Here is a 115,343-nt window from a genome sequence, read left to right on the forward strand (position 1 = left end):
TCGCATCGAGAGGAGCTCAAGTTTACCATTACGGGTACGAACGACTTGCCAATGATGGCAGGGCAGTCGCAGTCATTTAAAGAAGATGGCGCGGTTTTCTATGGTCAAATGGTCGCTACCGATGTTGACCAAGACTTACTGACGTACACCACCTCAAACTCAATTGATGGCCTGACATTCAACTCAGATGGCAGTTATACCTTCGATCCTAGTCATGCCTCGTACCAACATTTAGCAGTTGGCGACACAAAGACTGTGAAAACCACTGTCATTGTAACTGATACTGCGGGTGGGCAAGATCAAAAAGAGCTGTCCTTTGTTATCGAAGGAACTAACGATAAGCCGACAGTAACTCCAATAACCGCTCAGTTCCATGAAGACCAGTCTCAACACCTTGACATCAACTTATTATCCCAAGCTCAAGATGTGGATGGTGACGCGCTAAGTGTGGGTAGCCTTTTTCAAGTTAAAGTGAATGGTCATATAGAGAGGCTTCCTGACGGTTTTGGCATAGTTAATGGTCATTTGCAGGTTGACCCATCAAGTTCTACATTCCAGCATCTTGCGCAAGGTGAGGTTGCGACGTTTGAGCTGAGTTACAAAGTCACGGATAGTCACGGAGCTTCAACGCCTCAAAGTGTCACTGTAAAAATTGTTGGTACCGACGATAAAGCGCAGCTGGTTTCGAGCTCAATAAATATCGGTGAAGCTGTTGCCGAGCACACCTATCACGGCACTTCTATCAAAGGAGCTCTTCAACTAACGGATATTGATACTACCGACAATCCTCAGTTCGTCGATATGATCTATCAATCTAGCTCTCGATTGGGTTCTCTTGCGCTACGTGCTGATGGGCACTACGAGTACTTTCTTCAAGGTAACTACGTCGGTACTGCCAATGCTCAAAAAACGGTGGCAGCATTGAAGCCTGGTGAGAGTATCACCGAAACCTTCAATGTGAAGACCGCCGATGGGCAAACAAAACCTGTCACCGTGACCATTCATGGTGAAGAAGATAGCGCTCAGATTGTTGTTAATTACGGTACGACAGACAATCACTTACACGAAGACTCGATGACGTCTCCGGCATACCCTTCAGAGCTATTTGCAACGGGTATCGTTAAGGCTATTGACCCTGACCATGACGACGATCAATTGAAGCCTCAAACATTCGTGTCGGCCCACGGAGGTCACTTCACGGTGACAGAAACGGGCATGTGGCAGTACCACATTGACAACAGCTTGCCTGCGATTCAGCAGTTGGGCAAGGGGGAGAGCTTCCAAGAGCAATTTACCGTTGAATCAAAAGATGGTTCTGCGCAAAAAGTCATTACTGTGACGGTACATGGTACCAATGATGATCCTGAAGTTTCCTCGACAGTGACATTGCCGCCTGGTAATGAAGACAAGCCTTATATCATCAGTAGCGCCGCCTTGCTTGCCAATGCATCGGATGTAGACGCAAATGATGCGGGACATCTATCAGTGTCCAACCTTATTGCACTCAAGGCAGACGGTTCTTCCGCTGGCACCATTACAGATAATCACAATGGTTCGTTCACATTTACCCCAGAACTCAACTATAACGGACCAGTGCGTTTTAACTACGAAGTCCATGATGGACATGGTGGAAGCGTTATCACCTCAGCGAACTCGGTACTCAAGCCGGTGTCAGATAATGCACAAATAAGCTACGCATCAACCGACCATCATTTAGCGGGAGTTACAGAAGATAGAGGGTATATCGATACCCATGATGAGCTTCACTTTGAAGGTAAACTCGACATCGTCGACCCCGATCAAGGGGAAGCGGAATTTGATATTAACTACGGCCCGCAAACCTATAACGGCATAGGCTATGATACCAAGCTTGGCGGCCATATTCTGTTGATGCGCGATGGTCACTATACCTATACGATCCGAGACCATCAGCCTCAAGTTCAGTCATTAAGTCAAGGTGAAGTGCTTACCGATCAATGCGTGGTTCGAGCTAAAGATGGGACAACGTTTACGATTGAAGTAAATATACACGGCACTAATGATGCGCCAACACTCAGCGCACAAACACAGTCAGTGACAGAAGATGGAAGCAGTCTTAATGGACAGATGCAAGGCCGAGATATTGACCACGGTGCGACGCTCACATATTCGATAGCTCACTCTGTTGATGGGCTGACATTTAACGCTGATGGCAGCTACTCGTTTGACCCTTCTCATACTAGCTATCAACAGCTCAAAGACGGTGAGCACAAGATCATAGATATTCCGGTGACGGTGACCGATGAATATGGTGCAAGCTCGACGCAAAACTTGACCATAAACCTCCAAGGTAAAGGAGATGCCGCGGTTATTGGAGGCGTGGATACTGGTGATGTACATGAGAATCAAGCAGGGCAGGATAAGTCTCCTGACTACGCACAGCCCGGCATTGGGGTTATTGGTCAAGACTCTCTGACAACAAGCGGTCAACTGACGATTGTGGATCCTGATTCTGGTGAAAGCGAGTTTGACCCCAATGGCAAAGTGTATTCATATAGCGGTCAATATGGGCACTTACTTCTTCGCCCAGATGGGCATTGGGACTATGCCGTTGCTGCGGGTACTCACGATTGGCACTTAGGCTCTACCAAGACCACAGTAGGCTCAACAATCGACCAGTTGGGTCAAGGGGAAACTCTCACCGATACGGTCACCGTTCATTCCAAAGATGGAACTACTCACGACATCATTATCACCATACACGGGGATAATGATGCTCCTTACGTTTCATCAGAAGTTACCTTGCAGTCTGGCAAAGAGGACGTCAGCCAAACCTTCACCAAGGCTGATTTGCTGGCGAATGCTGTTGATGTTGACAGTAACGATGCAGGATTGATGAGGGTCGCCAACTTGCTTGCTGACCATGGCTCTATCCGCGATAACCATGATGGAACCTATACTTACACGCCAGAACTGAACTATCACGGTAAAATCCATTTCAGTTACGACATTCATGATGCCCATGGCGGTTCTACACCGACAGGTGCGTCGTTCGATCTTGCATCCGCCAATGACGCAAGTGTACTGGCTGCTGGACAAGATTCAGGTTCGGTGACAGAGGATCACCTGCGATCTGGTACCGCTGGGCAACTCTGGTCTGGTTGGACGAATTTAGATGTCACCGATGTGGATAGTGCTTCAGAGGCAGAAGTCGCTTTTATCGAAGTTAATGGTATCAAGCATGCAGTGCCAGCAGATTTTGGCATGAGCCTGACTGCAAACCATGGTTATTTCTCAACGACACATAGCACCGACGGTCACAACAAATGGAGCTACACTGCCGATAATACTAGCTCAGAAATACAAGGACTGAAGACCGGGCAGCAGCTTCAGGACACTATGGTGCTCATCACAAAAGATGGTACTCGAATTCCAGTAACAGCGACCATCCAAGGTCAAGACGATCATGTCATTATTGACACTCCAGATGCGCTAACAGCGGCTATAGGAACGGCAGTTGAAGATATCAAAACGACTGTTGTTGGTATGCTTCAGGCGCACGATCTCGATAAGGGCGATCATGTCTCTTTTGAATTAACAGGCTCTGCGTCATCTCAAGCAGGCAGCTATGGTACCTTTTACGTCGATCCAGCTGGGCATTGGCATTATGACTTGGATGCTTCAAAAGTTGACTCATTGAGAAGTGGTGATGGGAAGGCAGAGGCATTTAACATTGTCGCTATCTCCAGTGATGGTTCCCGTGCGGCTCAAAAAGTGGAAATACTCGTTAAGGGCACCGATGATGCGGCAATCATTACTGGCCAAAGCACTGGCTCAGTGACAGAAGATCTTCACGTGCAAGGCGACGCAAGACATACAGTATTTACTGGTGGTGTTCTTAATGTAATAGATCCGGACATCGGTCAACGTGGCTTCCATCATACCTTGAATGCTCACGCGATTAGTGATCCATATGGCGGCAGCCTTTCAATAGACAAAGCGGGAGGTTGGATTTACAGCGTCCCGAATGGCAACCTACAACATTTAGCGCAAGGTGAAACGAAGCACGTTCAATATCAGGTGCAAACACTTGGCGGTGACACCCATGTGATTACTGTCGATATCGTAGGTACCAACGATACACCGATTCTTGTGGCGCAAACCCAAACGGTGAATGAAGATGGTTCGCTGCTCAATGGTCAGATGCAGGGAAGTGATATCGACCACGGTGCGACATTAGTCTACTCCATTGCCAAGTCTGTGGATGGGCTAACTTTCAATGCTGATGGTAGCTACACGTTTGATCCAACCAATGCGAGCTACGACCACTTAGCGAAAGGCCAGACTCAGATTCTCACCATTCCAGTTACCGTCACGGATGAGCATGGAGCAAGCGCGACTAAAGATCTCAATATCACTGTAACAGGCACCAATGATGCAGCGCAGATTACTGGTGCTGATAGTGGAGATGTCTACGAGTCAACCTATGCCGATCGCTCTCCTGATTATCAGAGGGGTATTATTTCTCACTTATGGAATGATTCGATACATACCTCAGGAAAACTAGACATTGTTGATCATGATTCTGGCGAGGCACACTTTGATAACAATGCTCCGACCTATCAGTATTTTGGTCAGTATGGCCGTTTAATACTCCAGCCTGACGGTGATTGGTATTATAGCGTTGATGTAGGCAATAGCGCGGTAGGTCGCAAAATAGATGAACTCAATACAGGCGAAAACCTGACCGATACCATTACCATCCGAAGTGCGGATGGCACGACTCATGATGTTGTTATTACCATCCACGGTGATAATGACTCTCCGTTTGCTTCTGGAGAGGTGCAACTCAATTCCGGAAAAGAGGATCTGGTACAAACGATCACTCAAGCGCAGTTGTTGGCCAATAGTATGGACGTTGATAGTAGTGATGCGGGTAAGTTGCACGTGGACAATCTTCAAGTTGACCATGGCTCTATCAGAGATAATCAAGACGGTACTTTTACGTTCACACCCACCAAAGATTACAGCGGACAGGTACACTTTACTTATGATGTTGTAGATGCTCACGGAGGAACAACACACACGGGAGCAAATACTACTCTTGCCGCAGTGGACGACAAAACCACTATTACAGGTGCTGACCATGGCACTGCTACGGAAGATGTTGCCACTCACATGTCGACAAATGTAAACATCATGGATGCTGTCGACTGGCAAACGTTACAAATCACAGACGTGGACAGCCCGAATACACAAGTAACGGTTGAATTTGCTGGACAGCAATATACGTGGAATCTGGGCAGTGACCTAGATGTGACCACTCCGTTTGGTAAGTTTCAGTTTCATACCTTAGTGAGTGGGCCGCATGCGGGTGAGCATTCATGGAGCTATATTGGCGACAACTCTAATGTTCACGTTCAAGAGTTAAAGCACGGTGAATCACTTACCGAATCGATCAAGTTAATCGCCACTGACGGCACTGAATTTCCTATTACCGTCAAAGTAAGTGGTAGTGAGGATGGGGTCGTCATTGATTCTAAATCGGAGCTTGGTCATGTTGTAGAGAATGCTCAAACAGGCGCCTTTGTTGCAGGTAGCGTGACGGCACATGATACTGACCTTCATGACTCCGTGAGCTGGACAGCAACACCTACAAGTGGCGTTAGTGGTCAGTATGGTTCGTTCCATTTAAGTTCCGATGGCCAATGGCACTATGACGTTGACCAGAGCAAAGCGACAAAACTAGGTGACGGAGACGAATACTGGGAGCACTTTACTATTGAGGCCGTGTCTACTGATGGCAGTAAGGTTTCACAAAGTGTATCGGTTGTTGTACGTGGTAATAACGATGTGCCCGTAGTGAGTGGTGAGGTGATTTTACCGTCTGGTAAAGAAGACTCGTCAATACATGTTACACAGGCACAACTTATCGCCAACGCTACAGATGCCGATTCAAACGACAGGGGTTGGCTGCACGCTCAAAATCTTACGGTAGACCACGGTAGTATTACCGCTAATTCGGATGGCAGTTTCACCTTCAATCCAGATCATGATTACAACGGTACCGTTCATTTTACTTACGATGTTGCTGACAGGCATGGCGGAATTACACATACAGGAGCAAACACGACATTAGCTGCAGTCAACGACCGCCCTGAGGTTCAACCTATTACTGATAGTATCAAAGAGGACTCAACCAATAATCACTCCGTTGATCTTTTAACTGGCGCAACAGACAAAGAAGGGGATGCATTGTCTGTATCCCAAATCAAATATTCAGTCGATGGTGCTACCGCAACGACTAGTCTGCCTGACGGTTTGGTTTTAGGTGCAGATGGACATTCTGTGATTGTTGATGCAACACACTCAACTTTTCAGCATCTTGCCGTAGGTCAAGCCCAGCAAGTCGTAGTAAGCTATCTTGTTAATGATGGGCATGGAGGGCAGACACCGCAGTCGGCAACTTTAACGATTGAAGGTACCGATGACAAAGCAGTGTTGACATCCAATGTTATCCAAATGTCAGAGTCTGAAGCCTTATTAAGTAAAACGTCGATTTACCATGGCAACTTACAACTTACGGATCCCGACACGGGTGATCACACTCAATTTGCCTTTAGCGGTCGATATATGGGACAAGGTTATGCTCCAGGAGATCTAACTGTTTGGCCTGATGGTTCTTATCAGTTCCGACTGGAATCAGCTCGTAATCGACATGCCGATGATTTGATCGATAGCCTTCATAAAGGGGAATCGATGGAGATCCCTTATCAGGTCAGAACCAGTGATGGTCAGAAACTCAACATCATCGTTAAAGTTATTGGGGAAGATGATCAAGCTCGTATTGTCGTTGGACAATATTCGTCATTAGATAATCATGCTTATGAAGATAACCTTTCACCGGGAAGTACGCCAAATCAAGTTTGGAGCGGTGGAAATTTACATGTTATCGACCCCGACCATGGTCAAGCGGGGTTCGTTACTCAGAGTTTTGATACGCCAGAAGGGGGACATTTCTCTATCAATGTTCGCGGCGGATGGCAGTACACAATTGACAATGCCAAGCTACAACATTTAGGCGAAGGACAAAGCTACCAGAAAACCTTTACGGTTGAGTCGATTGATGGAACCGCTCAGCAAACCATTACAGTGACCGTACACGGTACTAATGACACTCCTGTCGTGACTTCCGCGGTGAGCTTATCTCAAGGCACAGAAGACACGCCAGTCACATTGAACGCGGCGGATTTACTCGCGAATGCCAGTGATGTTGATGACCACAGTCAGTTGAGTGTGCACAACTTGAGTGTTGATCATGGGCAGGTAGTCGATAACTTAGATGGAACCTTCAGTTTCACACCAGAGAAAAATTATCACGGACAGGTACAGTTTACTTATGAGGTCAAAGATGAACATGGTGCTTCAGTATCGACGTCCGCCACAATGAACTTAGCTGCCGTTAATGATGCGGCAACATTTACTGGCGATTCAGCAAGCCTTGTTGAAGATACTAACCTGCAACACAACACTCGATTTGTCGGTTCAACCACTATTCAAGATGCACTATTTTGTCGTGGAAGCCTTGTGATCTCTGATGTTGACGGACAAGGCGAAGCGGCACTAGATCTTAAAGGTCAGAACCAAATTTCGCAAGATGGTACCTATGGTCACTTCTTGATTAAACCAGATGGTACATGGGTCTATACTGCCGACAACAGCGATTCAAACATTCAAGATTTAGATAACGGCCAGACCTTAACCGATAGTATCGAGATTACCTCAATAGACGGCACTAAACATTCGATTTCAGTGACCATTAGTGGTTCGACGGATAAACCAACGATACATAGTTTCACGGACTCTGGCGTCCAAAACACGGGACCCATTGAAGGTAATCTCATTTCTGGTGTAGGCACCTCACAAGGCGCAGCGGCTGCGGCGACAGATTCAGACACTAATGCCCACCTTGTTCTTCAAGATATTCAGATACAAGACCCTGTGTCGGGGAATTACGTGGCTGTCACTCCAGGTCACTCTCATGCCATAGCGGGAATTGGCACACTGGCTATTGAAGCTAATGGTCACTACATCTTTACTCCTGAAACGGGCTTCGCTGGGAAAGTACCCAACATGGTATATCGAGTCGGAGACGATGGCGGTACCCCAGTTAATGATTCCTCGCAAAATACGCTATCCATAGAGGTTAAGCCGCCAGCTCAACATGCACCAACGGTGACACCACAAACGGTCACAAGCGATGAAGACCAAAGTCATATTTTCACCGCAGCAGAGTTTGGCTACCAAGATGCTGATCATGATGCACTAAACCACATCACGATTACTCAGTTACCTTCCCACGGTCTGTTAACCTTGAATGGTGTGGCTGTCACTGCCAATCAACAAGTTTCTAAAGCAGACCTAGACGCGGGTCATTTAACCTTCACACCAATACAAAATCAGAGCGGCGCTAATTATGCGCATTTTGAGTTCAGTGCGAATGATGGCCATCAAGACTCGGTGAGTGCATCCATGGTCATCGATGTGAACGCGATCAATGATGCGCCGACGGTTGGTTCAAGCTTTACCAGTTTACTGGAAGATACACCTCACAGCTTTACCAAAGCCGACTTCAAATACGCAGATGTTGATGGGGATTCACTGCATCACATTACCATTACCAGCATCGCTCATGGTTCACTGACACTCAACGGGCAGGCAATTTCTGTTGGTGATGACGTAGCCGCTGCGGATTTGGCTTCATTAATCTATACCCCAACACCGAACTACCATAGTGTTAATACGAGTGGCTTAGGGGGCATTAGATTTACGGCAAACGATGGGCATACTGACTCTAAGCCTGGAATGTACCTAATTAATATTGTCGCAGTTCCTGACCCTGCAGTATTCACAGGTGATTCAACGGGTCGAACTCAAGAGGATCTTCACACCCAAACAGCTGGGGTCTTAAATGTGGCTGACCCTGATGGCACGCAAGGTTTTATTGCGGTGCAAGGCGGTGTGGGTATTGTCGGTAGTAAAGGATATGGGCATGCGCATATTGATAGTAGTGGACACTGGACCTACGACCTTTACAACCAGCACCCCATTGTACAGCAGCTTAAGCAAGGCGAGACGGATACAGAAACCATTACAGTCCAAGCAAAAGATGGCACCACGCATGACATAGTGATAACGGTCACCGGAACCAATGACGTCCCTACGGTTTCAGAAAAAGTGCTACCAGGTCAAAGTACCAGCAGACACGTGGTGACCGAAGATGGCAACTTAACCTCAACCGGACAACTGACGACTCAAGATACCGATGGGGATACGCTCAGTTTGAGCCTAGATCCAAGTCATGGCGCGAGTTATGGTTCGGTACAACTAGATAGTCATAGTAATACTTGGACATATCATCTCGACAATGCTAACTCACGCGTTAACGCGTTAAATGATGGTGATGTGCTGCACGACACTTTTACTGTGCTGGTGGATGATGGGCATGGTGGGAAAACCAGCCAACAAGTTACTATGACCATTAATGGTCATACTGACCCTGTGCCTTACACGCCACCGACAATCAGTGTGTCTGTTGATGCTCGGCATGCTCGTCATGTAACCCCAACCATAACTGCCACCACAGTCCGAGATTACGCTCACCGTATAGGGCAGTCCGCCACAACGGCGAGCGGGCACCATGAGATAAATGGGCATGGCAGCTCAGACATTATTATTGTGCAAGGGCGCTTAACAGAAGAAGCCGAACTGAAGAGTGGTAATGACATTCTTTATATCGGCGGTAGCCTTACAGACAAGGAGATTGAGGGGGGGCATGGTTCAGACACGCTAATCCTTGGTGCCTATAATCGCCAAAACGCACCACGCTTGCGTGACCATGGTGAAAAGCTCAGTGATGGGCATGAAGAGATGGAGATAGAAAGTATTGAAAACATCATTCTGGGTGATGGCACTGTACTAAAAGGGCACCTTCCTGCGAACTTTCCTGTTCAAAGCCAGGGGCATTATGAATGTGATGTAAGCATCCAAGCTCAGCTGTCTTCTCATGATGAAACTGTCACGGATATCCGGATAACGCATTTGCAAACTCATGTCACTTTGCAAAGTGCTGGACATACGATTCACGCAAACCCAGATGGCAGTTACACCGTGCCTACAAACGGACATGTTACGCTGGTTTCATCTCAGCCTATAAGTGGCAGCCATCACTACTTTGCAACGGAAGTGACAACCCACAACTCAGCAACAGGGGTAAGTGCTGTTACGACTGAAGACCTTCAAGGACACACACATAGCCATATCAACCCACCGCCGCCGCCTCCACCTCCGGTTCTGAATGATGAGCCGATGGACGATAACGCGGTAGCGGATGGAGAGTCTCTAACGATAATGTCTGCGCTAGGAATTAGCGATGCGACGTCGGGTAATGATGATCATCAGCAACATGATGCTTCAAACTATCTGGATAAATTAGGCATTACTCAGCAAGAGGGGCTTCAGCCTATCGAGCAAAGCGCGTTGCCTGATGATCTTGATATTGTTCTTGATGACGCGGAGCAGCATGATATTACGACCGAACATCAAAGTGATGTGGCGCATCATGGTGCTCAAAGTGATATTGAGCACTTCCAAGATATCGATAGTGACCATCAAGATATGCAAGATCCAACGTTACCAGATGATCCGACTCGCTAACAACAAAACGCCCTTGTTCATCAAGGGCGTTAGTCAAACTAGCGAATATTAATGATTGAGAAGATTATCGCTCACCAAAGGCACGGCTGATATTTGTGAATATCGGTTTCCACAGATATTGGAACACCGTTTTTTCGCCAGTGGTGATATCCACTTCACCGGTCATTCCCGGTAACAACGCAAATCTATCTGGGTCGTCCCTAAAGTAGGGCTTCTCGACTGCAATGGTGACTTCGTAGAAGATATTGCCTTTCTCATCCTTGCTGGTTGTAGGGGAGATGGACTCTACGATACCTTTAAGAGCTCCGAATCGACTATAGTCGTAGGCATCAATTTTGACTCTCGCACTTTGTCCCTCGTTAACAAAACCTATATCTCTCGGAGATAACTGAGCTTTAAAGTCTGCCGTGCCTCCAATTGGCACGATTTCGACCACGGTTCCCCCTGGCTGAATTACAGCACCAACTTTTGTACTCGGTATACTTTGAACTAAACCTTGTAGTGGTGACGTCAAAACAGTATTAGTCAGCTTCGCTTCTCCAGAGCGAACACGAGCTTCTAGTGCAGAGAGTTCAGAGGCAGCTTTCGAGCGCTGATCGGCTACCTCGACTTTGGCTTCTGCGAGCAACTGGGAGATCTTTTCATCATTAGAATCTGCCTGTTTGATTAGCAGAGCTTTTTTACCCCTCGCTTCTTCAATTTGCTGTTCAATAGAGGCTACTTTTTGCTGCATTTCAAGAACACGAAGTCTTGAAATATTACCGCTTTTTTGTCCTTTTTGAAGTATGCTGAGCTCTTGTTTTGACGCGCTTAACTGGCGTTCGTAAGCTGGAATGGCTTTTTCTGTACTGCGTAATTGTTCTGCGATTTGCTCCGCCTCTTTTTCTAGCACTATCCGTTTTTGATAGTAAAGAGCAATTTGCGCGCTGCGCTGAGCTCTCTGCTGTGCAACGAGTTCTGGATATTGGCTTTGGTATAAATCAAAATTAGGCTCGCGCTCGTCAATAAGTGAAGATAATCTTTCTATCGTTAAATTGAGAGAAGCTTGTTGAGCTTTCAATTCCTCCAAGGCTGTTGTTTGGAAGGTCGCATCAAACTCAACCAACACTTGACCCTCTTCGACCATATCGCCTTCTGCGACAGAAATGGTTTTCAATTTGCCACCAATATCACTTTGAATGACCTGACGCTCACCTTCTGGGACGACCGTGCCTTTTGCCTTGGCAATTTCATCAACTTGAGTTACAGCTGACCAAGTACCAAATGCAATCACACACAAGGCGATTGAATAAGTGATTACAGACAATAGCTTCTTGGTCTGTTGTGATTCGATTGCTTCAGCATACTGAGATTTATTCATTGGCAGCGACCTCCATTGTGCTGTCACTATTGTTCTCTTCGTTCAGGGCACCAAAGTAGGCGACAGCGCCTTGGTTTAAGACGATAACTTTGTCTGCTAGCTTAATTAACTCGGGATCTTGTGAACTGAATAGAATTGTAGAGTGACCTCTTTTTTTATTAAGGAAGGTCTTAAACAGTTCAACGGACTTAGGTGACAAGTCATGAAGAGGGTTATCGAGCAAATAGAGAGGGTAATGAATGGCGAGGGCTTTTGCAGCAATCAACATTCTAGCTTCATAACGTGACAATAAATCGTACATACTGGCAGGCCAGAATTCGGTGAGTTTGGTATCAAGTCCAGCTGGTAATGAGTTAAGCCAATCTTTACCACCTGCTTGCTCAATAGCATGGATAATTTCTGCATCTTGTATCTCTTGTTTATCCGAGAACCATTCACGGATGTTAGTCAGGAGCACTTGAGGATGAGCAGCTTTGTAGAACATCCAATGGCGATAGAGCAATGGCGCGTATTGGCTTAAGTTAATACCGTTGATATTAACGACACCGTTTTGCACTGGTTGGAAACTTGCGATAGTGTCGATAAGGCTTGTTTTACCACTGTTAGAGGGCCCTGTAATGGCTATGATTTCTCCTGGCTCTATGACTGCACTTACTCCACTAAGAGCCGGTTTAGCCTGTTTAGCATAGCGGAGAGTAATTTGGTCGAGTTCAATCCGTGGCGGTGAACTTGGCAAAGTATGATGTTGATATCGATATGCTTCTTCCGAATTTAGAGTGAGCGTTCGATTGATCGTCATTTGTGTTTGCTTAAGCTGCTGAAGCCTAAAAGCGCTGTTAGCGAGGGTTTGGGCCGGCCCTGTTACTCGGGAAATCAACATCATGGTTGCGATCAGTCCACCAGCCGACATCACTTGGTTAAAAATCAAATCGATGCCCAAACCAACGACAGCGAGCGTCGAGGTCACGCCTATGGCGTAGTAAATCGATGTGTATTTCGCTTGGTGTACTGTCTGTTTGAAGCCATTCTGAGCGGCTAAGTGGTTTGCTTTATCAAATCGAGACAACCAACCTTCTAGTAGTTGGCCACTACGCATAAAACCGAGGTGGGTAGATAGCTCGGCTATGAGCATTTGGCGGTTGGTTCCTGCAATGGTGGATTGATTGGCTTTTAAAGCTGAATTTTTGATACTACTGCGAGCGACCACGTAATACAGACCGAGGGCGACAATAGGAACGATGACTAACCAACCTCCCAATATAGCAATCGCTATGATGAATAGCAGGACAAATGGGATATCAAATAGCGCGTTTCCTAGAGGGCCAGCGAGAACCCCTGCGACTCTATCCGCAAAACTCAATTGATTGATTTGGCTTTGTTGAGGGGTTGCCTTACAAACGTTATAACTTCCGGTCAGTAGCTTTTTAATGAGCGCATCGGAAATTTCGCGACTTATTCGATTGGCGACAGTGGTTAACGTCTGGCTTCGTACCACTCTAAGCAACCAAAGCATGAAAAACAGAATGCCTGCACCTATTGCAATTCCCTGTAGTTCGTGGGCTGCATCACCACCAATGACATGATCGTAGATAGACATTGTGATGAAAGGAATCGCCAGTGCGAATAAGTTAGAAAACAAACTCGCTAACGCAACTTTTGGGACCACCGCTTTGTAAGCGTCCAACCTTGTGCCCATCCAGTTGGGGTCGGGTTTATCAGGAGGTGAGCCCTCTAGTAAGATCGCGATGCTGAATTGTTTTAAATCTTGTGATGAAAAAGGGGTGTCATTGGTTACTTCGAATAAGACTTGGTCCTTGGGTTGAGCGATTATCAGTTGTTGGTCGGTGACCAAAACTGCCACTTTATAAGATTTCGTATGAAGCTGTTGCTGTGCATTGACGATTCGATAAGGCACATTGAGTCGGTCGAGCATACTCAAATAGTCTTCTAAGTTATCGAGGCCATTTTCTTCTACCCATTGATGAGCGAACACATCGACGTTGCTGTTCACTTCAAGTGCTCTGAGTGACAACAATGAGGCTGTTTCAATATTATTCATTGTTCTCTCCTTGCTCAGCGTTCGCATCAAGCTGCAATAAGATCGTGTTGTCACATATAGAGGTAAAAGTGTGATTAAAACTGACTAGAAATATGGTTCGGCCGTTGTTCGCTTCTGTTTGGATGATTTCTGCTAACTTAGGCCAAGTATCTATGTCTAAGTCCAATTCAGGTAAATCAATACAAATAATGGAGGTAGGGCGAGCGAGCTGAAAACAAATGTTGATTAAGCGGATACTGCTGTGGCTTAACGGTATAGTCGGAAGATCCCCCAGTTTGGTTTCGAAACCATCCGGTAGCTGAGTTAGCACGTCATACAAGCCAAGTGACTTACTGTATGCTAAGGCGCGTTCAGAAAGCTCGGGCTTATACCCACATAAGTTGTCTAAAATAGAGCCTTGAAGAATTGAAGAACGAGACCCTATGTAAGAGCTCGAATATTGGCGCGACAAAGCAGAAGTTGTGTTGGTATCTAACAAGAACTGACCGGCATGCTCCTGATTAGCCCCTCCTATTGTAGTGAGAAAGTGGCTAGCTGCTTCCTTATCGGGACAGGTGATTTGACAGATTGAGCCTGAAGAAATACTGGCATTAATTACATAGGTTTTTGAGAAGCGCTTTATTGCTAGATTGTTCATATGTAGTGATGAAAAAGATGGTAAAGCAGCGCTTATGCTCTGGTCTTGAGGTGAGAGTTTTAATAACGCATTTACGCTTTGTATGGCGGTTTGCATATTAGCATAACGAATATTCAAACTAGTCAGTGCGCTAAGTGGCGCTACCGCTCGGCCAGCCAAGATGGAACAAGCAGCAAGCCCACCAGTTGTTAGTTCTCCAGAAAGAACATGGGAGGCACCGGCTATGACTAAAATAACGGAGGTTCCCAAGGAGGCTAGATAGATGCATTCTTGAGCGAAGGCGTTCTTTCGTTCGTCTTCTGAATGAGTAAGTCGATGTTCCTGATTAATACCCTTATAAGCTGCATACGTCTTATATTCATTTGCCTGACGTTTGATACCAAGAATGTTACGGTTGAGATTGAGTACAAACCCCGCTCTTGCGTCCTCGGTAATGGCATGCTCTAAGCTTCGTTGTTTTGCTCTTTTACCTGACAGCCAGACGAAGCTGAATGTAATAGCCCATACGACAATAGGTACCGCTACTAAGCTTCCGCCAACATAGTAAACTAAAAATAGGAACAACAGCGCAAAAGGAATATCTATCAATCCAGATAGAAGTCCCCCTGAATAGAGATCTTTGATTTTTGCGATAGCTTCTAATCCGTTCTGAACGCCTCCCACTTTTAATTGTTTAATTTCCTTAATAGGTGACGTTGCTAACGCCCGAACTGTTTCTGCGTAACGTTGTTGTTCGAGCATGGAAGATTCTGCGGCCAGTACCCTAGAACGAACGTATCTGAGTAAAGCATCAAGTAATACCGCTATCGTTGCGCCTGCTAGTAGCAACGTCGCAGTGCCGTAACTTTGGTTTGGAATTATGCGGTCATAAATCTGTAGCACCGTTAAAGGCACGGCAAGAGAAAGAATATTGATAAGCACTGATGGCAGCAGCACTTTTTTAATGCCCTGAATACCTGAAGAGAATGTTGTGTCCATACCTAGCTCATTTCTTATCCATATCAATTAAGACTCGGACAAAAGCAGCGACATTTCAAATAGTAAGGAAAGAAAAATCCACAATTTGTTAAGGTTTAGTGTTCGATTGTTATTGGAGTAATACTGTACTTAAAAGCAATATCTATTTCATAGCAGTGTTTGTGTAGGGAGGTTAACTTATACAGACATCAAATCGTCCATAAAGAAACTTCTAATAATATAAGTGTTAGTTATTTGTAACTGAGATGTCATAATTTGATTGCATCATAGCGGCCACAATAGTAATAACGGCCAATTTAATGGCCTTTTCTTTAGTAGAAAGGAAGTCAAAGTGAAGCATTTTAATCGAACTCCAGATCAAAGAGCACTCGACCAAGAACCAGAATTCAATCGTTTTGTTGAAGCTGCTATGTCGCGTCGTCGTTTTCTAAAAGCAACGGGGGCTGCTGGAACGGCTGGCTTTTTTGCTGCGAGTCCTATTAGTCAGGTTGTTGCTAACACTATGCCAAGCAAATCGCAGTTAATTGGCTTTGATGCTATTCCTATTTCAACAACCGATACAGTTGAAGTACCAGAAGGTTATCAGGCAGATGTATTGATCTCTTGGGGTGACGCTATCAGAAAAGGTGCACCGGCGTTTAGCCAGTCGAATAATGCGCAGGCACAGGAACTTCAATTTGGTGACAACAATGACGGTATGACGTTTTTCTTAATTTCCAACGACAGAGCTGTTCTTGTTGTGAATAACGAGTACACCAACAACGAGTACCTTTATGAGCATCAAGGTAATAATATTTCAGCAGATGATGCTAGAAAAGCACAGGCAGCACACGGGGTGTCGGTTGTTGAGTTAGAAAAGAACAATGGCAAGTGGCAAGTGAATGTAGATGGCCGCCTAAACCGTCGAATCACGGCGTACACAGAAATGGAAATGACGGGTATTGCTGCCGGTCATGAACTGCTTAAAACCAATGCTGATAAGTCGGGTAAGAAGATACTCGGTACGTTTAATAACTGCGCTAATGGGCAAACGCCGTGGGGGACTTACCTAACTTGCGAAGAGAACTTTAATGGCTATTTCGCTAATACTTCTGGTAGTGAATTAGGCGACCGCTATAAGCGTTATGGTCTGGGTAATAAAGACAGAGGGTATGACTGGTATAAGTATGATACGCGTTTTGATATGGCTAAAGACCCTAACGAACCGCATCGTCATGGTTGGGTTGTTGAAGTTGATCCGATGAATCCTAATGCAACCCCAAAAAAGCGTAGTGCTCTTGGCCGCTTCAAACACGAAAATGCGGCATTGACGATCAATGATGATGGCCATGTTGTGGTGTATTTAGGTGATGATGAACGTGGTGAGCACTTATATAAGTTCATATCTAAGAAAAAATACGTAGCAGGTGCAGATTCTAATCGTGATCTCCTTGAAGAAGGAACATTATACGTTGCTAAATTCACTGGAACAGAAGGTGAATTGAACGGCACTGGTGAGTGGTTGGAGCTTACATGGGGTAAGAATGGTCTAACACCTGAAAACGGCTTCCCTGATGCGGCTTCAGTGATGATTTTTGCTCGAGAGGCAGCCACCCAAGTTGGTGCGACAACAATGGATCGTCCAGAATGGGTAGCCGTACATCCGGACAATCAGTCGGTCTTCTGTACGTTGACCAACAATAAACATCGCGGTGTTAAAGATTCACAGCCACTGAATGCAGTAAACCCAAGAGAAAAGAACCCATATGGTCACATCGTTCGTTGGAAGCCGACGAAAGGTGACCACTCAGCAGGCACGTTTAACTGGGATATTTATGTACTTGCGGGCAATCCTGAGGTGCACGAAGCTGGTTTGATGGCTGGCAGTGACAACATCAATAAGGACAACATGTTCAATAGCCCTGATGGAATTGGTTTTGACCTCGCTGGAAGGTTATGGATTCAAACTGATGGCAAATATTCAAACAAGGGTGATTTTGCGGGTATGGGCAACAACCAAATGCTTTGTAGTGACCCACAAACGGGTGAAATCCGCCGTTTCCTGACTGGACCAATTGCTTGTGAGATTACAGGGTTAACCTTCTCTCCAGACTATAAGACGATGTTTGTTGGTGTGCAGCATCCTGGCGAAGACCTTGCTCCATCACATTTCCCTGAAGGTGGTAATTCTATACCACGTTCATCTGTAATGATGATTACGCGTACAGACGGCGGCATCATTGGGGCCTGATAAGGGTCTCAAAAAATCGAAAGAGACTCTGCGTGAGTCTCTTTTTCTACTTACTAAAGTGAAGGAGGAGCGGCTCCGTACTCATTGTCATGGTCACTCTTGAAAATGAAAAAGATGACTAGAATGAGAGCGCCTAACAAAGGAATCAAATAAAGGAATAACCACCAACCACTTCGACCAGTGTCATGTAGTCGTCGGCATCCCACAGCCAATGTTGGTACTAGTACAGCTAAAGAATAAAACGTACCAAATAACCCGAATTGCTCACTACCGGCACCAACGATTCTATCGATGATATTGAATAGTAAGGCAATGACAAAGCTGACCAACACGTAACTCCAGTATTGCTTGCGCGTCGCTCGGCCGTTGAAGTTCGCATAGTTGTTCTTTAGGACATCGATGTAGTTATTCAGCATAAACACTCCTTGGTTTAACAGGATGCTTGGAACTTAGAGTCTAGCTTTTCCATCAACACTTCGCGTTTGAAAGGTTTGGGTAAATAGTCATCCATGCCACTTTGATAGCACTTTTGAATATCGTCATCGAGCACCGAAGCGGTTAGGGCAATAATATGAGTTTGCTTAAGAGCATTCTCAGCTTCGAACTCTCGAATTGCTTTGGTGGCTTCAAAACCATCAAGCACGGGCATCATACAGTCCATAAGTATAAGTCCAATAGTCGAATAGTCTCGTTGATAAATCTCAACTGCTTCTTGACCGTTATTGGCAATCACAAAGTCAATAGATAGCTTCTTCAAATTTAAACTAACGATCTGTTGGTTTACTTTATTATCTTCAACAACCAAGATTTTAAAGGTTCTCTCCGATTTTAGATTGGTGTCATTGGTGCTAGTCACCTCTGTAGGTGCTCTAGTCGTAGGTGCTCTAGTCGCCGTAAGGTTACGTAGGCTGTTGATCAATCTGTTACCAAATAGTGGTGATGTTAGAAACGCAGAAACCCGTAATCCATTGGCATTCGCGGTTTCTTTGTTATCGCGCAACAGGACAATATCATGCTCTTTGAATTGTGATTGAACCGAAGAGAAGTTGGCATTGCTATCAAGAATAATGATCGTATCAACAGTGAGTTCTAGCGTGTTGATGTCTGATACAGCAGCGTGCACGTATTTCACTCCGTAACGTTCTAGTTCCGAAAGCAACAGTGGATTTGGATAGTCTGAGAAGTATTGAACATGTAGCGATGGCTCATAACTTACACTATGGCTGTCGCGGCTGAATTCAAGGTCAAAGTAAAAGTGACAGCCTTTTCCTTTAATTGATTCAAGATGAATGTTGCCACCCATCATTTCCACCATCTTTGCGCAAATAGCCAGGCCTAAACCAGTGCCGCCATAGTCTTTCGAGGTATCGACATCTTCTTGTTTAAACTCTTCAAAAATGTGCTTCTGCTTTTTTTCATCAATGCCTATCCCTGTGTCCTGGATGGAAAAGCCAATGGTGACACTGTCTTCTGTCTGAGCTCTCAACTTTAGAGAGAATGCGATGCTGCCTGTTTCAGTAAACTTAATCGCATTGGAAGCTAAATTCATTAATGTTTGGCGAACTTTTTGTTCGTCGGCTTTCACATAGTCAGGTATCTCTGGATCGATGTCGATGAGAATATCGATTTGCTTCTGCTGTGCTTTGGGTGCGATTAGTGCCGCGGTATCAAAGATCGTCTCTTTTATTGCTGTCGTGTGAGGACAAATCTCTAAATGCCCGGATTCGATTTTTGAAAGATCGAGTATATCGTTAATCAACATGAGTAAGGTCTGAGATGATGCATTGATGGTCGTCAGGTAATCTTTTTGGATGGCACTAAGCTTGGAGTCTCCGAGGATCTCAGTCATACCTAAAATACCGTTAAGGGGCGTACGAATCTCATGAGACATATTGGCCAAAAATGTGCTCTTAGCTTGATTCGCTTGTTTTTCGTGCTCTCTTGCATCAATCAGCTGTTTCTCTAGGGTAGAGGTTTGTCTAACAACATAAAGTAGGATGAGAACAATGGCAGCGATGAGCAAAATAGTAGCAAGAGATTGATGATTCTCATGCTTAATGATTTCGCTGTTTATCTGCTTTGGTAAGATATTAAACAAGGTATTCAGTTTGCCTTCCAGTTTATGAATGGTGGCTCTGAGTTCACCAAGTTGTCCCTCTTGATAGGAGTACCCAAAATTCTCGTATGCGCTTTGTAGAGCATAAAAAGCAAGTCGAAACTCCTGAAATCTATATAGGAGTTCGTATGAGGATTCCTGAGCGCTTAACTCTGATTGCATTTGAACGAGGGTTCGTTCAATTCTAGGTAGAACAGTAGGGTCAAACTCGGCGAAGAACTGGTACATTAAATCTTTGGTTGTTAGAGCAATGTAATCAAGTGGTGTTGAGTTGGCTTGAATCAAGGCATACTCGAATGCGAGCGTCTTCTGCTTTAAATTATCAATAAGGCCGGTTTCACCCTCTGAACCATGAATAAGCAACACAATATCAGCCAGTAAGTAGAAGCGTTGAACATAATCATCGACATGGGATAATGCCTGTTGCCCATCGTAATCTGTATTTAGTCCGGAATTAATAATGGTTGCATTGATCGAACCTAGCTGCTCCAGAATGTTTTGATAATCCGTCTCCATTTTCTGTAGATATATGTGGTCGACTCTATCAATAAAATCTTTTTCGTGACGACGCATCATTAGCATGTCGTTAGATGCGGTAAGAATACTCTTTTGAAGCGAAATCAATTGGTTTTTGGTTTTATCAACGGAATGTTGAGTATAGAAAAATAGGGCTAAGAAACTAAGAATAGCAAATGCGCCTAAAGTAAGGGTTTTGCGAATAGCCTGAGTGGGAAAGGTGTTGCTCATCAATCCATATCCTTATGGTACAACGTTTTTTGCACTCCGTAGTGTAACGCAAAACAAGTAGTAACAAAAATGAAACAAAACTAGATGGCGTTAGTTTTTATTCCCTTAATTTTGGTAGAGCAGAGTCAATGCTTTGTAGCAACTTGTATTTTTGTGTATGCCTGAGGCCATGACGCAAGGTTGAGTAATAAGAATTCATTAGTGCAAAGATGATTGGATATGTCATTTTGCAGTATTTAAATGCTGTGTGATATAGGCTGGGTAGGAGATTATCTCGCATATTTTCTTGGTGAGTGATTGCTTGATAAAGTGACGAATACTTGTCTGTATTTACAATGATTTCGTGATGAAAATTTCCCGCCCAAATCTGTGGCATGATGGGTAAAAACGCAACACTTAAGGGAATCCATGAAATTTTCACATTTAGCCCGAGTGGGCTTTGTCCTTTTCTCGGCTAGTCACGCCTCTTTGCTTATTGCACAAACATCAGATGGCTCATCATGGTATCGAGACATTGCTATTTCTCCGGCCGGTGATCAGATTGCATTTACTTACAGTGGCCAAGTCTGGGTAGCAAACGCAAAGGGTGGCGATGCAGTTCCGCTTACAAGTGAGACGGTTTATAGCTCGAATCCTGTATGGTCTTCTGATGGACAGTCGTTAGCATACCAATCTAACCAGTATGGTCGGGGAGATGTGTTTGTTTTGAACATGAACACTCATAAATCTCAACGATTAACTTTCCACGGTAGCAAGGATATCCCTTATTCCTTTAGTGCCGATGGTAGCCAAGTCTTATTTCAATCTTTTAGGATCGGTAATGGTGATAGCGAATTAAATAACGGATTTTTTGGCCGCTCCTACAGACTGTATACAGTTCCTGCAAAGGGTGGTCGAGAGCAGGTCTTGTTAGAAAATTCAGTGAGTAGTTATTCGGTCTCTCATGATGGTAGTCAGGCTTTGTATACTGATTTGCCTTCGTATACCGAACAACAGTGGCGCAAAGGTGCTCAATCAGATGCTGCAAGAGATATCTGGAAATATGACGCTAAAACTCACAAACACACACAACTAACAACTTTTAGAGGTGAAGATCGCAACGCAGTTTGGTCTGAGGATGACCAGTCCATGTATTTCTTATCTGAACGTTCAGGCAGTTTTAACATCTGGAAGCAGTCTTTGACTGAGCCTGAAGGTGATGCTGTTGCCGTAACTCATCATCAAAAGTTACCCGTTAGGTTTTTATCGATTAGCACCCAAGGTGATTTAGCTTACGGGTTTGACGGTGGTATTTGGCTTAAGAGGAAAGGCGATAAGGCAGCGCATGAAGTTGACATCAAAATACGTAAAGCGCGCAGTGATAGCAGTACTAGAAACGTGAATTTGGCCTATGAGATTACTGAACTAGCGGTATCACCAACAGCTCCGGAAGTCGCCGTCGTAGCTCGAGGGGAGGTATTTGTCATCTCTACGTTGACCGGAGAGGCACGTCGGTTGACGAATACCCCACAAGCAGAAAGAGACATTTCGTTCTCGAGTGATGGAATGACATTACTTTATGGCTCTGAGCGAGCAGGGAATTGGGATTTATTTGCGAGTCATATAGGCGATCACGATAAGAGCTTTCTTACGGCAAGTCAGATAACAGAACAGCAACTCACGGATACGCCGGTAGATGAGACCCAACCTGTGTTGTCTCATGATGACACACGCATTGCATACAGAGAATCAAGAAATACGTTAAAAGTAATGACTATTGAAGATGGCGCCAAAACGACACTTCTTAACAGCCAATCTATGTATTCCTACGAGGATTCAGATTGGCGTTATCAGTGGTCGCCAGATGATCAGTATATTGTATCTCGTGATGGTAGTACGTTAAGTGCTAATAATATTGTTCTACTTGATAGCAAAGGCGAGAACAAACCCATCACATTGAGCTACAGCGGATTTGTTCAATCTGCGCCAAAGTTCTCTGATGATGGTCAGGTTGTTTACTGGACATCAGACAAAGACGGGCTGACAGAACTGGATGGCAGTACCGTAAATGGTGACGTATATGCGGTCACTCTAAATAAAAAGACAGAAGCGAACTTGAGCCTATCTCAAGACCAAGCGTGGTTAGCTGAGCAAGAAGAACACGCTGCTGTTCCAAACCATAAAACTCTGATTGATGTCAACGACCTTCAAGATAGAATCCAACGCTTAACGCCCTATTCTATGTCAGTTTTGGCGAGTTACCTTTCTCCCGACAACACTGAAATGGTTGTTGCCAATCAACGAGGCGATGATATCGAATTTGTGCACCTGAACCTTTTAACAGGGGAGCATGAAGTGATGTTCACGCGCTCCGCGGACGACATCCAAGCCATTACGGTAACGCCTGACAGAACGATGTTGATGCTCATCGGTCATGGACAACTAGAGAAAATCGATTTGGCTAATGGCGATAGTGATGACGTTCATTTTAGCTTGGATGCCGAATATGACTTTGCGAAAGAAACACAATATATCTTTGACCATGTATGGCGCTTAACCAAGACCAAATTCTACGACAAAAATCTACATGGAGTAGACTGGGATTGGTATAGAGAGGCGTATGCAAAACATTTACCAAGCATACATAATTATACCGACTTTGCTCAGCTATTAAGCGAGTTGGCTGGTGAGTTGAATGCCTCGCACACTGGTTCTGCGTATAGGATGCACCCAGGTAACTGGGAGTCGCCAGCATCACTCGGCATAATTTACGATGACAAATATCAAGGGAAAGGTGCAAGAGTTCGTAGCGTTCTACTAGGAGGTCCAGCGGATCTGCCGAATAACCCGATTAAATCAGGTAGCATTATTTACTCGGTCAATGGTGTAGATGTTCAACCTGGTCAGGATATTTATCCATTACTCAATAACCTAGAAGGTAAAGTAACTCGACTGTCTGTTCTTACTCCTGGGAATAAGAAGACGATATCCGTAACCGTTAAGCCAGTTTCGTTGTTTGACGAAGCGAAACTCTCGTATAAACGTTGGGTAACGGAGCGTGAAGTGCTGACCAATAAGCTATCAAATGGACGTCTGGGTTATATTCATATTCCTGAAATGGGTAACGATTCATATCGTCAGTTGGTCAACAAATTGTTTGGACGATATCGAGATAAAGAAGCGGTTGTTATTGATGTCCGATACAATGTCGGAGGGAACTTACATGATCAAATAATGAATCTATTATCTGGTGTGAGACACAGTTCCGCGGTATCGAGAGATGGCTATTCAGCAGGCTCATTTCCACTTCGCCGTTGGGCAAAACCTAGCATTATGTTGGCGAATGCATCGAGTTACTCAGATGGTTCAGTTGTACCTTACTTTTATCAGAAAGAGGGAATTGGAAAACTAGTGGGTGAACGCGTACCAGGAACGGGAACCTACGTGCTTTGGGAAAACCAGCAAGAACCATTATTGGAATATGGTGTACCGCAACTTGGTTTCAAAAATGATCAGGGTAAGTGGTTCGAGAACAATGAGGTGAAGCCTAATATCTTGGTTTATAACTCACCTGACGACGTCGCTTCTGACAGAGACCGCCAACTAAGCGTTGCTATTAAGGAGTTACTGGCAAAGCTGAACTAAGATAGGCAGCTACATATAACTGTTTAGCTTTGAAGGCCCTTGGACTTTAAGTTCAGGGGCCTTTTCTATGGAAGTAGGTAAACATGTTATTGTGCAAGGTATTAATGTTAAAGCGCTGTGAGAGTTTGTGAAAAAGATCACGTCTTAATGAAAAGCACAAAAATAATGTGTATTGCATCAGTATGGTGCTTTGACTATATATATCTACATCAGACCATTTACATTTGATGATATTTAAGCTTTAGCTCTAAATAAATATCTCATATCTTTCAGTGATCTATATTATTCAATCTAAGAATAATGTGATGGAAATTATCAATTGTAATTAAATGTTATTGATAGATACTAATCATTATTTTGGTGCATGGCTAGTCTTTATTAATACTGCTATAAAATTAAAGTTGTTGTTATTTAAGGGCTTGGTGAGGATTTGGTTCTGGATTTTGCTTCAGGAAAAAAGGGGAATAAAATGTAATTTAGTGATTTCATGATTGTGATCAGTATCTAAGTACTACTCCGTGCAACGATTAAAGGGTGGTTAAATATTAAGATTTCATTAATTTAATATCCATAAGTCAAAGCGTAACAAAAGCTCAGTAATATCAATAATAAAGTCAGTCATCATAATAAATGCGCAAGTTGGGACGTCAGAATTTAGTTTGTTTACATCAATAGCTAAATGCTAGTTGCTAGGAATGGAGTCATTAATGAAGAAGCTCGCAATAATCACCGGTTCAAAAGGCGGAATTGGTTCCGCAATATCATCTGCAATTGTCGATAAAGGATATCGTCTGATTGCTACCTATAACACAGGTAACTATTCATGCGCTAAGGAATGGTTCGACAGCAAGGGTTTCACTGAAGACCAAGTAAGGCTGTTTGAACTTGATGTTACAAATACTGAGGAGTGTAACGAAAAGCTAAATCAACTTCAGCAAGAAGAAGGGACATTTGATCTGGTCGTAAACAATGCCGGTATTACGAGGGATGGCCAGTTTAAGAAAATGAAGGCTGAAGCGTGGTTTGATGTCATCAACACTAATCTGAATAGTGTTTATAACGTGACGCAACCTCTTTTCGCGGCTATGTGTGAAAAAGGTAATGGCCGTGTCATCAATATCTCATCGGTAAATGGTCAAAAAGGGCAGTTTGGCCAAGCGAATTACGCTGCAGCAAAAGCTGGAATGATTGGCTTTACCAAAGCGCTTGCTTCAGAAGGTGCTAGATCTGGAGTTACAGCAAATGTTGTTGCACCTGGTTATACAGGCACGCCTATGGTTGAGGCGATGCGTGAAGACGTTCTCGATTCCATTAAAAGCACCATTCCACTGAAACGCCTAGCAAAACCAGAAGAAGTTGCCGCCACGGTAGCATTTTTAGCAAGCGAAGAAGCGGCTTACATCACAGGTGAAACGGTTGCCATCAATGGCGGCCTATACATGGCGTAATTAAGGGAACAGATAATGGAAAGAGTTTTTATTGTTGCAGCAAAGCGTTCAGCAATCGGTAGTTTTGGTGGCACCTTACAGAGCGTGACTGCTGGAAAACTTGCATCGGAAGTGATTGCTGGAGCGGTCGATGCCTGCGGTATAACCGTTAACGACATAGATGAAGTGATTGTCGGTAATGTTGTGAGTGCAAATCAAGGCATGGGAGTAGGACGACAAGCTTCTATCTATGCGGGTATTCCAGCGGAGGTTCCAGCTTATACGCTAAACATGGTATGTGGCAGTGGAATGAAAACGCTCATGGATGCCGCATCACATATCAAATCAGGCGAGGCAGAAGTTGTTGTCGCTGCAGGTGTTGAGGTTATGTCGCAAATCCCGTTTGCTATGCCAGCGTCGGCACGTTCAGGTCACAAAATGGGGGATATCACCGCAAAGGATCTGCTCGTTTCTGATGGACTCACAGATGTCTTTAACGCTTACCATATGGGTGTGACAGCTGAGAACATTGCTAAGGAACTCGATATTTCTCGTGACGACCAAGATGCGTATGCCCTCCAAAGCCAGCAAAAAGCGGCGGCAGCGATTGAAGCAGGGAAGTTTGTAGACGAAATTCAACCCATTGAGGTGAAAACTAGACGTCAAAGCGTCGAATTTTCGACCGATGAATACCCCAAACTAGACGCGACCATGCAAGGCTTATCTAAGTTAAGGCCTGCGTTTGATAGAGAAGGTACGGTGACGGCGGGTAATGCGTCGGGCATTAATGATGGTGCTAGCGCTTTGGTTGTTGCTTCCGAGTCTGCGGTTGAACGCCTGGCGTTGACGCCACTATGCGAAGTCGTTAACTGCGCTCAAACTGGCATTGATCCCAAAGTTATGGGTCTTGGCCCGGTTCAAGCGGTGACTCAAGTGCTTAGCAAAGCTGAGTTGACTATAGAAAACGTGGATGTGTTTGAGCTTAACGAAGCGTTTGCGGCCCAAGCGTTAGGGGTTATACGCAACTTAGCATCGCAGCATGGTGTGCCTGCGGAGTCTATTTTACAAAAAGCTAATCCAAATGGTGGTGCTATTGCCCTAGGACATCCATTAGGAGCGTCTGGTAATAGAATTATTGTCACTCTTATTCATGAAATGTTACGCGAACAAAAGAATATCGGCGTTGCATCTTTATGTGTGGGTGGTGGTATGGGAACAGCAGTACTTTTGAAAAACTGCAAGTCTTAAAAAACGTAATTGTTAATAGCTCATTACAGTGTTGTCGGATTCCCAAATATTAATGGGATAGTTATATAAAATTGGAATATATTTCCTAGGAGAAATAATCATGTACACGGATATCTTTAAAGTTTTCAATGAACAGTCAGAAAAAACGTTTGAACCATATGCAAAATTCAACAAATTGATGACGAAAAATGTAGAGACTCTAACTGAACTGCAACTTAATGCCATGCGTTCGTACAGTGAGCTTGGTTTAAGCCAAATGAAAGCGGCCTCCGAAATTAAAGACGTGTCATCATTTGCTGTTTTTAATAGCCAACAACTTAATACACTGTCTCGCCTATCTCAACAAATGATGGATGACAGTAATAAGCTCCAACAAGTTGCGAAAGAATTCAAAGAAGATATTGAAGCTCTAACAACTGAAACAGTAAAAGCTAACACACCAGCTTAATGATTCAGTTTTTTTATTAGGGTTGCGGGGGCACTCGTTCCCGCAGCCTTTTTTGTTTTCCAAGAAAAGGGTTTTAACTATGTTTCAAAACTTCTTTTCGGACTACCTTGTGAAACTGCAGGAGAGCAACCAGCAATGGTGGAAAGACTTCGAGCAAGGCAAGGCAGCCGTTAATAGCCCTCTAACTAAAGCAATGCAGGAACTCAACGCAGAAGATACTGCAGCTTTTATGGATAAGGCCTCACAGCAACCCGCTGCTATGTTGGACATGCAAACTAAATGGTGGACTCAACAACTAGAGATTTGGCAGCGAGTAGCACTGCAATCAAGTAAAGAAGACGTCGTTTCTGTAGAAAAAGGCGACCGTCGATTTGAAGATGATGCATGGAAAGAAGAAGCGTTTTATAACTTCATCAAGCAGTCCTATGTTCTTTTCAGTAAGACTTATTTAGAGACCATCAACTCGGTGGAAGGTGTCGATGAGAAAATCAAAGAGCGATTGACGTTTTTCTCCCGACAAACGTTGAATGCACTCTCACCAACGAATTTCATCGCCACCAATCCTGAGCTACTTAAACTAACTGTTGAGCAAAATGGAGAAAACTTGCTTGCTGGACTTCAGCAGTTCCAAGAGGACATCGAAGCAAGTGCTGATGTGCTGAAAATTCGCATGACGAATACTGAAGCATTCCAAATAGGTGAACATGTCGCTAATACGGCTGGAGATGTTGTCTATCAGAATGAGCTATTTGAGCTGATTCAATATCGTCCAGTAACAGAAGTGGTGAACTCTACACCATTGCTTATCGTTCCGCCTTTCATCAACAAATACTACATTCTTGATCTTCGTGAGAAAAACTCGATGGTTAAATGGTTGCTGGAGCAGGGCCACAGTGTATTTATGATGTCGTGGCGAAATCCTGGCGCTTCTCAAGCTAAGGTGGAATTTGGCGACTACGTGACTAACGGTGTTGTCAAAGCAGTTTCTGCCATTGAGTCGATCACCGGTAAAGATCAGATCAATGCTGCCGGATATTGTATTGGTGGCACTGTCCTCGCTTCCACTGTGGCGTACTATGCCGCCAAACGTATGAAGAAACGGATTGTCTCAGCGTCGTTTTTCACCACGTTGCTTGATTATAGCCAGCCAGGCGAAGTAGGAGCTTATATAAACGACACCATCATCAGAGCTATTGAACTACAAAATAACGCCATAGGTTATATGGATGGTCGCTCACTCAGTGTGACATTTAGCTTGCTTCGAGAAAATAGTCTTTACTGGAACTACTATGTCGATAATTACCTTAAGGGTAACAGTCCCGTAGATTTCGACTTGTTGTACTGGAATAGTGATAGCACTAATGTAACTGCAGCTACACATAATTTTCTATTAAGACAGCTATACCTGGAAAACAAGCTGATTCAGGATAAAGGTGTGAAAATCGGCGGCGTGTGGATAGACTTAGATAAGATACGAATCCCAAGTTACTTTATTTCCACCAAAGAGGATCATATTGCACTTTGGCAAGGAACTTATCGCGGTGCGTTGAAAATGGGTGGGAACAAAACTTTCGTATTGGGCGAATCAGGGCATATTGCAGGTATCGTTAATCATCCCGCAAAAGAGAAATATGGTTTCTGGACTAATTCTACTCTAGAAGAATCCGCAGAAGAGTGGATAGGGAATGCAGAACACCATAAGGGGTCGTGGTGGCTGCACTGGAACGAGTGGCTCAAACAGTTTAGCGCGGAAGAGCAAGTTGAACCGTTTTCAACAGGAAATGAAGAATATCCTGTAGTAGGTAGTGCGCCTGGTCAATACGTGTTGCAAACTTTGCCAGTGGTCGATTCCCTGCCAGATAATGAACTGACCTAAAGTTCACATAATCATCAATGCAAAAGGACCTCTTGGTCCTTTTCTTTTTCCAGTATCAAGCCTTTTTATCCGTAACATACTTTTTTTCTGTATAAGAAGTCTTAACATTAGACCAAGAGTTAGTTGTTGAGAGGTTGGGATGGAAATAGAGACGTTAGAACAAAAAGTAAGCTATATCTACGGTCGAGAGATCGCGTTGGAGCTTGCCAAAAAATCATTTCCAAAAATGAATATCAAAATTGTCCAAGAAGCCATCATGGACACATTCATGCAAAAAGAATGGCCATTTGACCCGTCTGAAAATGAGCAATTGAAGCAACAGATGGAAGACCAGCGCAAAGAAACAGAGAAACAGCTAAAGCAGCAACAAACAGAATTTGAACAAGCTTTTTTCAAAAAGAATGGTCAGCGCCGCGAAGTAACAACCCATAGCTCTGGTATTCAGTATGAAATACTAAAAGAGGGGAATGAGCTCGCTAGTGTCTCGTCAGGAACGCAGTGTAAGGTCAGACATAAGACTTGGCTTCTAAACGGACGTCAAGTTGATAGCTCTGTACATCTGCCTGAGCCGCTAACGATTTCTTTAAATCAGGCTCCTGTCTCTTGGTTAGTCGTGCTAAAACAGATGAAGCTAGGCTCTACGTGGCGTTTATATGTCCCAGCTCACTTAGCTTATAAAGAAGATGAACACCCTAGGATTCCAGAAGAAACTGCTGTTGTTTTCGAACTGAGTCTTGTGTCTATTTGATGGCTTAGATTATTTACCTTTCATTTCAAAATACCCAGAATTATGTGCTGGGTATTTTTATTTCATTAAGATGGTATATTGAGATGTTAGTCAGGTATTAATATTTCTTATGTGAACTTTAAAAGAACATAATATTAGTTGTGGCTATTGGTGTTATATTGCATGCTGTTTTGTTGGTAAAATGTAGCATTAAGGTTTTTGTTGGCGTGCTGTGTGTAACAACATGAGTGATCCCAGTCACAGTGCAGAATCAGAAAACAAATTTGTAATTCTAATCGTCAGCGTCTAGCTGCTAATCTGCTCCGGCTTTTAGATGTCCCCATCTCTAAGCAATATAAAAATAAGGAGTAATTATGACTAATACCAAAAAACCAATGTCACTGACTACACGAGTGATTATCGGTATGGTTGCAGGTATTTTGACGGGCTTCGCGATTCGAAGCTTGTTTGCTGAGAACGGATTTGTAGACGCATATATCGTTAATGGTTTGTTCGAAGTTGGTGGCCAAATTTTCATCGCCAGCTTGAAGATGCTTGTTGTACCTTTGGTTTTTGTATCGCTAGTTTGTGGTACGAGTTCTTTGAAGGACGTAACCACTCTAGGCCGTTTAGGTGGTAAGACTGTTCTTTTTTATGTAGCGACGACAGCAGTTGCGATCACCTTAGCTCTTACCATGGGCACTGTGTTCCAACCGGGGGCAGGTGCAGACCTTACTGCCGCTAGTTCATTTGCCGCTGCTGAAGCCCCATCTTTAGGGCAGGTCATCATTGACATGTTCCCAACTAACCCTATTAGCGCAATGGCAGAAGGTAAAACACTACAGGTTATCGTGTTTGCTGTATTGTTCGGTATTGCGATTAGTGCTGCGGGCGAACCTGGAGAGCGAATCGCGGCTGTGTTCCGTGACCTTAACGAAGTGATCATGAAGTTGGTAGCCTTGTTAATGAACATCGCCCCTTATGGTGTATTCTTCTTAATGGCTAAGCTGTTTACTGGTTTAGGTTTAAGCGCCATCTTTAATCTTGCAGAGTACTTCTTCGTTCTAACGGCCACATTACTATTGCATGGCTTGGTGACGTACAGTGTCATGCTTAAGTCATTTACAGGTTTAAGTCCTGTTACCTTCTTGAAGAAGATGGAAGATGCTGTCATGTTTGCATTTTCTACCGCATCATCTAACGCAACTATTCCTGTTACCATGGAAACGGCTCAAAATCGTCTTGGCGTAGATAACAAGGTATCGTCTTTCACAATTCCACTCGGTGCTACTATCAACATGGATGGCACTGCGATCATGCAGGGCGTGGCAACTGCGTTTATTGCTCAGGCGTTTAATATTGATTTAACCATGGGTGATTACCTGACGGTAATTCTGACAGCGACCCTTGCGTCAATTGGTACTGCGGGCGTTCCTGGTGTTGGCCTTATCATGTTAGCCATGGTACTAAACCAAGTGGGTCTACCTTTAGAAGGTATTGCATTAATCATGGGTGTTGACCGCCTATTAGATATGATTCGTACCGCAGTTAACATCACAGGTGATAGCGCAGTTACTTGTATTGTTGCCAAATCGGAAGGCGCATTGAACATTGATAAGTTCAACGATCCTGCTGCTGGTGAAAGCGAAGAAAAGGTTGAACTAGTTCGAAGCTAATTCAACGAAAGAAAATAAAAGGGGCTAATGATATGTCATTAGCCCCTTTTGTTTTGTCTTTCAGTTATTCAGCATTGCTGATTCTATATTTCTTGAAGCTGTATACAGCAAGACTTCCCCAAGCGAAAGCTTGAATCCAAAGTTGCGTCCATGCCCCACGTATTTGAGACCACTCGGCACCCATTTGATTTAGCTTCAAAAAGCCATTAATTGCTGCTTGCGTTGGGAAGATTGCAGCAAACCACTTGATGGGCTCTGGTAGCATTTCTGTTGGCCATATAAAGCCTGCGGAAAAGATCAGAGGCATTGAGCTTAGCAGAACAACAACAGTCACCAGTTCTCTTCGTGGTGTAATGGCGCCCAAAAATATGCCAATAAAACAAGAAGTAAGCAAAAACGGCAACATTAGAGTCAGCAATTCGATGGGGTGAGCTAGCTTACTGATACCATACATCTCGAAGCTAGCACCGAAGTAATACATACCAAGTAGGTAGTAAATAAGCGTAAGCACAATACTGCGAACAGCCACAACAGATAATACTGATTGAGAGCGCCAATAACCTTTACCTTGACGTTGCGTGCCACCAACCAAACCGGACGCCATTGCGAGAGTTTGCTGAAGGATTAATACAAAGACGGCCGGCACAACATAGTCTACATATCCCATTCGAGGGTTAAAGGTAGGCTTGGTGTTAAGCTGAGTCGCAGCATACTGTTTGCTCGCCAGTTCCAGAGGTACGCCATCGATGAGCAATTTGGTTACTTTGGCTTTTGCTGCTAAAGTCCCGCCAGCTTGCGCTAGACCCTCAACCACGGTTCCATAAACCAAAAACAAAGCGGCATCGCCGGCGTAGGCAAGTACTGGACTTTTCCCTAACATAAGGTCTTTGTAGAAATGCTCAGGAATCACCAAAATACCGGACACTTCCCCATTTAAAAAAGCCTCTTTCGCTGCTGCAATAGTATGGTCTCGCTGTACCACTTTCACATTTGGTGTTGCGTCGACCATCCGTTCCAATTGAAAGCTGGTTTGACTGAGATCTAAGTTGACTACAGAGATTGGTTGTTCTCTTGGTGTTTGCTGAGTGTAGGGAAGTGGGTATAAAAACGAATAGAAAATCACGCCACCAAATACCGTTAGTACTACTACGGGATTGGTGAGAATGGCTTTGAGTTCGAGTTTTACATGTTCTAACAGCGTCATGCTACTAACTCCTTACTCATATGTTTTTTAATTAATACAGACGTTACTACCAATGGGATGACGTAACCTAACATGGGTGTTAAGTGCGAAAGTGACTGAAGTGGAGTGACGCCGTAACTTGCTTGGCTTACCTGAACTTCAATATAATGACTGATTGGTAATAGCTCGCGCCAAAATAATGCGAGGGGATTCATGTCAGTCGCTGGAAAAGTAATTCCCATAAATGCAAAACTAGGTGCGGTAAATGCTCCAGCAAAACTCATCGCACGTGCAGCATCGCAAGTTAAGAAGAAAAACAGTGCTGCCATTATCATACAGGTGACCGTAGTAACGATCTGTGCAAAGAAGAGCACCAGCCAACTCCCTTCCATTGGCCATCCAATTAAGTCGTAAAACCACACTAAAAAGAAAGTGCCTTGCAACAAGAACCAGAGGAAATAAGGGAACAAGGTCTGTGCCAATCTTGATATGGGTTTTTCTTGCCCTAACCAAGGAGCGAGTCCGGAGATTCGATAGTTTGCACTCAACACTAGTACAGTGAACGACACAACAGCGATTTGCCAAATTGCTGGAACGATAGCACTCACTAGGAACTGAGCATAGTTAGTGCCTTTGTTGAACAACGGTGTTATCTGAGTTCTCACGTTGACTGCTTTACCCATGGCTGCAGCGCCTGTTGTGTCGCCTTTTGCTAGAGCTTTGACAACTTCAACTTGAGCATTAAAAGTGCCTTGTGCTTGTAGAGCCGCAGAATTAATCAAGCGTCCAACGAGTATATACTGACTGTTATAGAATAAGGTCACTTCTGGACGTAATGATTTCACTACCGCTTTATCAAAACCATACGGTATGGTTAGAATTGCGTAAATATCGCCCTCTATGAGGGCGTCACGAGCTTGACCAATGTCATCGTACTGATGATTGACACTCAACATCGATGTGGCATCGTAGTTTCGAATTAGCTTTTGTGATAATTGGCTCTTACTCAGATCAACCACGCCGATGGGTAAGTTGCTGGCGATTCCTTGGGAAAAGATCCAATAGATAGAAAGGCACAATAATATTGGCACCCAAGTGAGGCAGGATAATAGCCATTTGTCATGGCGTAGTATCTGCCATTGGCTATGAAACTGACTTTTCGCGAGTCTTCGTGTAGCTAATGTTGGAAAAGAGTGAGGCATAATGGCTTCCTACATTTCTACCACTAAACTCATACCCATACGAAGCGGTACATCCTTATCTACTGGACGAGCTTCAACTTCAAAAGTGCGAAGATCGAAACCTTGAGTCGCGTCAGTTGAACGCCATGTAGCAAAGTCACCCATTACAGCAACGTGGAACACTTTAAAGGTGACAGTTTCATCAAGTGCAGGTAAATAAGCATCAAATTCTTTATCTTTCTCGAACTGGCTTAAAAGATCTTCACGTACATTCAGTACGGCCCAAGTGTCTTTGGTATCAATAACCGTAACTACAGGGAAGCCTTGAGGCGCAAGTTCGCCACTGTGCAGCAATACTTGCGAAACTTCACCATCAAACCAAGAATGGATTTTAGTGTCAGCTGCATAAGCTTCCACTTCGGCTACCGCGCCTTCCGCCATTCGAGCTTTTTCTGCCGCCGCTAATTTTGTTTCAGAACGCGCCCCTTCTTTGGTCATCTGGTACATCTGAAATGCTGCGCTTTCAGTGTATTTGGCCGCTTGCCATTGAGTCATGGCTTCATCACGTTTCTGCTCAGCTACCACACCATCTTTATATAGGTTGTTAACTCGTAGATACGTTTTCTCAAGTAATGCTGCAGCGGCTTTTGCTTTGCGCCATTGGTCTTCTGCTGCTTGAATCTGTTGCTTACGTGCGCCTGTCTCCGCTTCTTTGGCAAGCGCTCCCGCAGCTTTCTGTCCGGCTACGGCTTGCTCAAGTTTGGCTTCGATTTCTGGGCTATGGATGGTGAAAATGAGTTGGCCTTCAGCTACTTCGTCACCTTTTCGCACTAATACTTCATCAATCCGACCTGGTACTTTTGATGAAATGCTATATTGCTGAGACTCGATTTGCCCTTGTAGTCGAAATGGAGGTGTTTGATAGGCATCATAAAATTTGTATCCAACCCAACCAATAATCGCAATCGTACCTAATGTCAGTAAAGTAGGTTTTACCTTGTTCATGATGCATCCTTCGTTCTTAGTTGAGCTGGGGTAATAGCGTTATATTTATACGTAGAAAAGTTGTTCATCTCGCTAGAAAGCGCGAGTAATTTATTTAATGACAGTAAGTACTGGAAGCTTGCGGCGTCTTGCTGGGTCTTGACGCTGGCAAGATAGAGCTCAGCATCGACCACGTCTAGAGAGCGGCCTAATCCTTGAGAAAAGGCTTTTTGGCGTAGCTTGAGGTTCTCTTCTGCAAGTTGAATACTGGTATTCAACCCTTGCACTTCATCGAGTGCTTGCTGCGCTTCTAAGTAAGTTTTTTCAACTAAGACACTTAAGTCTTGTTTCGCTTGTTTCTTTAAAAATTGTACTTGAGATACCGCACTGTTAGCCGCTTTCATTTGCTCACTGCGACCTGTGTTCTCAAGAAGTGGGACACTTACGCCAATACCAACTAGCCAATCTGGCTTCATCTGTCCGGCCAATGAATCGCCGTGATACAGACTATAGTCACCATAGGCGTATACTTCTGGGAAATATTTACCTTTCTCAGCCTTCATCAAGCTACTTGCTTGTTTCTCTTTCGCATCAAGAATAGAAAGGCCAGGGTAGGTGTTGAGGGTTTGATCAACGAAAGCATCCAGAGGTGGCAGGTTTTCGTTGATAAAGAGTTGGTCACGAGGTTCAACGGTTTCAGATTGCCCCAAAACTTGGGTAAGCGCAGCTTCTGCGATATCTAGGCCGTGTTGTGCTTTTTTGCGCTCCACCACCGCTTTGGCTAATGAAGCTTCAGCTTGAAGGCGCTCAACTCGAGCAATTTGTCCTTGTTCTTCAAGTTTAATTGCGAAGTCTCGGTGCTTGGTTAGCCCTTTCTCTGCCGCCATTCTGGTTTCGACGACATTGCGCGCGAGCACCACACTAAAATAGTACTTACTTAGATCTTCGTATCGAGCTTGAACTTCCATTGCAAGCTGGCTTTGAGCCTCTTCTTTTTTACCCTCGGCGGCGGTTTGCGCTGCGGTGATTCTACCACCCGTAAAAATCGGCCAAACTGCTCGGATTGAAGAGGTGAAAATGTCTTGGTTTTCAATGGTGGAAGTAATGCCCCCTAGAGCACTTGCAACTTGTCCTAAGACCGGTCCTAATGCTCCGGCGGGTAGGTTAGGGACTCCACTAAGGCTATCCGCAAATTGCGAGCCACTAATTGTTACATCTTGATCCAATCGAGTGTAGTTAGCGCCAACCGTGACCTTAGGTAGGTTTAAACTGCCGCTTGCGTCTTGTAAGTGCCCGTATCGTTCTACGTTGGCTCGTTGTGCGGCTAGAGAATTATTGTTTTGTTGAAGCAATTGCCAGGCTTCATCAAAGGAGACTTCGGCAGAGTAGCCACCGAAAGAAAGCGTTCCTAGCAATGCGCCCACAACCAGCGGTAGGGACCTTATCTTCATGTTTGCTCCAAAACAGATGATGTTAATAAATTGATTAGAGTATATGCTCTAATAAAATGGTGTGCAATAACCTAACTATAGATGTTTTTTTGATCTCTATGTGGTTAAGTGTCTGTTATTTAGAAGCTAAACGATATATTTTGGTCACTGATACTAAAAAAGCAACTTCACATTACGTGCCGTTGCTTTTTTTTTAAACGATCTTAATCATTTGATGGACAAACGTAGCCTGCTCTCCACATTAGGTCTTTTGCTTGAAGCAGTTCTTTTAAGACTTCACTGCCTGACATTTGTGGTGAAGCGAACGATACCATAACTTCGTGTTCTAGTTCCGATACTTGTGAGTTTGTCGCTTGATATGCTCTGACGTGAGTAAATGTAGCGCGTCGATTTTTCGACAGCATCGCCCGATTAAGGCAAATTCCAAAACAGTCCCGTTCCATAACGACGTTCCTTCTTACGTTGTATTTTGCGCTCTGCACAAGGGTTACTGCGTTTTCGTTTATTATTTTCTAGTTATAAGTGACCTTGAAAGTTACGTTTGAGTCGACAAATAGCAAGTAGACTCAAATACTTTTTAGATAACAATTTTACTATACGGAATAACGGCTGAATTGTTCTAAAAATAAGCTAAAAGTGATGTGATCATAATCAGATATTCGGTTGCATATGCATGTAACTGACATGAATATTTACATTCTACCTGTAGGAATCAAAGAGCGTTTTTATCGTCTATTTGACTGATTCTACGTAAATTAATTATATGCTTCACAGTTCGATACTCAATTGAGTGCTCGTATGTTACAACGCTGTTACAGTATGGGTGTTAGGGAGAGTTATCATGAAATGGAACCAGATAAGTTTTCGACACCGAATGCTCATAATTATGACGGTTTCGGGGTTGTTGCAGTTGCTTGTCTTATCATTAGCTGGATTTAGCTACATCAAGCAGTCCCAAGAAAAGGAGATGGGGCTAAAAGCCAAAGGCGTCGCAACATTCTTGGCGCAGTCTAGTGCTGTTATCAATATGATTGAACAGAACACGTCTGCCCGAATGCAAAACCGATTTCGTGGGCTTACTGAGATGATTGGGGCAGCCTTCATTGTTATTGGTGACGAGAAAGGCATTCGTTTAGTCCATCCTATTGATGAACGAATTGGGTTGCCAATGAAAGGGGGTGATAATGATCAAGCTCTGATTCATGGTCAAACCTACGTATCGTTTGCAGAAGGATCTCTTGGAAAGTCAGTTCGAGGCAAAGCGGCGGTATTTGATAAAGATGGCAATATCATAGGTGTTGTTTCCGTCGGCTACTTATTGGATAGACTCCAAGACCGTATTGAGCCCTATTTAGCGTTCCTCCTTGGAATGGCAATACTGGTGCTCATTGTGAACGCGATTGTTTCTTACTTTATCTCACGTCGTTTTCAAAAAGCACTATTGGGTTTTGAACCAGAAGAGATCGGTCGTCTTTATGGCGAGTTGGACGTCACTATGAGCACCATTAAGGAAGGTGTTATCAGTATTGACTCCGACGGGGTATTACGCTCGATTAATACCAGTGCGTGTGAGATCTTAGGGTTAACTAAATCGGGTGTTATGAACAAACCGTTGTACCAGGTATTACCGAATTCCGACCTGCAAAGTTTGATCGAAAGCCAAGAGTCAGATAATGATATTGAGCTGTATCTCAATCAACAACGTATCGTTGCCAATCGCAGTCCCATTGTTGTTGATGGCAAAGTCGTTGGTGCGGTGTCGAGTTTTCGTTTGCGCGATGAAATCTCGGAATTGACTGAACAGCTATCGCAAACCAAAGCTTATGCCGAGCTGTTACGTTCGCAGACTCATGAACATCGAAACAAGTTGAACACTATAAGTGGATTGGTACAAATGAGGGAATTGGATGCGGTGCAGCATCTCATTGGGCAAGAAACTGAGCACTATCAGAGCTTAATTGAGTTCCTTCGAGAAACCGTTAAAGACCCGTTGATCGCCGGTATGCTTCTTGGAAAAACAGAGCGCGCACGTGAGCTGGGATTAGGATTAAAAGTAGAAGATGAGTCGCGACTTGAACCATTGCCAAAAGAGATAAATGCTGATGACTTAGTGACCATTTTGGGTAATTTAATTGATAACGCGTTTGAAGCAACATTATCGGCTATTGCGCACTCTCCTCATGAGCGGTTAGAACGGTCAGACGTTGAAGTGTCGGTGAGTGACTTTGGTAATGAAATCATTTTAGAAGTCATTGATAAGGGGTGTGGCTTACCCAAGCATCTCGATGTGAAATCGCTAACGCAACGCGGAGTGTCGAGTAAATCAGTCACGAATCGTGGTGTGGGATTGTTTTTAGTCAAACAATTTACTGAAAGATACCAAGGACAGTTGGAAATAGTAGAAAACAAGGATATCGGCGCACGTGTGACGGTATATATTCCTAAGGATGGATTAGCATGAGTGACTTAACACGAGTCATGATAATAGAAGACGATTTAAAAATCGCAGAACTGCATCGTCGATACCTAGAGCAAATTGGTGGTTTTGAAGTAGTTGGAATGGCGACATCAAAAGCCGAAGCTGAAATACAGCTTGAAATATTAGAACCCGAACTAGTGATGCTCGATGTTTATTTGCCTGATGGTACAGGCATAGAAATATTGGCTTGGCTACGGAGTTTGAATCAAGAGTGTGATGTTATTTTGATTACTGCTGCACGTGATGTTGAAACTCTGCAACAGGCGATGCGTGGCGGTGTGATTGATTATTTATTAAAGCCTGTTATGTTTCCTCGGCTGGAGGCGGCATTGAAAAAGTACCAGAAACGTACTGAGCAACTGCATCATGTGGAAGGTTTGGATCAATCGTTAGTAGACGAAATGATGCAAACTAGTAGCGCAGAGAAAAATGTTGAGCTTCGACTACCCAAGGGGATTGATGGCGTGACTCTTGAGAAAATTCGTGCATTGTTTAAAGAAGATAAGCCATTTACCGCCGATGAAGCGGGGGAAATGATTGGCGCGAGCAGAACAACAGCAAGGCGATACTTGGAGTTTCTTATTAGTTATGGCGAGCTGGAAGCTGACGTGAATTACGGCACCGTCGGACGCCCAGAGCGCTGTTATCGTAAAGTTATACGTTAATCATCTCTTAATCTGATTTTCAAAGGATTTCTAAAGCCCTTTTGTTGTTTTACAAAATGGCTTTTTTCGTACTATTCGGCCGAATCGTGATCTTGATTCAATAAACTCAGCCCAATAGAAAGGAAAAATCCTCATGAAACGTAACGGCTTTACGCTTATCGAACTTGTTGTAGTTATCGTTATTCTTGGCATTTTAGCGGTCAGTGCCGCACCAAGGTTCTTAAATCTTACCAGTGATGCCCGAGTAAGCGTGTTGAAAGGCGCTCAAGCTGCGGTTAAAGGTATGGACTCATTGGTTTATAGCAAGGCCGTAATCAATGGCGTTGAACGCAATGGAGATAAAGCCGTCAAAATTGATGGTAAAAGAGTAAACTTAATCAATGGCCATTTGAAACTGGATACTAAAAACAACGTCGCTCAATTTCTTGATACAGACATGAATTTTCATGTCAAACAGAATGGTGCTAGTGACGGTGGTGAGTTGGTCATCTATGGTGGTAAAGAAATACGCAATGTTGAAGCTGTGAAAGAGGGCGGCTGCTTTCTTCTTGTTACTCAACCAGACTCTGAAAAAGGCGAGTACCGTTACACGATTATCGACCAGAATTGTTAATTAAATAAGAGCCACTCAATAGAGTGGCTCTGTAAGTATCAATTCATATTGAACTTAAGATTCAACTTTCTTGGGTTGATAAAACCATTTTTTAACCAACGAAAGCAATGCGGGTCCGACAAGTACTAGTACAGCCAATACAGTAAACGTCAATGTGATAGGGCGCTCCCACAAGAAGCTTAGCTCACCATCACTGATCATCAGTGCTCGTCTTAAGTTCTCCTCCATTAATCCGCCAAGAATAAAACCAAGCAGTAACGGAGCTAATGGGAAATTGGCTAGCCTTAGTGCAATTGCTGCCATTGCTACGAGCAGCATGATAAACACGTCCATGGTATTGAACGAGACCAAATACACCCCAGTAATAGAGAAGAATAGGATCATCGGCAACAATACCGTCCTTGGTACCGCTAGTAGCTTAGAAATATAAGGAATCAACGGTAGGTTTAAGATAACTAGAACGATGTTACCGAAGTACATAGAGATGATGACTGACCAAAACACGTCTGGGTGTTCAACGAATAGTCGAGGACCCGGTTGAATACCATAGGCGATCAGTGCACCTAACATAATTGCAGTTGTACCGGAGCCAGGGATACCGAGCGTCAATAGCGGAACAAACGAACCACTTGATGCTGCATTGTTAGCTGACTCTGGTGCAACCAAGCCACGAATGCTTCCTTTGCCAAATTCTTCTTTTTTGTCTTTAGGCGCAAGGTTACGTTCCATACCATAAGAAAGGAAAGCGGCAATGGTTGCGCCTGCGCCTGGAAGGACACCGGTAAAGAAGCCCAAGATAGAAGAACGAATAGAGACAGGTGCCACTTCTTTTACTTCTTCTTTAGTGATCTTCATGCTTCCTATATCGCTCATCTTGCGCTGTTCGTCTTGGCGTGTATCTTTTTCTGGCTTAAGTATACCCATCAAGGTTTCACCTAAAGCAAAGGTTGCCATCGCAAGTAATAGGAAACTAAATCCGTCCATTAAGTCAGTTAAGCCAAAGGTAAAACGCTCGACACCCACACCTTTATCGATACCGACTGTTGATAGCATGAGTCCCAGCACAACCATCATCCACGCTTTAATAACCTGACCTTTGCCAGCGAATGCCGCAACCGCAGATAAACCAAGTAGCATCAGCGCAAAGTAGTCCGAAGACTGGAAACTCAATGAAACTTTGGCAAGGGCGGGGGCTGCGAACAGCAACATGATGGCAGAAAGTGTACCGCCGGTAAAAGAAGAGTAGGCTGCGAGAGCTAACGCTTTACCTGCTTGGCCTTTCTGTGCCATTGGGTAACCATCAAATGCGGTAACAACAGTTGATGAACAGCCCGGAGCATTAATAAGAATGGATGAGGTTGAACCTCCGAATACCGCGCCGTAGTAAACACCGGCCATCAGGATTAGGCCAGAAGAGGGATCCAGTCCGTAAGTAATAGGGATCATCAAGGCGATTGCTGAAATAGGACCCAGACCCGGAAGCATCCCGATAAAAGTACCGACAAAACAACCGACAATCACCATCATGATGTTCATCGGCATAACTGCCGTTGATAATCCTTGTAAAATTCCGTCTAACATAATGGTGTCCTACCAAAGAGTGAAGATGAGTCCAGGCTCTAGATAAATATCTAGTCCTTGCGTAAGCATGAGATAAAAAGCGATGACAAAAGGAAAAGAAGCACCAAGTAAAATGCTCTTACGACGTTCACCAAGTAAATAGAACCCAATCATTAAGAAGAAACCAGTAGCGAGGACAAATCCTAGATAGGTTAGTCCCAACCCATATGCGGCCATTAACACCAAAAATCCAATCAGTAGTTTCCAATTGAAATCAGTGACGGCGCCGCTTTTTTCATTAGGTTGTCCGGTGACAAGAAGAATTACCGACAGCACAATACCAACAACGGTTAATATGCTTGGTAACGTTCTCGCGGTGAACGGTTCGTACTCATCCCCAGGAAACATTGGGATTAGCGATGTCTGGTATCCATAGCATAAGCAAAGGATCATAAATATCATCGCACCTACACGATCACGAGAAAGTAGATTTTCTTTCGTGAACAGCTTAGAGGTGAAATCTGACATAACTCACTCCAGGTAAAGAAAAGAGAAAAGGCCGTATACAAGGGATCGATGAGCGTCGACCAAGTGGGTAAGAGAACTCAGGACACAGTCTTTTTACCCAATAAACAAAGGAGTACTGCTAGAGCAATTACAAACTGAAGGATTCGTAGCTGCGTCTCATATACGGCAAAATATTGGCAAGAGGAGGGAACAGCAAATCCCTCCTTAGTGTTGCTTACTGTTTCAAGAAACCAAGTTCAGTCATGAGCGCGCCCATCTGCTTTTCTTGGTCTTCAAGGAATTGGTAAAACTCTTGATCAGGTTTGTAGTTGTCAATCCAACCATTGCGGTCACGAACTACTGCCCATTCATCAGTGGAGTACATTTTCGACAGCGCCTCTGTCCACTCTTTGACTTTCTCTTCACTCGCCCCTGGAGCTGCGAAGAAACCACGCCAGTTAGCAAAGACAGTTTCGTTTCCATACTCGGTTAGTGTTGGAATATTCGGCGCTGCTTCGAGACGCTTCGGTGCTGTAACAGCAAGTACTTTGACTTGACCTGACTTCGACATTTCTAGCACTTCACCAAGACCTGTTGACAGAAGCTGGGTTTCGCCCGATAGAAGAGCGGCCATCGCTTTACCACCTGCATCGTAGGCAATGTAGCGTACCTTTTTCGCATCAAAGCCTTCGCCTTTAAATGCTGCCGCAACGACTAGGTGGTCCATGCTTCCTCGAGCTGAGCCTCCTGCAATTTTGACTTTACGAGGGTTCTCTTTGAAGTCACCAACTACGTCTTCCCATGTGTTGTATGGAGAATCTGCTGGAGCAACAATAGCGCCATAGTCAGCAATCGTTGCTGCAACAGGTGTAAGGTCTCTAAATGATTGTGGGAAAACACCAGTCAATGAACGCACAACGATAGGAGTAGAGTTAACCATTAAGGTGTCTTCTTGGCGCTGCGCGGTTTCGATTAGGTGTGCAATTGCTTTACCACCGCCACCACCTGACAGGTTTTGAAAAGAAACATTGTCGACAATATCTGCTTTTACCAAGACATCACCTGTTCCGCGTGCTGTCATATCCCAACCGCCGCCAGCACCTCCAGGAATTAAGAAATGAATCTTCTCTAGATCTGCAGCATAACTACCAAAAGAAAGAGTAGTTGCCACAATCGATGCCGCTAGGGTCGGTTTTAGTGCCTTAAACATGTTCACGTTCCTTATGTTGACTTTATTGTCTGCCAGCAGAGGGATGCTGACTTGACCTCTATGGGTTAGCTAAAGGTTACGTACTTGTTACAAATGCATCAATAAAGTGCAGATATTGAGGATAAAGAACATAGGGTGAATTTTGTTCATAAAGTTCACACGTTGGTTTTTAAGTTAGACGTTAGTCTACATTGTCGACAATCCTGTTGATCTGATGGCATTAAGCTGCTTAAATAATGTTCATGTAATGAGAACTGTCAACAATGTAGTAAATTCTAAGGTGAGCGTTGATATGAGTGCAGAACCAGTAATGAATGACGACGCGCCGTTAAAAGAAGCGACCAAGTCTGAAAATTTAACAGAACAGCTCATCGAAGAGATTGTTGAAGGGAGAATTGAATCAGGTAGCAAGATCTCTGAACCAGAGCTAGCAAAACGCTTTGAAGTGAGCCGTGGACCTCTTCGTGAGGCTATTATGCGCCTAGAAGGGTTAGGACTGATTGAACGAATTCCTCATGTAGGGGCGCGCGTGATTACCTTATCTCAAGATAAGTTGGTGGAGTTGTACTCCGTTCGTGAAGCTCTAGAAGGAATGGCGGCGAGACTGGCTGCACAAAACATCAGTGATAAAGAAGTTGGTGAGTTGGAAACGCTGTTAAACCGACACTCAGAGCATATAGACGAAGTGGATGGTGCTTCCTATTTCCACCAGCATGGTGATTTTGACTTCCATTACCGCATCATCAAAGCCAGTCAAAACAGTCAATTAGTAAACTTGCTATGCAATGAGCTTTACCACTTGTTGAGGATGTATCGATATCAATCACCTCGGACACAATCTCGTCCTGAGGCAGCGTTAAAGGAACATCTTTTTATTTTAGACGCGATTAAAAATCGTGATCCTGAATTGGCAGAACTGCTGATGAGAAGACACATTTCACGAAGCAAGGCGTTAATCGAAAAGAACCTAGACAGCTAATTCAATTTATAGATGACGCAGTAAAGATGTCCGGCACTGCGTTACATAAGGGAAAGTAACAAGGAGACAATCATGTCAGTATCCCCGGGACAACTATTCCGTGACGCCGTCACTAACGGTAACCCACTTCAAGTCGTTGGTACGGTAAATCCTTACTGCGCCATGATGGCAAAAAACGTTGGTCATCAAGCTATTTACTTGTCGGGTGGTGGCATTGCTAACGCATCGTATGGACTTCCTGACCTAGGTATTACTACCTTAAATGACGTCTTGGTTGATGTAGAGCGCATTACAAATGCGTGTGACTTGCCTTTGCTGGTGGACATTGATACTGGCTTCGGCGGCGCTTTTAACATTGCTCGTACGATTAAGGCGATGGAAAAAGCAGGGGCTGCAGCGGTGCATATTGAAGATCAGGTGGCTCAAAAGCGTTGTGGCCATCGCCCTAATAAAGCCATTGTTAGTCAGCAAGAAATGGTAGATAGAGTCAAAGCTGCGGTAGACGCCAAAACTGACGCTAGCTTTGTCATTATGGCCCGTACCGATGCACTGGCGGTTGAAGGGATGGATAAGGCTATTGAACGCGCGATTGCGTGTGTTCACGCGGGTGCTGACATGATATTCCCCGAGGCGATGACCTCGCTTGAACACTATCAGCAATTCAAAACGGCTTTGAATCAGGCTACAGGTAAAGATGTTCCGATTCTTGCCAATATTACCGAGTTTGGGCAAACCCCGTTATTTGGTTGTGACGAGTTGGCAAAAGTCGGCGTCGATATGGTCCTTTACCCGCTATCTGCATTTAGAGCGATGAACAAGGCAGCAGAGAATGTCTACCAGCATTTGCTAAGTGTTGGCAATCAAGAAGCGCTTACCGAGCAAATGCAAACTCGTGCAGAGCTCTATGCACATCTCAATTATCACAGCTACGAAGATAAACTGGATCAACTATTTACCGAAAGCAAATCCTAGGAATACAACGGAAGCTCAAGAAAACCATTTACTAACTTTATCCAATAACATGATGCCGCGTTAAGAGATCCCAAAAGGGACAAAAGCGGGAAAAGGAGTTCAAAATGCCTAATTCAGCCATAGGTGGAGCCGGTCTTCGAGGCCAAAGTGCAGGTACAACAGCACTATGTACAGTAGGTAAGTCGGGGACAGGTCTTACTTACCGAGGTTACGACATCACCGATCTTGCCAACAATGCGCAATTTGAAGAAGTCGCGCACTTACTATTGCGTGGACATTTACCTAATCAAACAGAGCTTGATGAATATAAAACCATTCTTGTGGGCTTACGTGGCCTGCCAGAATCTCTGAAAAAGGCACTGGAATTGATTCCCGCTGATGCTCACCCGATGGATGTGATGAGAACGGGTTGCTCGATGCTAGGTAATTTAGAGCAAGAACTAGACTTCTCTGAGCAAGAGGCGGCGACAGAGAGAATGCTGGCGTTATTCCCAGCGATTATCTGTTACTGGTATCGCTACAGTCATGATGGTGTGCGTATTGATACCAAGGACCAGTCAGAGGATTGTATTGGTGGCTATTTCCTGAAAATGCTCACTGATAAGTCGCCATCTGAGCTTCACAAAAAAGTGATGCATTGTTCGTTAATTCTTTATGCCGAGCATGAATTTAATGCCTCGACCTTTGCAGCTCGTGTTTGCGCGTCAACCTTGTCCGATATTCATTCCTGCATCACCGCAGCTATAGGCACTCTGCGTGGTCCATTGCACGGCGGTGCAAACGAAGCCGCCATGGATATGATTCAAGATTGGCGTAGCGCGGACGAAGCAGAAGCGAACATCATGCAGATGCTAGCCAACAAAGATAAAATCATGGGTTTTGGGCATGCTATTTACCGTGAGAGCGATCCGCGTAATGCACTCATTAAGCGTTGGTCAGAAGAGCTATCTACACAAGTTGGCGATACCTATCTTTACGATGTTTCGGTAAGGGTAGAAGCGGTAATGAAACGCGAAAAAGGTCTGTTCTGTAACGCTGACTTTTTCCATGCGTCGGCTTACCACTTTATGGATATTCCTACCAAACTGTTCACGCCTATTTTCGTCATGAGTCGACTTACAGGTTGGGCTGCTCACGTTTATGAGCAGCGCGCAAATAACCGAATTATTAGACCAAGCGCGGACTATGAAGGCCCAGAAGCAAGAGAGTGGGTGGAAATCAACGAACGTGACTAACTGTGAAAACTAAGCAGAGAAAAAAGAGCGTTTAGAAAGGATGTGAGCATGTCTAATCAAACTATAAATTACCAATATCGCAAAGCTCTCCCCAATTCGCAGTTGGACTATTACGATGCCAAAGCTGCGGTTGATGACATAGAGCCAGGAGCCTACCAGCACTTGCCATACACGTCTCGAGTTTTGGCAGAGAATTTAGTACGTCGTTGCGAACCGTCAGAGCTAGAGGAGTGTTTGTCTCAGCTTATTTATCGCCGTCGAGATAAAGACTTCCCTTGGTATCCAGCCCGCGTTGTCTGTCATGACATTCTTGGGCAGACTGCTTTGGTGGACTTAGCTGGATTGAGAGACGCGATAGCTAATCAAGGCGGCGATCCGGCCAGCGTCAACCCTGTTGTTGAAACTCAGCTGATTGTTGACCATTCATTGGCGGTTGAGCATGCCGGCTTTGAGGCTGATGCGTTTGAAAAGAATCGAGCCGTAGAAGAGCGTCGAAATGAAGACCGATTCCACTTTATCGAGTGGTGTAAAACCGCCTTTGAGAACGTTAGTGTAGTACCAGCCGGTAACGGAATTATGCACCAGATCAACTTAGAGAAGTTGTCGCCAGTCGTTCAAACTAAGCAAGGCGTGGCATTTCCCGATACCTGCGTCGGCACAGATAGCCATACGCCTCACGTTGATGCACTTGGTGTTATTGCCATTGGCGTTGGTGGTTTAGAGGCGGAAACGGTGATGTTAGGTCGACCATCCATGATGCGCTTACCAGATATTGTCGGGGTTCGTCTTGTTGGACAGCGTCAACCCGGTATTACCGCCACTGATATTGTGTTGGCGTTAACTGAGTTCTTGCGTGCTCAACGTGTAGTATCGAGTTATTTGGAATTCTTTGGTGAAGGTACTAAGCATCTGACTATCGGTGATCGTGCCACCATTTCAAATATGACGCCAGAATACGGCGCGTCGGCTGGCATGTTCTACATTGACGAGCAGACTATTAACTATCTGAAGCTTACTGGTCGCGATGATGAACAAGTTAAATTGGTAGAAAACTATGCTAAGCAAACAGGGCTTTGGGCAAATGCTTTAGAAAGTGCACAATATGAGCGAGTACTTGAATTTGATCTATCTAAAGTTGAAAGAACCTTAGCAGGTCCCTCCAACCCACATCGCCGATTACCAACTGCTGAGTTAAACCAGCAGGGTATTGCTGCACCTTGGGAGCAGACGCAAGATAAGATGCCAGATGGTGCTGTTATCATTGCGGCTATTACCTCCTGTACAAATACCAGTAATCCAAGAAATGTTGTGGCGGCAGGGTTGATCGCCAAAAAAGCCAATGAGTTAGGACTACTGCGCAAACCGTGGGTGAAATCATCATTCGCACCGGGTTCCAAGGTCGCTAAGCTGTATCTAGAAGAAGCTGGATTGTTACCTGAACTCGAAAAGTTGGGGTTTGGCATCGTTGCCTATGCTTGTACCACGTGTAATGGTATGAGTGGTGCGTTGGATCCGCAAATTCAGCAAGAGATCATTGAAAACGATCTCTACACCACTGCTGTATTGTCGGGTAACCGGAACTTTGATGGGCGAATTCACCCCTACGCTAAACAAGCGTTTCTCGCCTCACCGCCATTGGTTGTTGCGTACGCGATAGCAGGTACCATTCGCTTTGATATTGAGCGCGATGCTCTTGGTCTTGATGCTTCCGGTAACCCCATCTATCTCAACGATATTTGGCCAAGTGATGAAGAGATCGATGCTGTAGTTAGTCAACATGTGAAACCTGAGCAATTTAACCAAGTGTATATTCAAATGTTCAAGCTGGATGAGACCGAGAGAGCGAAAAGCCCACTCTATGACTGGCGTGAACGCAGCACTTATATTCGTAGACCGCCATACTGGGAAGGGGCGTTGACAGGTAAACGCACATTGCGAGGAATGCGACCTTTAGCAGTATTGGGCGACAACATTACCACTGATCACTTGTCGCCATCGAACGCGATTCTAGCCACTAGTGCTGCCGGCGAATATCTGACAAGCATGGGCGTGCCAGAAGAAGACTACAACTCGTATGCAACCCATCGTGGTGACCACTTGACCGCGCAAAGAGCGACATTTGCGAATCCAAAATTGTTCAACGAGATGGTTAAAGAGGATGAACAGGTCGTTCAAGGATCTCTCGCTCGTATTGAGCCGGAAGGTAAAGTCACAAGAATGTGGGAAGCCATTGAGACCTATATGGCGCGTAAACAGCCGTTAATCATTGTAGCGGGTGCTGATTATGGGCAAGGTTCTTCGCGAGATTGGGCTGCAAAAGGTGTGCGCCTAGCCGGGGTTGAAGCTATTGCGGCAGAGGGTTTTGAACGAATTCACCGCACCAATTTAGTGGGGATGGGAGTACTACCTCTTGAGTTCAAAAAAGGTACCAACCGCAATACGTTAGCGCTTGATGGCACGGAACTGTACGACGTCGTAGGCGATATCAAAGCGGGTTGTGATCTTGCTTTAGTGATTACCCGAACCAACGGGGAAAAACTCGATGTGCCAGTGACTTGCCGTTTGGATACTGAAGATGAAGTTAAAGTCTACTCTGCTGGTGGCGTGTTACAGCGATTTGCTCAAGACTTCTTAGCACAGTAAGGGGAAAGGAATGACGAAACAAATTAAAATTCCTGCGACTTATCTGCGTGGCGGTACTAGTAAGGGGGTCTTTTTCAGCTTGTTGGATCTCCCTCTTGAAGCTCAGCAACCAGGAGCAGCACGAGACAAGTTACTGATGCGCGTAATAGGAAGTCCAGATCCTTATGCAAAACAGATTGATGGCATGGGAGGCGCGACGTCGAGCACCAGTAAAACGGTGATAGTGTCAAAAAGCACCCGTGATGATCACGATATTGACTATTTATTTGGGCAAGTCTCAATCGACAAGGCCTTCGTCGATTGGAGTGGTAATTGCGGCAACTTATCGGCTGCGGTGGGACCTTTCGCTATTCATAGTGGGTTGGTTGATAACGAGCGGATACCCGAAAACGGAATCGCGAAAATTCGAATTTGGCAGGCAAACATTCAAAAAACCATTATCGCTAACGTTCCTATTGTCGACGGCGAAGTGCAAGAGTTGGGTGATTTTGAGCTCGACGGAGTGACATTTCCGGCTGCCGAGATCGCGGTTGAGTTTGTTGACCCTAGTGACAGCAATGGCTCGATGTTCCCGACGGGCAACTTGATTGATGATCTAGAAGTGCCAAATGTAGGTGTGTTTAATGCGACCATGATCAGTGCGGGTATCCCAACGATTTTTATCGATGCCAAGGAACTAGGTTTATCAGGTGCTGAACTTCAAGATGACATTAACAGTGATGAGGCTTGGCTTGAAAAGTTTGAAATAATCCGAGCGCATGGTGCGGTAAAAATGGGCTTGATTGATTCGGTTGATCAAGCCGCGACTAGGCAGCACACTCCGAAAGTGGCTTTTGTGTCGTCTGCAAAAGACTACGTTTCATCGAGTGGTAAGCCCATTGAGGCCAACAGCGTTGATCTCTTAGCTCGTGCTTTGTCGATGGGGAAATTACACCATGCGATGATGGGCACTGCGGCCGTTGCCATCGCCTGCGCTTCAAGCGTAGACGGTACCGTCGTAAATTTGGCTGCTGGCGGAGGCAACCGAGAATCTGTGACGTTTGGGCACCCTTCTGGAACATTGAAGGTGGGGGCGGTTTCTTCACAGTCATCGAATGGCTGGACAGTAAATAAAGCAATAATGAGTCGAAGTGCTCGAATCCTTATGGAAGGTTGGGTTCGTGTGCCATCGGATACTATGAAATAGACATATTGGAGGACGCATTATGTCTGCATATCAACAAGAATATCAGTGGGCTGAGAAGCAACCAGAGTCTTTTTGGGAACATCAAGCAAGAGCCATTGACTGGTTTGAAGCGCCAAAAACCATACTTGAGAAAGATGAAAACGGCATCGAGCGTTGGTTTCCTGACGGCGTTATGAATACTGCTTGGTTAGCACTTGATTATCACTGCGAAAATGGGCGAGGGGAGAAAACCGCTCTCATTTACGACTCACCTGTCACAGGAACAAAGCAAAAGTATAGCTATTTTGAGCTTCGAGATAAGGTTGCAAAAATCGCGGGAATGCTTGCTAAACAAGGAGTGGTTAAAGGCGATCGTGTTGTTATCTATATGCCAATGATCCCGGAAGCGGCAATGGCAATGTTGGCTTGTGCACGTTTGGGGGCGATTCATTCAGTAGTATTCGGCGGCTTTGCACCAAACGAACTGGCTGTCAGAATTGAGGATGCTGAACCTAAAGTCATTATGACCGCGTCTTGCGGTATAGAAATCAATAAGGTTTTACCTTACAAGCCATTGGTTGACAAGGCGATCATGGATAGTCGTTGGAAGCCGAACAATGTATTTGTACTGCAACGTCCGCAATGTGAGGCAGAGCTGAATCAAGAACGTGATTTGGACTGGCAAACAGAATATGAATCAGCGTTGCCCCATGAATGTGTACCTGTGCTTGCCACTGACCCTCTATATATTTTGTATACGTCAGGAACGACTGGGAAACCAAAAGGTGTGGTGCGCGATAATGGTGGGCACGCCGTCGCTATGAAGTACTCAATGTCTGCAGTCTACAACATGCCAACTGATGGCGTGTATTGGGCCGCGTCGGATGTAGGTTGGGTAGTTGGGCACTCTTACATTGTTTATGCGCCGCTTATTCACGGTTGCACTTCAATTCTTTTTGAAGGCAAACCGGTGAGAACACCTGATCCAGGTGCGTTTTGGCGTGTGTGTGAAGAATATAATGTTCAAGTGCTGTTCTCTGCACCTACAGCGTTTCGAGCAATCAAGAAGGAAGACCCTGATGGCTTGGAGTTGTCTAAGTATGATATCAGCGGGTTAAAGAGCATTTTTATGGCGGGGGAGCGTCTCGACCCACCGACGTTAGAGTGGGTAGAAACACATACCAAAAAGCCAGTGATCGACCATTGGTGGCAAACGGAAACGGGTTGGGCTATCTCTTCTAACCCGTTAGGTATAGAGGTAATGGGTGTCAAAGCGGGCTCATCAACGAAACCAAGTCCGGGTTTTACCGTTGAGATTCTCAATGAAATCGGTGAGCCAGTTGGTGCTAATCAACAAGGCTTTGTCTCACTTAAACGTCCATTGCCACCAAGTTGCCTTACTACCGTGTGGCGCAATCATGACCGATTTGAATCGGGCTATTTAAGTCAGTTTGAAGGTTATTATGTCTCTGGAGATGGCGGTTATCTGGATGAGGATGGCTACTTATTCATTATGGGACGAGTGGATGATGTCATAAACGTAGCAGGACACCGCTTATCTACTGGTGAGATGGAAGAAATTGTTGGTGGACATCCAGCGATTGCAGAGTGCGCAGTTGTTGGTGTGCATGATGACCTCAAAGGTCAGTTGCCATTGGGCTTAGTGGTATTAAAAGATGGTGTCAAAGTTGATAGTGGGGAACTGGAACATGAATTGGTCGGTAAAGTTCGTCAGGAAATCGGTGCTGTTGCATGTTTCAAACACGCACTAGTAGTAGAACGATTACCCAAAACTCGCTCTGGTAAGATTCTACGTCGAGTTATACGCCAAATAGCCGACGGTGAAACCTACACTGTCCCTTCGACGATTGATGACCCAAGCAGCCTTTCAGAAATTGAACGAGCGTTGCATACAGACTGATTTAATTGTCATAAGGAACCGAACTCATCTGCCACATTTTAAGAACATGGTTCGGTTCCTCGCAGTTACCAAACAACATTTGATACTTAGGAGTAAAAGGTTCGCCGATATAGGTAGTACGGCTGAACTTTCCGGTCTTTAGGTCGACCTGTGTGACAACTCTTCCTTTAAAATTCTGAAAAATTACGAACTGCTCACTTTGAAATACTAACTGTTCTTGATAGAACCAAAAATGGTCGGTAGTAGCCGTTAACGTACATTTCATCGGCAAAGACGCCAAAGAATAGGGCGCCCATAATAGTAGGCCGAACAAAGTGCAAATCAGTGTACGTGACATATCATGCTCCTTATCGTTTTGGATAAGTATAGTCACCTGAGAGTGTGATATTCACCCACGAGACTCCTACATCATCTGTCATTATGTTTTTTTATTTGCACATGCCTGACAAAACCCTCACACTAGGCGCACATTTGTAAACGACTTTCTCTTTTTGCAACATTTACCACGCGTCTATGACTGATTTAGCCTATAGAATTCGCTCTGCTAATACCCAAGATTTGGAAACGCTAAATGATCTTATGTATGAGTTGCATGAGTATCATCACCAAGCTGTCCCCGAAGACTTCAAACCCGCATCAGAGGTGCAGGAAGAAAAGAGCATTGCACGTTACCTAGATTCACCTGACTGCTTGGTACTTGTTCTAACCATTGATGGCGACAAGCGCGTCCCTCAGAGCGTCGGTTTTGTGACGGCGCAGTTTTGTGAACTACTGTCACCGATTAGTAAGCCTTGTTTAATAGGAAATATCGATGAGCTGTTTATAAAACCTGACTATCGGCATCATGGGTTTGCTCAAAAATTACTGAAAGAAAGTGAACGTCGTTTAATTGAGTTAGGGGCTAGTCAGATTATGGTTGAGGTCTGGGACTTTAATCACGCCGCTCTGAACTTATATAACAAAGAGGGATTTATCCCTCATATACATTGTCTTAGAAAAAAAATCTAATTAGGTATGTCTGTGACTCAACTTTTGAGCCATATTGCTTTTACGCTATTACTTGCGCTACTAACAATACATCAGAGCTTTGCTGCTTCGGACATGTCGCCGAACGTAACGTCTAAGGTGCCAAACACCTCGTTCAATGAGCTGTCGGATAATCTCCGAGAACCTTTTGTACATAATGATCCACCATTAGCTCCTACAATAAGAGGAGCATTGTGTTTGGTTCGTGCTGACGATCGCATTCTGCTGGTCGATGAAATCGTAACGGGAAAGCTATCTTTGCCGGGAGGAACGATTGATAACAACGAAGACCCGCGACTGACTGCCCAACGTGAAACATGGGAAGAGGCAGGGTTAGTGGTTGTCGTTGGTCAAGAGTTAGGTCGAACTAAACGCGCAGTGTTTTATGAGTGTAAGGTCGAGTCTGACATCATTGCTTACAGTGAGACTAATTATGGTCGAGGCGTAGAACTTCCGATTTACTTTGCACCACATTTTGGTGTTGAGGTACGTAGTGCCAACCTACTGAGCCCAAAATCGGTATCATCGACCGAGTATCGATATCCTAGTCAGTGGCCGATGGTAGAATCTATGTTTGCTGCGATCCCGAATCAGCCTATCAGTTATATCGACAACCTAATCAGTTCTGCACCAAAAGTTCATCAACTCGAATTGTCTTGGTTATCTAGTACACAAGAAGCGCTTGTTGCAGCGCCGAAGCAACTACAAGAGTTAGTTGTCTTAGGTGGTAATGTACTTTACATCGTGTTGCAGCCGTTACTACTTATTTCATTCCTGCCACTGTTCATTTGGCTATGGGGGCGCTCCTTTACCGCACAACTTATGTTTGCTGTGACGGCGACCTCGTTATTTATTTTGGTCGCAAAGCAGGGGTTTAGTTTTCCTGTTCCCCATGCTTATTTACCCACGCTTAACTATAACGAGCGAAGCGGGTTCAGCTTTCCCGACTTAATCATGGCGAATTGGATTTGTATTTCCAGTATCGTGGTGAGTCAAATACAGCCACGTCATTTGAGTAAGTTCGCCATCGCGGCTTTTTTGGTCACTATCATCATCGCGTTCTACCAATTTATAAGTGGGGGTGCATTCTTGTCGGATATGTTAGCCGGTGCAATTATTGGTGCGCTTGTTGGCTGGCATTTTATTAGGCATCATTTTAGCCTTGCGGTCATTGAAGACTACACGTTTACGCGGGTTAAAGTGTGGCTCATACTAACGGCGATTGCGGCCACCTGTGCTTATATCTGGCAATACCCATCATTTTTAAGCTGGTTAGCGCTGTGTATCGGAATGCTATTGTTCGCTGTCGCAAATGGCTATTGTCCGCCTCGTTCGAAGATGTGTTTGAAAGAGCTCCTCTGTTCTTTGGTACTTATTCTACTGTTGTTAATTGGCTATTTTCGTTTGGAAACCATGTTTGCGCACAGTGGTATTGGATCTTTGCTATTACAAACATTGGTGATACCGGTGACTATTATGATTCCGGCTATTGTGATGATCGTGTTTCGTAAGAGAAACTGCCATTAAGACGTTTTAGTAAACGGATTAGCATTTGGCGTAGAAAGGTAACTCATAGTTTATGGATGACGTTAATCTATGGCTTCATTCATTCGGTAGGACATTCCTATGATCATTGCAATTATAGCGGCTTGTTCGGCGTTTATGGCGACATTGGCCACTCAATTAAACGGCGCAACCGATGCGGCACTAGATAGCGTTGCTGACATAATGTTTATGTAAAAAGAAAGGTCTGATTAAACATCAGACCTTTTCTAATTTAAGAGTTGATGACTCTATGCAATAACAGCCTCACGCTTGTCTTTAGAGGTCGAAGCAAAGTAGAGTTTAGTCTCTTCAATAACGACATTTCTGAGCAACACCAATCCAATTAGGTTAGGCACCGCCATTAAGCCATTCACGATGTCGGCAATAATCCAAATTATATCTAGGTGCAAGAAAGCGCCAGACGCGACCAAACCAACGAAGATGATCTTATAAGGTAATACCGCCTTGGTGCCCATGAGGAATACAACGCAACGTTCACCATAGTAATTCCAGCCAAGAATAGTGGTAAACGCGAAGAATATCAGTCCTATCGATACCAGTAGAGGACCGAGAGTATCCGAATTTAGACCGACAGCAAAAGCATGAGTGGTCATAGCTGCGCCAGCAAAATCACTTTGCCACGCACCAGTTAAAATCAATGCAAGGCCTGTCATGGTACAGATAATGATTGTGTCGATGAACGTACCCGTCATAGAGATAAGGCCTTGGCGAACACAGCTATCAGTTTTAGCCGCCGCCGCCGCCATTGGCGCACTGCCTAGACCACTCTCGTTAGAGAATACACCACGAGCAATACCGGATTGAATAGCCAGCATTATGCTGGCCCCGACGAAGCCCCCTGTTGCCGCTGTGCTAGTAAATGCAGATACTACGACAAGTTGAATTGCGGCACCTAGTTGTTCGGCGTTCATGACTATAACGCTCGAGCAGGCTAGTACATAAAACACCGCCATGGTTGGTACGACTTTACCTGCCACATTAGCAATAGACTTGATACCACCTAAGGTTACAAAGGCAACAAGAAGAGTAAGAACCGAAGCGGAGATCTCGCGAGAGATACCGAAAGAAATGTGGCTTGCATCCAGAATAGCGTTGACTTGCGGAAAGGTACCAATACCAAAACAAGCTACACCAAGAGCAAAGACAGCAAACATCGTGGCTAGGAACTTAGAACCAACACCATCGCGCAGATAGTACATAGGTCCGCCAAGCATCTGTCCTTTATCGTCTACTTTGCGATATTTAACGGCGAGCAAGCATTCGGCATACTTAGTGGCCATACCAAACAGCGCCGCTAACCACATCCAGAATAAAGCACCTGGGCCGCCTAGCTTAATTGCAGTTGCAACGCCTACGATGTTACCAGTCCCTATTGTCGCTGATAAAGCGGTACACAATGCAGCGAAGCTAGAAACATCACCATTACTGGATTTGTCTTTGCTGAATACGAGCTTGAGCGCGGTTGGAAGATGTCTAAATTGAAGTAAGCCAAGTCTAAACGTGAAGTATACGCCAGTACCAACAAGCAAAATGAGTAATGGTGGTCCCCATACAAAAGAGTCGATAGCTTGTAGTAAAGATTGAAGGTCGTTCATGATTTCCCCTTAATAAAACAAAACTTAAGGAGAAGAGAGAAGGGCAGTAATCCACAGACCGAAAATGATCTGAGTTCATTACCACTCAGTATTGACCGTAAACGGTTGTTCGTTACAGTAGAAATATGAGTTGTTCAATGGTGCTATTCTCTCCTCTGTCCTTTTGCCTGAGAGTTTCACTCATTACATGAAATGAGCTTGCTCCTTCGGCGACCGATTTAACGGTTCTCTCCAGAGGTTCCTCCAACTACAGTCCTCACTTTATCCTTATCTAAGATAAGCTCTGATTTCTCAGAATAAAGCACCTGAAAGATTTACTTCTTCGGCGGGTCATACTAACCAAATGTTAATGCAAGGTTAATAAACCACTCTCCTGCAGTCTTCAACGGAACAAATATCTAGTGACTAGATAATCTGTGACAGCAATCCTATCGTAAATAAAAAACGATGTCATGAATAATTTTACAATTTATTTGAGCCAAAATAGGGCGTAGATCGTTCCATTTGGTATATTTGAACATGTTTCTGACTTTAGAATTGAAGTTGTACGCTAAAGTGATGAGTAGTACAGTTAACTCTCTGGAAATTCACTACTTTTGCTTAAAATGTAGCCGTTAGTGCAAAGGAGATGTTTATGACTCGATTGATTGCAATTGCGTTTCTAGTGGCTCTGGCCTTTTTACTGTTTCGATATAGAACCAATGAGAAGGTACAGAAAGGTGTGGTGATTACGGTGCTGTCTGCGTTTGTTATTTATACAGCAACCTTGGTCATATCTGAGTTAATTCGATAAACCTATGAACAACTTTTAAAGAGGTTAGAGTGGATAAACAACCTGAAAATCAGCCGGTCGAAAATGATGTCGTCGTCATCGAACAGAAAGATACCCGTGCGAGGTTGTATATTGGCATCGCCGCGGTGCTGGGTTTAGCAACTGGTGGTCTTATTGGCTCGGCAGTCACGCAAAATGACTGGCAGCAGCGATATAAAGAGCTCGATACCCAATACCAGCAAGCACTAGTCAAAACTCAAACTCAACAATCTAACTTGGATGAAAAACTTGCTTTAGCCGAGTCAGAGTCACAATTAAAGTTGCGCAAAGTGGTGGAAGAGAAAGTGGAACAACATCAGCAACAAGTAGATGCTTTGAATGAGCAGATTTCCAAACTTGAAGCCGATAACCAGCAACTCGAAAACCAGTTGAGTGCTCAAGGTAAGAAACTAGCGCAGCAGAAAAAACAGAATGTTCAACTGGAACGTAAAACGGATATCCAAAGTTCGATGTTCGAACAGTCTCAAGAGCTATTTAAGCGAGAAGCAGAACTGAAAGCTGAAGTGGCTAAGTTGGAACAAGAAAAATCGCAGCTGACTCCAAACTTGAAACGCTGGAAGAAGGATTGTGATCTATTCCTGGAAGGCACATCTTGGGATGCAAAGTCAGATTCATGTGACCGTTATGATTCTGCCACATCACGTATTAGCCAAATCGAGCAGATGTTGAAAGTGCATAATATGGATCTCAACCATATTGCGACGTTGAAAAGCGAACTCGGAATTCAATAACACTCAAGGATTGGCAAAGTAGAAATATCTAAAATTACTTTGCCAATTAATCTCCACCCTGAATTATGAAGTGAATGTCATTCACACTCTGATTCTATGATCTATCAATCTGATTGTAATATGCGGGCTTCATAAGAATCGTATCTTTAGATTGGTGAATAAATGAAAAACTCCACATTATTACTAGTCATTACTTTAATGGTTGGTTGCTCTGCTAAGCCCATTAACCAAGATGCTAAATCGGTCAGAATTGTCGATTCTGCACCTGCAAATTGCTTGTACTTAGGTGAAGTCGATGGAACGCAAGGTAATTGGTTTACCGCCGATTTTACAAGTGACAGAAACATTCTGGTTGGTGCTAGAAACCAGCTGAAAAACGAGGCACATAAACTAGGAGCGAATGTTGTTGTATTACAAAAGAGTGTAGATAATAGTAACGATGGTCTGTACGCTTATGCGGACAAAAACTCGTTTGGTATGTCTAGTAGTAAAGGTACTTACAGTAGTACGTTAATTGGTGAGGCGTATTTCTGCGCGGAACAATGATATTTTTATCGATAAGAATATATTCTATCGAGTTACTTCAAACTCAATTGTAATTGATATATTCCTAGTTACTAGATCATTCAAATTTGCTCGACTTTGCATGGAAATAATCGAACTAAAATACTGTTGTTATCTAGAATAACGTTAATTTTAACGTCTAAAGAACAGTAGAATGAACAGAGCAAATTATTGGCCCTATATTATATCAATATCGATGTTATCAACGGATGGTTTTGCGGAGGGAGTCGCCTACCTGGACACTAAACCTAGCGTTGTGAACGCCATCAATTACGACCAAAGCCTGAATATAAACGAGTACTATGTTAGTGAGAAGTTGGACGGTATTCGTGCTATTTGGACAGGAGAACAGTTAGTGACGCGTTCGGGACGCGTAATTAACGCTCCAGATTGGTTTACACATTCGCTTCCCGCCATCATGGTCGAAGGAGAGTTATGGGCGGGAAGACAGCAGTTTTCAAAAGTCCAAAATATAGTACTTGACCTAAAGCCCGACAATGAAGCTTGGCAAGAAATTCGTTTTAAATTGTTTGACGCTCCTGGGCATTTAGGAACCTTTGAACAACGATATGAGTTTCTTAAGCGTTACTGTGAAAGTGTTGCTTTGAGACATGTTCAATGTGTAGAACAGCGTACTGTTTTAAGTCACAAAGAACTCGATGACTATTTAGAATCGATAACAGCGAACAAGGCTGAAGGGCTGATGCTTAAACTGAAACATGAGGTCTATCATCCGGGCAGAAACCATTCACTTGTTAAAGTCAAAACCGTACAAGATATGGAAGGCCTAGTGGTTGGCTACAAAGAGGGGAAAGGCAAGTATCAAGGAAAGATGGGCGCATTACTTATCGAACTTAGTGACGGCGCACGGTTTTATGTCGGTAGCGGATTTAGCGATATAGAACGTACTAATCCTCCTAAAATCGGAACCATGATTACTTTTAAGCACAACGGTTGGACAGTCAATGGATTACCACGCTTTGCACGATTTTTCCGAATTCGCGATCCAGAGTAGCCATTACGGTTGTCTTATCTCCGTCAGGGTTTTACCACAGCGCTTAAACAACGATTTCCAATAGAATACATGCTGCTGATTTGCCGTTTTGAACTCATCATAAATGCGGTCGAGTCGATAAACCGACACCTTATCTTGCTGGACCTTATCCAAAACGTGCTTGATAAACACCACTTCGCGAGAGATGGCTTGATACTCGCTACTGAGAAACGAGAGGTAAGGCTGAATATCGGTGATGAATAGGTTGTTGAAGATATTAACCAAATAGTTAAAGCGGGTAGTATCTCTGTTAGCCCCACACAAAATTTTATTATCGTACTTCTGTAATTGTTGAGTGGCTACCGTCAGCCACTGTGTACTCGCTTGAAGAGAATAGGCGAGATTTCCGATAAGTTTCGTTTTCTCTAATGTTTCTTGGTACGGTGTAATCGACGGAGGTAAGGTTAAGGTATGGCTTCCTTCGGTCTGTGTGAGAATGTAAGCGGCAATACTATTGAATGTATTTAACGCAGAATGTAATTGAGCCGCTTGACTACTTATCCCTTCATCTAACCACTGATTACCGGATAGCTGAGCGCGCATAGCATTACTGGTAAAGATAAGATTTGAAAAGTAGCTGGGAAGATAACGGTATTTAGTGGCCAGAATGTCTTCAAGCTGAGCTTTCACACTTTGCTCTATTTTGTCGGATAACAAGCAGCGCTCGATACCGTCGATTAATGTTATCTGGTAGTCAAAATCACGAAATTGATCCTGGACTTTACCTAAAACAGAATTACGCTCGGCGATCAACTCAAAGAGATGGCATTTTCTGAGCTGATAACTGTCGATAATGCCCAAGGTAGTGCGTGGAATATCGATAGTAATTTCACGTTGGCTAGGAAGGGTGATTAAAGTGATGCTAGGGCTAGGTAACGTGTCGCTGTTTTGAACCGAGGCAATTCTTGACAAATAGTCTTCGAAACGGCTCTCAGCTCCTTTCTGCTCAATACATCCAGACAAGGCGCTTAAGAAAAAAACAAGCGCCATGACTGCTTTTGCTGATGGAGGTGTTGTTAGTGCTTTCAAAGTTTTCTGCGCGTTATATTACGTATCTAGGTATTACGTAAGCGTAGTCTATCTTTGATCACCCTTAATAAACTTATCGATGCTCTAAAGCTAGCGGCTCGCGTATTCGAGTTGTAACTCATCGTTTTGACGGTGCATCCATAGCAGTCGGATAGTGAGCATGATAGCGGCACTTGATAGACCAGCAATAAAGCCAATCCAGAAACCAACAATTCCCATTGGCTCGATAATTAAATCGGTCATTCCGAGAACGTAGCCTAACGGTAATCCAATTAGCCAATAGGCGATAAATGTACGATTAAAAATGGCTTTCATGTCTTTATAGCCACGCAATGCGCCCGCTGCAACAACTTGGATTGCGTCTGTACATTGATAGATGGCTGCAAAAATCAACAGGTGCATTGCAAGCGCTACTACTTCTACATTGTCGGTATAAAGGTGAACGATTTGTTGCTTAAAGATCAACGTACAGATTGCGGTGAAAATAGCGGCGCCAAGGCCCACTCCGAGGCCGACACGACAAGCAATGACTGCTCCAGCTGTATCAGTTTCACCCAGTTTATGTCCAACGCGGATACTGACTGCTGCACCGATACTCATTGGGATCATAAAGACCAAAGATGAAAAGTTCATTGCCACTTGATGCGACGCCACGACAAGTGAGCCAAGTGGCGCGACAAGCAATGAGACCACTGCAAAAAGAGATACTTCAAAAAAGATTGCAGCAGCGATAGGAAAGCCAAGCTTAAATAAACGAACCTGTGCTTTACGTTCTGGTTTATGCCAAGTTTTGAAAAGTTCAATGTGCTTGAGACGCTCAGTAGTGACGGCATAAAACAACATCATAAAGAACATGATCCAATAGACGATTGTGGTCGCAACGCCACATCCAACGCCGCCTAAAGCTGGAGCACCAAATTTCCCGTAAACAAAGATCCAGTTAAGTGGGATATTGATCAGTAAGCCAATAAAACCAATAACCATAGCGGGCTTTGTCAGCGACATTCCGTCTGTGTAACTACGTAGTGCTTGGAACAACAGGAAAGCAGGGACAGCGAAAATAACCGCGTAAATGTAGCCTACGGTTTTATCGGCCATGATGGTTTCGACACTCATTAAATCGAGTATGGTTTCTATTTGTAATAGGACTAACACGATTGGAACACTAATAAGCAGAGCCATGATGAAACCTTGATGGATTTCATAAGGGATCTGCTTTTGCTTTCCAGCGCCATTGAGTTGTGCAACAACGGGTACCAAGGCCATCAACAGACCTATACCGAAAAGAATAGAAGGAAGCCAAACACTGGCGGCAATGGAAACCGCCGCCATATCAACGGCACTCACACTACCTGCCATAATAGTGTCGACAAACCCCATACCGGTTTGAGCAATTGAGGCAATGAGAACGGGGGAGGCAAGTTTGATGAGATTTTTAGCTTCAGTCTGATAGCGTTGCACGTAAGATTCCATGTTTTATAAATAACCATGATGAATGATAAAGAAGTTTGTCATTACGCACCATAATTTATTGTCTCTGTGGTCAGATAATTGTTTGTTTTGGAAACAAACGTTTACTCACAATTATTATAGTGAACGTGTTTTATGATTGAATTATCAGAGCGGCAAGGATGAATTGATGAGTACACACGATAAATTGGATTATGTTGAGTTTGCAGCGGCCGATATTTCCGCGACAAAAGCGTTTTTTGAAGCGGCATTTGGTTGGACGTTTGAGGATTATGGACCTGATTATACAGCCTTTTCAAACCAAGGACTTAACGGCGGATTTTATCGCGCAGAGTTAAGTTCAAAAGCTCAACAGGGTGGGGCGTTGCTGGTTTTCTACAGCGCGGCGATTTCCGAAACACTGGAGCGGGTGAAACAAAATGGTGGCTGTATAGTACGGGATATTTTCGACTTTCCGGGTGGCTGCCGCTTTCATTTCAGCGAGCCAAGTGGCAACGAGTTTGCTGTTTGGTCTGAATCTAGATAATAAGCACTAAATACGCCAATGGGCTCTAGCATTCTGTTGGAGCCCATTGGTCATTCCATTACGTAAAAGCGCTCGTGTTAGTAGATAACTTTTACTTTCTTAGCGCACTCGACAGCCTCATCGACTGCTGTCTCTAGAGATTTACGCTTAGTAAGTACAACGCCTAAACGACGACGCCCATCAATATCTGGTTTTCCAAAGAGGCGGATTTGAGTTTGTGGAAGACTTAAAGCTTCATCAAGGCCTTCGTAACGGATATTGTTAGATGTGCCTTGGCCGAGAACAACAGCGGAAGCTGCAGGACCATATTGGGTGATGCCGTTAATTGGTAGGCCGGTAAAAGCACGCACGTGTAATGCAAACTCCGACATGTCTTGAGAAATCAGCGTGACTAGACCTGTATCATGTGGGCGAGGTGATACTTCATTGAAAATAACTTTATCGCCCTTAACAAACAGTTCTACACCAAAAATACCATAGCCACCCAGCGCGTTAACCACTTGCTCCGCCGTATATTCTGCCGCTTTTATTGCATTAGCTGACATCGCCTGAGGCTGCCAAGATTCGCGGTAATCACCATCTTCTTGACGGTGACCCACAGGAGCACAAAAGTGAACGCCATCGACAGCGCGTACGGTCAATAAAGTAATTTCGTAATCGAAATCGATAAAACCTTCAACAATGACTCGACCTGCGCCAGTACGGCCACCTTCTTGAGCGTAGGTCCAGGCTTTCTCAATGTCGGATTCTGACTTGATAACACTTTGACCTTTACCAGAAGAACTCATAACTGGTTTCACTACACATGGTACACCGACATTTTCTACAGCCGCTTTAAAGTCTTCGTAGCTGTCTGCAAATTGGTAAGGAGAGGTATTCAGGCCGAGTTCTTCAGCCGCCAGTCTACGGATACCTTCACGATTCATGGTTAGCTTGGTTGCATTCGCAGTAGGAACAACGTTTAAGCCTTTACTTTCTAACTCGACTAGCTTGTCCGTTGCAATGGCTTCGATTTCCGGCACTACGTAGTCGGGTTGTTCTTGATTGATAATGGCCTCTAGTGCTTCGCCGTCCAACATATCGAGCACATAACTTCTGTGAGCAACTTGCATTGCAGGGGCGTCAGCATATCGGTCACAAGCGATGACTTCTAAGCCTAGTCGTTGGCATTCAATGGCAACTTCTTTACCTAATTCACCAGAGCCTAAAAGTAAAACACGTGTAGCATTTTCACGAGTAGCAGTACCAAACATAGAGTGTCCTTGAGCATTCATGAGGAAGAATTTCGGGGGATCATACTGGATTATTGCAGGAAAGCAAACGTTTGCGCGAGATTTTATTATCAGTATAAATTTTGGCCTAAAAAAGCCCCGCATGAGCGAGGCTAAACGATATCAGAGAGTTGTAGCGCTAAATTGACACGTATTCTAGTTGGATATCTGGGTCAATGGCCTCAAGTGTTGCTTGAGTGTCTGCAAGGTGACTGATTTTACCTTTGGACACTTCTGCTAGCGCTACTAGCTGAATGTCTTCAAAGTTTTGACCATCTAGAAGCAACTGAACAAACGCTACCTGTAATGGTGGAAGGCTAGGATTAAATGCTGCGTTCTCAGCATACGCCCCTTGGTAGACAGAGCCATCTTTCATTGCGATAGCAACACCACTTAGGTTTTGAGTATAAGGTGAATGACTGCGATTTAACGCTTCTACTGCAGATACGACGAGCGTATCGGTTTCGTCAGTAGTTAAAGCGTGAGCTAATGGGCTCATTAACCCTTCGGTAATACCAAGATCTTTAGGTCCAAAGGACTCTGGTAAATATTCTTGTAGCGTCATTGCATCGCGCTGTGGCAATTGAATAACTAGCTTGTCCGCAGTGGTCAGCTCGTTCATAAATTGGCGGCAGTGACCACAAGGACTAAAGTTAATCGTGATATCTTTAAGTCCAGTTTCACCCTTCATCCAAGCGTGGCTGATAGCGGATTGCTCTGCGTGAACTGTTTGACCAAGTTGCGCCCCAATGATCTCCATGTTTGCGCCGAAGTACAGTTTGCCTGATGTCCCACGTGCAATTGCGCCAACAAAAAACTCAGAGATAGGTGCATATGAATAGGCTGCAGCTAAAGGCAGCAAGGCAACGCGAAGCTCATCATCTTCTAGGCCAGAAAGAACAAGCAGTTGTTCAAACTGCTCTTGTGATAGCGTTGCATCAAATTCTGGCTTAGTAATGATAGGTTTTAGATAGTTAACGATCTGCTCTGGCATATCTGCAAGCGCTGACTCAAAACGATCTGTCATGCTGTGTCCTTTATCTTTTGCGGTTTACTGACATTCTATGCAAGTTAGTGAGAAATAAGGGTGATGATGATCACAAATAAAAATGCAATGAATGCAATGTTTCAGCAATAAGAGTGATGTCACACAATTTGTAGCCAGTAAACGACGAGTTTTACTGGCTATACAGTCCTGAAGTGTTAAGCGATAACAGTCCCAAACCAGAGGGAGAATGCGAACATAGACGGGGCAAGAATGGAAGTGATAACACCACAAACAACGAGAGCAAGTGAGCTGAATGCCGCGTCTCTAGGATCTTTCTCTGCGCAAGTGGCTGTGCCAAGAGCGTGAGACACCGTGCCCATGGTTAATCCTTTTGCAATGGGATGCGTGACACCGAGTAAGTTGTAAATTGGGTACGCTAATATCGCACCAAATAATCCGACGAGTAACACTAGAATGGCTGCAATGGCCGGCTCCCCACCTAAATGGCTTGAAACTTCCATTGCGATAGGCGTGGTGACCGATTTACCCAACAAACTAGCAATGAGTTGCATGTCGGCGCCTAACCATACAGCGAGCATTGAAGCCGTGAACATGGAAGCAACACTGCCAACACCACATGCTAACGCGATTATTCTCCAGTTAGCACGTATTTGGGGGAGTTGCTCATAGAGCGGATAGGCAAGTGCAACAACTGCGGGTTGTAGCAGATAGCTGATCCACTCGTTGTCCGCGTAATACGTGTCAAACGGCACTTTAAGGTACGTGAGTAAAGGAATCATAATCGCAATACTGAGGAGTAGCGGATTAAACAGTGGATTCTTTACTTTCTGAGAAATAAAACGGGCAACAAAGAAAACGACAATAGTAACTAGCAGCCACATATTAGCTATCTCCCTTCTTTAAGAATCGATCAAGGAAGACGGAGAGTGCGGTCAGAACAATAAGTGTACCGCCAATAGCACCGGCTAAGATCGGCAGAGCGTTAGCAATCAACATATCGAAATGGTTCATTAACCCGACACTAATGGGAACGAACAACAAAATCATATAACGAATGAACACGTGAGCACCCGGTTGAACGAGTTTAACCGGGATAACTCCGCCCGCCATCGCCGCAAATAACAGTAACATGCCAAATATACTGCCAGGCACGGACACATCGAGTAAATGTTGGATGGTATTTCCGATAAATAGGGCAACGAAAATAATAGCGAACGATAGTATATAGTGAAGCGCGGTTTTGAGCATGGCTTCCTCTTAGTATAAAAAGTAACGACTCTCCTTAAGTGCAGCCAAAAGAATGAATCCTGAGGTTTAGCTGCACGGTCACTACATGGCTGGAGAAGTTAAGAAACGAGACGCTCCACGTAGCGGTAGACGGATTTTAGTATGGCGAGTTTCTTCTCGTCAGACTCATGTTCGTGAACTAAGTTTTCCATATTTAGCATATAGCTTTCAATACGACTTTCGAAAAACTCACGACAATGGTTTGCCCAGCGAGCTTGTTCCGTTTCATCAAGGCTCCATGGGAAATTGCGTGCACGGTACCTGAATAGCAGCGGTTCAATACGAGGATCACTAAAACTAATGTCTAATGCAGATAGATTGTTTGGGTCCGTTTCGCGAATAATATCCATCGCGCTCTTGTCTGCTGGCGAGAAAAAGCCGCTGTAAAGCTGAGTATCTACGTCGCCATCATTCTCAAACTCGCGCTCAATACTATAAAGTCCGATCAGTTTTTCACGGATCTCTGGATGTTGTTTGATTAGGGCTAGGTTCTTCAAACACTGCTCTCTGTCAATGCCAATGGACTCTGCATTTTCCGCTGTGAGCGTTTTGGCTGGCGCGAGAATAGGGCACTTGTTGAGATGAATAAGTTTAAGCGGGACAGGTTTCTCGTCCGGTGCGAGTTCATCATGTCGGGTGTATAGGCGCTGATGTAATGCATCAACATCTAAATCTAATAGTGGTTGTGGGTCTTTGGCCAGATCAGCAACGATAACCGCATTTTGATTGGTTGGGTGCCACGCGATAGGTACTACCCAACTGGTATATTGGCACTCTTTACCTAACATTCCAGATACATGCATCAAGGGTGTCATGTTCACGATATCGACGAGTTCGTTTAGTTTTCGCTTTTGACGCATCGAATAAAAGTAGTCAAACAGTTTTGGCTGCGCGGCCTTTACTTTTTTGGCTAGCTCTATCGTTGCAATAACGTCTGCCATGGCATCGTGAGCATTTTCGTGTTCGATACCATTAGCAACAGAGAGATGTTCAAGTTTAAAACTGGTAAACCCTTCGTCATTCTCCGGCCATTCAATTCCTTCAGGGCGGAGTGCGTGGCATGCGCGCATAACATCCAATAAATCCCAACGTGAGTTACCGTTCTGCCAACTCCATGCGTAAGGATCGATGAAGTTACGATAACAGGTATAACGAGTTACCTCATCGTCAAAACGAATGCTGTTGTAACCAAGGCTTGTTGTGTTTGGTGTGGCTAGTTCGTGATGAATCTTAGCAATGAACTCTGGTTCTGAGAGCCCTTTCTCCTGACAAAGTTGTGGTGTGATACCTGTGATTAATGCTGCTTCGGGAGAAGGTAAGTAGTCCGATGGTGGCTGGCAGTAAATAACCAATGGCTCACCAATGATATTAAAGTTCTCATCCGTCCGTACACCCGCAAACTGACAAGGTCTGTCTTTAGCAGGGCTCACTCCCCATGTTTCATAATCGAAAAAGAAATAAGTGGGTTGGTGTTGGGACATTAGAAATGGTTCCTTAAATCATAGACTAAGCATGATGAAATGATGCTTGAATAACTCTTATTAGACCACCCGAGAGAGTGTATGGCAACGAACATTGAGCATTCTCAGCGGTATTATCCACGTGATGCGGGTGTTTTATTTCTTTCAGTATTTACCTCGCTTTCGTTTAGCTGTTTTATCATACAGTGGAATAGCGCATGGACATTTGGACGTCTAGACGTTGACATGTCTTAATGGCGGCATTATGCTGCACGCCTTCCTGTTATTGCTGCCACTTTTGATATGACCAAAACGAATAAAAATAACCAATCTATTGTTCCTTCACCTATAGCACTGTTTCCTCTTGTGCTATTCCTGACATTATTTATAGGTGTAGGGACCTATTTATCCTTACAAGGTGTAGATTTCGCGTTTTATCAACTTCCTGCGCCAATTGCTGCATTACCAGCGGTGTTTTTGGCGATCGTTTTAAGTAAAGAAACACTCAACAAAGCTATTGAGCAGTTTATTAAAGGTGTGGGGCATCAGGATATCATTGCCATGTGCATGATTTATTTGTTAGCGGGTGCGTTTGCTGCTGTAGCGAAAGCCTCTGGAGGTGTTGATGCGACAGTGAATCTCGGGTTATCAGCCATTCCAACAAGCATGATTCTTCCTGGTATATTCCTTATTTCAGCTTTCATTGCGACTGCAATGGGGACATCAATGGGTACTATAGCCGCCGTTGCCCCTGTTGCACTCGGTATTGCAGAATCTGCGGGCATGAGTGTTCCACTGACTGCGGGTGTCGTACTAAGTGGCGCTATGTTTGGTGATAACTTATCTATTATTTCCGACACAACCATAGCTGCGACACGTTCGCAAGGGTGTGAAATGAAAGATAAATTTAAAGAAAATATACGTATTGCTATTCCTGCAGCGTTTATTGCTTTAGTGATTTTCGCATTGAATAGTTCTGCGACTCAGTTACCAGACACTGGAGACATTGAGTGGTTTAAAGTCATGCCTTACATTGCGATTTTGGTATTGGCCGTCTCTGGATTAAACGTATTTGTTGTTTTAACCGTAGGTATTCTGCTTGCGGGTACGGTAAGTTTGACCTCTGTTGAGGGCTACCAACTGACAAGCTTTGCTCAAGATATCTATGCTGGCTTTGGCAACATGCAAGAAATCTTCTTATTGTCTATGTTAATTGGTGGGCTGAGTGAGCTAATGCGTCGTCAAGGCGGTTTAGCATTTCTAACGCAAGTTATTACTAAAGTGATTCGTAAGTTTGGGTCAACGCATTCAACGCAAGCAAACAGAAAGGCGAGTGAGTTCGGTATTGCAGGCTTAGTCTCTCTAGTAAATATGTGCACGGCAAACAATACCGTAGCCATTATCGTCTCTGGTAGCGTGGCTCGAGAATTGGCTCAAGAAAACAAAGTAACCGCACGCCGCTCAGCAAGCTTACTTGATATCTATTCATGTGTGATTCAAGGAATACTGCCTTATGGTGCTCAAGTGTTACTGCTTGGCTCCGTTTTCCAATTATCGCCTTTAGAAGTGGTTTCTAACTCCTATTACTGCTTCGCATTAGCATTATCAGCGGTAGTAGCGATCGTGTTAAAACCACGCGCGAAGCAAGCGACATTTTGCGAAGAGAGACACGTATAGCAACCTTATAGTTGAAAGGCTAAACCGCCAATTTTGATAATAAGTAAGGCTTCATTATATGGAGCCTTTGTTTTATTTGCGGAACTCACAATCTCCAAACCTGTCCAAATACCGTCAGATAAAACGCCTCTATTTGCAGGTTATGCTGCTTTATTAATCGATATGTTATTAACTATCGTAGAATATTGACTTTGCTTTAAAGTGCTGTTTTATTGAAGGAAGAAGGCAAGCAAATGCGCGTGTGTTTCTTTTCTTACGATCTCGATTTAAATCCGCCATGAGGAAGTAGCATGTCTGAATTACAAATTATTAAAGCCGATTACTCTGCAGTACCAGATCTATGTAACATGTTTCTAGATGCCTACGCTGATAATGAAGCGATGCAAGCAGCATTACGCCAAGACGAAGTGGCTGACTTCGCACATGATTGTTACTGGCGTTGGGCGGTTGGCGAGTGGGGGTTAGCCGGTGGTGAAGTGTACACCACACCTGAGCGCGATGGTTGCGTTATTATGCGCTCACCAGGCAAGCACCAGCCGGATGTGATGCAAAAAATGGAGATTCTATCCATTGTTACCCGCATGATGGGCTCATGCAAAATTGAATTGGCAAAAGAAGTCTGCGAACAAATGCTGGCAGTGCCACCGTTACAAGATTGTTATTGGTTGTGGGGCCTAGGGGTGTCACCGAAAGCTGGCGGAAAAGGTCTTGCGAGTGCATTAATCAAAACCGTCACTGACCAAGCAGATGCGGCAGGCAAACCAACCTATGTCGTGGCATCTAGTGAGAAAGTTGTGAAGACTTTTGAGCGTCGAGGCTTTGAAGTACTGTCTAAGAGTGAAAATTTCCCATATTGGTTCATGCTTCGACCTGCTCAAAGCTAAAAACAGTTCTCAATAAAGAGCCTTGGTTAAACCGAGGCTCTTTTTTGCACCTATTCCCAAACGTATAATCATCCACGCTTTTCAATCCTCCTCGCAATGATCTGATGCCCTTTACCCTGTTAAGGGGAACAAATTCAGCCGTGACGCAATTGTGTAACTGCCTGTGTCTGCTCGACAGTGTCTTTCGCTTAAATATTCTTAGATAGCCAGTATTCCCCCTACGATTCAACTTTTTCAATAAAAGTGATGATTGAATTTAAGCTCCTGATTTAACGAAACTATTATCTATTTCAATGCCTTTTTTCTTATGATCTTGTCTTAATAACCCTATAAAAACTCAACTATTATTGGTTTTACTCAAAAATAGTTGAATGAGTGGCGTTAAGTATGTATGTTGTTTGTAGATTAATCATATGGAGAGATCAGTAATGGTAGAATTCAAATTGACGCACAAGAAAGCTGAACGTGTTTCAGAAAAAGTCGCTCTTTCTGTCACTAAGTTGCTGAAGTATGTACTCAACCTTTTTTACGGCAAAAAATACGATAAAAGGGCAGTTATTCTGGAAACCATCGCCGCCGTACCTGGAATGGTAGCGGGTATGTTCAATCACTTAAAAGCGCTTAGGCGTATGAGAGACGATGAAGGTTGGATCCGAGAGCTTTTAGACGAGGCTGAAAATGAGCGAATGCACTTAATGATTTTTCTAGATATTGCCAAACCCAGTTGGTTGGAGAGGCTCATAGTTCTACTGGGTCAGGGCGTGTTTATTGTTGTTTACTCGATTATCTATTTACTCTCTTCCAAAGTTGCACATCGAGTTGTAGGTTATTTTGAAGAAGAAGCCTGTAAAAGCTATACAGAATACCTAGAGAAGATAGACGAAGGGTACATAGAGAACATACCGGCTCCCAAAATTGCGATCGATTATTACCAGTTAGCGGACGATGCACTGTTGCGTGATGTTGTTTTAAGAATCAGGCAGGATGAAGCCGGTCATAGAGATAGAAACCACGGGTTTGCTGATGCTTATGAACGTAAAGATTTGCCTTCGCATCTTGCCTAACCAATAAAAAAGACGCTTCGGCGTCTTTTTTATTTAGAACAACGATTTCATTTGTTGTGAGTGAGATGCCTTTGACGTTATCCAATACTTATGGTTTGGGTTACAAAGGTTGAAATAATCTTTGTAACTCAATACTGTAGGTAACAGTATCTTAACAGAATGGAGGCTGTGATGAATGTTGGAATCTATGTGTATCGTGATGTAGAGGTATTAGACTTTGCTGGGCCTTTTGAAGTCTTTTCTACGGCGAATCGGTTTCTGAACGAAGAAGACAAATGGTCAGTTAGCCTTCTATCTCAAACACAAGGCACCGTCTTAGCAAGAGGTGGTCTTAAAATCCAATCCGACTACTCCATCTACAGTCATCCGGCAATTGATGTACTGATTGTCCCCGGTGGGGTTCATATCCAAGAGATGGAAAACACTCGCGTATTAGATTGGGTGAGAGAGACAGCAGCTAACTCTACGCTTGTGGCTTCTGTGTGTACAGGCGCATTTTTGCTGGCGAAATCGGGTGTCCTTTCTAACCAAACTGTCACGACTCACAGGGAAGATCAAAATGAACTACAACACCTGTTTCCGGAGTTAACCATTATCAATGATACACGTTGGGTAGATTGTGGTGACATTGTCACATCAGCTGGTATTTCTGCTGGGATTGATATGAGCTTGAGGCTGGTTGAAAAATTGCGCGGACGCGACATCGCACTTAAAACAGCAAAACAGATGGAGTTTGATTGGTGTGAACATGGGGTTACTTTATGAGCATTGCTGTAAGACGTTTAACTCATCCAATATCGGAAAATGTGTTAGCACTAGCTGTGTCAGATGAACAGTTGCCTTTTGTGGGTGTAGTATCCGATATTATTCAGAGCAGTTTAGGTTACCCCAAAGAGAGTCAATGGGTAATCTATTCGGGCGAGGCTCCTGCAGGTTTTTTCCTACTTGATGAGGCATACCAAGTTACATTAGGAACTACGTTGGAGAATGCTACTGGCCTTCGCGCTTTTTTTATCGATTCGCGGTTTCAGGGTAGAGGTCTCGCTAAGATGTGTTTAAAGCTTATAGTCAAAGAGTTTAACGCTTGGTTGGGCACTGAACACAATGACCTATATTTGACTGTTAACTGTAGAAACAAGGCGGCGTATCAACTTTATTTAGCAGTAGGGTTTATTGATACGAAAGAACTATATCTGGGTGGTCAAGCTGGTCCTCAACACATTATGTGCTTTAAATCAAAGACAACAGATGAAATGGGGCTATGATGCTGCCTTCTGAATTATGTTGTTGAGATAGGTGATTGCTGTGATATCTAAGTTACCTCGTTGGATTGAGTCGGGTGCGTTTGTTCTCTCTTTACTAGCAGGGACAGTGAATGCTGTGGGGCTTATGGGGTTTCAACATCAGGCGATCTCACATTTATCTGGTACTGCAACTCTACTAGGTACTCAACTGATTCACGATTGGTCTCTTGCTGGTCATATGTTCGCAATTATCGTTAGCTTCTTAGTAGGGTCTGCGATTTCTGGTTTATTCATTTCAAATGTGTCGCTAAAACTCGGTCGTCAATACGAGTGGCTTCTTTGCATTGAAAGTCTATTTTTGCTGATCGCCACTTATTTACTACTCAATGGTTCTCAAAGTGGAACCTACTTTGCTTCAGCTGCATGTGGGTTGCAAAACGCCTTGGCAACCACGTTTAGTGGAGCGGTAGTTAGAACGACTCATGTCACTGGTATCGTTACTGATTTGGGAATCATGATTGGTTCGACATTAAGAGGCGAGACATTTGATAAACGAAAAGCCAAGTTGTTTGTCACCATATTAACGGGGTTTATCGTTGGCGGTATAGTGGGTGCTCTGTTATATCGGAATTTAGCGTTTATGGCGCTCGTTGTCCCTGCGGCAGCATGCCTAGTTTTGGCGTTAGTGTACCGAATTTATCGCAAGAGAATCGCTTATACCAATCGAGCAAGTTAGAGGGAATTTATGAACATTCAATCGATTGATCATCTCGTACTCACAGTTGCTGATTTGCAATCATCTGTGGAGTTTTATGAAACGCTAGGAATGAGATATGAAACATTTGGTGATAATCGGCATGCGCTTCATTTTGGTTCTCAGAAGATCAATCTGCATATCAAGGGACAAGAGATAGAACCTAAAGCAACCTTTGCAGTGCCGGGAAGTGAAGACTTGTGTTTTGTAATAGACACTCCGGTTGGACAAGCTAAACAGATACTCATTTCTAAAGGTATTGACGTATTCACAGAGCCTGTCAATCGCACAGGCGCTACGGGCAGCATATTGTCAATTTACCTGCGCGATCCAGACAGTAATCTTATCGAACTTTGTAATTATCAATAGTCAACTCTAAGGAAAATCATGACCACGCAATGGATTGTCGATGCTTTTACCACCCAGCCATTCAAGGGCAACAGTGCAGCTGTGATCCTCGTTGAGGAGTACCCTGACGATGAATGGATGCTTAACGTTGCAGCAGAAAACAACTTATCTGAAACCGCTTATCTTAAACGTCTTGATCACAACCACTACTATATTCGATGGTTTTCTCCAATCACTGAAATTGATTTCTGTGGTCATGCCACATTGGCGTCCGCGTTTGTGCTGTTCAATGAGTTGTCTCACACTGGCGAAATTCGTTTTTCTACCAACGATGTCGGTGACCTAACCGTGGTACAAGGAGCTTGTGAGCGAATAGAGATGACGTTTCCCATTCTTATGCCTTGTGAAATAGACGAGGTTCCAGAAGCGCTTGTTCGAGGACTATCTATAGAACCATCTAAGTGCTACGAAGTAAGCAAGCATATTTCGCTATTTACGAGTCAAAACAACATGTTGTCTCTTTAACAACGCAAAATGAGCCACTAAAAACACTTGCTCCTTATGATGTAGTCGCGACAGCTCCAGGTTCCGACGATCAATATGATTTTGTTTCTCGCTATTTTTGGCCAGCGAATGGCGGTGATGAAGACCCCGTTACAGGCTCGATTCATGCGGGTTTGATGCCATATTGGGCTGAACGACTCGGCAAATCAAAACTCACGGCCTTACAAGCTTCTAAAAGAAGTGGGATCTTGTATGGTGAGGTGCTCCACGACAGTGTCTGTATTTCTGGTAATGCCGTATTATTTGCGAAGTCCACTCTGAACGTTTAGAGTCACGCACCAATTTGACGACTAATGAAATCCACTTATAGGCTTAGAAGTGGGGCGCGTAGTCAGTTATTTATCCCAGTAGTAGAAGAGTCAAACGAATGAAGCTTTCAAAAAGAGAAGGTCGTGTTGTTGACAGTGCGATAGAGCAATGGCTTGAACAAGGCACTATCAACCAAGAAGAACATGACAAACTGAAAAACAGCTATCAAGTCGCTAGTGTCGATTGGTCACTTATTGCTAAGTACTCATTTTGGGTTGCAATTGTTTGCATCGTTTTATCGGTACTTTCCGTGTTGCTCGATGAATGGCTGATTAAACTACTGGATGAGATATTCTCTGCACCTGACATAGCGAAGAGTGGATTTTTCGCCGTAATATCAGCGGGCTTTTACTTTATTGGCGTAAGACGAAAATCGAAGACACCGGACAAAGCCTTTAGCAATGAGGCCTTATTTGTACTGGGTATTGTCAGTACTGCTGTGTCGATTTATTTTCTAGGGCAGGTTATTCAAACCAATAGTTTAACCAAGTTAATCCTGCTTGCCTCGCTAGTGTATGGCGTTTTGGGATTGTGGATTCCGTCGCATATTGTTTGGTTGTGTGCGTTACTGTCATTTGGTACTTGGCTTGGTTTTGAAACCTATCAACTAAGCGACGAAGGTTATTTTCTTGGACTTAATTTCCCATTCCGTTATGTGCTTTATGGTTTAGTACTGATAGTAACAAGTACGTTGGCAGTAAAACGTTGGCCATCTAAAGAAGATTTCGCCATCACTACTCGTGCTTTGGGGCTATTTGTGTTCTTTATATCGATGTGGTTAATGTCGGTGTTTGGTAATTATGCGGACTTTAGTGTGTGGAGTAATGTCACTCAGTTCTCTTTGCTACATTGGTCGATACTATTACTTATTGCGTCTGTTGTAGCTGTGTATCACGGAATGAAGTTTGATGATGAACTTACGCGTGGCTTCGGGCTCATTTTCATCTTCATTAATCTGTACACGCGCTTTATAGAGTACTTCTGGGAAGGTACACATAAAGCGGTATTTTTTGCTATTTTGGCAACAAGCTTTTGGTTCTTTGGGACTCGTGCTGAAAAGATATACCGCCTTGGACGTGCAAAAGAGTAATCTGCTTCGTTAAACTCATTTAACAATAGCTTTGGGAGCGTTTATCTTACGCATAAGCTCTCCCAATCGAGCCTCATCATATGCTCACCCGCTGGTGCCATCGACTCGTCGATATCCACTCTTGCTCTTATTTCGATGATTTGATCTGGGTTTAACTGATCCTTTTCGATTTGAATACCATTACGCCAATAGTTGATATCGCCCTCATAACGCTGAGGAACATCAATTTGAAATCGAAACTTCTCAGATGGTAGGCTCGATTCTAAACCTCCAAAGTCAGCATTTTTTAAACGCAGAATTACACTACCGTGAGGGATGTTATGAACCAAACGCAGTCGAATCTCACGTAAATCGTAATCTTCGCCAAATGACAGTTCTCCCTCTGCATCAATGACTTCAATTCCACAGCGTGCTGGGATGTCTGCACGGAATCTTAATTGAGCATCGTTGTTTTCTGCCAAACATGTCGTTGATAGTAGTAACAGAGCTAGAACCCAACAATTAGTGACCAATCTGAACATAAATAAATTCCAATAGATGCTTGCTAAGCCGACTCATTAAGCGCAAATCGTGACCCATTCGGTTTTTATTGTCAGGTCATCTTTGGCAACTGTATCTTCCTCAGAAAGAGAAACTCTGGCTCGGATTTCTAGCTTACGCTCATTACCAAGTTCATGACGTGTAAAGGTTTTACCTACCATCCAAGCAAGAGCACTGCCTTCCTTTTCACCGCTACCTGTTACTTTAAAATGGAAAAAGCTGTACTCTAGATTCCTTAGATAATCGTCTTGGTCATACTCTAAGTCGTCTAGTCTGAGTAACACTCGGCCATTTTGACGGTTATCGATAATCTGAATTTGAGCTGCGTCCGCTAGATAACTATCTCCAAATGCCAAATCACCTTTATCTTTGAGCACTTCCAAACCACACTGTGCTTCAATGGATGCTTTAAACTCTATTTCTGCATCGTTATCCATTAGCGAAAAGTTGTTATTTGCATACACTGCATGATTAGTGATAACAAGCATACCTGCGACTAGTAGAGCGGTAGATGTGCGCATAATTACTCCGCGAATGTTGTATTCGTTTGTTTCATTTTAATTAGACGCTGCTTCTCTGTTTCGATTTGCAGAAGCTTAAGTTCGTGTTCAGCTTGAGCAAGTTCTTCTTCTCGTTTACGTTGACGCATTTCGAACGCGTACAGTTTTGTGCAATCAACACGGTCTTCACCGCCAAACTGAATTGTGACTGCAGCATAGATACCACGGTCATCTTCGTTGTAATAATTGTGATAAGGGTCGTACTGGTTGCTGTATGTATCATCTGCGCCTTGGGAACCATAAGTTCCAAATTGAACAGTTTTACCCGTTGATACTGCTTGTTCACAGGTAGACCCATTAGATGTCCGAATTCTATCAGTACCTGATGGGTTTGATACTGAGGGGATAGGGTTTGCCAATACATTCATCGAAATCATCATAGCTGCCGACCCCAAAGTGATTCTAAAACTCATGATTAAAGCCTCTTAAATGTGAGCTTTGTGCATACTTCATAGGTGTTCGGGGAGTCTGTAACCATCTTAGTACACACTAATTTTTCGGATGTTTTACTAGGAGGGGTTTTAACACTAATGTCTAAGTCAATTTCCTGATTGGCCGCTAGCTCAATTTTATTGTTAAACACCTTCTCGTTGATCCTCAGATAGTAATTTGCAGAGACATTGGAACGATTCACCAGAGTAAATTGCACTTGCGTTTTATCTGAATAGGTTTCGAATTGAGTGTTTTTCCACTTATGAACATTGGCACTGGCTGTGAATGATGCAGCCAACGCAGTTAAGCAGACAAAGTATTTAAGTAGTCGCATACATCACCTCAAGAGCTAACAAAGAAGGGGGATAGTAATGCAGTTGCGCGTAATACGATTACCATTTCGCGCCAGCAGGTTAGAAAAGTGAAACAACTTTGTTTTGGCGTTGAAACGCTAATCATCGAAGGAAGGGGGCGTAATTACTGCTCTAACTTTGAGATTGTTTTTGTATCGATGTATCGAAGAAGAAAATTAAATGATGAACCTACGATTGGCGTTGGACTACTTTTAATAATCCATACACTCGATTTATTGAGTACTTCTGAGAAGGGACGCGTAAAATGGTGGCTTTTGCTACTTTAACAACAGATGTTTGGTTGTTTGGAACTCGTGCAAAGAGGGTTTATCGTCTTGGTCGGAGCTAGCATACAGAATCTTAAGTTTCTGAATATCAAAACCTGTAAAGCAACAATAGATACTACTGCTCGTACACTGTGACATTATCCGCGGTCATTGTGTATGCGCTCATTACTTCAGTATTGCCGTCGGAGAGCTCAATATTGGAAGCGGTAGATTGCTCCAACAAAGTTCCTTCGACCCACACCGGTGAGTATAAACCTCGAAACTCAATTCCTTTAGGGTAACTCACTACGACCATTTGATTTCCTGGCGGTGGTGGAGTGTGAATACAGGCGCCGGCAGTAGGAACAAGTATAAACTCAGTAACAATCAACTCATCAAATTCAAGAGGTACAATGAACCCTGGAAGTCGCCCCTTCTTGCCAATTAGCGTGGGATTGATATTCATATTCCAATCTGAATGATCGGTATCTATTTGCTTTTGTTCTTCAATTAAATCAAGGATATTGATGCCATTCTTTGCAAAGCGTATCAATGCTTCACGATAATTTGTCTCTAGTGCAGCACGTTCAGGTTTGTGTTTATTTTGATAGTCTACGATCGTCATCAAATCATAGCGCTGTGTGGGTGTAAAACTCGCGAACTTGTTTTGGTAAGTTGGCGCGTCAATGGTCGGCGAGAGATCTTGCCACTGCAAGTCATTTGCATGTGCTTTCACTATAAATAGCAAAGAAAGACTGAATAAAATAACTAACGAACGCATGCTTTAAATTCCGATAATTGACCATTAACCGACAGAACCTATCAGTAACCTTGCCATGTGTACATCCTTAACCAGTTCTTTTTGGTATCTTGTTGTAAGAATGAACCGTGTTGTTTGGTTATGGACTGCGCTGTGTTTCGTTCAAACTTAATATCGTTCTTTGATACATTTTAGGTGTTAGGCCGCTGATGCGCTTAAACGAACGCGAAAAGTGAGAAATATCGGAAAAGCCAAGTTGACTAGCAATGTGAGTCAGTGATCGTTCTTCGCCCATTAGTTCTACTGCGACAGTAAATACTAGATTATCTTTGATATGGCGGAAACTTGTTCGCTCTTCATTGAGCCTTCGCTGCAGCGTACGTGGTGTCAGCTTTAACAGTTTGGCTGCTTGCTCTAGGGTAAGGTTGTGTTCTCGAACATAGGGTAATAATGCCGTAAACACGCGGTCGGTAAAGTTAGCGTGCCAAGTCACTAATGGTTCTTGTGGTGCACAATCTTTACTGGTGATATTTGGAGCGTGCTGCAAAATCTCCTTATCGATTAACCATTCTATACGTTCATTTTCAACGAAATATTGTGGTGACGTCCCTATGATAGCTTTAAATACATCAACTTCCTTCGATTGGATTTTAATTTGTTTAGGAGTCCATGTGGACTTAGTCATGGCTCGGACCAATTCAATAGCGTAAAGCACTGCCCAAATCTCTGACCAAAGGAATAACGGGCTGTCATCAAATTGGCGTTTGCACCAATACCAAGTCCTTCCATGACTCTGTTCTAGTCCAACATTGACACCAACGGCATCGTACTGAAACACTTGTTTTGTATGGACTAAAGCTTCCTCTACCGTATTGCATTCAGATAACTCACCTAGTAGGCGTGGTATAACTTTTTGCCTAATCGCCGTTCGTAATAGATCGCCGAATTGAGTAATTCCTAATTGATTTCCCAATAAATAGATTAATTTTTTCACTGGCTCTTGGGGTAAGAATTCTTGATCCAAATCGAACAAGTCTGGTGGTAATCCAGATTCTTTTATCGCTTGGTGAGGGTCGTGGTTGTATTCGCGAAAGAGTTCTACCAATACGCGGGCATAACCAGATTTGATCAGTGGCGTAATTGGGTCCTTGCTAGTGGTCATAGGCGTAAAACGGTATTTTTGAGATATTGATAATGTTTAGGTTAGACCTTTGGCGCAAAATGGCAAATCTGAAAGAACACATCAACTACAATTTTCGCTCAGTGATAATCAGCAAAGCAAACACGTGTTGGTTCTCTAATATACTAATTTTTAAAGTAATTAAAATTTAATTTGTTCCGGTAATAGTCTATACCTAGATAGGATTGGTTATTAAGTTGTTAACAAGGGATGAGTAATGAGCGATAAACCAGAATCAAAAAGTCAGCCAGTAGAGAAACAGAACAAAGATTCTCAAATTGAACAAGCTGAACAAAACGCAGAGCAAGCGAAACAGAACAAAGTTAAGAAAGTTACCAATGCTCTTGTTGTCTTTATTATAGCTAGTCTCGCTATCAGTATTATTTCAGATCGAATCATTCCCTCTACAGACAATGCGCGCGTCAAAGGCTATGTCGTGCCGATCAAACCTCAGGTTTCTGGGCAAGTGATCGATATTCAGGTAAAGCCTAATCAGTTAGTGTCAGAGGGCGATACATTGATTGCTCTTAATCCGGTGGACTATGAGATAGCTGTTCAAAAAGCGGAACAGGATTTGGAAATTGCTGGACAAAATGTTGGAGCTCAAACGGCGACGATCGCCTCTGCACAGGCTCGTTTGACCAGCAGTATTGTCGAACGAGATAACGTTGAACTGCAAACTCGTCGTGTACTTACTATGGCAGAAAAAGGGGTGATTTCCGCTTCTGAGGCTGATAAAGCAAGAGCGAATTTGGCGAGGGCACGCGCCAATGTTCAAAATGCACAGGCAGATTTGGACAAAGCCAATAAACAGCTTGGCGCAGAAGGTGAAGAAAATAGCCAGATTAAAGCAGCTTTACTTGCACTAGAGAAGGCTCAACTGGACTTAGAACGTACCGTAGTTAGAGCTCCAACCAACGGTGGCGTCTCAAACTTCAGTTTGTCCGAAGGATTTTATGCGAGCGCTGGCCAACCCATAATGACGTTTGTGTCAACAGATAGCATTTGGATTGAGGCTTACTTTAGAGAGAACAGTTTAGGTAATATTCAACCAGGTAATGAGGTTGAAATAGCACTCGACTTTGCTCCAGGAAAGGTCATCACAGGCAAAATATCAAGTGTTGATTGGGGCGTGGATTGGGGGCAGTCCAACCAAGCTGGCAAACTGGCTCAAGCCAATAATCAAACTGGCTGGTTAAGACAAACTCAAATGCTTCCGGTTACGATTGAATTCGATACGGCTGATACGACAGGGTTGCTGCGAATAGGTGGTCAAGCGGATGTCGTGGTATACACCGATAACAACACCATCTTCAACATGTTAGGCAAGGCTTGGATTCGAATCGTTAGCTGGATGTCTTATGTCCGATAACACACAAAATCGCGTACTCAGATTTACGCTTGGTGTCGGTATTGCTACGTTTCTTGCTGCTTGGATAGATTGGCCATTGGCGTTTGTAACACCGATTTTCACCGCTAAGTTTCTTTTTGAAAAGAAGGTATTACACAAAGACATCGTCTATGAACTTCTTCTTGCGATGATCGTAACCGTTGTAATTGGCGTTAGCTTAAGCTTAGGTCTTGCTCAATATCCGGTTCCTCTATTAATAGGGGTAGGAATGTTGATGATGTTGGGGTATTACCTGTTTCTCGACCCGAAATGGAATTTGTTCGCAACCATATTGTTAATGTCGACATTGATGTTGCCTTTTATGGCAATTGATAGTCCACCAATTGCTATATTTTTGGCGTTGGGTTTAAGTTTATCTGGTGCTATTGCAGTCGCAATATTCGCAATAATGCACATCTATATGCCGGAGAGAGAAGAAACGCATCAGGGCTATCAAACGGTTCCATTTACTTCGGAATTCCGCTGGCATTCCGCGTTGAAAGCGATGATTGTCGCTTTCCCTGTTGTCTGTTTCTTCTTCATTTTCCAGATCTCTGAAGCGCTACTTTCGATGATATTTATTGCTTTGTTATCGTTAATGATAACAGGCGAAAAGTCCATCAAGTTAAGTCTGTTTTTGCTAATTAGCAATGGTATTGGTGGTGTGATTGCCATTCTAGTGTTTGGTGTATTAGCTCTAGTTCCTAATATTGTTTTTTACACTGTCTTTATCAGTCTTCTAGCAATTGTTATCGGTAGCAAAATGTACTCAGAGCCTACGAAGGCACCGGTGTACGCGACGGCATTCAACACCGCTTTGGTGTTGATAGGCACGACGTTAATGAGCTCTGGCGTGATTGACGAAAAAATGTGGATAAGGCTCGGACTTCTTGGTTTGGTCGCTTTATACATGATGATTGCTGCTTTCTTTATTGAAACGAGGCAATGGAAGGTCCTGCAGTTCAATGGACAGATGATGAAATCTATTTAGGTAAACGTTATGAATTTTGACAGTTCCTTCAATAAAGATGCGATCGATACTTTTATCAAAATCGCGACCATTTCTATTTTGGTCTATTGGTGTTTTTCCATTCTTAGACCTTTCATGATGCTCGTTGTTTGGGGCGGTATTATCGCCGTCGCACTCTATCCATTGGTGTTATGGTTACACGCTAAATGCCGTATTTCCAAAGGTAAAGCAAGTGGGTTGCTTTCGTTGATTGGCGTTCTGCTACTACTTATTCCACTCGTTTGGTTATCTAGTGGTTTATATACGGGAGGCACAGAAGTGTATTCGCAGCTACAGGACGGAACACTTCAAGTACCAAGGCCGACTCAAGCCGTCAAAGAATTGCCTGTAGTTGGTGAAAAGATATATGCCGCTATGTATCATGCTTCGACTAACTTAGAAGGAGCGATGGCTAAATATAGTGAGCAGATAAAATCGCTAGCAACAACATTAGCTGGTGCTGTGGGGTCCTTTGCGGGTGGGCTACTACAATTTATCGTTTCGACCATCATTGCTGGCGTGTTTATGGCGAATGCTGAGAACTGCCAAAAAGCGTTCAACAAAGTGGCTAATCGACTCACTAACGGCAAAGGTGCGGAGCTAGTCAATCTATCCAAATCAACAGTTCGTAGCGTCGTACAAGGCGTGTTGGGTGTTGCGGTTATTCAATCGATCATGGCCGCAGTCGGTATGGCGTTCGTTGATGTGCCTGCGATAGGGCTTTGGGCACTAGCGGTCTTGTTAATGGCTATTATCCAGTTACCGCCAATACTGGCGCTTATTCCGGTGATTGCTTATGTGTTCGGTACCCAGTCGACCACAGCAGCAGTACTGTTTTTAGTATGGTGTGTCATCGTCAGCGGTAGCGACGCGGTTCTTAAGCCTATGTTACTAAGTCGAGGATCAGATATTCCCATGTTGGTTTTATTATTGGGTGCGTTAGGTGGAATGGCTATGTCAGGAATAGTCGGCCTGTTTGTTGGTGCCGTTGTATTAAGTTTGAGTTATCAACTGTTCGTATCTTGGCTAGAAGAGCCAGAAAAAGCCAAAGATTAATACAAGGAGAATTGGCTCAATGTGGAAAGGGATTTCTATCTTCGTTTTATCGTTAGTTTTGGGCGGGTGTGCTTCTAATGCTCACTCTCCGAGTTCTTCTGACGATGAGTGGACATCACAGCTAATGGAGCAGCGTCGTTGGCGCGACGCTGAAGATTTAGAGAAAGATTATCTTAAACTCTCGTCTGAGAATCGACTACCAGTTCAACCAGCTCTTGTTAAAGTGATTGGCTCACAGCAGGCGGACGCGATAAAGAGTCTAGCCGCGAAGATCTACTTGATTGAAAACGCGAAACACACCATTGATCTTACATACTATATTTTCTCTGACGATTTAGCAGGTAAAGCCACATTAGGAGCTTTGTGTGAGGCCGTGCAACGCGGTGTTGATATCCGCATTATGGTAGATAGCTTGGGTTCGTACAGTCTTAACAATGGGAACTTAAAAGGCCTTATGCAGTGTGAAAAAAACGCGGGCTATATTCGTGATAGAGAAGGACAGATTACAACTCAGAAAGCACGCGTACAGGCGGTTGTCTTCAATGCACTAACAGATGGTGATTCCAGATGGAACCATCGCTCTCACGACAAGCTATTTATTGTGGACGGTTTCTATAATCAAAATGCTTATGTGATTACGGGTGGGCGGAATATGTCGCTTCATTATTACGGGATCGATAGTAATGGAAGTAAGGACTACTCAGCGTTTCGTGATATTGAAGTCATAATCCGTCCTTTACTTGAATCGAAACCTGAGCAGTCGCCATCTCGACTAAGTGAGTATTATTTTACGGTCCTGTTTACTAAACCTGGCAACAAAAAGCTTGATACATGGTCAAGTTACAATCGAGACAAGTCTTTATTGTTAACGTCTTATCAGAAGTTGAAAGCAAACCCAGAGTTTAATCAAGCATACATTGGTATAGCTCAGTATCTAGATATAGATTATCGTACTGCAGATACCAAATTTGCGCACGAATTGGACAATCTAAATGCGGACGATGTTGTGACGCGTTATAGCCATAATAAAAGTGCTAATGCCAATTCAATCAGCGGCATTTTGGCAAAAACTGCCTATACCAATACTGAGCTTAAAAAAATAAGAGTAGTGTCACCATACCTGTTTCTTCAGTCGGATTTACTAAAAGATGAAGGCGTAATCGATAGAGATCTAAACATCGCGTTAAGTTGGTTGGAACAAGATCCAGAGCGAAGTATTGAGGTTATTACTAACTCAGTGCTTACTAGTGATAACTTCTTCACTCAAGCCGTGATCGACATGCACACGGTACCTTCACTCATTATGCAAGATGAAACCCTCAAGCAAACTTGGTTAGACGATGACCTTGATAATAACGAGCTCAACGAAAAGTTCCTTCAATCATCAGCTTGGAAGAAGGCGGTTAACCATCCAAGAATCAAGTTCTACCAATTAGGTAAACCCGACTCGGTATTACTCGGTGGAACACAATACTATGGCAAACTTCATGCGAAATTTCTGATTATTGATGAAACAGCGTTTGTAGGCACGACCAATCTCGATTTTCGTTCGTTGCTTTACAACAATGAAGTGGGGTTTTTCTTATCGGGAGAGCAAATAATCAGTGATCTCAACCAACAATTTGAACTACTTAAGCAAGACTCATTGCTTTGGGGTAGTGAGGAGTGGTTAGAGATGCGGAAGCAGCTTAGGGCGATTGGGGGTACGAAAGGCAAAACATCTGAAAGCCAGCGAGAAATATATAACATTCTCGAATCTACGGGACTCAAGTATCAATTCTAGGCAGGGAGTTATTCGCTATTGATGGCGTAATCTGGCAAATGTCGATCATTTTCGTGCGGTATGTTTGATTGTCAATCAAACTATAGGAGTCGTTAATGATCGTACATTTTAGAGTTCAAGATATTGAAGAGTTGTGGTTGCATATCGACTTGGCTGCTCATCTTCAAACAAGGCTAAGAATATTAAATAGGTTGTAGAATGCTCAATTCTAAAAACTGAACGCCCAACCTATCATCGGGCCCTGCTGGGTGACATCTATCTGTGTAGTGCCCGAGTCATTTTGAATATTTAAGTAGCGATAACCGAACCAAATGTTGTTTAGATTACTTAATCGATACATTCCAGCGAGATTGAGCCCTCTATTCACATCATTGTCGCCAGCAATACTAGTATCTACAGTAAGACTCAATCCCCAGTCCTGATTAAACCAGTGGGCATATTTTAACCCCACCAACCAGTCGAATTGGTGCCCTGATGAATTGATCGATGGGGCGTCGTATTCGTTAACACCTATATCAATATTGAACTTACTATAAGTATGTCTAACCCCCGTAAGCATCACTAAGCCATGGGTGACTTCATAACCAGCGAAGAGGTCATTTAAAGACATAGTGGCATCTAGATCGATAGTGGTTGTGATATCCGGAAGAAACGGCAGTTTCGGTTTGTAAGTCGATGAATTGGAGCTTTTGATATGCAAATAGTTAGCGCGAACACCCAATAGCCATTTACCTTTCTGAGCATAGAAATCGCCCATGAGACCGAAATTTAAGTTACTAACAATATTGTCAAAAGGAATGTCAATATCCACGATACCACCTGAATTTCCTGAGGTACCGGTGATGCTTGGTGTCCATATCATTGGGAACACCAATAAATATTCCCATTCCTCGGACTGACTTGACTGAGCGAGGCAAGGGGAAAGCACCGTCATGCTAGTTAAAGCAGCTAAACTAACCGACTTCATATCTATTCCTTTAAATACTAATTTATTCAGATGGTTACCATCTAGGATAGACTATATTAGTCCTATACCACCTAATTACTTGTGTACTAGATGATGGCCAGACCTAGAAAAGAAGAGCAAGTCCACATAATTCGAACAGAACACGTCATGTTTTTTATTGACCTCTTCAAGGGGATGGATGTTGATCTACTTCCTTTATTAAGAGAAGCGCGTATTCCCAATACAATTGTTCAACGACCTAACTATTCTTATTTACCAGAATCAACGTTGAAAAACCTGTTATGTCATCTCGGAAAGCGATTATCTAGCGATCAATTTGGGATTAGGGTATGGGAAATGGTCTCACTTGAATATGTCCCGTATTATCTGAGTAAATTACCCGTTAATACGACGGTTCATGAGGCGCTTAGCAGATTTGGTCAACTGCTAGAAATGGAATCGTCCAATACCCAAGTCTACATAAAAAGGGCTGGTGGAGCGTGGTGGTTTGTAAGGGAGAAAACGGGTGCAGATGAAGTTTGGTTCCAATATGCAGAGATATTTTCTGTGACGTTTATGACACAGTTAGTCCATCAGTTAACAGCAGGACAGTATCATCCGAAAGAAATTGGTGTTCAGTCATCTTCCGTTGAGGCGTTTAAATTGCTACCGCAACTTCAGAATGTGGTGCTCTATAACGAACGCCCTGTGACCGCTATTAAAATACCTGACAGCGTAATGATGCAGATGACCAAGTTTAACGTTCAAAAATCTGTACCCAGCGAACCGTTACCAAAGTTGGGGCGGTTTACTCAGAGTTTAAAACTCGCGCTTAAACCCTACTTTACCGCTGGAAAGTTACCTCTAGATGTAGCTTCTGAGGTTATTAATATCCACTCCAGAACGATTCAACGCCGACTTAAAGAGGAGGAAACCAATTACAAGGAATTTAGTGAACAGATCTTGTTTGAACTCATTAAAACTGAGCTTATGTCTTCATCTACTATTGCGACAGTTGCTCAACAATTTGGTTACTCTGATTCCGCGCATTTCACGCGAGCATTTAAGCGATACGTTGGTATCACTCCCTCGCAATATAGGTCAAATCTCCCTACGTAAAAGCAACCTTTAAGTTTTGTCGCCAAATGGCAATACGTTAGGTTCGCAAATGTATAAATTATCACCTAAGGTTTAGATGTTAATTGTTTGTGAACTCAGCGTGTTACATAAAAACAATTAGCCTCGTAGCAGCAAATTCATATCAATGATTCGGAATGTTACGCGAAGTGGATTCCACTTGGCACGGACTAAAGGTGAAATAATGAAATCGATCGGCGGCAAACTGTCTCTTCTCGCAGCTTCTTGTGCCTGTGCGCTCTCAGCACAAGCAGACACAATTTTGTTTAAGAACGTTAATGTTTTTAATGGCACAGACAACAAACTGTATGAAAACCACTACGTATTAGTGGAAGACAACTTAATCAAAGCGGTATCGAAAGATGTAGTTGAAGTCTCCGATGCGCAAGTCATTGATGGGAGTGGTATGACATTAATGCCGGGCCTGATTGAAGGGCATGGCCATCTGCTATTAAACGGCGGTAACTTGAGTGACCACGAGAATAATCGCACGATAGAAGAATTAGCCGCGCGTTCTACGGTTAACGCTCGAGCGGCGTTTCGTTCAGGCTTCACCACTTGGCGTGATGCTGGCGGGTTGAATACCGGCTTACGAAAAACGATAGACTCAGGGATGCTGGAGGGACCTAGACTTTATACCTCTGGTGCTTTCATTGGTCCTACAGGTTCTCACGCAGACTTTAGTAATCTCACAACAGCCAATCAACATTTTTTCGGTTCTACGACGAGTATGGCGAGAAACAGCGTCAGCTTTAATGCCGATGGTATTACCGACATAAAGGCCGCTGCACGTCAGAATTTCAAACAAGGCAACACGCAAATTAAGATCATGTCTTCCGGCGGTGTCGCTTCATCTTTTGACCCTTGGCAGCTAAATGCGATGTCGCCAGAAGAAATTTCGGCAGCGGTAGAAATTGCCGAGGCTTATGGCTCTTACGTTATGTCTCACGCATACAGTAAAAAAGCAATTTTACGCAACCTTGATGCGGGCGTAAAAACCATTGAACACGGTTTTATGTTTGACGGTGATATTGCTAAAAAGATGAAAGAGAAGGGAGCGTATATCACAACCAATATGACGGCTTTTTCTCCCTATTTGACTCAAATCGAAGCGATCAACTCTAATCCGGCTTCGAAACGAAAAGCAGAATCAGCGACGAAGGCATTCTCCAAGTACATTGAAAATGTCAACAAGTATCAACCTAAATGGGGTTTTCACACGGACTGTGTTGGTGATGTAACCGCTTGCATTAAGCAAACCGACCATACCATATTCCTTGCTGGTAAAGAGCTGGGTAACTTCTTCACACTCAAAGGCTTGACGTCAGTGAATGGCGAAATTGTCAAACTATCTGGGGTCATGGACCCTTATCCTGAAGGTAAGTTAGGCGTGGTTGAAGAAGGTGCATACGCCGATCTTATCTTAGTAGATGGTAATCCACTCGAGGACTTATCAGTAATCGGTGCCAACGAGAAATGGTTTGATGCTGAGCCCCGAGAGGCAGACTTAGACACAATTAAAGTGATCATGAAAGACGGTGTTGTTTACAAGAACACACTATAGCCATTCAATGGGGCTCAGAAACTGAGCCCTCTTAACAAGAGTAATGTACATGTTGAATTGGTGTTCTAGCCTGATTGTTGTTCTATTTTCGTTTTCCGTGTCTGCGAGTCAAATCTCGGTCTTAGATTGGACGGATTTGAAACCTCAAATGAAAGAAGAAATTGTAGTCTTACCGGATATAACCGAAGCTCAGAGAGAATCTTTACAAACGATTTTGTTATTAGACTCTGTGCCCAACAAAGCGAATCAAAAACTGGCTAATCAAATCATTGTTGAGTTGGGTAGTGAAGGTGTCGATGCTCGTGATTTGCTTGAGAAAAGAGCGACTTATATGGCTCAGATGCAAGCTCGATCGGAAACCACGACGGATCGCTTTGATAAACAAAATATTCGAATGGCTGGCTTTATCGTGCCGCTAGAAATGACAGGAGAGAAAAGTACTGACTTTCTGTTGGTGCCAGTTGCGGGTGCATGTATCCATTTGCCACCGCCGCCAGCAAATCAAATAGTGCGAATACGCTACCCAGAAGGATTTGAAATTAAAAATGTTCAATATCCAGTGTGGGTTGAGGGTATTTTCACCAGTGATAAACAGACAGAGGATGTTTTTCTTGTTGATGGTAATACCTCAGTGACAATGGGCTACAGTATGGAAGCCACTAACATTGAAGATTATTACCAATCAGAAACGTTATAGTGAGACGCATGATGACTAAAACCCTTCTATCAAGTGTTGCTTTAGCTGCGATCTTTGCGTCGCTCGTCCCCAAAATAGCCATTGGTGCCGATTTTGGGAGCCCGGACTCAGTCGATAACACTCTCAAGACAAAGCCAAACCCAAAATTGAACTGGAGAGAATCGTTAGAGCAAAATCAAAATCTTACATTTGGCTTAGATTATCAATCACTGGGGCTTCGTGCTTCGGACACCGTGACAGGAGGCGAGAATAACGCCGCCGCTGGTGTGTTTCGTTTCTATGGGAGTTGGAACTTAGTTGGCCTAGATTCGGGTAATGTTGGTGGACTGGTATGGAAAGTAGAGCACAGACATAAGTACACCGACCTTTCACCTAAAGAGTTTTCGTTTATCGGCAATGTTACTCCCAGTCTACCTGATGGTGTCGGCTATGTCGGTATGATAGGGCCTGCGTATTCTGACCAAGGCAGTCGTCTCACTAACTTGTATTGGAAACAAAAGTTAAACCAGGGTAGAACGTCACTCATGCTTGGGTATCTAGATACCACCGATTACGTCGATACTTATGCTCTTGCGAGCCCTTGGACGGGATTTACTAACCTGGCCTTTAGCACAGGAGGAGGCGCAATTGGCTTGCCTGATGATGGTGTACTTGGATTAGCCGTAGGTCATATGTTGACTGACAATTTTTATCTGATTGGTGGGGTAGCCGATGCTAACGGTGACTCTAGTGACCCATTTAATTCTTTCTTTGACGACAGTAAACTTTTTACAACGTTAGAGTTTGGTTGGACCGCTTCTCAAGAGCAAATTTATACCGATAACGTACATGTCACAGCATGGAATATTGATGGTGGTACAAGGCATAACTTGTCAACTATTACCTTGCCAGATGGTAGTACAACCTATAGCGATCAAAACGGCCGTGGTATCAACTTTTCAGCGAGCTATTTTGCGACAGCGCAGTTGATGCCATTTATTCGAGGAGGGTTCTCAAGCGGAGATGTAGCCTTGTATGATACTTCTATCAGCGCAGGTATCGGCTACTTTGGTTTGGGTAATGCAACGAGTAATTTGGGTTTCGCCGTAAACTGGAGTGAAGTCAATGAAGCGTTTGGGCGTGGTTTAGACAATCAAATTACCTCAGAGCTATATTATAACTGGGCTGTGAATGACTATATTCAAGTCACACCAGACTTACAGTATATAAAGAACCCTGCGTTTTCTGATAAAGATAGTACTTGGATTATCGGCCTAAGGTTACGAGTCGCTATCTAAAAAAAGAGCTCATATGAGCTCTTTTTTTAATTTCCATCGTAGATGTAGCTATACACTCTGACTGGCCATCCGTAACCTGTATATTCTTTAGCAAGAACATCGGCGACTTCAACTGTGACTTCAATTCTTACCCAAGCACCGATGCCTAATGGCTGATACTCAATGACTCGATTTTTCATTATTAGGTTTCCGCTATTATGAGGAGTGATAATCATCGTTAAGGCGCAATGTATACGCCTTAACGAAAATTAGCTTGGAATAGCCGATATTACTTACCTATTTGTGCCAAAGTGTTCCAAACCATAGCAAACTGTGTCGCTGCTTTATTGATTGATAAGTCGCAAACCAACTGGTAGGGCATCACCAAATAACTTTTTAGAATCAGATTCCGACAGTGTTTTGACCTCGGAAACCAATTCATGCCAACTAGAAGATGCTTTCGACGCTTTCAGCTTATCTAGGACCTGTGCCCGATAGTCATCAGAAATATCTAGAGAGCGGTCGCCGGTTTTACGGCACATCAGGACACAGGCAAAGCCTATCATTGGTTCTTTTAGCCAGTCTTGCTCAAGAAGTTTTGGTAGCCATTGTTCAATTTGTTCCCGCGATATCACGTTATGTTGGCTGCCGTAGAGTGGTGTACGAGAGGCAAGTCTGCCTAATGCCCACCAGTGTGCTTGTTCGAACTGAGACTGGTTGAGGGCCTTGCTGAGATACCAAGTAGCTAACAGAACTTTGTCATCAACGTACAAGTTCTCTAAGCTTGCCGATAAACGAACCATGGCCTCATAGCCTTTATCCTTGGCTCCTTGGAATGTTTTGGCATTCTTCATCGCACCAGGATGTAAGTATTTGGCGATCCCTCCTAATATTACTTCCTGCTGTTCTTCATTTAGACCGCCTGAGACACGACGCCAGAAAGTCCACCAATCACTCCAACCTTGTGCATTCTGGAACTGAATACCTTGTTGGTACAACCCCCAGATTTGTTCCATCCGCCATGAGTCAGTCGCATCACCAAAACCAGGGCGCATACAAAAGCCTGTTAAGCGAAGCCAATTCTTTTCGTGTTGTTCAGAACGACGACGACGTTTGCGACCCAGTGAAAAACTGTCAACTAGAGAACGTAAGGTATAGAAATCCCAGTCATCTTTCTTACCAAGGTTTTTCTCAAGTGTTTTGGAGAGCAGCTTGATTTCTTTGCTGTCAGCGCTGTTTTTGTTGCCACTATACAAACGTGAAATCAAATCTTTGCTTGGCTCCAGCCCAGGATGAGCGGTGACCGTTTCTTCTTGTGCCTGCTGATTTCGAACTTCAAATTCAAGCGCCCATCGCTGAGCATCATCCTCAGTGCTTACACATTCAATCTTAAGCGTACCAACCTCGGTTAATTGACAAGCGAGCTGAACTTCAACTCGTTCTTTTTGATTGGCAGCGAGCTGAGAATCATTACCCTGTAACGTATTGATGTATGGAGGCAACGGTGCGAACTGATCGGGGTCGATTTGAACCATTAACCCGTTCTGTACTTTTTGATGCTCGCCAAAGTAATCATGGGTTGAAGTAAGAAGGTTAAATCGAACAGGTTCACCCAGAGTTAGCGCAAATCGACGACCAGTCAGACGAATTTCTTGCCCTTCATCTGTACCTTTGGACAATAAACATAAAGCTTGGCCAAGTTTGTTCTTTTCTTGTAGGTGTAGGAAGTAGGAACGGGCACTACCACCACCAATTTTAAGCTGTGCACCACGACGTGCTTTTGCAAAAGCGACAGCACCAAGCGCAACAGACCAATCTGGATGTGGGTTAGAGAGTAAAGAAACAGCAGAACCTTTCCAATTTTCAACGATATCGACCACGCGACGTGTGACCAAGTCGCTGTTGAAAACACCACCATTGAGTAGCAGGCCAACAGGAATCGCTGGGTCACTTTGATCGCCTAAGGCGTCTTTCGCAACCTCTTGGTGCAAATGCAAGAACTCGGAGACATGCTTACTTACCGCAGGGTCGGAAACGTAAGGCAGTCCAAATTCAACGACAGCGCTTCGTTTCTTGTCAGGTAGCTCACCAAACTTCGTGGTCGGAAAGAAGCCTTCTAAAGCTATTTGATGCACTTCTTGTTTGGTAAGAGCGATGCTTTTCGTGCCACCGATTAAACGAGAACCACTACCCAACATAGTGATTTTCATGTCATTTGGAGCATTTTCAGACAGCAACGCCTCTTTTGCCTTGCGAGTTTGCTGAATCAGCTTGGTAAGACTAGCCGCGTTAAGCTTTTTAGCCTCGTTAAAGCGCTGCTCAGCCATATGTGCAAGTGCCAGATCAAGATTATCACCACCTAACATAAGGTGTTCGCCGACACCGATTCGATTCAGTGTTAGTTCGTCATTGTCGTGTTTAGCTTCAATCAAACTTAAGTCAGTAGTACCACCGCCAACATCACATACCAGAATAAGCGGTACTTGGGCCAACTCTTGTGCTGCGGTATCTTTGTGTCTCGCATACCAGTCATAACAAACGGCTTGTGGCTCTTCTAACAGGTGGACTTTTGGTAGTCCTGCCAATTTTGCGGCTTGTAGGGTGAGCTTCCTTGCGGTTTCATCAAAGGAAGCTGGAACCGTAATGACTACATCTTGATCTTCAAGTTTGTTGTAGTGATGGCGGTGGTTCCATGCCTGACGAATATGGTTGAGATAGCTTGCGCTGGCGATGACTGGCGACACTTTTTCGACATCATGCGCGCCGGCCCACGGTAGAATGTCGTCTTCACGATCAACTGCAGTGTGCGATAGCCAACTCTTTGCACTTGAGACCTGTCGGCCTTCAACTTTTGCACCCAACTCTCTCGCCCATTCACCAATGATGATATTTTTCAGATCACCATCGACCGATTGATTTTCCCATGGGAGAGTGAGGTCCGCTTCGGACACTTGCTGAGCTGCTGGATGATAACGGAAAGAGGGTAGTAGTGGTTTACGCACTACTTCGCCCGGGCCAACGAGTTGGTCGATTTCAAACAATTCGACCGGAGAGTTAGAGAGGTCGTCTTGAATTTCACAGAATGCGACAACCGTATTGGTTGTACCTAAATCGATACCGACCAGATATTGTGAGGATGCCATGACATGCTCCAGTTAGGTCTTAATAAAGACTGGGATTAGCGATAAAAAACGGCACATAATGTGCCGTTTTGTCATTTAATTATTGTTATGCGTCTTCGCGGACGTCAAATTCAACGTGCCATTTTTGGCCATTATCCGAAGCGATGGCTTCCAGATATAGAGTGCCAAGTTCAGTAACGCGCGATGATAGTGTCACAGGAACCACTTCGCCAACGCTGCGGCCTTCTGATACTGGCAAGGTAACTTGAATTTCTGGAAGTTCTTCAAGCTCTTCTGGTTGCCAAAAGTCAAGATGAACTCCTGCCTCATCATCACGGCGGGTAGTTGAACCGAAGAATTGGAAATGAACAGGTTGACCAATGACAAGTCCAAATTCTTGACTAGGGACTTGAACACTACTGCCTTCTTCCATACCGAACGGTGCAACACAAAGGGCTTCCATTGGAGGAGCCATTCCCGGGATCGCAGGCATCGCACTTTCAATGCCGATGTAGTAACTCGAGGCAATACCGCCGCGAATTCGAACACCTTGACCACGTCGAACGCTACCGTAATAAGCTGCACCACTTGCAACGGCAAGATCTAAGTCTAGGCCAGAAAGCATTTTTGCCTTGTCTGAGCCCGCAGTTTCAAGCCACGCGTTAATGGTGTTGAACAAACGATCAGAGAGTAGTTTCGATTTAAGGACACCGCCGTTAAAGAGCAAGGCTGTTGGCTTGACGAACTCAGGTGCTGGTTGCATGCCAGGAATACCTGCAAAGGCGTTCTCTGTTGCGTTGCTTTGGCGGCTCAAGAACGCAGCAATATGGCGAGTAATCGCCGCATCTTGTGCGTAAGGAAGGCCCATTTGCGTTAATGCACCGCGAGCACGTTGAACCGGATGATCTTGAATGCCCACTTGTGGGAAGAAACCGTCTACAAGAGTTTGTTGAACTTCCTGTTGGGTCAATTCAGTTTTCAGTGTTGCGCCTAGTAACTTAGAGCCACGACTAGGGACAACAATCGGCACTGCTTGAAGCTCAGAATCATTTAGTAAGGCTTCTTTAGCGTCGCGGCAAGCATGAGTCATTGCTTGAACTTGCCACGGTTGCAATTCTTTACCATCTTGCGCTAGCTTCATCTTTAGGCGATAAGCTAAAGCAAGGTCCATATTGTCGCCACCAAGCAGAATATGCTCACCAACAGCAACACGTTCAAGATTCAGGTTACCATCTTGTTCTGTTACTGCGACTAAAGATAAGTCTGTGGTACCACCACCGACATCGACTACTAACACTACATCGCCAACATTGACTTCATCACGCCATTTATCCTCGCTGTTGTCAATCCAGCTATATAAGGCTGCTTGAGGCTCTTCAAGAAGGGTTAGGTGTGATAATCCAACGTTACGTGCTGCTTCTGCAGTAAGATCGCGCGCCGCAGGATCAAAAGAAGCCGGGACGGTTATGGTTACGTCTTGGTCCTCGAGCTTATGCTCAGGGTGTTTGTGATTCCATGTATCCTTCAAGTGCTCTAGATACAGCTCAGTCGCACGAAGAGGAGACACTTTGGTGACTTCTTCTGGACTGCCTTGTGGAAGAAAGCTCTCACGTCGGTTCACACCGCCGTGACACAGCCAAGATTTAGCACTCGCTACGAGACGAATAGGTGTTTTTGAACCAAGGTTTCGAGCAACGGCACCAACCAGAGCCTTTGGCTCACTTGTCCATGGCAGAGTGCGGGAGCCTTGTCCCATCTCGTGCTCATGAGGTTGATATAGAAATGAACCTAGTTGTTTGAAAGATTCTACAGTACCTGGCGCTGTAAGCTGTGGAATAGAAACTACTGCCACTTGCGCGGACTCGTTTGTCGTATCAAGAAACGACATAACACAGTGTGTAGTACCTAAGTCGATACCTACACTGTAATGAGCAGATGGCTGATTCTGTTCGTGCGTTGATAGATCCATTATAGCTCTACCTCTGCTGGTGCGATGACAGATGCGTTGTAGTTCTCAGACAACTTAGGCAGAGTCACTTTGTCGGCTTTCCAACCTTTATGAATTAGTGTGCCTGAGAATGGTGCATTACCTGTTACGTTGCCGGTTAGGCGAACAGATTGCGAATCAAAGCCTTCTTCGATTGTTACGCGAGTTTCTTCGTCTTCACTGCGAATTGGAGACAAAGCAAAGTACTCGGTGATCACTTTTTTACCGCCAGAATGGACAACACGAGCTGCTGCACCCACTTCTTCATCGGAGAATGAAGTTAGGTCTTCTTGCAGGAAATCGACCATGCGAGCTTCTTGCTGCATCAAAGACAGAAGCTGCATCGCAGAATCGGTAGAAGCAGTCGCAAGTTTAGATTCTACTTCTACAACTTTTTCCACGACTTTTTCGACTTCAACGACTTTCTCAACTTCAACGATTTTTTCTACTGGCTTTTCAACCTCGACGATCTTCTCTACTGGTTTTTCGACCACTTTTTCAACGACTTTGCTTTTGCGTGATACCGCGATGGCAAGCAACAAAACGCTAGAAGCCGCTAGGCCAGCGTGCAACATGTCGAAAGTAGTTGGGATAACATTTAGATCGATGTTCATAGGAGTTTCTCTATGTGTCAGTCATTAGTTGTTAATTTTGGGGCGAAGTCTAGCATAATCAAGGCTCATAGCGCGATGGTTTCGCAATAATGTCATTACAAAGTGAGTTTTTTGGCGAAGAATTCAGCAGATAATGACGATTTTACAAATTTAGGTGATCTTCGCTGTTTTTTTTAACACTGTAACTTTTGTCCATGTCAGAGCTGTGTAAGATTTAACAGTAAAAGGTAAGGTATTGTATTTTCGATACTTATATCACATGGCTAATAATATTTAATACAAATATAAAAACTGGTAACACTAATAAAACTATAACCAGTTAGGACAATATATATGGTTACAGGCTTAAGCAAAGAGGACCGTGGTGTCAAGCGGTACTCCGTGTTAGTACTAATTCTCGGATTGGTATTAACGATTTTCATTACACATCTTGTATATAAAGGACAAAAACAACTTTCCGATTCTAATTTTGAGTTCTTAGCTCAAAACCAAGCAGAGAATATAAAAGAACTTGTCATGTTGGACGTTGCTTTTATTGGCGCAGGAGCTAGTTTCTATCACGCAACTCAACCACCAACGTGGGATAATTTCTCCACTTTTGTCGCTCCATTGCTAGCAGATTCAAAAAGTTTGATAGCTATGCAATGGATGAAGAAGGTGTATCCTGAGCAGATTGAGTCGCACGTAGAGCGAGTCAAGCAACACTTTCCAAGTTATCAAATATATACGGTACCTAAAGACGAACCTCGCCAAGATGGTTATATCCTTGAAAATGATGAGCCTATTTATGTGGCAAGTGATGTCTATCCTGTTAATGAAGCCAACTTACGTGCATTGGGGTACTACTCTTCCCGAGAGCGTGTTAGACGAGTGATTCGCAGCACACTGGAAACCGGAGAGCCGAGTTTGTCAGATAAGATTCGCCTATTACAGGACGGGTTTGATCGTTCGTTACCGAAACAAGGAATGCTAGTTTACCACCCAGTATTCGAGGTCGGTGATAACTCATTACGTGGAGTGGTTATTGGAGTTGTTCGGACAACCGCATATTTCGAGCAGATTGTTTCTCGAACCTCCATCGGTAAAGAAGTGGGTATTCAAGTTGTGGATTTAGGGTTTGATGCCGAAGATGACCCCATTATGTATGAGAATCCAGCGTGGCAAACGTTGTCTGGGGATATAAAGAGCATCATTGTGGATCTTTATGATCGACAGTGGAATATTCAGTTTAAACACGATTCAGAAATTTCACAGAATGACAGTTTTATTCTCCTATGTGTTGCTTCAGGCGGTTTTATCATTTCGATTCTATTGGCTTACGTGGTTCAGTTAATGCTGCGTGAACAACGAAGATTGACCAAGTTGGTCAGTCGCAGAACGCGTGACTTGCAATACTTAGTAGAGCGAGACCCTTTAACGGAAGTGTACAATCGACGCGCATTCAATCGGTTAGCGGATTACCATATTTCATGCAATAAGCCATTTTCTTTAGTCATTATTGATATTGATAAGTTTAAGCAAATTAACGATAAATATGGTCACGTTTCTGGTGATGAAATCTTGATGCAAGTTGCTGCGTATATAAAAGCGCAACTGTATCCCGATGATATGCTGTTCAGACTCGGCGGCGATGAGTTTGCTGTGATAAGTCGTTGTGTTGACGAAGAGTTACTCAACATTTATCTAAACGAAGTGTGTGAAGATATTTCCTTTATGAAATGGGACACCATCGATCCAAACTTTGTTTGTACACTGAGTATAGGTGCGTCCGTATTTAGAGGAGAGTCCTTGGAGAAACTCATGAACCGTGCTGATGATTTATTATATAGAAGCAAAGATAAAGGCAGGAACAGAGCAATGGTTGCTTGATTTTTTAGCGATTGAATGGAGAACTGTCGAGGTTTGACGTTTGATACGTTACAATCCGACGGTTCGTTTAACTAATCTTAAAATCCCTATGAATTATAATCGTGTCGTTTGTTTTGATCTTGAAATGTGTTGTTGGAATGTCGACGGTGTTGGCACGACTGGCGAGATAATTGAAGTAGGGCTAGCAGAAATAGATTTAGTTAAACAAGAAGTAGTGAAGCGAGCACAATATTACGTTAAGCCTGAAACTGATAAGGTGTCGTTATTTTGTACAGAGCTTACCGGTATAACACCACGTAAAGTAGAAAAGCAGGGGCGTCCACTAGCGTCTGTGATTCAGTCGATGGTTAAAAATTTTGGTGGGCCTAACAAAATTTATGCCTCATGGGGCCGAGACGACATTATCTTACTCGAAGAATGTCAATCGAAAGGCATCGAAATGCCATTCAAAGAGTTTGTTAATCTAGCGACCTTATATCGCATACAGAATCGACTTAAAGATAAGCGTATTGGTCACAAAGCGGCACAAGAAAGCCAAGGAATAGAGTGGGAAGGTAGACAGCACTCGGGCTATGTTGATGCGTATAACCTTGCTAAATTGGCATTGACCATGCTGTAACTCGCTGACCAAGAATGACAAAAGCCGATCAGAAATACTCTCTGCTCGGCTTTTTTGTGCTTATAACGTGTGGCGCTACTTGTCAGTGACTTGAATCTTAGCTCGGATAAACTCGCTGTGATCAACATAGAGGAGCTCTGCTACTTTACGAATCACTGCATCTTCCAGCGGGTCAATAACTCCGTCTGCGTTGGCAACTTCCCACATGGCTTTGATTAAGTCAAAGCGCTTCTCCTGACTCAATTCTCTCAAGCTTGAGGTAAAGTCGTACAAAGACGCTGAGTTCTTGGTTTGTTCTTGCGCTTGAACCAACAGAGTTTTCGACTCTGTTTCATCAAGTCCTAACAGTCGTTCAATTAAAGATAGCTTGGCTTTTTCTTCTTCCTCTTCCACTTGATAATCGGCATTAGACACTTCGCAAAGCAGTGCAGCGATAGCAAGGTTAGGGCTAATTGACTTGTTGTTAGATAAGTCATCGCCTTCAATAAGTTGTTTAAACATTGAAGTAATGGAATTAAACATGGCGTTACCTGATTTTATTGCTTATTTATAATACATAGTGATTGTTGAGCCAGATCACAAGTATTTAGAGTTTAGCTTTCGGAATTAGTTTCAGGGAATGTGGTTTTTGTACCATCTCCATGAAGGACCGATATCTCGATAGGTTTGCCTTCATCATCCAATCGTACCTTTCCGATACCACTTTTATTGACCAGTCGATTATGGTGACTTGGTTCTGGCTTACGTTTGAAGATCTTTAAACGCTTACGCTTAGTAAACAAGTTGAGCGGTGAACGCGGTGAATAAAGCCATTTATCGAGTGTGTCACAAATCGTCAGTAGTGGTTCTGGAAACTCATTCTTTATTCCACTACAGGTTATTTGGTAAATGTGCGAGTCCGTCTGCTTATAACGAAGTTTGACGTCGTAGACGAAGGAGTAGTGTACGTCACCCGACAAAATGACAAAGTTCTTAGGTGTCTTAGTATGGGTAAAAATAGACAGTAGAGTATTGGCGCTTCCAGGATGAGCCATCCAGTTTTCAGCATCAATAATTAGTGGATTACCCATTTTTGTCGCCATACTTTGTAGTGTTTCTATAAATTTCACACCAAACATAGGTGCGGGAGATACGACAACAACAGAGTCTAGACCGATGAGCTCTTGTTGAAATTCGACCATCGCTTCCCAGTCCATTAGACCAGATGGTTTATTTAGATTGGACTCGGAACGCCAGCGTCGTGTGCGAGTATCAAGAACCACTACTTTAGGTGATGAATCAAGACTAAAATGCCACTTCTCGTATCGCAGCAATTGCGTAATTAAGTCATCGTGTTGGTCTTGCGCGATGATTTTGTTTGCGTTGGCATAAGAGAACAGCCCAACCAAACTGTGTCGCCAGTCACTCTTCATCTGAACTGGCGTATTACCCCAAGCTTGGCACAGTAGATAGGACAATAGAGCGTTACCTATTATTCGCTTAGAAAACGCGTTCTCGTAAGCTGCTTTTTCCCAGCCAACAGTTAGGTTCCAATCGTCGGTTACGTCGTGATCATCAAAAATCATATAACTTGGGACATGCGCCATAACTCGCCTGACCTTCGGTAAGCCAGCGACAAATTTATCGAGCTCTGCTTTTTCCCTGTTCCAAAGAGGTTGGTCTTTCTCTAACAAAGGTTGGTTTTCAGAACCATCATTGGGACGCAGTTGGTTAAACTGAATAGCATCCCAGAGTACAGGAGACCAATTAAGCAAGTACATTGCCAAAAATTCTGAGAAGCTAATCAGATGATTTTCGCATTCTCTAGAGCTGAAAATAGGCGTGTCATTTTTGTTAATCAGACCCTTTAGACGATGAGTCTCATCTTGGTAATGGGGGAGTATTTGATCTCTGGAGTAGAGAGCGTTGGTACAATGGTAGAGTTCATCTGCATTTTCGACAGGCGCACCAATAAATGACTCATTAGGTAACTCAAGTAATTTGATAACTTTATGGATAGCCACCAACATGGGACCGGCAACATGATCAGCGTAGATTTGGTCGCCAGTAAGTAACAAAAGGTCTGGTCGATCATCGTCTTTTGTAGAATTCGCTAACTGATCGAGCAATGAATCAACTTGAAGCAGGCTGTCTTCACTATGATGATGTGGGTTTCTACATGAACCGTGAAGAATATGATCAGACTTATCTGACAATATGATGTCTATCCAAGATGACGATGAATAGAACATGTTGTCATTAAGAACGCTGCTCTTGGATTCTCGCCAAACCACGTTATAACCTAGGCGGCCAGTCTGAGACGTTAAAAGATTAGTGTGGAACTGAATGATCCATAGCTTGTTGCTTATTTTGTAGACCTGCTCAGAATCAAAATCACTGTAGGAAATCACATCATCGTTATTGATCGCAAGTTGAAGGTTTGAAGGACACAATGAGGTCGCCAACCATAGGGTGATATGCTGAGGGTTAGTGCGACGTAATATTGGTCCTGCCAACACAGGATTGAGCTTTTTCATGAGGCGTTCTTTCTACTTACTTTCTAGGAATGTTCCAGTGCTGGGTGCTCTGATGCTGTCGTAGCTTCATTCATTTGCTCAAGCAATTCGACAAACTCTGAGCTACTCGTTTCATGACCGATTAGGAAAAAAGCAGTCAAAGCATTCAAAAGATGCTCTTTATTGTTGCTTTGGTCGATCATCTGAGCTAATCGCTCACGAACTAGCTCTATTTCATGCTCAACAAATCCTCGACCTTCAAATGTATCTTCCGCTTCGTCAGGAGCGTTGTCGAACTCTAAGAATAACAAGTCATTATCGACTTTGGCACTCAAAAGTCGTTCTGGAAGCCATGTCTCACCTGTGACGACATCAATATGTTGATCGTTTGGCAAAGATTGGAGAATTTTTTTTAACTTTTCTACTTTCACGATTCGTCTAAATAGTGGAAACTATGACACCCATCACTGTTGGTTATTTATTGAGCCATAAGGCAAATAACAGTGTGGTGACATAAAAATATGCGTTAACCCCATAATATACAACTCTACTTCACTGAGGTAGCTGTTGTTAGGTTATTTGATAAATGGCGTGTGAATTTTGGCTATCAGTCAAAATAGTGATTACGTGCTCCTTAGCTTATTAATTGTAAACATATTCCAGTTGGAGAAACTGCAAGACATGATAAAGAGAAATCTCGCGCTCGCGACCGCAGCATCACTTTGTACAGCACCAGTGGTATTGGCAGAAGAGTCAGCGCAAGAAGCGGATTGGGGCATTGCAGCAGTGTGGCGTACAGCGAACATTCCTTTTGATACCAAAGGAAGTGATACCTCCGTTAGTACCTTTATTCCGATGATGTTCTTTAAGAATGACTATGTCTTTCTAGACGGTACTATGGCAGGCGCCCACCTCTATAAAACGGATGACAAAGAGTTAGAGCTTAACGCCATTGCGCGTATGCGTTTTATCGACATACCAGCAGACGAGCAAAATGCCGTTGGGGGAGACACTGCGGATTATGGTTTGCAAATGCGTTACAACTTTGATGACGCTTGGCACTTCGACACTGAGCTAATGACAGACGGACATAACCGTTATCATGCAAACTTTAGACTTCAAGGTATGCTTGATTATGGTGACCTTGAATTACGTCCTAACGTTACACTACGTTATAAAGATGCTGACTTTAACACCGAATACTATGGTACATACCGAGGCACTACAGATAGCCTAAGTGGCGGTATGGACTATGCGATGGGCGTTGATGCTAAATACCACGTCGTATCAAACCTATACCTTGTAGGTGCGACTAATATTCGCATGCTAGATAACCAAGCGTATCATTCATCAGTGATTAAAGAACGTTTTGAAGGCGAAGTGTATTTCGGTTTTGGTTTCTTCAACGAGAAGAAAAAATCAACATCAAAAGCGAAGCAAGTACGTCGTGATATCGGAGCTAAACCTTATGTGCGTGTAGCTCATGGTTATGCGTCACCGTCGGACATGGGTGATATCCTGACCTTTAATGGTAAGCGCGATCCGTATAATAACCAAGTAACATCAGTATTTTATGGCCATCCATTAACGGATGAGTTGTTTGGTATGCCGTTGGATATCTATTTGAGTCCGGGTATTGCTCACCACTGGAGTTCTGAGGTTCAAGGCTCTGGTACAGAATTTATCACGCTTATCAAAGCATATTACACATTTAACTGGCCAGTGAAGATGCGTTTAGGTGTGGGTAACGGCCTGTCATATATCGACAACATTACCTATATCGAACAACAAGAGATGGATAAGAAAGAGAAGCGTGCGAGTCACCTTATGAACTACATTGATATTTCTTATGATATCAGCATAGGCTCTATTATCGGTAAACCAGAGCTTGAAGAGTTATGGTTGGGTTATGCTCTGCATCACCGCAGTGCGATATTCGAAGCTTCGTCCCAGTTTGGTCGAATCAAAGGTGGTAGTAACTACAGCACCTTCTATCTTCAATACCACTTCTAATCAGAAAGCTCCGCATTGCGGAGCTTTTTTGTATCCTTCTGGCTTAACGCGAATTTCCTACCTGTGCTACAATCCGGCCAGTTTTTAATAGTAAAAAGTTAAGTAGGGAACGTTTTGACTTCCTCTCAAAATTCCAATCAACAGTCGCAAGTGCGAGCGAATAATCCACAGTCACTTAAAAAAGCATTAAAAGACTGTATGATTCGCGACCGCTTTCGTTTGAGTAAGCGTATCGCAGGCGCAACAAGAATTAAAAAACCAGAAGCTCAATCTGCAGTATTCGACGAGATTGCTATCGATATTGCGCGATCGATGATGGTTGCTCAACAGCGCGCAGCTACAAAACCCACCATCAACTACCCAGAGCAGCTTCCGGTTAGTCAGAAGAAAGATGAAATTGCCGAAGCCATTGAGAATAATCAAGTGGTTATTGTGGCGGGTGAAACAGGTTCAGGTAAGACGACTCAGCTACCAAAAATTTGCTCAGAATTAGGTCGAGGACAATTTGGCTTAATTGGTCATACACAGCCTAGACGACTTGCTGCGCGCTCAGTGGCAAATCGTATTGCCGAAGAGATGGAGACGTCACTCGGCGAGTTCGTTGGGTATAAAGTCCGATTTAACGATCAGATTTCTGAGAATACTCAAGTGAAGTTGATGACAGACGGTATCTTACTAGCTGAAATTCAACACGATCGTTTTCTTAATCAATATGACACCATCATTATTGATGAAGCGCATGAGCGTAGTTTGAATATCGACTTTATTCTGGGGTACTTACGTGAGTTACTCCCGAAACGCCCTGATTTAAAAATCATCATCACTTCAGCGACCATCGATCCAGAGCGTTTCTCAAAACATTTCAATGACGCGCCAATTATTGAGGTCTCGGGACGAACATACCCAGTTGAAACTCGCTATCGCCCTCTGTCTGGGGACGATGATGGCGATAGAGATCAGCTAGAAGGTATTTTCGAAGCGGTAGATGAACTGTGTGATGAAGGTCTTGGTGACATTCTGATTTTCATGAACGGTGAGCGTGAGATTCGTGATACGGCGGATGCATTAGCAAAACGTAACCTTCGTGATACTGAGATTGTTCCATTGTACGCTCGATTATCCGCTGGCGAACAGAATAAGATTTTCCAACCACATGCAGGTCGACGAATTGTACTCGCCACTAACGTTGCTGAAACATCTCTGACTGTTCCGGGAATTAAGTACGTCATTGACCCAGGTACCGCTCGCATTAGTCGATACAGTTATCGCACAAAGGTTCAGCGTCTTCCTATTGAGCCAGTTTCTCAGGCAAGTGCAAACCAGCGTAAAGGTCGATGCGGCCGTGTAGAAGAGGGGATCTGTATTCGTCTGTATTCGGAAGAAGATTTCGAATCACGCCCAGAATTCACTGATCCTGAAATTCTTAGAACCAACCTAGCGTCGGTCATTCTGCAAATGACGGCTTTGGGGTTGGGCGATATCGAAGCTTTCCCATTTGTTGAAGCACCTGATAAACGCAATATCCAAGACGGTGTACGTCTGCTTGAAGAGTTAGGTGCTATCAATGATAAAGCAAAAGATCCTAAGAAACGTTTAACTTCAATTGGTCGTAAGTTGGCTCGCCTGCCAATCGACCCTCGTTTGGCTCGAATGGTGATAGAAGCACCAAGACTTGGATGTTTAAAAGAAGTCATGGTTATCGCTTCTGCATTGTCTATTCAAGACCCAAGAGAACGTCCTAGTGACAAGCAGCAATCGTCTGACGACAAACACAAGCGCTTTTTCGATAAAGAGTCTGATTTCCTGACGTTTGTAAACCTATGGGATTACATTCAAGAACAACAAAAAGCGTTGTCTGGAAACCAATTCCGCAAGCAATGCAAGCAAGACTATTTAAATTACTTACGTGTACGTGAGTGGCAAGATGTTTACTTCCAAATACATCAAGCCATGCGTGAGATGGATGAAAAGCTCAACCAAGAACCAGGCAGTTACCAATCGGTCCATACTGCCTTACTGGTTGGCTTGTTGTCTCATATTGGTGTGAAAGACCAAGAGAAAAATGAGTACCAAGGGGCTCGAAACGCACGATTCCATATCTTCCCGGCTTCAGGTCTGTTTAAGAAGCAACCTAAGTGGATTATGTCGGCAGAGCTGGTGGAAACCTCTAAGCTCTGGGGACGTATTATCGCCAAAATTCAACCAGAGTGGATTGAGCCTCTAGCAAAACACCTAATCAAACGTAGCTACAGTGAACCCCATTGGTCTAAGAAACGCGCAGCCGTAATGGCACACGAAAAAGTGATGTTGTACGGAGTACCAATTGTTCCGAAGCGATTGGTTAACTATGGTGCGATTGACCCAGTTTTAAGTCGCGAACTGTTTGTGCGCAGTGCCTTAGTTGAAGGGGATTGGGAAACCAAGCACGCATTTTTCAAACAAAACAGAAAGCTACTACAAGAAGTAGAAGAGCTTGAGCACAAGTCGCGTCGTCGGGATATTCTTGTTGACGACGATGAGCTGTTTGATTTCTACGATCAACGTGTAGGTACGGAAGTTGTTTCTGGGCGCCATTTTGATACGTGGTGGAAGAAAGCAAGCCAGAAGAACAAAGAGCTTCTTAATTTTGAAAAAGAGATGCTGTTTAAGGGCGACGCTAGTCATGTCACCGATCTTGATTATCCTAACTTCTGGCATCAAGGTGGATTTAAACTCAAGCTAAGTTATCAGTTTGAACCTGGAGAAGATAGTGACGGTGTAACAGTGCATATCCCATTACCTATCCTTAACCAGATTGATAGTGAAGGGTTCGATTGGCAAATCCCAGGGTTGCGACACGAACTGGTGGTGAGCTTAATCAAAGCATTGCCAAAGACACTACGTAAGAACTTTGTTCCAGCGCCAAACTACGCAGACGCATTCTTGGCTCGTGTCACACCAATGGAAGCACCGCTTTTAGATGCATTGGAAAAAGAACTTCGCCGCATGACCGGTGTGGAAGTATTAAGGGACGACTGGAATCTAGAACAACTTCCTGATCACCTGAAAATTACTTTCCGTGCTGTGGATCATCGCAATAGAAAGCTTAAAGAGAATCGCAATCTCTATGAGTTGAAAGAAAGCCTGAAAGACAAAGTGCAACAAACTTTGTCTAAAGTTGCTGATGATGACATTGAGCAGCAAGGTTTGCATACCTGGAGCTTTGGTGAACTGCCAAAAGTTTATTCGCAAAAGCGCGGTGGATTTGATGTGAAAGCTTATCCTGCTCTGGTGGACAATAAAGACAGCGTTGAAATTAAGTTGTTTGAAACGGAAGTCGAACAAGAGCAGGTCATGAAAGAAGGGCAACGTCGTTTGCTGCTACTGAATGTGCCGTCTCCAATTAAATATCTGCACACCAATCTTCCGAACAAATCTAAGCTGGGTCTCTATTTCAACCCTTATGGCAAAGTGTTAGACTTAATTGATGACTGTATAGCGTGCGGTATCGATAAGCTTATCGAAGGTCAAGGTGGCTTAGTTTGGGATGCAGACAAATTTGAGCAACTTAAAGAGTATGTGCGTGGAGAGTTGGGCGATACAGTTGTAGACATTGCACAGCAAGTGGAAACAATCCTGACGACTGCGTTCAACATTAATAAAAAGCTAAAAGGTCGCGTAGACTTGACTATGGCATTCGCGTTATCGGATATAAAAGCGCAAATCGAAGGATTGATTTTCAAAGGCTTCGCAACCGAATGTGGCTGGAAACGACTGCCGGATATTCTGCGTTACTTGAAAGCAATTGAGAAACGTATGGAGAAGTTACCGATTGACCCAAATCGAGATCGCATGCACATGCTAAAAGTGGAATCCGTCACTCAAGACTACAAAGAGTTACTTAACAAGATTCCAAAAGGTATGAAAATACCAGAAAACGTTAAAGAGATTCGCTGGATGCTAGAAGAGCTACGCGTGAGTTATTTTGCTCAGCAGCTCGGTACGCCATACCCAGTGTCCGATAAACGCGTATTGAATGCGATAGACGCTTGCTAAGTGTCCAACTAAATAGATTCTATACAAAAATGTGATAGATATAACTTCTAAGCGTATGAGAATTCAGAAAGTTTTACCGAAAATTAAAACTAGAAGGATTCTCCTACGATATAGTGTGTGATATATAAAGCTCCGCGGTGGCTTTCATTGGACTCGCCGCATTTTATTAAACAAGAAGGTTACAAATGAAAAAGACACTTTTAGCGCTTGCGCTTGTTGGTGCGTCGACGTCAGCGTTTGCTGATGCGTGGTTGTATGGTGGTGTTTCTGCTGGTCGTGCAGACTACAATGGTAACAGCGATACCCCAATGGGTTTCCACGTTGGTACTGGTATTCTGCCTATCATCGGTATTGAAGGTGGTTACTGGAAACACGGTAACTTCGACGGTACTAGCGAGGGCAAGAAAGGTTACGCAGAACTAGGTTCTTGGTACGCAGCACTTAAACCAAGTATCGATATTGGTCCAGTACAGCTTTACGCTAAAGGTGGTTTACACTACTACAACGCTGATTATAAAGATGGTCTAAGTGGCAGCGACAGCGGTACAGACTTTATGTACGGTGTAGGTGCAGAGTACTTCGTGACTGATATGCTTTCTGTTGGTGCGAGTTGGCAACGTTTTAACGGCGTTAAAACCAAATTTGATGACAAAGATCTAGATAGCTTTACCATCAATGCTACACTTCACATCTTCTAAAACTGTGTAAGTGTGTAAAAAGGCGACCTTGGGTCGCCTTTTTCGTACCTGGTGATCTAAAATTGTACGAATAGAGAGTCTTTTGGTGGATTAAAATATCAATTAAGTAACTGAAAAGATAATTCTTTTCATCGTATTGCAATTTCCATTTTCAACTAAGAGAACTAGGTCTACACTCATAGCACTACAATGTGTAGCCTTACTTTTAGGTTGTTTGAAATGTTCAGAAAAACGTTAATTGCGATAGTGCTTTCAGCTAGCGTTATCGTACCTGCTAGTGCTTGTACTGGCATTTCTCTTTCTACGGTCGGAAACGACTTCATACAAGCTCGCACTATTGAATGGGGTGAGAGTAATCTAAATAGTAAACTGATCATCTCTCCGAGAAAGCACCAGTTCACGTCGATTATGCCCGATCATAAACAAGGATTCAGTTGGGGTAGTCGCCTAGGTTTTGTTGGTATATCAGTAAGTGATGACCGGTTTATTGGGGAAGGGGTTAATGAGGCTGGGTTGAGTGCCGGACTATTCTATTTCAAAGGGTACGGTTCGCTAAAACCGTACAACGAGGAAGCAAGACAGAAAAGCATTACCGATATGGATTTTGTACGTTGGATGTTGTCGCAATTTAAAACTGTCGATGAAGTAATAACCGCGATGAAATCTATAGATATCGTGCCAGTATATCTAGATGCTAAAGGACAGCCTTCACCAACAGGGCATTGGCGTGTAACGGACAAAACAGGTCGAAGTGTTGTGATTGAAATTATGAACCAAGGAGAGGTGCATATTTACGAAAATGAAGTAGGCGTTCTGACTAACTCTCCAACGTTTCCTTGGCAGGTGACCAACTTAAACAACTACCTGCACTTACAACCTGGAACCAGTGCTCCTCGGCAGTTTGGAAAGGTCGAGGCAAAATCATTCGGTATCGGTTCAGGGTTCTTAGGCTTACCTGGAGACATTACGCCGCCTTCTAGGTTCGTACGAGCGGCATTTTATGTCACCACTGCACCTGAACTCAAAACCTTGGCACAGGCAGTTTCTCAAGCCTTTCATATATTGAATAACTTCGATATTCCAATTGGCTCTGAGTTTGGCCCGCAATATCGAGAGCATATCCCAGATCTACCAAGCGCGACTCAGTGGACTTCAGTGGTTGACCAAACCAATGGCGTTCTCTACTACAAAACGATGAACGACAGCCGAATTAAGAAAGTGGATCTTGCTGCGTTAGATTTTTCTGCAAAAAGCGAGATTAAGAAAGCGTTAGATGATGGAAAGTTTGAATTTGAAGATATTACACAAAGCGTACAGCCCGCAATTAATAATCAATAAATCCGATAAAACTACCATCATGGTTCTGATAAAAGCGACTCAATTGGTCGCTTTTTTAATGATGTTAAAAACGACTAAGAATACTCCCATCTTTAAGGTGCTAAGGCGATTGAATAGGGGAAAATTGAATGTTTGAACAACTCGTTAAGGTATCCGAGGAACTTGGCACCGAAAAACCACACAGAACCTATCCGTTCTTTTTACAAAAACTTGCAGAAGAAGTCGGCGAGCTATCAGTAGAACTACAGATTAAAGATGGCATCACTCCTACTGAAAAAGGTGGAAGTGATGGTGTTGTAGGTGAAGCGTGCGATGTTATTAACTGCGCTATCGACGTCGCTTGGAGAGCACTGCATGAGCAAAACCCAGACCAAAGTTCAGAGGAAATTGCTCGTTTAATCATGGATATTTGCCTAATAAAGAGAGAAAAATGGCTGTCAAAAGTGGAAGGTATGTAAGTGGATAAACCGTTTGAAGACCATGGATTATTTAGTTGGTCAGAGTTGATAACTCCGGATTTTGAACAAGCATGCCGGTTCTATGAATCAATGCTTGGTTGGAAGTTAAAAGAGGTACCGGGTCGAAATGGTAGTCGCTACGCACTGGTTACAAGTGATAACGCTACGGAACCTTTTGCTGGCATACTTACTGTCGATGATAAGGATATTCGAGCACATTGGCGCACTTACGTAACCGTTGACGAAGTTGAAGCTATTGTGAACAAAACAGAATTAGTCGGTGGTTTAGTATTGGTTCCAGTGACGACTATTGAGCGTGTCGGTAAGATAGCGGTGATAGAGGATCCATGTGGCGCGGTTATTTCAGTGATTGAATACGACTCAAAGAGATAATTATCAGCAGAAGTAATAGCGGGGGATAGAATAGGTCTCCCCCGAATTATTATATGTTGTGTCGAGATTTAACCTTGAACCTTCACAATGTCATGCGTACAGGTAATGGTATAGGTTACCGTTGCCGTTTTATCTCCATTTTCCTCAAACTCAAATTCTCCAACACTTGTGTAACCGTGAGCTGTGTTCTCACCGACTTGAACTTCGACAGGAGCGTTCTGTAAGTCTTCTACTTTGTGTGCAGTCCCATCAATTTCCAACGTAGTATTTTGTGCTGTAATTTTGTCATCGTCAGCCTCGAAGTGAGTGACTTGGAGCTTTGGGTTCATATGATTTTCATTATGATTAGAAATAACTTTAAACGTTGCACCATCTTCAGGAACTTGGTTTCCAAAACCTAAGGTGCCGGTCGCCTCGCTGTCAACTTGTACACCACACGTTTTATCAATGTGTGCGGAGTAAATTAGCTTAGGACCTTCTGAGGAGTTCGCTTGCACACTTGTAGCGATGAACAAGCTCGGAATTAATAATACCGATAGTGTGGACAGTTTCATTTCTATTGCCTTTATTGACTAACTATTAATAGGCAATGTTAAAACGGTTACCGTTGAATTACTTATCACTTTGCGCCACAGACTGGAAAGTGTTGACTCGCCAAGTCGTCTAACTTCGCGAGTCATGACCGAAACTATAAGTAACGTTTTTCTAAATGTGTTCTAAAGAATTGAGTGTTAAGTTCTGAGCCGGTCGCTTGTTTAACCAACTCTCCAGTAGCAAGTGTACTTGCCTGACTCCAAATATTGTCACTTAACCAACCAAAGATCGGAGCCAATTCTAATGAAGAGATTGCGTTGTCCACATCCACCTCTTTTCTCATCGCCGCCATAAACTGCGCTGCATACATTGCCCCTAAAGTGTAAGAAGGGAAATAACCAAAGGCACCATCTGTCCAGTGAATGTCCTGCATGCAACCGTCTTTAAAGTTACCTTGTGTGGAAAGACCGAGGTACTGCTGCATCTTCAGATTCCACAGTTCAGGAATATCCTTATAGGAGATCTTACCATTCATCAAATCTCGTTCGATCTCATAACGAAGAATGACATGGGCAGGGTAAGTAAGCTCATCCGCATCAACGCGAATATACCCTGGTTGCACTCGGGTATAGATTTTCTGTAGATTGTTTGCTTCGAATACTTTCGCGTCATTAGTTGAGAAGTGTTTTTGAGCCAGTGGCGCTAAGTTGGCGATAAAAGGTTGGCTTCTGCCTAATTGCATTTCGAAGAACAAAGATTGAGATTCATGAATACCCATTGAACGTGCTTGGCCAACTGGTAGTCCTGCCCACTGTTTTGGTAAGCCTTGCTCATAACGAGCATGACCGGTTTCGTGGACAATTCCCATTAAAGATTGAACAAAGTCAGATTCATCGTAGCGTGTTGTGATCCTGACATCTTGAGGCACACCACCACAGAAAGGATGCGAACTGATATCCAGACGACCATGGTCAAAGTCGAACTGAAGAAGTTTCATCACTTCCAATCCAAGCGCATTTTGATCTTTGGTACTGTATGACTCTTCAGTGGTATAAACCGACTCTGTTTTTTGCTTTTCAATGACCTGTTGAGTTAATTCTGGCAACCAAGATACCAAGTCACCAAAGATTGAATCGAGTTGCTGTGAGTTTACCCCCGGTTCATAGATATCCAGCATCGCATCATAAGGAGTTAAGCCTGATTGTTCCGCTCTAATTTGGGCCTCTTCTTGCGATAGTTTCACTACCTCTTCGAAGTTTTTACAAAAGCCATCCCAATCATTGTCACCACGCTGTGTACGCCAAGCGTGTTCGCACTTGGATCCAGCAAGAGACTTTGCTTTCACTAATTCTTCTGGAACGACAGTGGTAAGCTGCCATTGTCGTTTCATTTCCCCTAAGCTGGCTCGTTGTGAAGGGTCGAGTTCATCACTCTGAGCTTGTTCGAACCATTCTGCTAGCTGCGGCGCGGTCGATAGTTGATGGATATGAAGTGACAGTTGAGCCATCGCTTCTGAGCGAGCTTGGTTGCCTCCAGATGGCATCATTGCCGCTGCATCCCAACCACATATAGCGGATAAATGGCTGAAATTAGAAATTGTTTTATAGTGTTCAACCAGTTTGTTGTAGTTTTCCATGTCTTATGACCTTTTGCGTGAACGATTGTCCTAACTTAACACTAACAAGGAGTTACGGAAAGTGGCCGATAAAATCTGGAGAGGAAATCCAAATTAACCATGGATTTTTAACTGGAGTTACCTCAGAATTCGAACTCTGATGTTTTAGAAAGATGACAGTGGACGTTATGCATATTCTTAATCTTGAAGCCTTCCTTATTGCTATTACTATTCTTACGCTAACACCGGGACTCGATACGGCGTTGGTAATTCGTAACACTTCTAGAGGTGGGTTCAATGATGGTGCAATGACCAGTTTTGGCATTTGCTTGGGACTATTTGTTCACGCAACATTCTCAGCTCTAGGTATATCAGTGATACTTACGCAGTCAGCGGAATTGTTTGCATTAGTAAAGACATTGGGGGCTGCTTATCTAATTTGGTTGGGTATCTCAAGTTTACGAGCGTTAAAATCAAATCAGGCCATAGCACTAGAGAAAGGAGAGGTGAATACCGTAGCAGCTTCGCGTTCACTAAGAGAAGGATTCTTGTCTAATGTGTTGAACCCAAAAACGGCCGTATTCTACTTAGCGTTTTTACCTCAGTTTATTAACCCAGAGTACTCGCCATTTTTGCAATCATTGTTAATGGCCGCGATTCACTTTGTTATCGCTATGGTGTGGCAATGTGGACTATCGGGCATGCTTAATTCCGCTAAATCACTTCTTAACAATGGAAATTTTGTTCGTTGGATGGAAGGTACGACCGGTGCAGTACTGATCATTCTCGGTATTAAACTGTTGGTTGAAGAGCCGCCGATGAGTTCTTAGCTTTCTCCAATGAACGTTGCGCGGTATAGAATTGATTTAGTGTGACGGTAGGGGACTTCAATAGAAATTTATCGAAACACTGATAGTATGCTTTGGAGTCACTTATTTGCTTGCAGTAATTACGAGCTTCTAGATTGTGGTTGTATAGTTGAGTTTCGCTCGCAAACTCGTTGTACGAGGCGCACCCACCTAAAATCATCAAAGTTGCTACTAAAGAAATTACCTTAATCATATTCGCTCTATCGCTGTTTTTGTTGTAATGAATATTACGAGTCTGCTGATAGAGTTAGTTACCATTTCATGCCATTAGTTCCACTCAACAATAAAATTTTTATATGGTAAACGTTTGGTTTCTGGTCGGGTGAATAAAAAAACACCGAGTCAATCGACTCGGTGTCCTGGTTATCGAATTCAGTAACTATATCGGCTTTTTGCCGACTCCGAAGTTCTCTTTAGGCATGAGAGTTATTTTTCCAAAGCCCAATTTCTTAAAATGATTATCGCGATAATTGCGAACAGCCTTGGTATCCGAAACGGCTTCGATTTGCTGTTCCATTCTTAAGAAATCAGAAAGGTCGATGCCCTCTGCTTCAGCGACAGCCTCATGAATATTGCGATGCTGTTGGTAAGAAAACGTCAGTGTTTTCTCTTCATTCTTGTATTCGTAAATGATGGTACGAGCCATGATTTTCTACCTGCTGATAATTTAGCGCTAGATTCTGCCTTGTAGCGGGATAATTGTCACGCTTTCGCCTGCTTTTACTGTATCGATATGTGGTGCAATCTCTATTAGGCAGTTTGCTTCACTCATCGAACGTAGAATACCCGAGCCTTGTTTCCCCGTCGTGCGAACCATTAATTGTCCTGATTCTTCATCAAGCTCGTAGAATCCTCGGCTAAACTCTGTTCTTCCCTGACGAGAGCGCAGTGGCTCAGAGGCAATGGCGACGGCTTTGTGTGGTACAAACTGTCCAACACCTTGCATCTTCTTAATCGCGGGTTCAACAAAGTTAATAAACGACACCATTACGGCGACTGGATTTCCAGGAAGTCCAAAGAAGGGTGTTCCATTAATGTCACCAAAAGCGAGAGGGCGTCCCGGGCGCATATTAATACGCCAAAAATCAACGTTACCGTGCTTTTCAAGAACGTTCTTAATAAAGTCAGCATCACCGACAGAGACACCACCTGAGGTAATAACCAAATCCGCGCTGCGACTCGCTTCAGTGATCGCATTCTCCATAACGGACTCATCATCTTCAAGAATGCCAAGATCTATAATTTCACAACCTAATTTCTGCAACATCGCCATGATGGTAAAACGATTAGAATCATAAATAGAGTGAGCACGCAGAGGCGTTCCAGGGGCTTGAACTTCATCACCTGTAGAAAATACCGCGACTTTTAGGCTACGATTCACTTTTACGCTATCTAGTCCAAGTGAGGCGATCATGCCCATCTCAGGTGCCTGCAACAATGTGCCGGTATCAAATACCGATTGGTTGATCGCAAGATCTTCTCCAGCTTGACGAACATTCTGTCCGGTTTTAATACCGGCATCACCAAAGCTCACTCTATCGCCATCAACGTTAGCCTGTTCACGCATTATAACGGTATCAGCACCAGCTGGCATTGGTGCTCCAGTCATGATTTGTACTGACTCACCAGAGCGAAGTTCTTGGTCGTAGCCATAACCTGCCATCACACTCGCGACGACATTGAATTGTTTTAGTCCAGCATCGGCACCAATGATGGCATAACCGTCCATTGCTGAGTTGGTAAACGCTGGCACATTAATAGGAGACGAAATATTCTCTGCTAGCGTGCGGCCATAAGCATTGGTT

The 115,343-nt window shown here is 43.8% G+C and carries 89 protein-coding genes, 1 pseudogene and 1 riboswitch (1 of these 91 running past the window's edge); of the genes and pseudogenes, 51 read left to right on the forward strand and 39 right to left on the reverse strand.

Features of this window, described 5'->3' with window-relative positions; translation table 11 throughout:
- Positions 1-10,695 (forward strand): VCBS domain-containing protein (locus tag MMA19_RS06755; protein WP_261359881.1); only part of this gene is annotated, 10,695 nt, incomplete at its 5' end.
- Positions 10,696-10,759: 64 nt separating this feature from the next.
- On the opposite strand, the gene MMA19_RS06760 is transcribed toward MMA19_RS06755, so the two are convergent.
- The 3 genes from MMA19_RS06760 to MMA19_RS06770 are packed head-to-tail and all read right to left on the reverse strand — an operon-like array spanning position 10,760 to position 15,729.
- Positions 10,760-12,055: an HlyD family type I secretion periplasmic adaptor subunit gene (locus MMA19_RS06760; RefSeq protein WP_198557776.1), complete on the reverse strand. Its 1,296-nt coding sequence runs from the start codon at positions 12,053-12,055 to the stop codon at positions 10,760-10,762.
- Positions 12,048-14,114 (reverse strand): ABC transporter transmembrane domain-containing protein, encoded by a 2,067-nt coding sequence (locus MMA19_RS06765; RefSeq protein ID WP_240205855.1) that lies wholly within the window; start codon positions 14,112-14,114, stop codon positions 12,048-12,050. The genes MMA19_RS06760 and MMA19_RS06765 overlap by 8 nt, the downstream gene beginning before the upstream one ends.
- The gene (locus MMA19_RS06770) at positions 14,107-15,729 is read right to left on the reverse strand and encodes an ABC transporter transmembrane domain-containing protein (protein ID WP_240205856.1); all 1,623 of its coding nucleotides are present in this window, start codon (positions 15,727-15,729) and stop codon (positions 14,107-14,109) included. Before MMA19_RS06770 ends, MMA19_RS06765 begins: the two co-directional genes overlap by 8 nt.
- A gap of 409 nt (positions 15,730-16,138) precedes the next feature.
- Here MMA19_RS06770 and MMA19_RS06775 point away from each other — a divergent pair, with 409 nt between their 5' ends.
- Entirely contained in the window at positions 16,139-17,959 is a 1,821-nt protein-coding gene (locus MMA19_RS06775) for a PhoX family phosphatase (RefSeq protein WP_240206165.1), read from the forward strand.
- A 53-nt stretch (positions 17,960-18,012) separates the two neighbouring features.
- Here the strand turns inward: MMA19_RS06775 and MMA19_RS06780 are convergent, their stop codons facing one another.
- Together MMA19_RS06780 and MMA19_RS06785 are read right to left on the reverse strand one after the other, a co-directional pair.
- Positions 18,013-18,375, reverse strand: a complete 363-nt coding sequence (locus MMA19_RS06780) for a DUF805 domain-containing protein (protein WP_051647556.1) — start codon at positions 18,373-18,375, stop codon at positions 18,013-18,015.
- Positions 18,376-18,389: 14 nt separating this feature from the next.
- Positions 18,390-20,822: an ATP-binding protein gene (locus MMA19_RS06785; RefSeq protein ID WP_240205857.1), complete on the reverse strand. Its 2,433-nt coding sequence runs from the start codon at positions 20,820-20,822 to the stop codon at positions 18,390-18,392.
- 408 nt (positions 20,823-21,230) lie between these two features.
- Here MMA19_RS06785 and MMA19_RS06790 point away from each other — a divergent pair, with 408 nt between their 5' ends.
- The 7 genes from MMA19_RS06790 to MMA19_RS06820 all read left to right on the forward strand — a co-directional run bounded on the left by MMA19_RS06790 (position 21,231) and on the right by MMA19_RS06820 (position 31,848).
- On the forward strand, positions 21,231-24,446 hold the full coding sequence (locus tag MMA19_RS06790) for a S41 family peptidase (protein ID WP_240205858.1): 3,216 nt from the start codon (positions 21,231-21,233) through the stop codon (positions 24,444-24,446).
- A gap of 707 nt (positions 24,447-25,153) precedes the next feature.
- Complete coding sequence (locus MMA19_RS06795; protein ID WP_006072390.1) at positions 25,154-25,894, forward strand: SDR family oxidoreductase; 741 nt, start codon at positions 25,154-25,156, stop codon at positions 25,892-25,894.
- Between the two features lie 15 nt (positions 25,895-25,909).
- Entirely contained in the window at positions 25,910-27,121 is a 1,212-nt protein-coding gene (locus MMA19_RS06800) for an acetyl-CoA C-acetyltransferase (protein ID WP_240205859.1), read from the forward strand.
- Between the two features lie 100 nt (positions 27,122-27,221).
- Entirely contained in the window at positions 27,222-27,569 is a 348-nt protein-coding gene (locus MMA19_RS06805) for a phasin family protein (RefSeq protein ID WP_006072396.1), read from the forward strand.
- A gap of 79 nt (positions 27,570-27,648) precedes the next feature.
- Positions 27,649-29,445, forward strand: a complete 1,797-nt coding sequence (gene phaC, locus MMA19_RS06810; protein WP_240205860.1) for a class I poly(R)-hydroxyalkanoic acid synthase — start codon at positions 27,649-27,651, stop codon at positions 29,443-29,445.
- A gap of 139 nt (positions 29,446-29,584) precedes the next feature.
- Entirely contained in the window at positions 29,585-30,193 is a 609-nt protein-coding gene (locus tag MMA19_RS06815; protein WP_006072399.1) for an FKBP-type peptidyl-prolyl cis-trans isomerase N-terminal domain-containing protein, read from the forward strand.
- Between the two features lie 353 nt (positions 30,194-30,546).
- Positions 30,547-31,848 carry a dicarboxylate/amino acid:cation symporter gene (locus tag MMA19_RS06820; RefSeq protein WP_063606768.1) on the forward strand — a complete coding sequence of 434 codons (1,302 nt, stop codon included), beginning with the start codon at positions 30,547-30,549 and terminating at the stop codon, positions 31,846-31,848.
- Between the two features lie 64 nt (positions 31,849-31,912).
- Here MMA19_RS06820 and MMA19_RS06825 read toward each other — a convergent pair whose 3' ends face one another.
- From MMA19_RS06825 to MMA19_RS06845, 5 genes are all read right to left on the reverse strand, one after another.
- Positions 31,913-33,052, reverse strand: a complete 1,140-nt coding sequence (locus MMA19_RS06825) for an ABC transporter permease (RefSeq protein ID WP_031493596.1) — start codon at positions 33,050-33,052, stop codon at positions 31,913-31,915.
- A complete protein-coding gene (locus tag MMA19_RS06830) occupies positions 33,049-34,233 on the reverse strand; it encodes an ABC transporter permease (protein WP_050798625.1) in 1,185 nt (394 codons plus the stop codon). The genes MMA19_RS06825 and MMA19_RS06830 overlap by 4 nt, the downstream gene beginning before the upstream one ends.
- A 9-nt stretch (positions 34,234-34,242) precedes the next feature.
- Positions 34,243-35,217, reverse strand: a complete 975-nt coding sequence (locus tag MMA19_RS06835) for an efflux RND transporter periplasmic adaptor subunit (protein WP_006072406.1) — start codon at positions 35,215-35,217, stop codon at positions 34,243-34,245.
- Positions 35,214-36,647, reverse strand: coding sequence for a TolC family protein (locus MMA19_RS06840; RefSeq protein WP_198557785.1), 1,434 nt, complete (start codon positions 36,645-36,647; stop codon positions 35,214-35,216). The genes MMA19_RS06835 and MMA19_RS06840 overlap by 4 nt, the downstream gene beginning before the upstream one ends.
- A gap of 203 nt (positions 36,648-36,850) precedes the next feature.
- Entirely contained in the window at positions 36,851-37,090 is a 240-nt protein-coding gene (locus MMA19_RS06845; RefSeq protein WP_006072408.1) for a hypothetical protein, read from the reverse strand.
- Between the two features lie 398 nt (positions 37,091-37,488).
- On the opposite strand from MMA19_RS06845, the gene MMA19_RS06850 reads away from it, so the two are divergent.
- From MMA19_RS06850 to MMA19_RS26590, 3 genes are all read left to right on the forward strand, one after another.
- Positions 37,489-39,108: a sensor histidine kinase gene (locus MMA19_RS06850; protein ID WP_240205861.1), complete on the forward strand. Its 1,620-nt coding sequence runs from the start codon at positions 37,489-37,491 to the stop codon at positions 39,106-39,108.
- Positions 39,105-39,791, forward strand: coding sequence for a response regulator (locus MMA19_RS06855; protein ID WP_240205862.1), 687 nt, complete (start codon positions 39,105-39,107; stop codon positions 39,789-39,791). The genes MMA19_RS06850 and MMA19_RS06855 overlap by 4 nt, the downstream gene beginning before the upstream one ends.
- A 133-nt stretch (positions 39,792-39,924) precedes the next feature.
- Positions 39,925-40,404, forward strand: coding sequence for a type II secretion system protein (locus tag MMA19_RS26590; protein ID WP_270034426.1), 480 nt, complete (start codon positions 39,925-39,927; stop codon positions 40,402-40,404).
- A 54-nt stretch (positions 40,405-40,458) separates the two neighbouring features.
- On the opposite strand, the gene MMA19_RS06865 is transcribed toward MMA19_RS26590, so the two are convergent.
- The 3 genes from MMA19_RS06865 to MMA19_RS06875 form a co-directional block, all read right to left on the reverse strand.
- Positions 40,459-41,985: a tripartite tricarboxylate transporter permease gene (locus tag MMA19_RS06865; protein ID WP_006072415.1), complete on the reverse strand. Its 1,527-nt coding sequence runs from the start codon at positions 41,983-41,985 to the stop codon at positions 40,459-40,461.
- 9 nt (positions 41,986-41,994) lie between these two features.
- On the reverse strand, positions 41,995-42,492 hold the full coding sequence (locus MMA19_RS06870; protein WP_006072416.1) for a tripartite tricarboxylate transporter TctB family protein: 498 nt from the start codon (positions 42,490-42,492) through the stop codon (positions 41,995-41,997).
- Positions 42,493-42,706: 214 nt separating this feature from the next.
- Positions 42,707-43,681, reverse strand: coding sequence for a tripartite tricarboxylate transporter substrate binding protein (locus MMA19_RS06875; protein ID WP_240205863.1), 975 nt, complete (start codon positions 43,679-43,681; stop codon positions 42,707-42,709).
- A 292-nt stretch (positions 43,682-43,973) separates the two neighbouring features.
- Between MMA19_RS06875 and MMA19_RS06880 the strand changes: the two genes are divergently transcribed.
- From MMA19_RS06880 to MMA19_RS06905, 6 genes are all read left to right on the forward strand, one after another.
- The gene (locus MMA19_RS06880; RefSeq protein ID WP_006072419.1) at positions 43,974-44,660 is read left to right on the forward strand and encodes a GntR family transcriptional regulator; all 687 of its coding nucleotides are present in this window, start codon (positions 43,974-43,976) and stop codon (positions 44,658-44,660) included.
- A gap of 72 nt (positions 44,661-44,732) precedes the next feature.
- On the forward strand, positions 44,733-45,632 hold the full coding sequence (prpB, locus tag MMA19_RS06885; RefSeq protein WP_062460608.1) for a methylisocitrate lyase: 900 nt from the start codon (positions 44,733-44,735) through the stop codon (positions 45,630-45,632).
- Positions 45,633-45,736: 104 nt separating this feature from the next.
- Positions 45,737-46,867 carry a 2-methylcitrate synthase gene (gene prpC / locus MMA19_RS06890; RefSeq protein WP_062460605.1) on the forward strand — a complete coding sequence of 377 codons (1,131 nt, stop codon included), beginning with the start codon at positions 45,737-45,739 and terminating at the stop codon, positions 46,865-46,867.
- A 48-nt stretch (positions 46,868-46,915) separates the two neighbouring features.
- The gene (gene acnD / locus MMA19_RS06895; RefSeq protein ID WP_124941132.1) at positions 46,916-49,510 is read left to right on the forward strand and encodes a Fe/S-dependent 2-methylisocitrate dehydratase AcnD; all 2,595 of its coding nucleotides are present in this window, start codon (positions 46,916-46,918) and stop codon (positions 49,508-49,510) included.
- Positions 49,511-49,520: 10 nt separating this feature from the next.
- A complete protein-coding gene (gene prpF / locus MMA19_RS06900; protein ID WP_240205864.1) occupies positions 49,521-50,696 on the forward strand; it encodes a 2-methylaconitate cis-trans isomerase PrpF in 1,176 nt (391 codons plus the stop codon).
- 19 nt (positions 50,697-50,715) lie between these two features.
- Positions 50,716-52,596 carry a propionyl-CoA synthetase gene (locus MMA19_RS06905; protein ID WP_124941134.1) on the forward strand — a complete coding sequence of 627 codons (1,881 nt, stop codon included), beginning with the start codon at positions 50,716-50,718 and terminating at the stop codon, positions 52,594-52,596.
- Position 52,597: 1 nt separating this feature from the next.
- On the opposite strand, the gene MMA19_RS06910 is transcribed toward MMA19_RS06905, so the two are convergent.
- Positions 52,598-52,933 (reverse strand): hypothetical protein, encoded by a 336-nt coding sequence (locus tag MMA19_RS06910; protein WP_006072426.1) that lies wholly within the window; start codon positions 52,931-52,933, stop codon positions 52,598-52,600.
- Between the two features lie 176 nt (positions 52,934-53,109).
- Between MMA19_RS06910 and MMA19_RS06915 the strand changes: the two genes are divergently transcribed.
- Both MMA19_RS06915 and MMA19_RS06920 read left to right on the forward strand, forming a co-directional pair.
- Positions 53,110-53,604: an N-acetyltransferase gene (locus MMA19_RS06915; protein WP_240205865.1), complete on the forward strand. Its 495-nt coding sequence runs from the start codon at positions 53,110-53,112 to the stop codon at positions 53,602-53,604.
- Between the two features lie 12 nt (positions 53,605-53,616).
- Complete coding sequence (locus tag MMA19_RS06920) at positions 53,617-55,149, forward strand: bifunctional NUDIX hydrolase/phosphatase PAP2 family protein (protein ID WP_240205866.1); 1,533 nt, start codon at positions 53,617-53,619, stop codon at positions 55,147-55,149.
- A gap of 266 nt (positions 55,150-55,415) precedes the next feature.
- Here the strand turns inward: MMA19_RS06920 and MMA19_RS06925 are convergent, their stop codons facing one another.
- A complete protein-coding gene (locus MMA19_RS06925; RefSeq protein ID WP_006072436.1) occupies positions 55,416-56,783 on the reverse strand; it encodes a sodium:alanine symporter family protein in 1,368 nt (455 codons plus the stop codon).
- A gap of 145 nt (positions 56,784-56,928) precedes the next feature.
- Positions 56,929-57,028: riboswitch (glycine riboswitch) on the reverse strand.
- Between the two features lie 389 nt (positions 57,029-57,417).
- Here MMA19_RS06925 and MMA19_RS06930 point away from each other — a divergent pair.
- From MMA19_RS06930 to MMA19_RS06945, 4 genes are all read left to right on the forward strand, one after another.
- The gene (locus MMA19_RS06930) at positions 57,418-57,576 is read left to right on the forward strand and encodes a hypothetical protein (protein ID WP_006072438.1); all 159 of its coding nucleotides are present in this window, start codon (positions 57,418-57,420) and stop codon (positions 57,574-57,576) included.
- 29 nt (positions 57,577-57,605) lie between these two features.
- On the forward strand, positions 57,606-58,346 hold the full coding sequence (locus tag MMA19_RS06935) for a chromosome partitioning protein ParA (protein WP_240205867.1): 741 nt from the start codon (positions 57,606-57,608) through the stop codon (positions 58,344-58,346).
- Between the two features lie 162 nt (positions 58,347-58,508).
- Positions 58,509-58,892 carry a DUF4156 domain-containing protein gene (locus MMA19_RS06940; protein WP_038222565.1) on the forward strand — a complete coding sequence of 128 codons (384 nt, stop codon included), beginning with the start codon at positions 58,509-58,511 and terminating at the stop codon, positions 58,890-58,892.
- Between the two features lie 172 nt (positions 58,893-59,064).
- Positions 59,065-59,925, forward strand: coding sequence for a DNA ligase (locus MMA19_RS06945; protein WP_240205868.1), 861 nt, complete (start codon positions 59,065-59,067; stop codon positions 59,923-59,925).
- 3 nt (positions 59,926-59,928) lie between these two features.
- On the opposite strand, the gene MMA19_RS06950 is transcribed toward MMA19_RS06945, so the two are convergent.
- Entirely contained in the window at positions 59,929-60,993 is a 1,065-nt protein-coding gene (locus MMA19_RS06950; RefSeq protein WP_062460586.1) for a DUF3080 family protein, read from the reverse strand.
- A 90-nt stretch (positions 60,994-61,083) separates the two neighbouring features.
- Positions 61,084-62,454, reverse strand: coding sequence for an MATE family efflux transporter (locus MMA19_RS06955; protein WP_240205869.1), 1,371 nt, complete (start codon positions 62,452-62,454; stop codon positions 61,084-61,086).
- A gap of 178 nt (positions 62,455-62,632) precedes the next feature.
- Here MMA19_RS06955 and MMA19_RS06960 point away from each other — a divergent pair, with 178 nt between their 5' ends.
- Positions 62,633-62,989: a VOC family protein gene (locus MMA19_RS06960; protein ID WP_031494003.1), complete on the forward strand. Its 357-nt coding sequence runs from the start codon at positions 62,633-62,635 to the stop codon at positions 62,987-62,989.
- Between the two features lie 77 nt (positions 62,990-63,066).
- On the opposite strand, the gene purT is transcribed toward MMA19_RS06960, so the two are convergent.
- The 5 genes from purT to sbcB form a co-directional block, all read right to left on the reverse strand.
- Positions 63,067-64,242, reverse strand: a complete 1,176-nt coding sequence (purT, locus tag MMA19_RS06965; protein ID WP_006072453.1) for a formate-dependent phosphoribosylglycinamide formyltransferase — start codon at positions 64,240-64,242, stop codon at positions 63,067-63,069.
- A 157-nt stretch (positions 64,243-64,399) separates the two neighbouring features.
- On the reverse strand, positions 64,400-65,287 hold the full coding sequence (cdd, locus tag MMA19_RS06970; protein ID WP_006072456.1) for a cytidine deaminase: 888 nt from the start codon (positions 65,285-65,287) through the stop codon (positions 64,400-64,402).
- Between the two features lie 176 nt (positions 65,288-65,463).
- Positions 65,464-66,150, reverse strand: a complete 687-nt coding sequence (locus MMA19_RS06975; protein WP_006072457.1) for a CidB/LrgB family autolysis modulator — start codon at positions 66,148-66,150, stop codon at positions 65,464-65,466.
- 1 nt (position 66,151) lies between these two features.
- On the reverse strand, positions 66,152-66,517 hold the full coding sequence (locus tag MMA19_RS06980; RefSeq protein ID WP_006072459.1) for a CidA/LrgA family protein: 366 nt from the start codon (positions 66,515-66,517) through the stop codon (positions 66,152-66,154).
- A gap of 98 nt (positions 66,518-66,615) precedes the next feature.
- Positions 66,616-68,037: an exodeoxyribonuclease I gene (gene sbcB / locus MMA19_RS06985; RefSeq protein WP_062460577.1), complete on the reverse strand. Its 1,422-nt coding sequence runs from the start codon at positions 68,035-68,037 to the stop codon at positions 66,616-66,618.
- A gap of 282 nt (positions 68,038-68,319) precedes the next feature.
- On the opposite strand from sbcB, the gene MMA19_RS06990 reads away from it, so the two are divergent.
- The 9 genes and pseudogenes from MMA19_RS06990 to MMA19_RS07030 all read left to right on the forward strand — a co-directional run bounded on the left by MMA19_RS06990 (position 68,320) and on the right by MMA19_RS07030 (position 75,950).
- Positions 68,320-69,693 carry a Na+/H+ antiporter NhaC family protein gene (locus MMA19_RS06990; RefSeq protein ID WP_240205870.1) on the forward strand — a complete coding sequence of 458 codons (1,374 nt, stop codon included), beginning with the start codon at positions 68,320-68,322 and terminating at the stop codon, positions 69,691-69,693.
- Positions 69,694-69,983: 290 nt separating this feature from the next.
- Positions 69,984-70,577, forward strand: a complete 594-nt coding sequence (locus MMA19_RS06995) for a GNAT family N-acetyltransferase (protein ID WP_006072464.1) — start codon at positions 69,984-69,986, stop codon at positions 70,575-70,577.
- Positions 70,578-71,005: 428 nt separating this feature from the next.
- The gene (locus tag MMA19_RS07000) at positions 71,006-71,641 is read left to right on the forward strand and encodes an alternative oxidase (protein WP_062460570.1); all 636 of its coding nucleotides are present in this window, start codon (positions 71,006-71,008) and stop codon (positions 71,639-71,641) included.
- A 171-nt stretch (positions 71,642-71,812) separates the two neighbouring features.
- A complete protein-coding gene (locus tag MMA19_RS07005) occupies positions 71,813-72,406 on the forward strand; it encodes a DJ-1/PfpI family protein (protein WP_240205871.1) in 594 nt (197 codons plus the stop codon).
- A complete protein-coding gene (locus tag MMA19_RS07010) occupies positions 72,403-72,906 on the forward strand; it encodes a GNAT family N-acetyltransferase (RefSeq protein WP_240205872.1) in 504 nt (167 codons plus the stop codon). The genes MMA19_RS07005 and MMA19_RS07010 overlap by 4 nt, the downstream gene beginning before the upstream one ends.
- A gap of 40 nt (positions 72,907-72,946) precedes the next feature.
- Positions 72,947-73,621, forward strand: coding sequence for a YoaK family protein (locus MMA19_RS07015; RefSeq protein WP_038222344.1), 675 nt, complete (start codon positions 72,947-72,949; stop codon positions 73,619-73,621).
- Between the two features lie 9 nt (positions 73,622-73,630).
- Positions 73,631-74,008 carry a VOC family protein gene (locus MMA19_RS07020; protein WP_240205873.1) on the forward strand — a complete coding sequence of 126 codons (378 nt, stop codon included), beginning with the start codon at positions 73,631-73,633 and terminating at the stop codon, positions 74,006-74,008.
- Between the two features lie 18 nt (positions 74,009-74,026).
- A pseudogene (locus tag MMA19_RS07025) lies at positions 74,027-74,820 on the forward strand (PhzF family phenazine biosynthesis isomerase).
- Between the two features lie 98 nt (positions 74,821-74,918).
- Positions 74,919-75,950: a hypothetical protein gene (locus tag MMA19_RS07030; RefSeq protein ID WP_240205874.1), complete on the forward strand. Its 1,032-nt coding sequence runs from the start codon at positions 74,919-74,921 to the stop codon at positions 75,948-75,950.
- 41 nt (positions 75,951-75,991) lie between these two features.
- Here the strand turns inward: MMA19_RS07030 and MMA19_RS07035 are convergent, their stop codons facing one another.
- From MMA19_RS07035 to MMA19_RS07055, 5 genes are all read right to left on the reverse strand, one after another.
- Positions 75,992-76,471, reverse strand: a complete 480-nt coding sequence (locus MMA19_RS07035; protein ID WP_006071408.1) for a hypothetical protein — start codon at positions 76,469-76,471, stop codon at positions 75,992-75,994.
- A gap of 36 nt (positions 76,472-76,507) precedes the next feature.
- A complete protein-coding gene (locus MMA19_RS07040) occupies positions 76,508-77,011 on the reverse strand; it encodes a hypothetical protein (protein ID WP_031496530.1) in 504 nt (167 codons plus the stop codon).
- Between the two features lie 2 nt (positions 77,012-77,013).
- The gene (locus MMA19_RS07045) at positions 77,014-77,463 is read right to left on the reverse strand and encodes a hypothetical protein (protein ID WP_031496528.1); all 450 of its coding nucleotides are present in this window, start codon (positions 77,461-77,463) and stop codon (positions 77,014-77,016) included.
- Positions 77,464-78,237: 774 nt separating this feature from the next.
- Positions 78,238-78,882 carry a DUF3299 domain-containing protein gene (locus tag MMA19_RS07050; RefSeq protein WP_240205875.1) on the reverse strand — a complete coding sequence of 215 codons (645 nt, stop codon included), beginning with the start codon at positions 78,880-78,882 and terminating at the stop codon, positions 78,238-78,240.
- Positions 78,883-79,000: 118 nt separating this feature from the next.
- Positions 79,001-80,023 (reverse strand): helix-turn-helix domain-containing protein, encoded by a 1,023-nt coding sequence (locus MMA19_RS07055; protein WP_031495396.1) that lies wholly within the window; start codon positions 80,021-80,023, stop codon positions 79,001-79,003.
- A gap of 235 nt (positions 80,024-80,258) precedes the next feature.
- Here MMA19_RS07055 and MMA19_RS07060 point away from each other — a divergent pair, with 235 nt between their 5' ends.
- From MMA19_RS07060 to MMA19_RS07075, 4 genes are read left to right on the forward strand one after another with little or no spacing between them, the layout of a single operon-like run.
- The gene (locus MMA19_RS07060) at positions 80,259-81,413 is read left to right on the forward strand and encodes an HlyD family secretion protein (protein ID WP_239920290.1); all 1,155 of its coding nucleotides are present in this window, start codon (positions 80,259-80,261) and stop codon (positions 81,411-81,413) included.
- Positions 81,403-82,422, forward strand: coding sequence for a DUF2955 domain-containing protein (locus MMA19_RS07065; protein ID WP_236110626.1), 1,020 nt, complete (start codon positions 81,403-81,405; stop codon positions 82,420-82,422). The genes MMA19_RS07060 and MMA19_RS07065 overlap by 11 nt, the downstream gene beginning before the upstream one ends.
- Before the next feature lie 9 nt (positions 82,423-82,431).
- The gene (locus MMA19_RS07070; RefSeq protein ID WP_240205876.1) at positions 82,432-83,496 is read left to right on the forward strand and encodes an AI-2E family transporter; all 1,065 of its coding nucleotides are present in this window, start codon (positions 82,432-82,434) and stop codon (positions 83,494-83,496) included.
- Between the two features lie 19 nt (positions 83,497-83,515).
- Positions 83,516-85,279, forward strand: a complete 1,764-nt coding sequence (locus tag MMA19_RS07075; RefSeq protein WP_240205877.1) for a phospholipase D family protein — start codon at positions 83,516-83,518, stop codon at positions 85,277-85,279.
- A 208-nt stretch (positions 85,280-85,487) separates the two neighbouring features.
- On the opposite strand, the gene MMA19_RS07080 is transcribed toward MMA19_RS07075, so the two are convergent.
- Positions 85,488-86,246, reverse strand: a complete 759-nt coding sequence (locus tag MMA19_RS07080; protein WP_006071418.1) for a hypothetical protein — start codon at positions 86,244-86,246, stop codon at positions 85,488-85,490.
- Positions 86,247-86,582: 336 nt separating this feature from the next.
- Between MMA19_RS07080 and MMA19_RS07085 the strand changes: the two genes are divergently transcribed.
- The 4 genes from MMA19_RS07085 to MMA19_RS07100 all read left to right on the forward strand — a co-directional run bounded on the left by MMA19_RS07085 (position 86,583) and on the right by MMA19_RS07100 (position 90,900).
- Complete coding sequence (locus tag MMA19_RS07085) at positions 86,583-87,344, forward strand: AraC family transcriptional regulator (protein ID WP_240205878.1); 762 nt, start codon at positions 86,583-86,585, stop codon at positions 87,342-87,344.
- A gap of 202 nt (positions 87,345-87,546) precedes the next feature.
- Positions 87,547-88,926 carry an amidohydrolase family protein gene (locus tag MMA19_RS07090; RefSeq protein ID WP_006071420.1) on the forward strand — a complete coding sequence of 460 codons (1,380 nt, stop codon included), beginning with the start codon at positions 87,547-87,549 and terminating at the stop codon, positions 88,924-88,926.
- 49 nt (positions 88,927-88,975) lie between these two features.
- A complete protein-coding gene (locus MMA19_RS07095) occupies positions 88,976-89,623 on the forward strand; it encodes a DUF3299 domain-containing protein (RefSeq protein ID WP_006071421.1) in 648 nt (215 codons plus the stop codon).
- A gap of 11 nt (positions 89,624-89,634) precedes the next feature.
- A complete protein-coding gene (locus tag MMA19_RS07100; RefSeq protein WP_240206166.1) occupies positions 89,635-90,900 on the forward strand; it encodes a carbohydrate porin in 1,266 nt (421 codons plus the stop codon).
- A gap of 26 nt (positions 90,901-90,926) precedes the next feature.
- Here MMA19_RS07100 and MMA19_RS07105 read toward each other — a convergent pair whose 3' ends face one another.
- The 4 genes from MMA19_RS07105 to MMA19_RS07120 form a co-directional block, all read right to left on the reverse strand.
- Positions 90,927-91,079 carry a hypothetical protein gene (locus MMA19_RS07105; protein WP_006071423.1) on the reverse strand — a complete coding sequence of 51 codons (153 nt, stop codon included), beginning with the start codon at positions 91,077-91,079 and terminating at the stop codon, positions 90,927-90,929.
- A gap of 144 nt (positions 91,080-91,223) precedes the next feature.
- The gene (locus MMA19_RS07110; protein WP_124941148.1) at positions 91,224-94,022 is read right to left on the reverse strand and encodes an Hsp70 family protein; all 2,799 of its coding nucleotides are present in this window, start codon (positions 94,020-94,022) and stop codon (positions 91,224-91,226) included.
- An 85-nt stretch (positions 94,023-94,107) separates the two neighbouring features.
- Positions 94,108-95,970 (reverse strand): Hsp70 family protein, encoded by a 1,863-nt coding sequence (locus MMA19_RS07115; RefSeq protein ID WP_124941149.1) that lies wholly within the window; start codon positions 95,968-95,970, stop codon positions 94,108-94,110.
- Positions 95,970-96,602: a DUF2760 domain-containing protein gene (locus MMA19_RS07120; RefSeq protein WP_006071427.1), complete on the reverse strand. Its 633-nt coding sequence runs from the start codon at positions 96,600-96,602 to the stop codon at positions 95,970-95,972. Before MMA19_RS07120 ends, MMA19_RS07115 begins: the two co-directional genes overlap by 1 nt.
- A 333-nt stretch (positions 96,603-96,935) precedes the next feature.
- Between MMA19_RS07120 and MMA19_RS07125 the strand changes: the two genes are divergently transcribed.
- Positions 96,936-98,471: a sensor domain-containing diguanylate cyclase gene (locus tag MMA19_RS07125; RefSeq protein ID WP_006071428.1), complete on the forward strand. Its 1,536-nt coding sequence runs from the start codon at positions 96,936-96,938 to the stop codon at positions 98,469-98,471.
- 88 nt (positions 98,472-98,559) lie between these two features.
- Complete coding sequence (locus tag MMA19_RS07130) at positions 98,560-99,090, forward strand: 3'-5' exonuclease (RefSeq protein ID WP_006071429.1); 531 nt, start codon at positions 98,560-98,562, stop codon at positions 99,088-99,090.
- Positions 99,091-99,165: 75 nt separating this feature from the next.
- Here the strand turns inward: MMA19_RS07130 and MMA19_RS07135 are convergent, their stop codons facing one another.
- The 3 genes from MMA19_RS07135 to MMA19_RS07145 all read right to left on the reverse strand — a co-directional run bounded on the left by MMA19_RS07135 (position 99,166) and on the right by MMA19_RS07145 (position 102,016).
- Positions 99,166-99,612 carry a TerB family tellurite resistance protein gene (locus MMA19_RS07135; RefSeq protein WP_006071430.1) on the reverse strand — a complete coding sequence of 149 codons (447 nt, stop codon included), beginning with the start codon at positions 99,610-99,612 and terminating at the stop codon, positions 99,166-99,168.
- 71 nt (positions 99,613-99,683) lie between these two features.
- Positions 99,684-101,606: an alkaline phosphatase D family protein gene (locus tag MMA19_RS07140; protein WP_240205879.1), complete on the reverse strand. Its 1,923-nt coding sequence runs from the start codon at positions 101,604-101,606 to the stop codon at positions 99,684-99,686.
- 23 nt (positions 101,607-101,629) lie between these two features.
- Positions 101,630-102,016, reverse strand: a complete 387-nt coding sequence (locus tag MMA19_RS07145) for a hypothetical protein (protein WP_240205880.1) — start codon at positions 102,014-102,016, stop codon at positions 101,630-101,632.
- 250 nt (positions 102,017-102,266) lie between these two features.
- Between MMA19_RS07145 and MMA19_RS07150 the strand changes: the two genes are divergently transcribed.
- The 6 genes from MMA19_RS07150 to MMA19_RS07175 all read left to right on the forward strand — a co-directional run bounded on the left by MMA19_RS07150 (position 102,267) and on the right by MMA19_RS07175 (position 110,520).
- Positions 102,267-103,598 (forward strand): MipA/OmpV family protein, encoded by a 1,332-nt coding sequence (locus MMA19_RS07150; protein WP_031494492.1) that lies wholly within the window; start codon positions 102,267-102,269, stop codon positions 103,596-103,598.
- Between the two features lie 150 nt (positions 103,599-103,748).
- The gene (hrpA, locus tag MMA19_RS07155) at positions 103,749-107,633 is read left to right on the forward strand and encodes an ATP-dependent RNA helicase HrpA (protein WP_261359886.1); all 3,885 of its coding nucleotides are present in this window, start codon (positions 103,749-103,751) and stop codon (positions 107,631-107,633) included.
- Positions 107,634-107,818: 185 nt separating this feature from the next.
- On the forward strand, positions 107,819-108,331 hold the full coding sequence (locus MMA19_RS07160; protein ID WP_006071435.1) for a porin family protein: 513 nt from the start codon (positions 107,819-107,821) through the stop codon (positions 108,329-108,331).
- Positions 108,332-108,550: 219 nt separating this feature from the next.
- A complete protein-coding gene (locus tag MMA19_RS07165; RefSeq protein ID WP_240205881.1) occupies positions 108,551-109,669 on the forward strand; it encodes a choloylglycine hydrolase family protein in 1,119 nt (372 codons plus the stop codon).
- Between the two features lie 128 nt (positions 109,670-109,797).
- On the forward strand, positions 109,798-110,127 hold the full coding sequence (locus MMA19_RS07170; protein WP_124941155.1) for a hypothetical protein: 330 nt from the start codon (positions 109,798-109,800) through the stop codon (positions 110,125-110,127).
- Positions 110,128-110,520 carry a VOC family protein gene (locus tag MMA19_RS07175; protein ID WP_031497077.1) on the forward strand — a complete coding sequence of 131 codons (393 nt, stop codon included), beginning with the start codon at positions 110,128-110,130 and terminating at the stop codon, positions 110,518-110,520. It begins immediately after the preceding gene.
- 68 nt (positions 110,521-110,588) lie between these two features.
- Here MMA19_RS07175 and MMA19_RS07180 read toward each other — a convergent pair whose 3' ends face one another.
- Complete coding sequence (locus MMA19_RS07180; protein WP_038230580.1) at positions 110,589-111,074, reverse strand: hypothetical protein; 486 nt, start codon at positions 111,072-111,074, stop codon at positions 110,589-110,591.
- Between the two features lie 134 nt (positions 111,075-111,208).
- Positions 111,209-112,690 carry a carboxypeptidase M32 gene (locus tag MMA19_RS07185; RefSeq protein WP_240205882.1) on the reverse strand — a complete coding sequence of 494 codons (1,482 nt, stop codon included), beginning with the start codon at positions 112,688-112,690 and terminating at the stop codon, positions 111,209-111,211.
- 167 nt (positions 112,691-112,857) lie between these two features.
- Here MMA19_RS07185 and MMA19_RS07190 point away from each other — a divergent pair, with 167 nt between their 5' ends.
- Positions 112,858-113,499 (forward strand): LysE family translocator, encoded by a 642-nt coding sequence (locus MMA19_RS07190; protein WP_240205883.1) that lies wholly within the window; start codon positions 112,858-112,860, stop codon positions 113,497-113,499.
- 418 nt (positions 113,500-113,917) lie between these two features.
- Here MMA19_RS07190 and MMA19_RS07195 read toward each other — a convergent pair whose 3' ends face one another.
- Positions 113,918-114,184 carry a DUF2960 domain-containing protein gene (locus MMA19_RS07195; RefSeq protein WP_038230574.1) on the reverse strand — a complete coding sequence of 89 codons (267 nt, stop codon included), beginning with the start codon at positions 114,182-114,184 and terminating at the stop codon, positions 113,918-113,920.
- A gap of 27 nt (positions 114,185-114,211) precedes the next feature.
- A protein-coding gene (locus MMA19_RS07200) for a bifunctional molybdopterin-guanine dinucleotide biosynthesis adaptor protein MobB/molybdopterin molybdotransferase MoeA (RefSeq protein WP_240206168.1) crosses the window boundary here: on the reverse strand, positions 114,212-115,343 show its 3' portion. The gene runs 641 nt beyond the window's last position; only the last 1,132 of its 1,773 coding nucleotides appear in the window; the start codon falls outside the window, past its right edge; its stop codon occupies positions 114,212-114,214.

The sequence above is a fragment of the Vibrio sp. CyArs1 genome (genome assembly GCF_022432925.1).
Classification (GTDB): Bacteria; Pseudomonadota; Gammaproteobacteria; order Enterobacterales; family Vibrionaceae; genus Vibrio; species Vibrio mediterranei.

Bases quoted from the DNA above. Each gene is read 5' to 3' on its own strand.
- MMA19_RS06760 (WP_198557776.1), bottom strand. From the start codon at position 12,055: ATGAATAAATCTCAGTATGCTGAAGCAATCGAATCACAACAGACCAAG.
- MMA19_RS06765 (WP_240205855.1), bottom strand. From the start codon at position 14,114: ATGAATAATATTGAAACAGCCTCATTGTTGTCACTCAGAGCACTTGAA.
- MMA19_RS06770 (WP_240205856.1), bottom strand. From the start codon at position 15,729: ATGGACACAACATTCTCTTCAGGTATTCAGGGCATTAAAAAAGTGCTG.
- MMA19_RS06775 (WP_240206165.1), top strand. From the start codon at position 16,139: ATGTCGCGTCGTCGTTTTCTAAAAGCAACGGGGGCTGCTGGAACGGCT.
- MMA19_RS06780 (WP_051647556.1), bottom strand. From the start codon at position 18,375: ATGCTGAATAACTACATCGATGTCCTAAAGAACAACTATGCGAACTTC.
- MMA19_RS06785 (WP_240205857.1), bottom strand. From the start codon at position 20,822: ATGAGCAACACCTTTCCCACTCAGGCTATTCGCAAAACCCTTACTTTA.
- MMA19_RS06790 (WP_240205858.1), top strand. From the start codon at position 21,231: ATGAAATTTTCACATTTAGCCCGAGTGGGCTTTGTCCTTTTCTCGGCT.
- MMA19_RS06795 (WP_006072390.1), top strand. From the start codon at position 25,154: ATGAAGAAGCTCGCAATAATCACCGGTTCAAAAGGCGGAATTGGTTCC.
- MMA19_RS06800 (WP_240205859.1), top strand. From the start codon at position 25,910: ATGGAAAGAGTTTTTATTGTTGCAGCAAAGCGTTCAGCAATCGGTAGT.
- MMA19_RS06805 (WP_006072396.1), top strand. From the start codon at position 27,222: ATGTACACGGATATCTTTAAAGTTTTCAATGAACAGTCAGAAAAAACG.
- phaC (WP_240205860.1), top strand. From the start codon at position 27,649: ATGTTTCAAAACTTCTTTTCGGACTACCTTGTGAAACTGCAGGAGAGC.
- MMA19_RS06815 (WP_006072399.1), top strand. From the start codon at position 29,585: ATGGAAATAGAGACGTTAGAACAAAAAGTAAGCTATATCTACGGTCGA.
- MMA19_RS06820 (WP_063606768.1), top strand. From the start codon at position 30,547: ATGACTAATACCAAAAAACCAATGTCACTGACTACACGAGTGATTATC.
- MMA19_RS06825 (WP_031493596.1), bottom strand. From the start codon at position 33,052: ATGACGCTGTTAGAACATGTAAAACTCGAACTCAAAGCCATTCTCACC.
- MMA19_RS06830 (WP_050798625.1), bottom strand. From the start codon at position 34,233: ATGCCTCACTCTTTTCCAACATTAGCTACACGAAGACTCGCGAAAAGT.
- MMA19_RS06835 (WP_006072406.1), bottom strand. From the start codon at position 35,217: ATGAACAAGGTAAAACCTACTTTACTGACATTAGGTACGATTGCGATT.
- MMA19_RS06840 (WP_198557785.1), bottom strand. From the start codon at position 36,647: ATGAAGATAAGGTCCCTACCGCTGGTTGTGGGCGCATTGCTAGGAACG.
- MMA19_RS06845 (WP_006072408.1), bottom strand. From the start codon at position 37,090: ATGGAACGGGACTGTTTTGGAATTTGCCTTAATCGGGCGATGCTGTCG.
- MMA19_RS06850 (WP_240205861.1), top strand. From the start codon at position 37,489: ATGAAATGGAACCAGATAAGTTTTCGACACCGAATGCTCATAATTATG.
- MMA19_RS06855 (WP_240205862.1), top strand. From the start codon at position 39,105: ATGAGTGACTTAACACGAGTCATGATAATAGAAGACGATTTAAAAATC.
- MMA19_RS26590 (WP_270034426.1), top strand. From the start codon at position 39,925: ATGAAACGTAACGGCTTTACGCTTATCGAACTTGTTGTAGTTATCGTT.
- MMA19_RS06865 (WP_006072415.1), bottom strand. From the start codon at position 41,985: ATGTTAGACGGAATTTTACAAGGATTATCAACGGCAGTTATGCCGATG.
- MMA19_RS06870 (WP_006072416.1), bottom strand. From the start codon at position 42,492: ATGTCAGATTTCACCTCTAAGCTGTTCACGAAAGAAAATCTACTTTCT.
- MMA19_RS06875 (WP_240205863.1), bottom strand. From the start codon at position 43,681: ATGTTTAAGGCACTAAAACCGACCCTAGCGGCATCGATTGTGGCAACT.
- MMA19_RS06880 (WP_006072419.1), top strand. From the start codon at position 43,974: ATGAGTGCAGAACCAGTAATGAATGACGACGCGCCGTTAAAAGAAGCG.
- prpB (WP_062460608.1), top strand. From the start codon at position 44,733: ATGTCAGTATCCCCGGGACAACTATTCCGTGACGCCGTCACTAACGGT.
- prpC (WP_062460605.1), top strand. From the start codon at position 45,737: ATGCCTAATTCAGCCATAGGTGGAGCCGGTCTTCGAGGCCAAAGTGCA.
- acnD (WP_124941132.1), top strand. From the start codon at position 46,916: ATGTCTAATCAAACTATAAATTACCAATATCGCAAAGCTCTCCCCAAT.
- prpF (WP_240205864.1), top strand. From the start codon at position 49,521: ATGACGAAACAAATTAAAATTCCTGCGACTTATCTGCGTGGCGGTACT.
- MMA19_RS06905 (WP_124941134.1), top strand. From the start codon at position 50,716: ATGTCTGCATATCAACAAGAATATCAGTGGGCTGAGAAGCAACCAGAG.
- MMA19_RS06910 (WP_006072426.1), bottom strand. From the start codon at position 52,933: ATGTCACGTACACTGATTTGCACTTTGTTCGGCCTACTATTATGGGCG.
- MMA19_RS06915 (WP_240205865.1), top strand. From the start codon at position 53,110: ATGACTGATTTAGCCTATAGAATTCGCTCTGCTAATACCCAAGATTTG.
- MMA19_RS06925 (WP_006072436.1), bottom strand. From the start codon at position 56,783: ATGAACGACCTTCAATCTTTACTACAAGCTATCGACTCTTTTGTATGG.
- MMA19_RS06930 (WP_006072438.1), top strand. From the start codon at position 57,418: ATGACTCGATTGATTGCAATTGCGTTTCTAGTGGCTCTGGCCTTTTTA.
- MMA19_RS06940 (WP_038222565.1), top strand. From the start codon at position 58,509: ATGAAAAACTCCACATTATTACTAGTCATTACTTTAATGGTTGGTTGC.
- MMA19_RS06945 (WP_240205868.1), top strand. From the start codon at position 59,065: ATGAACAGAGCAAATTATTGGCCCTATATTATATCAATATCGATGTTA.
- MMA19_RS06960 (WP_031494003.1), top strand. From the start codon at position 62,633: ATGAGTACACACGATAAATTGGATTATGTTGAGTTTGCAGCGGCCGAT.
- purT (WP_006072453.1), bottom strand. From the start codon at position 64,242: ATGTTTGGTACTGCTACTCGTGAAAATGCTACACGTGTTTTACTTTTA.
- cdd (WP_006072456.1), bottom strand. From the start codon at position 65,287: ATGACAGATCGTTTTGAGTCAGCGCTTGCAGATATGCCAGAGCAGATC.
- MMA19_RS06975 (WP_006072457.1), bottom strand. From the start codon at position 66,150: ATGTGGCTGCTAGTTACTATTGTCGTTTTCTTTGTTGCCCGTTTTATT.
- MMA19_RS06980 (WP_006072459.1), bottom strand. From the start codon at position 66,517: ATGCTCAAAACCGCGCTTCACTATATACTATCGTTCGCTATTATTTTC.
- sbcB (WP_062460577.1), bottom strand. From the start codon at position 68,037: ATGTCCCAACACCAACCCACTTATTTCTTTTTCGATTATGAAACATGG.
- MMA19_RS06990 (WP_240205870.1), top strand. From the start codon at position 68,320: ATGACCAAAACGAATAAAAATAACCAATCTATTGTTCCTTCACCTATA.
- MMA19_RS06995 (WP_006072464.1), top strand. From the start codon at position 69,984: ATGTCTGAATTACAAATTATTAAAGCCGATTACTCTGCAGTACCAGAT.
- MMA19_RS07000 (WP_062460570.1), top strand. From the start codon at position 71,006: ATGGTAGAATTCAAATTGACGCACAAGAAAGCTGAACGTGTTTCAGAA.
- MMA19_RS07005 (WP_240205871.1), top strand. From the start codon at position 71,813: ATGAATGTTGGAATCTATGTGTATCGTGATGTAGAGGTATTAGACTTT.
- MMA19_RS07010 (WP_240205872.1), top strand. From the start codon at position 72,403: ATGAGCATTGCTGTAAGACGTTTAACTCATCCAATATCGGAAAATGTG.
- MMA19_RS07020 (WP_240205873.1), top strand. From the start codon at position 73,631: ATGAACATTCAATCGATTGATCATCTCGTACTCACAGTTGCTGATTTG.
- MMA19_RS07030 (WP_240205874.1), top strand. From the start codon at position 74,919: ATGAAGCTTTCAAAAAGAGAAGGTCGTGTTGTTGACAGTGCGATAGAG.
- MMA19_RS07035 (WP_006071408.1), bottom strand. From the start codon at position 76,471: ATGTTCAGATTGGTCACTAATTGTTGGGTTCTAGCTCTGTTACTACTA.
- MMA19_RS07040 (WP_031496530.1), bottom strand. From the start codon at position 77,011: ATGCGCACATCTACCGCTCTACTAGTCGCAGGTATGCTTGTTATCACT.
- MMA19_RS07045 (WP_031496528.1), bottom strand. From the start codon at position 77,463: ATGAGTTTTAGAATCACTTTGGGGTCGGCAGCTATGATGATTTCGATG.
- MMA19_RS07050 (WP_240205875.1), bottom strand. From the start codon at position 78,882: ATGCGTTCGTTAGTTATTTTATTCAGTCTTTCTTTGCTATTTATAGTG.
- MMA19_RS07055 (WP_031495396.1), bottom strand. From the start codon at position 80,023: ATGACCACTAGCAAGGACCCAATTACGCCACTGATCAAATCTGGTTAT.
- MMA19_RS07060 (WP_239920290.1), top strand. From the start codon at position 80,259: ATGAGCGATAAACCAGAATCAAAAAGTCAGCCAGTAGAGAAACAGAAC.
- MMA19_RS07065 (WP_236110626.1), top strand. From the start codon at position 81,403: ATGTCCGATAACACACAAAATCGCGTACTCAGATTTACGCTTGGTGTC.
- MMA19_RS07070 (WP_240205876.1), top strand. From the start codon at position 82,432: ATGAATTTTGACAGTTCCTTCAATAAAGATGCGATCGATACTTTTATC.
- MMA19_RS07075 (WP_240205877.1), top strand. From the start codon at position 83,516: ATGTGGAAAGGGATTTCTATCTTCGTTTTATCGTTAGTTTTGGGCGGG.
- MMA19_RS07080 (WP_006071418.1), bottom strand. From the start codon at position 86,246: ATGAAGTCGGTTAGTTTAGCTGCTTTAACTAGCATGACGGTGCTTTCC.
- MMA19_RS07085 (WP_240205878.1), top strand. From the start codon at position 86,583: ATGGTCTCACTTGAATATGTCCCGTATTATCTGAGTAAATTACCCGTT.
- MMA19_RS07090 (WP_006071420.1), top strand. From the start codon at position 87,547: ATGAAATCGATCGGCGGCAAACTGTCTCTTCTCGCAGCTTCTTGTGCC.
- MMA19_RS07095 (WP_006071421.1), top strand. From the start codon at position 88,976: ATGTTGAATTGGTGTTCTAGCCTGATTGTTGTTCTATTTTCGTTTTCC.
- MMA19_RS07100 (WP_240206166.1), top strand. From the start codon at position 89,635: ATGACTAAAACCCTTCTATCAAGTGTTGCTTTAGCTGCGATCTTTGCG.
- MMA19_RS07105 (WP_006071423.1), bottom strand. From the start codon at position 91,079: ATGAAAAATCGAGTCATTGAGTATCAGCCATTAGGCATCGGTGCTTGG.
- MMA19_RS07110 (WP_124941148.1), bottom strand. From the start codon at position 94,022: ATGGCATCCTCACAATATCTGGTCGGTATCGATTTAGGTACAACCAAT.
- MMA19_RS07115 (WP_124941149.1), bottom strand. From the start codon at position 95,970: ATGGATCTATCAACGCACGAACAGAATCAGCCATCTGCTCATTACAGT.
- MMA19_RS07120 (WP_006071427.1), bottom strand. From the start codon at position 96,602: ATGAACATCGATCTAAATGTTATCCCAACTACTTTCGACATGTTGCAC.
- MMA19_RS07125 (WP_006071428.1), top strand. From the start codon at position 96,936: ATGGTTACAGGCTTAAGCAAAGAGGACCGTGGTGTCAAGCGGTACTCC.
- MMA19_RS07130 (WP_006071429.1), top strand. From the start codon at position 98,560: ATGAATTATAATCGTGTCGTTTGTTTTGATCTTGAAATGTGTTGTTGG.
- MMA19_RS07135 (WP_006071430.1), bottom strand. From the start codon at position 99,612: ATGTTTAATTCCATTACTTCAATGTTTAAACAACTTATTGAAGGCGAT.
- MMA19_RS07140 (WP_240205879.1), bottom strand. From the start codon at position 101,606: ATGAAAAAGCTCAATCCTGTGTTGGCAGGACCAATATTACGTCGCACT.
- MMA19_RS07150 (WP_031494492.1), top strand. From the start codon at position 102,267: ATGATAAAGAGAAATCTCGCGCTCGCGACCGCAGCATCACTTTGTACA.
- MMA19_RS07160 (WP_006071435.1), top strand. From the start codon at position 107,819: ATGAAAAAGACACTTTTAGCGCTTGCGCTTGTTGGTGCGTCGACGTCA.
- MMA19_RS07165 (WP_240205881.1), top strand. From the start codon at position 108,551: ATGTTCAGAAAAACGTTAATTGCGATAGTGCTTTCAGCTAGCGTTATC.
- MMA19_RS07170 (WP_124941155.1), top strand. From the start codon at position 109,798: ATGTTTGAACAACTCGTTAAGGTATCCGAGGAACTTGGCACCGAAAAA.
- MMA19_RS07180 (WP_038230580.1), bottom strand. From the start codon at position 111,074: ATGAAACTGTCCACACTATCGGTATTATTAATTCCGAGCTTGTTCATC.
- MMA19_RS07185 (WP_240205882.1), bottom strand. From the start codon at position 112,690: ATGGAAAACTACAACAAACTGGTTGAACACTATAAAACAATTTCTAAT.
- MMA19_RS07190 (WP_240205883.1), top strand. From the start codon at position 112,858: ATGCATATTCTTAATCTTGAAGCCTTCCTTATTGCTATTACTATTCTT.
- MMA19_RS07195 (WP_038230574.1), bottom strand. From the start codon at position 114,184: ATGGCTCGTACCATCATTTACGAATACAAGAATGAAGAGAAAACACTG.